This window comes from Streptomyces monticola (assembly GCF_042665355.1).
GTDB classification, from domain to species: domain Bacteria; phylum Actinomycetota; class Actinomycetes; order Streptomycetales; family Streptomycetaceae; genus Streptomyces; species Streptomyces monticola.
Map to the genome: position 1 here is coordinate 56,525 of NZ_JBHTCF010000020.1, position 108,749 is coordinate 165,273.

The 108,749-nt window shown below is 71.7% G+C and carries 100 protein-coding genes and 1 pseudogene (1 of these 101 cut by a window edge); 54 read left to right on the top strand and 47 right to left on the bottom strand.

Features of this window, described 5'->3' with window-relative positions; translation table 11 throughout:
- Positions 1 to 428, top strand: partial view of a TetR/AcrR family transcriptional regulator gene (locus ACFQVC_RS34215; RefSeq protein ID WP_381837999.1) — the 3' portion only. It extends 208 nt beyond the left edge of the window; the window shows 428 of its 636 coding nt (coding positions 209-636); the start codon falls outside the window, past its left edge; its stop codon occupies positions 426 to 428.
- Between the two features lie 41 nt (positions 429 to 469).
- On the opposite strand, the gene ACFQVC_RS34220 is transcribed toward ACFQVC_RS34215, so the two are convergent.
- The gene (locus ACFQVC_RS34220; RefSeq protein ID WP_381838001.1) at positions 470 to 1,471 is read right to left on the bottom strand and encodes a helix-turn-helix transcriptional regulator; all 1,002 of its coding nucleotides are present in this window, start codon (positions 1,469 to 1,471) and stop codon (positions 470 to 472) included.
- Positions 1,472 to 1,912: 441 nt separating this feature from the next.
- Between ACFQVC_RS34220 and ACFQVC_RS34225 the strand changes: the two genes are divergently transcribed.
- A complete protein-coding gene (locus ACFQVC_RS34225; protein WP_381838003.1) occupies positions 1,913 to 2,830 on the top strand; it encodes a LysR family transcriptional regulator in 918 nt (305 codons plus the stop codon).
- A 22-nt stretch (positions 2,831 to 2,852) separates the two neighbouring features.
- Here ACFQVC_RS34225 and ACFQVC_RS34230 read toward each other — a convergent pair whose 3' ends face one another.
- A complete protein-coding gene (locus ACFQVC_RS34230) occupies positions 2,853 to 3,395 on the bottom strand; it encodes a pyridoxamine 5'-phosphate oxidase family protein (protein WP_381838005.1) in 543 nt (180 codons plus the stop codon).
- A gap of 349 nt (positions 3,396 to 3,744) precedes the next feature.
- Between ACFQVC_RS34230 and ACFQVC_RS34235 the strand changes: the two genes are divergently transcribed.
- The 4 genes from ACFQVC_RS34235 (at position 3,745) to ACFQVC_RS34250 (ending at position 6,980) form a co-directional block, all read left to right on the top strand.
- Positions 3,745 to 4,464 (top strand): 2OG-Fe dioxygenase family protein, encoded by a 720-nt coding sequence (locus ACFQVC_RS34235; protein ID WP_381838007.1) that lies wholly within the window; start codon positions 3,745 to 3,747, stop codon positions 4,462 to 4,464.
- Between the two features lie 106 nt (positions 4,465 to 4,570).
- A complete protein-coding gene (locus tag ACFQVC_RS34240) occupies positions 4,571 to 5,524 on the top strand; it encodes an iron-containing redox enzyme family protein (RefSeq protein WP_381838009.1) in 954 nt (317 codons plus the stop codon).
- Positions 5,525 to 5,535: 11 nt separating this feature from the next.
- On the top strand, positions 5,536 to 6,570 hold the full coding sequence (locus ACFQVC_RS34245; protein WP_381838011.1) for a fatty acid desaturase family protein: 1,035 nt from the start codon (positions 5,536 to 5,538) through the stop codon (positions 6,568 to 6,570).
- The gene (locus tag ACFQVC_RS34250; protein WP_381838013.1) at positions 6,570 to 6,980 is read left to right on the top strand and encodes a hypothetical protein; all 411 of its coding nucleotides are present in this window, start codon (positions 6,570 to 6,572) and stop codon (positions 6,978 to 6,980) included. The genes ACFQVC_RS34245 and ACFQVC_RS34250 overlap by 1 nt, the downstream gene beginning before the upstream one ends.
- Positions 6,981 to 7,062: 82 nt before the next feature.
- Here the strand turns inward: ACFQVC_RS34250 and ACFQVC_RS34255 are convergent, their stop codons facing one another.
- The gene (locus ACFQVC_RS34255; protein ID WP_381838015.1) at positions 7,063 to 7,776 is read right to left on the bottom strand and encodes a cyclase family protein; all 714 of its coding nucleotides are present in this window, start codon (positions 7,774 to 7,776) and stop codon (positions 7,063 to 7,065) included.
- Positions 7,777 to 7,829: 53 nt separating this feature from the next.
- Positions 7,830 to 9,140: an MFS transporter gene (locus ACFQVC_RS34260; protein WP_381838017.1), complete on the bottom strand. Its 1,311-nt coding sequence runs from the start codon at positions 9,138 to 9,140 to the stop codon at positions 7,830 to 7,832.
- Positions 9,141 to 9,277: 137 nt separating this feature from the next.
- On the opposite strand from ACFQVC_RS34260, the gene ACFQVC_RS34265 reads away from it, so the two are divergent.
- A complete protein-coding gene (locus ACFQVC_RS34265) occupies positions 9,278 to 10,192 on the top strand; it encodes a LysR family transcriptional regulator (protein WP_381838019.1) in 915 nt (304 codons plus the stop codon).
- Positions 10,193 to 10,285: 93 nt separating this feature from the next.
- On the opposite strand, the gene ACFQVC_RS34270 is transcribed toward ACFQVC_RS34265, so the two are convergent.
- The 9 genes from ACFQVC_RS34270 to ACFQVC_RS34310 form a co-directional block, all read right to left on the bottom strand.
- Positions 10,286 to 11,164 (bottom strand): alpha/beta fold hydrolase, encoded by an 879-nt coding sequence (locus ACFQVC_RS34270; RefSeq protein ID WP_381838021.1) that lies wholly within the window; start codon positions 11,162 to 11,164, stop codon positions 10,286 to 10,288.
- A 7-nt stretch (positions 11,165 to 11,171) separates the two neighbouring features.
- Entirely contained in the window at positions 11,172 to 13,106 is a 1,935-nt protein-coding gene (locus tag ACFQVC_RS34275) for an amino acid adenylation domain-containing protein (protein WP_381838023.1), read from the bottom strand.
- An 11-nt stretch (positions 13,107 to 13,117) separates the two neighbouring features.
- Positions 13,118 to 16,492: a non-ribosomal peptide synthetase gene (locus tag ACFQVC_RS34280; RefSeq protein WP_381838025.1), complete on the bottom strand. Its 3,375-nt coding sequence runs from the start codon at positions 16,490 to 16,492 to the stop codon at positions 13,118 to 13,120.
- A complete protein-coding gene (locus ACFQVC_RS34285; protein WP_381838027.1) occupies positions 16,489 to 16,743 on the bottom strand; it encodes a hypothetical protein in 255 nt (84 codons plus the stop codon). Before ACFQVC_RS34285 ends, ACFQVC_RS34280 begins: the two co-directional genes overlap by 4 nt.
- 18 nt (positions 16,744 to 16,761) lie before the next feature.
- Positions 16,762 to 18,114: a condensation domain-containing protein gene (locus ACFQVC_RS34290; protein ID WP_381838029.1), complete on the bottom strand. Its 1,353-nt coding sequence runs from the start codon at positions 18,112 to 18,114 to the stop codon at positions 16,762 to 16,764.
- A 117-nt stretch (positions 18,115 to 18,231) separates the two neighbouring features.
- Positions 18,232 to 19,524, bottom strand: a complete 1,293-nt coding sequence (locus ACFQVC_RS34295) for an MFS transporter (protein ID WP_381838031.1) — start codon at positions 19,522 to 19,524, stop codon at positions 18,232 to 18,234.
- Between the two features lie 97 nt (positions 19,525 to 19,621).
- On the bottom strand, positions 19,622 to 20,515 hold the full coding sequence (locus tag ACFQVC_RS34300; protein WP_381838033.1) for an aKG-HExxH-type peptide beta-hydroxylase: 894 nt from the start codon (positions 20,513 to 20,515) through the stop codon (positions 19,622 to 19,624).
- 38 nt (positions 20,516 to 20,553) lie between these two features.
- A complete protein-coding gene (locus ACFQVC_RS34305) occupies positions 20,554 to 21,453 on the bottom strand; it encodes an aKG-HExxH-type peptide beta-hydroxylase (protein ID WP_381838034.1) in 900 nt (299 codons plus the stop codon).
- A gap of 163 nt (positions 21,454 to 21,616) precedes the next feature.
- The gene (locus tag ACFQVC_RS34310) at positions 21,617 to 21,766 is read right to left on the bottom strand and encodes a hypothetical protein (RefSeq protein WP_381838036.1); all 150 of its coding nucleotides are present in this window, start codon (positions 21,764 to 21,766) and stop codon (positions 21,617 to 21,619) included.
- A gap of 366 nt (positions 21,767 to 22,132) precedes the next feature.
- On the opposite strand from ACFQVC_RS34310, the gene ACFQVC_RS34315 reads away from it, so the two are divergent.
- On the top strand, positions 22,133 to 23,089 hold the full coding sequence (locus tag ACFQVC_RS34315) for a LysR family transcriptional regulator (protein ID WP_381838038.1): 957 nt from the start codon (positions 22,133 to 22,135) through the stop codon (positions 23,087 to 23,089).
- A gap of 82 nt (positions 23,090 to 23,171) precedes the next feature.
- Here the strand turns inward: ACFQVC_RS34315 and ACFQVC_RS34320 are convergent, their stop codons facing one another.
- Both ACFQVC_RS34320 and ACFQVC_RS34325 read right to left on the bottom strand, forming a co-directional pair.
- Positions 23,172 to 24,122 carry a MerR family transcriptional regulator gene (locus tag ACFQVC_RS34320; protein WP_381838040.1) on the bottom strand — a complete coding sequence of 317 codons (951 nt, stop codon included), beginning with the start codon at positions 24,120 to 24,122 and terminating at the stop codon, positions 23,172 to 23,174.
- A gap of 199 nt (positions 24,123 to 24,321) precedes the next feature.
- The gene (locus ACFQVC_RS34325) at positions 24,322 to 24,969 is read right to left on the bottom strand and encodes a dihydrofolate reductase family protein (RefSeq protein ID WP_381838042.1); all 648 of its coding nucleotides are present in this window, start codon (positions 24,967 to 24,969) and stop codon (positions 24,322 to 24,324) included.
- A gap of 188 nt (positions 24,970 to 25,157) precedes the next feature.
- Between ACFQVC_RS34325 and ACFQVC_RS34330 the strand changes: the two genes are divergently transcribed.
- Positions 25,158 to 25,346 carry a hypothetical protein gene (locus ACFQVC_RS34330; RefSeq protein ID WP_381838044.1) on the top strand — a complete coding sequence of 63 codons (189 nt, stop codon included), beginning with the start codon at positions 25,158 to 25,160 and terminating at the stop codon, positions 25,344 to 25,346.
- Positions 25,347 to 25,528: 182 nt separating this feature from the next.
- Positions 25,529 to 25,828 carry a hypothetical protein gene (locus ACFQVC_RS34335; RefSeq protein WP_381838046.1) on the top strand — a complete coding sequence of 100 codons (300 nt, stop codon included), beginning with the start codon at positions 25,529 to 25,531 and terminating at the stop codon, positions 25,826 to 25,828.
- A gap of 243 nt (positions 25,829 to 26,071) precedes the next feature.
- On the opposite strand, the gene ACFQVC_RS34340 is transcribed toward ACFQVC_RS34335, so the two are convergent.
- Positions 26,072 to 27,757, bottom strand: a complete 1,686-nt coding sequence (locus ACFQVC_RS34340) for an amino acid adenylation domain-containing protein (protein WP_381838048.1) — start codon at positions 27,755 to 27,757, stop codon at positions 26,072 to 26,074.
- 195 nt (positions 27,758 to 27,952) lie between these two features.
- Here ACFQVC_RS34340 and ACFQVC_RS34345 point away from each other — a divergent pair, with 195 nt between their 5' ends.
- Positions 27,953 to 30,529: a condensation domain-containing protein gene (locus ACFQVC_RS34345; protein WP_381838050.1), complete on the top strand. Its 2,577-nt coding sequence runs from the start codon at positions 27,953 to 27,955 to the stop codon at positions 30,527 to 30,529.
- A gap of 125 nt (positions 30,530 to 30,654) precedes the next feature.
- Here ACFQVC_RS34345 and ACFQVC_RS34350 read toward each other — a convergent pair whose 3' ends face one another.
- Positions 30,655 to 31,230, bottom strand: a complete 576-nt coding sequence (locus ACFQVC_RS34350; RefSeq protein WP_381838052.1) for a CGNR zinc finger domain-containing protein — start codon at positions 31,228 to 31,230, stop codon at positions 30,655 to 30,657.
- Between the two features lie 251 nt (positions 31,231 to 31,481).
- Here ACFQVC_RS34350 and ACFQVC_RS34355 point away from each other — a divergent pair, with 251 nt between their 5' ends.
- The 30 genes and pseudogenes from ACFQVC_RS34355 to ACFQVC_RS34500 all read left to right on the top strand — a co-directional run bounded on the left by ACFQVC_RS34355 (position 31,482) and on the right by ACFQVC_RS34500 (position 64,784).
- Complete coding sequence (locus tag ACFQVC_RS34355; RefSeq protein WP_381838190.1) at positions 31,482 to 32,786, top strand: MFS transporter; 1,305 nt, start codon at positions 31,482 to 31,484, stop codon at positions 32,784 to 32,786.
- A gap of 256 nt (positions 32,787 to 33,042) precedes the next feature.
- On the top strand, positions 33,043 to 33,351 hold the full coding sequence (locus tag ACFQVC_RS34360) for a hypothetical protein (RefSeq protein ID WP_381838054.1): 309 nt from the start codon (positions 33,043 to 33,045) through the stop codon (positions 33,349 to 33,351).
- Complete coding sequence (locus ACFQVC_RS34365) at positions 33,348 to 36,626, top strand: non-ribosomal peptide synthetase (RefSeq protein ID WP_381838056.1); 3,279 nt, start codon at positions 33,348 to 33,350, stop codon at positions 36,624 to 36,626. The genes ACFQVC_RS34360 and ACFQVC_RS34365 overlap by 4 nt, the downstream gene beginning before the upstream one ends.
- Positions 36,623 to 37,357 (top strand): alpha/beta fold hydrolase, encoded by a 735-nt coding sequence (locus tag ACFQVC_RS34370; RefSeq protein WP_381838058.1) that lies wholly within the window; start codon positions 36,623 to 36,625, stop codon positions 37,355 to 37,357. Before ACFQVC_RS34365 ends, ACFQVC_RS34370 begins: the two co-directional genes overlap by 4 nt.
- On the top strand, positions 37,354 to 38,103 hold the full coding sequence (locus tag ACFQVC_RS34375) for an SDR family NAD(P)-dependent oxidoreductase (protein WP_381838060.1): 750 nt from the start codon (positions 37,354 to 37,356) through the stop codon (positions 38,101 to 38,103). Before ACFQVC_RS34370 ends, ACFQVC_RS34375 begins: the two co-directional genes overlap by 4 nt.
- Before the next feature lie 7 nt (positions 38,104 to 38,110).
- On the top strand, positions 38,111 to 39,451 hold the full coding sequence (locus ACFQVC_RS34380; protein ID WP_381838062.1) for a glutamate-5-semialdehyde dehydrogenase: 1,341 nt from the start codon (positions 38,111 to 38,113) through the stop codon (positions 39,449 to 39,451).
- A 24-nt stretch (positions 39,452 to 39,475) separates the two neighbouring features.
- Positions 39,476 to 39,754: an acyl carrier protein gene (locus tag ACFQVC_RS34385; protein ID WP_381838064.1), complete on the top strand. Its 279-nt coding sequence runs from the start codon at positions 39,476 to 39,478 to the stop codon at positions 39,752 to 39,754.
- On the top strand, positions 39,751 to 41,118 hold the full coding sequence (locus ACFQVC_RS34390) for a TrpB-like pyridoxal phosphate-dependent enzyme (RefSeq protein ID WP_381838066.1): 1,368 nt from the start codon (positions 39,751 to 39,753) through the stop codon (positions 41,116 to 41,118). The genes ACFQVC_RS34385 and ACFQVC_RS34390 overlap by 4 nt, the downstream gene beginning before the upstream one ends.
- Positions 41,108 to 42,427: a hypothetical protein gene (locus ACFQVC_RS34395; RefSeq protein ID WP_381838068.1), complete on the top strand. Its 1,320-nt coding sequence runs from the start codon at positions 41,108 to 41,110 to the stop codon at positions 42,425 to 42,427. The genes ACFQVC_RS34390 and ACFQVC_RS34395 overlap by 11 nt, the downstream gene beginning before the upstream one ends.
- Positions 42,427 to 43,941 carry a class I adenylate-forming enzyme family protein gene (locus ACFQVC_RS34400; protein WP_381838070.1) on the top strand — a complete coding sequence of 505 codons (1,515 nt, stop codon included), beginning with the start codon at positions 42,427 to 42,429 and terminating at the stop codon, positions 43,939 to 43,941. Before ACFQVC_RS34395 ends, ACFQVC_RS34400 begins: the two co-directional genes overlap by 1 nt.
- Entirely contained in the window at positions 43,925 to 45,478 is a 1,554-nt protein-coding gene (locus tag ACFQVC_RS34405) for a type III PLP-dependent enzyme domain-containing protein (protein WP_381838072.1), read from the top strand. Before ACFQVC_RS34400 ends, ACFQVC_RS34405 begins: the two co-directional genes overlap by 17 nt.
- Entirely contained in the window at positions 45,478 to 45,762 is a 285-nt protein-coding gene (locus tag ACFQVC_RS34410) for an acyl carrier protein (protein WP_381838074.1), read from the top strand. Before ACFQVC_RS34405 ends, ACFQVC_RS34410 begins: the two co-directional genes overlap by 1 nt.
- On the top strand, positions 45,759 to 47,009 hold the full coding sequence (locus ACFQVC_RS34415) for an acyl-CoA dehydrogenase family protein (protein WP_381838076.1): 1,251 nt from the start codon (positions 45,759 to 45,761) through the stop codon (positions 47,007 to 47,009). The genes ACFQVC_RS34410 and ACFQVC_RS34415 overlap by 4 nt, the downstream gene beginning before the upstream one ends.
- Positions 47,002 to 48,171 carry an acyl-CoA dehydrogenase family protein gene (locus ACFQVC_RS34420; RefSeq protein WP_381838078.1) on the top strand — a complete coding sequence of 390 codons (1,170 nt, stop codon included), beginning with the start codon at positions 47,002 to 47,004 and terminating at the stop codon, positions 48,169 to 48,171. Before ACFQVC_RS34415 ends, ACFQVC_RS34420 begins: the two co-directional genes overlap by 8 nt.
- Positions 48,168 to 48,938 carry a 4'-phosphopantetheinyl transferase family protein gene (locus ACFQVC_RS34425; RefSeq protein ID WP_381838080.1) on the top strand — a complete coding sequence of 257 codons (771 nt, stop codon included), beginning with the start codon at positions 48,168 to 48,170 and terminating at the stop codon, positions 48,936 to 48,938. The genes ACFQVC_RS34420 and ACFQVC_RS34425 overlap by 4 nt, the downstream gene beginning before the upstream one ends.
- Positions 48,929 to 49,876, top strand: coding sequence for a hypothetical protein (locus ACFQVC_RS34430; protein ID WP_381838082.1), 948 nt, complete (start codon positions 48,929 to 48,931; stop codon positions 49,874 to 49,876). The genes ACFQVC_RS34425 and ACFQVC_RS34430 overlap by 10 nt, the downstream gene beginning before the upstream one ends.
- Positions 49,877 to 49,878: 2 nt before the next feature.
- Positions 49,879 to 51,417, top strand: coding sequence for an amino acid adenylation domain-containing protein (locus ACFQVC_RS34435; protein ID WP_381838084.1), 1,539 nt, complete (start codon positions 49,879 to 49,881; stop codon positions 51,415 to 51,417).
- Positions 51,418 to 51,498: 81 nt separating this feature from the next.
- Positions 51,499 to 52,026: a flavin reductase family protein gene (locus ACFQVC_RS34440; RefSeq protein ID WP_381838086.1), complete on the top strand. Its 528-nt coding sequence runs from the start codon at positions 51,499 to 51,501 to the stop codon at positions 52,024 to 52,026.
- A pseudogene (locus ACFQVC_RS34445) lies at positions 52,023 to 52,979 on the top strand (hydroxyacid dehydrogenase); the annotation flags it as partial. The gene ACFQVC_RS34440 and the pseudogene ACFQVC_RS34445, both read left to right, overlap by 4 nt.
- 269 nt (positions 52,980 to 53,248) lie before the next feature.
- A complete protein-coding gene (locus ACFQVC_RS34450; RefSeq protein ID WP_381838087.1) occupies positions 53,249 to 54,148 on the top strand; it encodes a LysR family transcriptional regulator in 900 nt (299 codons plus the stop codon).
- A gap of 200 nt (positions 54,149 to 54,348) precedes the next feature.
- Entirely contained in the window at positions 54,349 to 54,816 is a 468-nt protein-coding gene (locus ACFQVC_RS34455; protein ID WP_381838089.1) for a cobalamin B12-binding domain-containing protein, read from the top strand.
- Positions 54,813 to 56,159, top strand: coding sequence for a methylaspartate mutase (locus ACFQVC_RS34460; protein WP_381838091.1), 1,347 nt, complete (start codon positions 54,813 to 54,815; stop codon positions 56,157 to 56,159). Before ACFQVC_RS34455 ends, ACFQVC_RS34460 begins: the two co-directional genes overlap by 4 nt.
- Positions 56,160 to 56,310: 151 nt before the next feature.
- Complete coding sequence (locus ACFQVC_RS34465; protein ID WP_381838093.1) at positions 56,311 to 57,249, top strand: transporter substrate-binding domain-containing protein; 939 nt, start codon at positions 56,311 to 56,313, stop codon at positions 57,247 to 57,249.
- Between the two features lie 76 nt (positions 57,250 to 57,325).
- Positions 57,326 to 58,354, top strand: coding sequence for a DMT family transporter (locus ACFQVC_RS34470; protein WP_381838095.1), 1,029 nt, complete (start codon positions 57,326 to 57,328; stop codon positions 58,352 to 58,354).
- A complete protein-coding gene (locus ACFQVC_RS34475) occupies positions 58,351 to 59,394 on the top strand; it encodes an aspartate-semialdehyde dehydrogenase (RefSeq protein ID WP_381838097.1) in 1,044 nt (347 codons plus the stop codon). Before ACFQVC_RS34470 ends, ACFQVC_RS34475 begins: the two co-directional genes overlap by 4 nt.
- Complete coding sequence (locus ACFQVC_RS34480) at positions 59,394 to 60,530, top strand: amino acid kinase family protein (protein WP_381838099.1); 1,137 nt, start codon at positions 59,394 to 59,396, stop codon at positions 60,528 to 60,530. The genes ACFQVC_RS34475 and ACFQVC_RS34480 overlap by 1 nt, the downstream gene beginning before the upstream one ends.
- 5 nt (positions 60,531 to 60,535) lie before the next feature.
- A complete protein-coding gene (locus ACFQVC_RS34485; RefSeq protein WP_381838101.1) occupies positions 60,536 to 61,573 on the top strand; it encodes a TauD/TfdA family dioxygenase in 1,038 nt (345 codons plus the stop codon).
- A 252-nt stretch (positions 61,574 to 61,825) separates the two neighbouring features.
- Positions 61,826 to 63,226: a 3-isopropylmalate dehydratase large subunit gene (leuC, locus tag ACFQVC_RS34490; protein WP_381838103.1), complete on the top strand. Its 1,401-nt coding sequence runs from the start codon at positions 61,826 to 61,828 to the stop codon at positions 63,224 to 63,226.
- Between the two features lie 14 nt (positions 63,227 to 63,240).
- Positions 63,241 to 63,891 carry a 3-isopropylmalate dehydratase small subunit gene (gene leuD / locus ACFQVC_RS34495; RefSeq protein WP_381838105.1) on the top strand — a complete coding sequence of 217 codons (651 nt, stop codon included), beginning with the start codon at positions 63,241 to 63,243 and terminating at the stop codon, positions 63,889 to 63,891.
- On the top strand, positions 63,888 to 64,784 hold the full coding sequence (locus ACFQVC_RS34500) for a LysR family transcriptional regulator (protein ID WP_381838107.1): 897 nt from the start codon (positions 63,888 to 63,890) through the stop codon (positions 64,782 to 64,784). The genes leuD and ACFQVC_RS34500 overlap by 4 nt, the downstream gene beginning before the upstream one ends.
- Positions 64,785 to 64,824: 40 nt before the next feature.
- Here ACFQVC_RS34500 and ACFQVC_RS34505 read toward each other — a convergent pair whose 3' ends face one another.
- Together ACFQVC_RS34505 and ACFQVC_RS34510 are read right to left on the bottom strand one after the other, a co-directional pair.
- Positions 64,825 to 65,235, bottom strand: coding sequence for a cupin domain-containing protein (locus tag ACFQVC_RS34505; protein WP_381838109.1), 411 nt, complete (start codon positions 65,233 to 65,235; stop codon positions 64,825 to 64,827).
- A gap of 78 nt (positions 65,236 to 65,313) precedes the next feature.
- Complete coding sequence (locus ACFQVC_RS34510) at positions 65,314 to 67,179, bottom strand: FAD/NAD(P)-binding protein (RefSeq protein ID WP_381838111.1); 1,866 nt, start codon at positions 67,177 to 67,179, stop codon at positions 65,314 to 65,316.
- Between the two features lie 161 nt (positions 67,180 to 67,340).
- Here ACFQVC_RS34510 and ACFQVC_RS34515 point away from each other — a divergent pair, with 161 nt between their 5' ends.
- Both ACFQVC_RS34515 and ACFQVC_RS34520 read left to right on the top strand, forming a co-directional pair.
- Positions 67,341 to 68,012, top strand: coding sequence for a cysteine hydrolase family protein (locus ACFQVC_RS34515; protein WP_381838113.1), 672 nt, complete (start codon positions 67,341 to 67,343; stop codon positions 68,010 to 68,012).
- Between the two features lie 34 nt (positions 68,013 to 68,046).
- Entirely contained in the window at positions 68,047 to 69,228 is a 1,182-nt protein-coding gene (locus tag ACFQVC_RS34520; RefSeq protein WP_381838115.1) for a pyridoxal phosphate-dependent aminotransferase, read from the top strand.
- Positions 69,229 to 69,385: 157 nt separating this feature from the next.
- On the opposite strand, the gene ACFQVC_RS34525 is transcribed toward ACFQVC_RS34520, so the two are convergent.
- Together ACFQVC_RS34525 and ACFQVC_RS34530 are read right to left on the bottom strand one after the other, a co-directional pair.
- The gene (locus ACFQVC_RS34525; RefSeq protein ID WP_381838117.1) at positions 69,386 to 69,952 is read right to left on the bottom strand and encodes a TetR/AcrR family transcriptional regulator; all 567 of its coding nucleotides are present in this window, start codon (positions 69,950 to 69,952) and stop codon (positions 69,386 to 69,388) included.
- Between the two features lie 80 nt (positions 69,953 to 70,032).
- The gene (locus ACFQVC_RS34530) at positions 70,033 to 71,556 is read right to left on the bottom strand and encodes an MFS transporter (RefSeq protein WP_381838119.1); all 1,524 of its coding nucleotides are present in this window, start codon (positions 71,554 to 71,556) and stop codon (positions 70,033 to 70,035) included.
- Positions 71,557 to 71,620: 64 nt separating this feature from the next.
- On the opposite strand from ACFQVC_RS34530, the gene ACFQVC_RS34535 reads away from it, so the two are divergent.
- Positions 71,621 to 72,493: an ArsR/SmtB family transcription factor gene (locus ACFQVC_RS34535; RefSeq protein WP_381838121.1), complete on the top strand. Its 873-nt coding sequence runs from the start codon at positions 71,621 to 71,623 to the stop codon at positions 72,491 to 72,493.
- Between the two features lie 149 nt (positions 72,494 to 72,642).
- On the top strand, positions 72,643 to 73,650 hold the full coding sequence (locus ACFQVC_RS34540; RefSeq protein WP_381838123.1) for a TauD/TfdA family dioxygenase: 1,008 nt from the start codon (positions 72,643 to 72,645) through the stop codon (positions 73,648 to 73,650).
- Positions 73,651 to 73,822: 172 nt separating this feature from the next.
- Here ACFQVC_RS34540 and ACFQVC_RS34545 read toward each other — a convergent pair whose 3' ends face one another.
- A complete protein-coding gene (locus ACFQVC_RS34545) occupies positions 73,823 to 74,548 on the bottom strand; it encodes a response regulator transcription factor (protein ID WP_381838192.1) in 726 nt (241 codons plus the stop codon).
- A gap of 86 nt (positions 74,549 to 74,634) precedes the next feature.
- Entirely contained in the window at positions 74,635 to 75,819 is a 1,185-nt protein-coding gene (locus ACFQVC_RS34550; protein ID WP_381838125.1) for a LeuA family protein, read from the bottom strand.
- 307 nt (positions 75,820 to 76,126) lie between these two features.
- Between ACFQVC_RS34550 and ACFQVC_RS34555 the strand changes: the two genes are divergently transcribed.
- Positions 76,127 to 76,309: a hypothetical protein gene (locus ACFQVC_RS34555; protein WP_381838127.1), complete on the top strand. Its 183-nt coding sequence runs from the start codon at positions 76,127 to 76,129 to the stop codon at positions 76,307 to 76,309.
- A 56-nt stretch (positions 76,310 to 76,365) separates the two neighbouring features.
- On the opposite strand, the gene ACFQVC_RS34560 is transcribed toward ACFQVC_RS34555, so the two are convergent.
- The 6 genes from ACFQVC_RS34560 to ACFQVC_RS34585 form a co-directional block, all read right to left on the bottom strand.
- Entirely contained in the window at positions 76,366 to 77,409 is a 1,044-nt protein-coding gene (locus ACFQVC_RS34560) for an enolase C-terminal domain-like protein (RefSeq protein ID WP_381838129.1), read from the bottom strand.
- Between the two features lie 174 nt (positions 77,410 to 77,583).
- A complete protein-coding gene (locus ACFQVC_RS34565) occupies positions 77,584 to 78,585 on the bottom strand; it encodes a helix-turn-helix transcriptional regulator (protein WP_381838131.1) in 1,002 nt (333 codons plus the stop codon).
- Positions 78,586 to 78,643: 58 nt separating this feature from the next.
- Entirely contained in the window at positions 78,644 to 79,246 is a 603-nt protein-coding gene (locus tag ACFQVC_RS34570; RefSeq protein ID WP_381838133.1) for a TetR family transcriptional regulator, read from the bottom strand.
- Positions 79,247 to 79,380: 134 nt separating this feature from the next.
- Positions 79,381 to 80,118, bottom strand: coding sequence for an HAD family hydrolase (locus ACFQVC_RS34575; RefSeq protein WP_381838135.1), 738 nt, complete (start codon positions 80,116 to 80,118; stop codon positions 79,381 to 79,383).
- On the bottom strand, positions 80,115 to 81,296 hold the full coding sequence (locus tag ACFQVC_RS34580) for an acyl-CoA dehydrogenase family protein (protein ID WP_381838136.1): 1,182 nt from the start codon (positions 81,294 to 81,296) through the stop codon (positions 80,115 to 80,117). Before ACFQVC_RS34580 ends, ACFQVC_RS34575 begins: the two co-directional genes overlap by 4 nt.
- Positions 81,290 to 82,324: a ScbA/BarX family gamma-butyrolactone biosynthesis protein gene (locus tag ACFQVC_RS34585; RefSeq protein WP_381838138.1), complete on the bottom strand. Its 1,035-nt coding sequence runs from the start codon at positions 82,322 to 82,324 to the stop codon at positions 81,290 to 81,292. Before ACFQVC_RS34585 ends, ACFQVC_RS34580 begins: the two co-directional genes overlap by 7 nt.
- A 213-nt stretch (positions 82,325 to 82,537) precedes the next feature.
- Between ACFQVC_RS34585 and ACFQVC_RS34590 the strand changes: the two genes are divergently transcribed.
- On the top strand, positions 82,538 to 83,203 hold the full coding sequence (locus tag ACFQVC_RS34590; RefSeq protein ID WP_381838140.1) for a ScbR family autoregulator-binding transcription factor: 666 nt from the start codon (positions 82,538 to 82,540) through the stop codon (positions 83,201 to 83,203).
- Between the two features lie 323 nt (positions 83,204 to 83,526).
- Positions 83,527 to 84,789 (top strand): hypothetical protein, encoded by a 1,263-nt coding sequence (locus tag ACFQVC_RS34595; protein ID WP_381838141.1) that lies wholly within the window; start codon positions 83,527 to 83,529, stop codon positions 84,787 to 84,789.
- 112 nt (positions 84,790 to 84,901) lie between these two features.
- Here ACFQVC_RS34595 and ACFQVC_RS34600 read toward each other — a convergent pair whose 3' ends face one another.
- Together ACFQVC_RS34600 and ACFQVC_RS34605 are read right to left on the bottom strand one after the other, a co-directional pair.
- Positions 84,902 to 85,675, bottom strand: coding sequence for an alpha/beta fold hydrolase (locus ACFQVC_RS34600; protein ID WP_381838142.1), 774 nt, complete (start codon positions 85,673 to 85,675; stop codon positions 84,902 to 84,904).
- Positions 85,676 to 85,729: 54 nt separating this feature from the next.
- Complete coding sequence (locus ACFQVC_RS34605; RefSeq protein ID WP_381838144.1) at positions 85,730 to 86,323, bottom strand: dihydrofolate reductase family protein; 594 nt, start codon at positions 86,321 to 86,323, stop codon at positions 85,730 to 85,732.
- 227 nt (positions 86,324 to 86,550) lie between these two features.
- Here ACFQVC_RS34605 and ACFQVC_RS34610 point away from each other — a divergent pair, with 227 nt between their 5' ends.
- On the top strand, positions 86,551 to 87,024 hold the full coding sequence (locus ACFQVC_RS34610) for a Pycsar system effector family protein (RefSeq protein WP_381838146.1): 474 nt from the start codon (positions 86,551 to 86,553) through the stop codon (positions 87,022 to 87,024).
- A gap of 18 nt (positions 87,025 to 87,042) precedes the next feature.
- Here ACFQVC_RS34610 and ACFQVC_RS34615 read toward each other — a convergent pair whose 3' ends face one another.
- Positions 87,043 to 87,780, bottom strand: coding sequence for a GbsR/MarR family transcriptional regulator (locus ACFQVC_RS34615; RefSeq protein ID WP_381838148.1), 738 nt, complete (start codon positions 87,778 to 87,780; stop codon positions 87,043 to 87,045).
- A gap of 256 nt (positions 87,781 to 88,036) precedes the next feature.
- Between ACFQVC_RS34615 and ACFQVC_RS34620 the strand changes: the two genes are divergently transcribed.
- The 4 genes from ACFQVC_RS34620 to soxR all read left to right on the top strand — a co-directional run bounded on the left by ACFQVC_RS34620 (position 88,037) and on the right by soxR (position 91,175).
- Positions 88,037 to 88,708 carry a DUF4097 family beta strand repeat-containing protein gene (locus ACFQVC_RS34620; RefSeq protein ID WP_381838150.1) on the top strand — a complete coding sequence of 224 codons (672 nt, stop codon included), beginning with the start codon at positions 88,037 to 88,039 and terminating at the stop codon, positions 88,706 to 88,708.
- A 75-nt stretch (positions 88,709 to 88,783) separates the two neighbouring features.
- Positions 88,784 to 89,776: an ATP-binding cassette domain-containing protein gene (locus ACFQVC_RS34625; RefSeq protein WP_381838152.1), complete on the top strand. Its 993-nt coding sequence runs from the start codon at positions 88,784 to 88,786 to the stop codon at positions 89,774 to 89,776.
- Positions 89,773 to 90,564 (top strand): ABC transporter permease, encoded by a 792-nt coding sequence (locus tag ACFQVC_RS34630; RefSeq protein ID WP_381838154.1) that lies wholly within the window; start codon positions 89,773 to 89,775, stop codon positions 90,562 to 90,564. The genes ACFQVC_RS34625 and ACFQVC_RS34630 overlap by 4 nt, the downstream gene beginning before the upstream one ends.
- 212 nt (positions 90,565 to 90,776) lie before the next feature.
- A complete protein-coding gene (gene soxR, locus ACFQVC_RS34635; protein WP_381838156.1) occupies positions 90,777 to 91,175 on the top strand; it encodes a redox-sensitive transcriptional activator SoxR in 399 nt (132 codons plus the stop codon).
- On the opposite strand, the gene ACFQVC_RS34640 is transcribed toward soxR, so the two are convergent.
- The 3 genes from ACFQVC_RS34640 to ACFQVC_RS34650 form a co-directional block, all read right to left on the bottom strand.
- Entirely contained in the window at positions 91,123 to 91,983 is an 861-nt protein-coding gene (locus ACFQVC_RS34640; RefSeq protein WP_381838158.1) for an HAD family hydrolase, read from the bottom strand. The two genes, soxR and ACFQVC_RS34640, sit on opposite strands and share 53 nt — an antisense overlap.
- A gap of 97 nt (positions 91,984 to 92,080) precedes the next feature.
- Complete coding sequence (locus tag ACFQVC_RS34645; protein WP_381838160.1) at positions 92,081 to 93,409, bottom strand: MFS transporter; 1,329 nt, start codon at positions 93,407 to 93,409, stop codon at positions 92,081 to 92,083.
- Positions 93,410 to 93,536: 127 nt separating this feature from the next.
- The gene (locus ACFQVC_RS34650; RefSeq protein ID WP_381838162.1) at positions 93,537 to 95,018 is read right to left on the bottom strand and encodes an NAD-dependent epimerase/dehydratase family protein; all 1,482 of its coding nucleotides are present in this window, start codon (positions 95,016 to 95,018) and stop codon (positions 93,537 to 93,539) included.
- 158 nt (positions 95,019 to 95,176) lie between these two features.
- Between ACFQVC_RS34650 and ACFQVC_RS34655 the strand changes: the two genes are divergently transcribed.
- A complete protein-coding gene (locus tag ACFQVC_RS34655; protein ID WP_381838164.1) occupies positions 95,177 to 96,691 on the top strand; it encodes an alpha,alpha-trehalose-phosphate synthase (UDP-forming) in 1,515 nt (504 codons plus the stop codon).
- A gap of 37 nt (positions 96,692 to 96,728) precedes the next feature.
- Here ACFQVC_RS34655 and ACFQVC_RS34660 read toward each other — a convergent pair whose 3' ends face one another.
- The 12 genes from ACFQVC_RS34660 to ACFQVC_RS34715 all read right to left on the bottom strand — a co-directional run.
- Positions 96,729 to 98,177 (bottom strand): multicopper oxidase family protein, encoded by a 1,449-nt coding sequence (locus tag ACFQVC_RS34660; RefSeq protein WP_381838166.1) that lies wholly within the window; start codon positions 98,175 to 98,177, stop codon positions 96,729 to 96,731.
- 110 nt (positions 98,178 to 98,287) lie between these two features.
- Positions 98,288 to 98,968, bottom strand: a complete 681-nt coding sequence (locus ACFQVC_RS34665) for a monooxygenase (protein WP_381838167.1) — start codon at positions 98,966 to 98,968, stop codon at positions 98,288 to 98,290.
- 79 nt (positions 98,969 to 99,047) lie between these two features.
- Entirely contained in the window at positions 99,048 to 100,103 is a 1,056-nt protein-coding gene (locus ACFQVC_RS34670) for an alpha/beta hydrolase (RefSeq protein WP_381838169.1), read from the bottom strand.
- 106 nt (positions 100,104 to 100,209) lie between these two features.
- A complete protein-coding gene (locus tag ACFQVC_RS34675) occupies positions 100,210 to 100,353 on the bottom strand; it encodes a surface protein (RefSeq protein ID WP_381838171.1) in 144 nt (47 codons plus the stop codon).
- Between the two features lie 65 nt (positions 100,354 to 100,418).
- Positions 100,419 to 100,703 carry an acyl-CoA carboxylase epsilon subunit gene (locus tag ACFQVC_RS34680; RefSeq protein ID WP_381838173.1) on the bottom strand — a complete coding sequence of 95 codons (285 nt, stop codon included), beginning with the start codon at positions 100,701 to 100,703 and terminating at the stop codon, positions 100,419 to 100,421.
- Complete coding sequence (locus ACFQVC_RS34685) at positions 100,700 to 102,289, bottom strand: acyl-CoA carboxylase subunit beta (RefSeq protein WP_381838194.1); 1,590 nt, start codon at positions 102,287 to 102,289, stop codon at positions 100,700 to 100,702. The genes ACFQVC_RS34680 and ACFQVC_RS34685 overlap by 4 nt, the downstream gene beginning before the upstream one ends.
- A gap of 25 nt (positions 102,290 to 102,314) precedes the next feature.
- The gene (locus ACFQVC_RS34690) at positions 102,315 to 103,121 is read right to left on the bottom strand and encodes a 4'-phosphopantetheinyl transferase family protein (RefSeq protein WP_381838175.1); all 807 of its coding nucleotides are present in this window, start codon (positions 103,119 to 103,121) and stop codon (positions 102,315 to 102,317) included.
- The gene (locus ACFQVC_RS34695) at positions 103,118 to 103,615 is read right to left on the bottom strand and encodes an acyl carrier protein (protein ID WP_381838177.1); all 498 of its coding nucleotides are present in this window, start codon (positions 103,613 to 103,615) and stop codon (positions 103,118 to 103,120) included. The genes ACFQVC_RS34690 and ACFQVC_RS34695 overlap by 4 nt, the downstream gene beginning before the upstream one ends.
- 93 nt (positions 103,616 to 103,708) lie before the next feature.
- On the bottom strand, positions 103,709 to 105,169 hold the full coding sequence (locus tag ACFQVC_RS34700; RefSeq protein WP_381838196.1) for an MFS transporter: 1,461 nt from the start codon (positions 105,167 to 105,169) through the stop codon (positions 103,709 to 103,711).
- Positions 105,170 to 105,294: 125 nt separating this feature from the next.
- Positions 105,295 to 107,628, bottom strand: coding sequence for an SDR family oxidoreductase (locus tag ACFQVC_RS34705; RefSeq protein ID WP_381838178.1), 2,334 nt, complete (start codon positions 107,626 to 107,628; stop codon positions 105,295 to 105,297).
- A 4-nt stretch (positions 107,629 to 107,632) separates the two neighbouring features.
- Entirely contained in the window at positions 107,633 to 108,577 is a 945-nt protein-coding gene (locus ACFQVC_RS34710; RefSeq protein WP_381838180.1) for an aromatase/cyclase, read from the bottom strand.
- 49 nt (positions 108,578 to 108,626) lie between these two features.
- A partial coding sequence (locus tag ACFQVC_RS34715) for an SDR family oxidoreductase (RefSeq protein WP_381828218.1) occupies positions 108,627 to 108,749 on the bottom strand: 123 nt, incomplete at its 5' end.

Below are 108,749 nucleotides of genomic sequence, written 5' to 3' on the forward strand. Positions count from 1 at the left end.
TCGACGATCCGCTGGCGAAGGTTCTCGGCCCCTTCGACTTCCTGGACGGCTGGTTCCGCCAACCGGGCTTCCGTGGCTGTGTGTTCGCCGGGGCGTTCGGAGAGGCGGGGGCCGCGGCGCCGATCGTCGTCACCGCCGTACACACCCACAAGCAGGCCCTGCGCGCGCTCCTGACGGACCTTGTGGCCGAGGCGGGCGTACGGGACGCGGTCGCGGTGGGGGCGCAGCTGGCGGTCCTTTTCGACGGGGCGATGGCCCTGGCCACGCTGGCCGGTGACGTCGACGCGGCACTGCACGCCCGCCTGGCGGCACGGGCCGTACTCGAGACCGCGACCGGCACCGACACGGCAGTGGACACCGGCACAGCAGCCGGCACCGGCACCGACGTCTCTCCCGGAGCTCCCGCCGTGGAGAACGCGGCGCCGTAGTCCGGTCCTGGGCCGTGCGGTGGTGCGCGGTCGGGTGGAGTTCAGTCCAGCCAGCCGTGGCGGGTGGCGAGGGCGCCGGCTTCGAAGCGGCTGTGGGCGTCGAGGCGGCCCATGAGGTCGGACATCATCCTGCGGACGGTGCGCAGGCCGACGCCGAGTCTGCGGGCGGCGTGCTCGTCGGTGTGACCACGGGAGAGCAGGCGTAAGAGGTCCGCTTCCTGGGGGGTGAGGCCTGCCGCGTTGCGTTCGGGGTGCCGGTAGGGGGCGTATTCGGTGGCCGCCTGCCAGGTGAGTTCGAAGAGGGCCGCGGCCAGCGTGACGACTCCGGCGCCGTGGATCAGGGCGGTGCCTTTGTGGGGGTGGTCGGGGTCGATGGGCAGCAGCACGTTCTCCCGGTCGAACAGGGTCATGCGGACGGGCAGCGTGGGGACGGTGCGGACTTCGCCGCCGCGGCCGGCGAGCCACTGGGCGTAGGCATGGGTGGCCTGGTCGTTGCGGACGCTGTCCTGGTAGAGGGTCAGGACATGGACACCGCGGGCGAGGAGGTCCTCGTCAAGCGGCTTGCCGGCCTCCAGGGCGGCCGCGGGCTGTGCGCCGCCGGGCATCACGGACAGGCACTCGTGGGTGCACCGGTGGGCGAGTTCCTCGGTGCGGCGCTGGATGGTGTCCGGGCCGAGGAGATACTCCACGTCGTGGCTTCCGGAGGCCGGGACGGTGTGGGCGTATTCGCCGAGCAGGCGGGTGACGGCGGCCTCCGTGGCGGCCAACTCCTGTTTCTCCCGCAGGAGTTCGGCCTCGCGCTCCTGGAGCAGCAGGCGCAGGCCGACTTCGGGGCTGACGGCCCGCAGATGGTTGGGGTCCTGCAGGGAGCGGCGCAGCAGACGCAGGTGGGTGAGGCGTTCGAGGGCCTCTTTGGTCTCCTGTTCCGAGTACGTCAGCTCTTCGGCGATCCCGGCGATGTCGCACAGGTCGCAGTCGCGTTGGCGCAGCATCACCCGGTAGGCGGCCTCGGTCTTCTCGTCGAGTCCCAGGGCATCAAGCATGGTGAGTCCCTCTGGTTGCGCGGGTACGTACGAGCGGCTCCTCAGATGAACAAGTGCGGACGGGGTTTTCGGTCCGGGATTCACCTCGTTCATGGGCATGCCGGGACTCATGGGCATGTCGGGCCGGGCCGTCCGTGATCTGGTCCGTGATCGAAGACCTGATCGAGGGCCTGATCGAGGGCCTGATCGAGGGCCTGATCGAGGGCCTGATCGAGGCACGCTCGTGCCAGGCACGGTTGCTGCCAGCCGGGGTGCCTTCCGTTGGGGCCGTGGCGGTGCGGAGACTGGTGGGTGCCGCGGCGTGCCGGTCCCCGGTCAAGCGCCTCGGCACGGGAGTCGGCGTTGCCCCGCCCTGCGCGGAGGGCCGCCTTGCACCCCGTGGTGCCGTCGCGCCGAGGCATTCGCGTTCTCTCACCCTGTCCTGTCGGCCGAGGGGAAGACATGACCAGCCTTCAGCAGTTCCGGACGCTGCATTTCGTGGAGCGGTTCGGCGGCATCCACGCAGCGGCGAAGGCGCTTCATCTGTCGCCTTCCGCGGTCTCCCAGCAGATCAAGTCGCTGAGTTCGAGCTGTGGTTTCGAGCTGGTGGAGCCCGATGGGCGGGGGATCAGGTTCACCGAGAACGGCCGGTCGGTCGCCGATGTGGCGCGGCAGATCACCGAGTTGTGGGAGCGGTCGGTGTCGCAGAGCCGGCGCGATGGCGGGCAGCCGCGTGAGACTCGGCGCAAGGTGCGGCTCGGGGCGTTTCCGTCGGCGATGGCCAGGGCGGTCCTGCCGGCCATGCGCGGTGAAGTGCTGCCGGTGGACTTCGAGTTGTACGAGGCCGATCCGGCGGAGGGGCGCGAGCTGGTGGAGTCGGGCGACCTGGACGCGGCGGTATCGGTGGGTGAGGCCGGTGACGCGCTGGACGCGCGGCTGCGCGCCGTACCCCTTCGTCATGATCCGTTCGCGCTTGTGGGTCCCGCGCCGCTGCTGTCGTCCGTCGCGGCGGCTGCGGCGGGCGCCTTGTCCGGGGTGCCGTGGGTGCTGCCGCGGGCGGGGTCCGACGACGACCGGCTGGTGTCGGTGCACTTCGCCCGCCACGGCATCGTGCCCCGGGTGGTGGGGCGCACGGACGACTGGAATCTGGCGCAGTCGATGTGCGCGGCGCTCGACGCGGTGGCGTATGTGCCGTCGTCGGCCCTGGTGCTCCGTCCGGATCTGGGGCGGGCGCTGGAGGCGGCTGGTATCGCGGCGCCTTCACGGACGATCGTGCTGGTCGGCAGGCCCGCTGTGGCGGCCCTGCCGTGGTTCGGTCTGCTGCAGCAGCGGCTGCGGCGGGTCTACGCGCGGACGGCGGGCCCCGCGCACACCTCGTGAACTACCTTGCCGTGCCGCGGTGTTACTGGGGGTTGCGCAGGTGGACAAGCCCTTCGTATTCGCTCTTCAGTTTCCATTCGGGGTCGGGCGGTATGTGTCCGGGGCGCGGGGCGTAGTCCGAGTGCCGGCCGCGGCGGGTGTCGTGGAGGTAGCGCGGGCAGTTCTCGAATACCCGGGTGATGTCGACCTGGACGACGGCGTCGGCCTCGTGGAACAGGCCGAGGAGGCGGGGGTCGGTCGACAGCTGCGCGATGCCGTTCACCCTGAGTTTGATGGGCTTGCCGTAGTCGATGAAGAGCAGCCCCACCTGTGGGTTCTCGGTGATGTTGCCCAGGCTCCGGAACATTCCGTTTCCGTCGTAGCTGGGGAAGAGCAGGACCTCGGGCCTTGGTACCTGTACGAATCCCGGCAGCCCTCCTTTGTAGGAGCAGTCGGGTTCTCCTGATGCGTTGGCCGTGGCCAGGTAGAAGCAGTCGGCCGCCTGGATGAGCTCTGTTTCGGCGGGGCCGAGGCGATCGCTCACGTATTTTTCCGCGATATGGGTGGCGAGGGCGCTTGTACCCATGGCCTGTTGTACGCGCCTCGCACCGCCGCTGTAGAAACATTTCCCGTCGGACACCGTCACTCACACGCCTCTCGGTTCGGGCTGTCTGTCCGCATGATGACCGCCGGCCGCGGTGCCGGAAACGAATGTGCATGAATCCCGCACGTTCCGGAGCGGTGGCGTCGGTCGGCCTTGCGATGACACGGGCGTGCCGGTGTCGCCAACCACCCTGGTAGCGCGAGCGGTTGTGCGTTCATTTCGACTTTCAAAACATATCGACTGTTCTGTTGTTCGGTACGATAGTGGCCGTTCCGTATCGGTTCCGGAAACATTTGCTGTGGCCAGTTCCTGCGAAAGGAGAGCCATGCTCATGAACCAGGACCTCTGGGCGAAAGAACTCGACGAGCATCTGTACGCACGGGGTCGGGTGACCGAACTCATCGGGCGTGAAGTCGCCGGCACACCGGAATGGGAGGACTTCCGGGAGAGCTGGTCCCGGCTTCCGGTCGACGCCTTCATGGCGCACGGTGAGACCTACCGGCTGCGCCGCCACTCCGTGTTCAACGTGCGCGCGGACGGCACCGTCGAAGGGCAGCCGTCGCGGCCGTATCTGCAGACCACGGACATCAACCACCTCAACGGCGGGGTCCGGCGCAGCTACGCGCCCATCGAGGAACCGATCGTCTCCGGGCGCCTTTTCACCGATCTGCTCAAGGGAATCACCGCGGTTCTCACGGCCGTTCACGGACCCGATGTCTGGCACCACCAGTGCTTCCAGAACAGGATCACCACGGACCGCCGGCAGACGGGAAATCCCACCCCTGAGGGAATCCACCGGGACGGTGTCGACTATGTGGTCACGCTCCTCATCGACCGGCACCACATCGACGGCGGACGGACCGGGATATACGACGCCGTATCGCGCCGGCAGCTCCATTCCGAGACCTTGCTGCGGCCCGGCGACATGGTGATCGCGGACGATGAGCGCACCCTGCACGACGCCACTCCGATCACCCCTGCCGACTCTTCTGCTTCCGGTCACCGGGATGTCTTCATCGACGTCATCACGCGGGGCACCGCACCGCGCTGAACTCCTTGGCGGCACACGGCAGTTCCGGCCCCAGTTCCGGCTGCGGTTCCGGCTGCCCGCAGAAGAACTCAATCGGAATTCCATCCCAGAAAGAAGGGTCACCCCCATGACCGCGACCGTCGCCCACACCGCGACTCTGCCTTCGTTCGACACCGAACTCGGCCGTGCGTTTCCCCGGCACGGGAAACCCGACGAGAAGGTGCGCGAGCGTCTGCTGTCCCGGCTGCACGCCCATTACCTCGCCTACATGGCGGGCCCCGAGGACTACGCCTCGATCCCCCGGCTCAACGCCGACTCCGAGCTCAGCGCGATCGAGGCCGCCTGGCTCGACTGGGAGGACGCCCAGGTCGATCTGGGCGGACTGCCCGCGAACGGCGCCGAGTTCCGCGACTGGTTTCTCAGCGTCGCCGCCGACCACACCCAGCCGGAGTTCTGCCACTACCTCGCCCATGAGGCGACCCTGGAGGAAATGGCGCTGTTCTTCATGGGCGAAGAACTCGTCGACAGCAAATTCGACGACCTCATGGCCATGGTGCAGATAGGCACGGAAGGCCACACCAAGCTCACCATCGCCGAGAACTACTGGGACGAGATGGGTGAGGGCGACATCAAGGGCGTCCACACCCGGATGTTCGAGCACTCCGCCGTGTACATGCGGGCGCGCCTGGACGAGGCGGGCATCGACCGTGCACAGCTCTACTGCTCGCAGGCCTTCGAGAACGCCTGCCTGCTGCTGATGTACGGAATCCACCGGCATCTCAACCCGCGGGCGCTCGGCGCCATGGGCGTTCTCGAGCAGAGCGCCTCACCACGTTTCCAGGCGATGGTCGACGGCTGTCTGCGCCTCGGCGTCCCGGACGACGTCATCGAGTACCAGCGCGTGCATGTGCACGTCGACGCCGATCACGGAGCCGAGTGGTTCGAGGGTGTTTTCGTACCGCTCGTCGACCGCTCCCCCGAGCTGCTCCGGGAGATCTCCCTGGGCGTCGCCACCCGTATGCGCGTGGCCGACGACTACTACCGGCACATCTGGGACGCCATGCGCCGCATTCGTGGCTGAGGGAGGGCTCCATGGCCGAAAAGACTGAGAAGACAGAACAGACGGTACGGACCGTACAGAAGGGCGCAACAAGCAGGGCGGCAAAGGCCTCACCTCAACAGCCATCGCCCTTCCTCCTGTTCACCAAGGCACGCGTGACCCGGGCCGATCAGCGGGTGTTCGTGGCGAAACTGCTCCTTGCCGCGGTCCTCGTGGCCATCGGCGGCCTTCTGGCGCTGAGTTCCGTGCCCGGCGCCGCCGTCGGCGGCACGGTGCTGCTCGCCGCCGCGTATACGCATCTGGTGGAACTGCAGCACCAGTGCCTGCACCACTCCGCGTTCCGCACCTCCAAGTGGCACCGGATATGCGGCATTCCGCTGGGTGTTCCGCTCCTGGTGGTGTACAGCCACTACCGGGTCAGGCACTTGCAGCACCACCGCTTCCTGGGGACGCCGCAGGACTCGGAGTTCTTCGGGTTCGACACCCGTCAGCCCCTCACCTGGCGGGCCCTGCTGCGCGGCCTGCTCGACTACGCGCGCGTCGTCACCGTACTCAAAGAGATCGCGCGCAGCTTTTCCGGGCGCTGGTCGTACGACATCGGGCAGATATCGGAGCGGCGCCGACGCGAGATCATCACGGAGTACCGCGCTCTCGGTGTGGTCCTGTCGGCGGCGGCCCTGGCCGCGGTGTTCGGCCACGGCATGCCCGTACTGCGGCTGTGGGTTCTTCCCCTGGTGCTCGCCATTCCGATGCATTTCCTGGTGGAGTTGCCCGAGCACCTGCTGTGCGAGACCTCGACCACCGATGTCCTGCGCAATACGCGCTCCATCCGTGGCAGCCGGTTCAGCACGTGGTTCACCAACGGGAACAATCTGCACGTCGAGCACCATGCCGCGATGGTGGTGCCCATCAACCGGCTGCGGGAACGGCATGCCGAGGTGCAGCGGTACGCGGTCCATGTCGAGCACAGTTACGCCGACTTCTACCGCGGACTTGTCCGCGAGGTCAGGCGCATCGGCAAGAGCTCCGCGCAGGCGGGGAAGTCCAGTCTCTCCGGGAGTACGTGATGTCTTCGCTTCCGCGGCGCGCAGGCCGCCGGCACGACGTGCGGGTGCAGGGTCCCGCCGTCCGTCACGCGCTGGTGCTGTGCAGTGAAGTCGTGCCCGATGCCCGCCGGTTGTCGTGCGAGGGCGAGGTCATTCGCATCGACCTTCCGGAGGGGGACTTCCGGATACGCCTGGAGACCGTGCCCGGCGGCACCCGGCTGCACTTCTATGTGACGTTCCGGGAGGACGGTCCGGCGGGCGGCACCTGGTGGTCCAGCTGGGAGACCGAGGTGGCGGCCGCGCCCGGCTCCGCCGAGGCCGGTGCCGTGCTGGACACGCAGATACGCGAGAGCAGGCGGACGTTCGCCCGCTCGCTCGCCGACGCCGCGGCGGGCGCCGCCGCCGTCGACGGACTTCCGGCGGCGGCGTGAGGAGGTCGCGTTGACCCCGTGTGGTGTCCGGCTGTCCGCCCCGAAGGGCGTGGCCGGGCACCACATGTGCGTGGACTCACGGTCACCGCGGCCCGGTGGCGAAGGCGCGTACCGGGAAGGTGCCGAGGCCCGCGACCTTGACGGGTACGGCGGTGAAGTGCGCGCCGCTGCCGGGAAGCCGGTCCAGGTTCGTCAGATGCTCGACGACGGGGATGCCCGCGCCGAGGATCTCCGTGTGGGCGGGCCGTTCCTTCGTATGCGTGCCGTCGATGTTGAGGGAGTCGATGCCGACGACGGACGGTGCCGCCCCGGCGAGGAAACGGGCGGCTTCGGCGGACAGATACGGGTGCTGCCCGTTGCCGTAGGTGTCGGTGCCCCAGTGCCGGGACCAGCCGGTGCGGATCAGTACGGCCTGTCCGGTGAGGTCGGCGCCGTCGAGGCAGTCGACGCTGATCTCCTGCTTGTCGGTGTCGATGACACGAACGGGTACGTGCGCGACGCGCCGCAGGTCGAGTGCGGTGAGGTCGAACCCGTCGGCGTACCGGTGGAAGGGCACATCGAGGTAGGTGCCGGTCTGGCCGACCAGGCAGAGGCGGCCGGTGTGGAACTCGGTGCCCGGCGCGTACAGGTCACGGGACTGCTCACGGGTGATGTGGTCGACGAGTTCGGGCTGCGGCAGACCGGGGTAGGCGGTCGCGCCGGACACTATCTCGTGGCTGAGGTCGATGAACTCGGTCTCGGGGCTTGTCCTGCCGGGCGTGGGCCGGCTGCGGGGGGACTGCGAGTCGTTCACCATCGGCGGGTCCTCCAGTGATCGGGGCGGGTGCTCCACTGATCGGGTCGGGTGCTCTACTTCGCTTCTTGTGCAACTGCTTCACGCCGGTGGTCGGTCCACAGATACGGGAGCGCGAGCGCGATCAGGACCGCGGTGGCGGCGAACGCACCGTTGACGGCGAGGAGTTGGGAGAGCGCGCCGACGGCCATCGCGCCGATTCCGGTGCCCGCGTCGTACGCCATGTTCCAGGCGGTGCCCGCGGCGCCGTTCCCGTGCTGCCCGGCCCTGCGGAACATCACGACGAGCGTGTCGTTCTGCAGCGCTCCGAAGCCGAGCCCGAACACGGCCGCCGCCGCGGTGGTCACAAGGGCGCCGTCCGCGGTCCCTCCGGCGGCGAGTGCGAGGCCACCGAGACCGACGGCACACGCGACGGTGCCGGGCAGGGTGAGCCTGCCGGACCCCGAGCGGTCGCTCCAGACGCCCGCGCCCCAGCGTCCGGCGATCACCGCGGCGGTGAGCGTGAAGAGCGCGGCGGGCGCGGCCTGGGAGGTGGTCGGCGCGAGCGGCAGGAACGAGGTGACGGCGCCGAGACCACAGGCGGTGACGATCAGGGTGACGAAAGGCGCGGCGAAGCTGCGGGGCCATGTGGTGCGGCGGCGGTCAGGCTCGGTGCGGCCGGGCTCGGTGCGGTCAGGCTCGGTGTGCTCGGTGCGGCCGGGCTCGGTGCGCCCCGCCTCCCCCGGTTCATGTCCCGGCTCCTCCCCCGCACCGGTCGCGCGGTGGCCCGACATGGCGAGTACCAGGGGCGCGGCGAGGACGCTCAGGGCTCCCGCGGCCACGAAGACCGCGGTGAATCCGACGTTCTGGGCCATCCAGAGGCCGAGCGGCAGGCAGACGACCTGGGGCAGGCCGACGGCGATGCCGTACCAGCCGACGGCACGGCCGCGCTGGCCCGCGGGAACGAGTTCGGCGACCAGGGCGCTGCCCGCCACCGCGACCATGCCGAAGCCCACGCCGCGTACGGCGGAGACGGCGAGGACCCATCCGAGGCCGGAGGAGAGCGCGTACGCGAAGGTGGGGACGCCCAGGAGCAGTGCGCCGGCCACGAGCACCTGGCGCAGGGAGAGCCTGCGCAGGAGACGGCCCATGCACAGCTGGACGGCGACGGTGGTGCCCATGGTCACGGCGGTCACGGCGCCCACTCCGCCATGTCCGGAGCCGCCGTCGGCCGACCACAGGGGGGCGACGGAGAGCAGCGGCGCGTAGTTGGAGAAGGTGCCGAGCGTGGCGGCGAGCAGCAGCAGGAAGTCGCGGCCGCGAAGCCCTGTGGCGGGCCGTACGGCCGCGGACCGCTGCGGCTCGTGCTGGAGGGGAGTGGAAGCCATATATCTGTTGTACGATGCTCAATCAATCGCGTCCAACGAATGATCCTGATTGATTGGATCGGCATTTACGATTGATTCTGGGGACTGGACCCTACCCGCCGGGCCAGCCGGGCCAGCCGAGTCAGGGAGACGGACCCATGGATCTGAAGCATCTGGCCACGTTCCTCGCCGTCGCACGGACCCTGAACTTCACGCGCGCCGCACGCGAGCTCGACTACGCGCAGTCCAGCGTCACGGCGCATGTCTCGGCCTTGGAGAAGGACCTGGGGGTGCCGCTCTTCGAGCGCCTCGGACGCCGGGTCGTCCTGACGGACGCGGGGCGTGAACTGCGCCACCACGCACAGCTGTTGATCGGCCAGGCGGCCAAGGCGCGGGAGGCCGTCGTGGGGGCTGGCAGCGATCCCGCCCTGGTGCGGGGGACGTTGCGGATCGCGGCGCCGGAGAGCCTGTGCGCGTATCGGCTGCCACCGGTGCTTCGCTCACTGCAGGACCGCTTCCCGCTGCTTCGGGTGGTCTTCGGGCCCGCGGGCAGGGCGCCTCTGCTCGCGTCGCTCGCGGAGGGTTCGCTCGACGCCGGGTTCCTGATGGAGAAGAGCGTCAACGCGCCCATGACGGTGGCCGAGCGCCTGGCCGACGAGCCGTTGAGCCTGGTGTGCCACCCGGAGCACCGGCTCGCCGGGAGCAAGCGGCTGCGGACCGCCGCGCTCGCCGAGGAGACGCTGCTGCTCATCGAGTCCGGCTGCGCCCAACGCGACGTCATGGACGACGAGTTGAAGCGTGCGGGCATTCATCCGCCGACGATGGAGTTCGTCAGTATCGAGGCGCTCAAGCGGTGTGCGGCCGCCGGGCTCGGCGTGGCCATGCTGCCGTCCACGTCGGTGGCGGACGAGGTCCGCAGGGGCGAGCTGACGGTGCTGCCCTGGACCTGTGAGCCGACGCTCGGCGTCCATCTCGTCCTGCACAAGGACCGGCGCCCCACCCTGGTACTCGACGAACTGGCCGCCCTGGCACGGGCACAGTGGGCGGGGCCGGATGAGGTGACCGCCGCGTAGCGGCCGAACTTCACGGGCCGGACTTCACGGGCCGGACTTCACGGGCCGGACTTCACGGGCCGGACTTCACGGGCCGGACTTCACGGCCTGACTTCACGGGTGGGCCGTCAGGAAGTCCCGCAGCAGGGACTGGTGGGCGGGGGTGGCGTCGAAGGCGTCGAGGTGGGCGCCTTCGGGGGCCTCGGCGAGTTCGGCCCCGGGCAGCAGACGGGCCGCGGCCCGGGACCCCGCGGGGTGGGTGGTCGCGTCGGTGGCCGCGGTGACGACAAGGGCGGGGACCGTGATGCGGGGCAGCAGGGGCGCCAGGTCGGTGGTGGTGAGGGCCGTGTTGAGCTTGCTGTAGCGGTGGAAGCGCTCCGCACTCGCGTACGGATGCAGCAGCAGCTCGGCCAGGTGCGGTGGCGCCTGGGACGAGATCAACTGGCGCAGCATGGTGAGGAGTTCCGCGGCCGTGTCACGGCTCGCGGCGGCCATGGCGAGGATGGCGTTGAGGTTGCGCTGGTGGGCGGTGGTGGCCGCGTCGAGCAGGGGGAAGTCGCCGTGCCACAGGCTCAGCGAGGAGAAGCGGCCCGGTTGCGCGGCGGCCGCCTGGAGGGCGAGCACCGCACCCCCGCAGAAGCCCGCCGCGTGGGCCCGCTCCACACCGAAGTGGTCGAGAACCGTGAGCAGGTCGTTCGCCTGGGTGGCGGCGTCGTGCCCGAGGGTGTCGAAGTCGTCAGGGACGAGGGCGTCGTCGGAGGTGTGGGGGTCTGAGGCCGCGAGGCAGCGGGTCTCCCAGGTGAGGACGTACGCATGTGCCGCGAGGGCGCTGATCCACGGGTCGGACAGGGCCACCGGCATCCCGCAGGCGGGCGCGATGACGACGGCCGGGCGGTGCCGGTCCCCCGCCGAGAAGGCATGCAGCAGGGCGCCGTCCCCCGCCCGGACGGTCGTGTGCTCGCGGCCGCGCGTCGCCACGCGTGTGGTCGTCATGTCGGGGTCAGCTCCTCACCAGGCCGGCGCAGCGGGTGAGTTGATGAAGCGTCACCTGCTCGCCGAGTTCGGTCAGGGCCAGGTCGACGCCCAGGTCCTGCCGTATCCGCAGCGCGATACGGACCAAGGACAGGGACGTCGCGCCATAGGCCCGCAGGTCGGTGTCCGCGTCGATGGCGGGGCATTCGAGGATCTCGCGGACGATGGCGTCCACGGCGGCCAGGAGGCCCGACTCCGCCGCCGGCGCCGCCCCCGCATGTACGGGAGATGCATGTACGGAAGTTTCGCTGACGAAGTCGTCGAGCCGTCTGCGGTCCGTCTTCCCGTGCGGGGTGAGCGGGAGTTCGGCGAGGGTGCGGTAGGCGGAGGGGCGCAGGTGCGCAGGCAGGGTGGCGCGGGCGAGCCCGTCCAGGCGCTGCGTCAGGCCGGGCTCGGGCCGGTCGGCCGCCGGCAGGATGTACGCGGTCAGGCGGACATCGCCCTCGCCGTGGTCGCGCGCCGTCACGACGGCCGTGGCGACCCCGGGATCGGCCGCCAGACAGGCCTCGACCTCGCCGGGTTCGATGCGGTAGCCGCGCACCTTCACCTGGTCGTCGGCCCGGCCCAGGTGGTGCAGATCGCCGTCGGGGGTGCGCACGGCGCGGTCGCCCGAGCGGTACCAGCGCTCGCCGTCGGTCGACGGGAAGCGCTCGGCGGTCAGTTCGGGGCGGTTGAGGTAGCCGCGGGCGAGGCCCGCTCCGGTGACATGGATCTCGCCCGGGGTGCCGTCGGGGACCGGGGCGCCGCTCTCGTCGAGGAGCCGGATCCGCAGATCGGCCAACGGGGCGCCGATGGGGCTCACTTCGGGGGTGGCCAGGTCCGTGGTGCGGATACGGCGGTGGGTGACGTGGACCGTGGTCTCCGTGATGCCGTACATGTTGATCAGTTCGGGTGCCGAGTCGCCGTGGCGCTCCATCCAGGGGCGCAGCATGGCCGTGTCCAGGCGCTCGCCGCCGAAGACGACGGTGCGCAGGGCGGTGCGCGGCCGGTCCGCGCGGGCCGCGTCGGCGGTGACGAGGCCGCGGAAGGCGGACGGGGTCTGGTTGAGGACCGTGACCTGTTCCGCGTGCAGGAGGTCGAGCATGCGCTCCGGCGAACGGGCCGTGTCGTGCGGGACGACGACCAGGCGGCCGCCGTACAGGAGGGCGCCCCACAGCTCCCAGACGGAGAAGTCGAAGCTGATGGAGTGGAAGAGGGTCCAGACGTCCTGCGGGCCGAAGCGGAACAGGTCCTGGGAGGTCTCGAAGAGCCGCAGCACCTGGCGGTGTTCGACCAGAACGCCCTTGGGGGTGCCGGTGGAGCCGGAGGTGTGGATGACATACGCGACGTCGTCCGGCCCCGCCTCGCGCCGCCCGGGCGGCGGGGTGCGAGCGGGCTCTCCCGTCGTGTCTGCGCGCACGGCCTTGTCTGCGCGCACGGCCTTGTCTGCGCGCACGGCCTTGTCGGCGGGCACGGCCTCGTCAGCGCGCACAGTCTTGTTGGCGCGCACTGTCTCGTCGGTGGGCACGGCCTCGTTGCCGGGGTCGTCGGCGAGCACCGTGTGCCGGGTCGCGCCCTCGACCACGGCGGCGGTCTGCCGGGTCGCCACCACGACCGTCACGCCGGTGTCCTCGAGGAGCAGCTCGATGCGTGAGGCCGGGTAGGCGGGGTCGAGGGGGACGTAGGCGGCGCCTGTCTTGAGGATGGCGAGCAGGGACGTCACCAGATGGCTGTCACGGCCGGTGCACAGGCCCACCAGGCTGCCGGGGCCGGCCCCGTGGGCGCGCAGCCTGGCCGCCAACTGCTCGGCGTGCGCGTCGAGTTCGGCGTAGGTGAGACTCGCGTCGGGTGCGGTGACGGCGGTCAGGGCGGGGTGACGGCGGACCGTGGCCTCGAAGGCGCGGTGCAGGGTGTCGGGGCGCATGGAGGGCCTTCTCATCTCTGGGCCTGGCCGGCGCGCACCGCGGCGGCGAGTGCGGCGATGGTGGGCGTCTGGAAGAACTTCCGCATCGGGATCTCCGCTCCGTGGCGCTGGCGGATACGGGACAGGGCGGTGAGCACCATCAGGGAGTGGGCGCCCTGCTCCAGGAGGGAGGTGTCGCGGTGGAGGGGTGCCGTGGTGCCGAGCAACTCGCCCCACATCGCGGCCAGTTCCTCCTCGAGCGCGTCTTCGTAGGAGGCGGGGGTGTGGTCGGCTTCGGCCTGCTGACGGGCGATGGCCGTTTCGGCGTCGCGCAGCAGGGCGGCACGGTCGACCTTGCCGTTCGCCGTGACGGGGATGGTGGCCACGGGCAGGATCCAGCGCGGCAGCATGTAGTCGGGCAGGCGCTGGGCCAGCAGGTCGCGCAGCTGTGGTTCATCCGGCGCGCCGGGGGTCTCCGGGCGGACGAACAGGACGAGTGCACGGTCGCTGACGGTGCCAGTGCCGGTGCCAATTCCCGTCCCGGTTCCGGTTCCGGTGTCGCGTACGGCGGCAACGGCCTGGGCGACGCCGGGCGCCGCGTGCGCGACCGTCTCCAGTTCGCCCAGCTCCACGCGGTATCCGCGGATCTTGACCTGGTCGTCGCCCCGGCCGAGGAACAGGAGCGTGCCGTGTTCGTCGCGCAGGACCTGGTCCCCGGTGCGGTACATCCGCCCGTCACCGTCCGCGTACGGGTCGGGGTGGAAGGCGCGTGCGGTGAGTTCGGGGGCGTTGCGGTAGCCGCGGGCCGGGCAGGCACCGCCGAGGTACAGCTCGCCCTGCACGCCGGGCGGCGCGAGATGGCCTGTGGTGTCGACGACGTACGCGCGTACGCCGCTGAGGGGGACGCCGATCGGCACGTGGTCGGGCCAGTCCGTGTCGCCGGTGAGGCGGTGGGTGGTGACCGCGTGCGTCTCGGTCGGCCCGTACAGGTTGATGAGCTGCAGGTGGGGGCGGACGCGGAAGAAGGCGCGGATGTCGTCGTCCAGCATCAGCTGCTCGCCCGAGACACAGACCTGCCGCAGGGCCGGGAACGGCACGTCGGCGTCCCCCGCGGCCTGGACGAAGGTGCGGAGCGCGGCCACCGGCAGATAGAGGTGGGTGGCGCGGGACTCCTCCAGGCGCCGCACGAGCGCGGGGAAGTCACGGCGGTCGGCGGGCTCTCGGGAGATGACCGTGCCGCCCGCGGCGAGGGTGGGAAGGAGCTCCTGGAAGGACACGTCGAAGCCGAGCGGCGCGTACTGCACGAACCGGGTGTCCCCGCCCATGCCCAGGGCGTCGATCTGCCAGGCCGTGAGGTTGAGGAGGGCGCCCTCGGTCATCTCGATGCCCTTGGGGCGGCCGGTGGAGCCGGAGGAGAACATGACGTAGACGGCACGGTCACCGGCCGGTTCCGCGGGCCGGGCCGCGGCGTTGGCAGTGGCGGTGTCGTCCGGTGTGTCGTGGCCGACGGGCGTGTGCGTGAGCTGGGCCGGGGTGAGGGTGCGTACGTCGTTCTGGCCGTCCTCGCCCCCGTCAATGGCGTCGTCGGGATCGCCGATGAGGCCTCCGGTGGGGTCGCCGATGGGGTCCCCGATGGCCAGGGTGCTGCCGGCCTGCCGCAGCATGTAGCGGATGCGTTCGGCGGGCAGGTCGGTGTCGTACGGCAGATAGGCCGCACCGGCCGCGAGAAGCCCGAGGATCGTCACGATGGTGTCGGTGAAGTCATCGGCCGCGACGCCCACGACATCGCCGGGCCCGACGCCGTGGCGGCGCAGTGCGGCGGCGGTCCTGCGGGTGCGGTAGGCGAGTTCGCGGTACGTGAGGTCGCCCGCCGTGCTGGACAGGGCCACCGCGTCCGGGCGTTCGGCGGCGGTGCGGCGGACCCAGTCGATGAGCGTGGCGGCGCCCGCGGGGGCCCGGTGGCCGTCGTCCTTGGCCGACTCGGCGAGGGAGGCGTCCACGAACAGGTCGGCGAGGGGGCGTCCGGGGTCGGCGGTGGCCCGTGCCAGGGCCGTGCGCAGGGAGTCGATGACGGCCTGGGCGACGGGCTCGGGCAGCAGCTCGGTGTCGTATTCGAGCTCCAGGCGCCAGCGGTCCTGGACGGGTGTGACGCCCAGCCACAGGTCGAACTTGGCGGTGCCGTTGCCGTGTTCGCGCACCGCGGTGACCGCGCCGCCGGGGGCGGGGGTCAGCTCGTCCTGCATGGCGAGCATGCAGGAGAACACGGGGTTGCGGTCGCTGGTGCGGTCCGGGCGGGCGTGCTCGACGATCTGGTTGAACGCCACCCTGATACGAGAGCGTGCGGTGCCCGCGGCGGGCCGCACCACGTCGCAGGCGTAGTCGGCGAAGGACTGCCGCCAGTCCACGTCGAAGGCCACGGGCAGGGTGTTGACGAAGAAGCCGCACAGGTCGAAGGAGCCGACGGTGCGCCGTGACATGAACGGACTGCCGATGACCACGGATTCCGTGGCGGCGTGCCGGGCGAGCACCGCCCCGTACACGGAGAGGAACAACTCGTAGGCGCTGATGCCCAGTTGGCGGCAGATCGCGGCCGCGGCGGCCGACTCCGCCGGCCCGAGCTGCCACTCGGCGCGGGCGCCGGTGAAGGAGGTCTCGACGGGGCGCTGGGGGCGGGGGTTGACGACGAGGGCGGGGCGGTCGGCCAGTTCCCGCGCCCAGTCGCGGGCCAGTTCCGCCGTCGCGGGCTCGGCCGCGAGCCGGGCCTGCGCGGCGCATTCGCGGACCAGTTCCCGCTCGCGGCGCACACGCAGCTCATCGAGCGCGGTGGGGGTGAACCCGCCGGCCAGGGCGGTCTGCAGATCGCGTACGAAGGGACCGGCCGACACGGCGTCGAAGACGAGGTGGTGCACGACGAACAGCAGCACGGACCGCTCGGCGGAGTGCAGATACACGAAGCGGTACAGCGGGCCCCGCTCGATGTCCCAGGACTGGCCGCCGAGCCGGCCGACCGTCGCGCTCAGGGTGGCCGCGCCGGTGTCTGCGATGTGCTCGTACGCCAGGTCGGCGGGGGCGGGCGGGGCGCCGAGGAACGTGTGCGGCTCGGGCACGAGACCGAAGCGCTGGCGCAGCGCGGGCTGTACGGCGACGACCTCGGCGAGGGCCCGGCGGAGCTGCTCCGGGCTGTGCCCCGGGGTGAGTTCCAGTTCGAAGACGCCGTTGTAGAGGTGCTCGACGGGGATGAGCCGGTCGATGACGAGGAGGCTTCGCTGGGACTCGGAGAGGGCCGGCTGTTCGGTGTCAGTGCCTGCGCCAGTGCCGGTGACCAGACCGGTGTCAGTGCGCGTGCCGGTGACCAGACCGGTGTCAGTGCGCGTGCCGGTGCCGGTGGCTGTCTCGGTGGGGATCACGGCCGGACCCCCGGCAGCGCGGCCAGCCACTGCTTCAGGTCGCCGACGGTCCGGACCGTGGCGAGGGATTCGGTGTCCAGCTCCAGGGACGGATCGGGCAGGACGTCGATGACGATACGCAGCACCGCGAGGGAGGCCACACCGGCCTCGGCCAGGAGCGTGCTGTCGTCGAACTCCCCTGTCGCGTAAGCCGAGATGACCGCGTCGAGGCCCGTCGGTGTCGGTTGGAGATCGGTGGTGGTGGGGTTCATGGCTGGCTCTCTCCGGGGTCAGGCCTGGGCCAGGGGCGCGGCGGCGAGCGGCGCGGCTGCGAGCGGGGCGGCGGGTTCGGCGACCAGATCGGCCAGGAGCACGCCCAGGTCGCGGGTCCAGTCGGCGACGGTGCCGGGGTGGAACAGCTCGCTGCGGTAGATGGCGATGCCGTCGAGACTGTCGCCCGTGTCGAGCATGTTGAGGACGAGGTCGGTGTAGGCGATGTGCAGTGACTCCAGGTGGGTCCGTGCGGTGACGCCCGCGATGGTCAGGGCGTCGTCGAGCCCGTAGTTCTGCATGGCGACGGCGACGGTGGGCGGATCCTGGCGGGTCCAGCCGCGCTCGGTGACCAGGGCGTCGAGCAGCTCGGTCACCGGGATGTCGTTGTGTTCGAGCGCCTCGAAGAAGCGGTCGCCGGTGCGCTCGACGAGGGTGGTGAAGGTGTCGTCGGGCCGTATCTCGCACAGCAGTAGCAGGGGGCCCGCCATGCAGGTGACGACGCGTTCGTAGTCGGCCGTGCGGTTGAAGAACGGCACGGAGAGCACGATGTCGTGCTGCCCGGTCAGACGTGACATGAGGACGCCGACCGCGGAGGCGAGGACCACGAACGGGGTCACGGCGCACTGCCCGGCGATGCGGCGTACCGCCGCGTGGAGTTCGGGGCCGAGGGAGAAGCCGTGGTCGGCGCCCTGGCCCATGAAGGTCGCCGGGCGCTCGAAGTCGACGGGCAGGTCGAGGAGTTGGGGGCGGTCGCCGAGCAGGTCGAGCCAGTACCGCAGGCCGTCGGCGCGACGCTCGGGGTCGACGGTGGCGCGCTGGGCGCGGGCGTGGTCGGCGGGCTGCGGCTGCGCGGCCGCGAGAGCCGGAGCGGGGATGCCCGACTCCGCGCCGTAGAGGGCGGACAGATCCTCCAGGAGGATCCGCAGCGACCAGCCGTCCACGACCAGGTGGTGGTAGGCGAGGAGCAGTTCCCACCGGTCGTGGCCTGTGCGGACGAGTGCGGTGCGCAGCAGATGGCCCTCGGCGATGTCGAAGGGACGGCCGATGAACGAGTCGACGAGGGCGCGGATGCCCTCGTGACGGCCGTCGGGGCCGCGGTCGGTGAAGTCGTACTGCTGGTGGTCGACCGGGCGTGGGACGTCGACGATCTGGGTCCATACGATGTCGGGGGTGCCGTCGACCGGGGCTTCGGCGGGGGCTTCGGCCGGGGTTCCGGCGGGGGCTTCGGCCGGGGCGAAGCGGGTGCGCAGCGCGTGGTGACGTACGGCCAGGGCGTCGAGGGACCTGTGCAGGGCCGCGGGGTCCACCTGTCCGGTCAGGGTGATCCGGACGGCGGTGATGTAGGCCGTGGGGTACGGGGACTGGGTCATGCGCCGCAGCATCAGGGCTTGTTCGTGGGAGACAGGCGCGTGGCGTGGGCTCATGGGTGGGGTCCCCTCGGGTGGATCGGTGGGTCGGTGGGTCGTGGAACGTGGGGGGTTCGGTGGTCAGCGGATGGCCTGCTGGTCCGCGGGCGGGCGCGTGCGCTCGTACTCGGGGAAGATCAGGGCCAGTTGGCCGGGTGTGAGGATGCGCAGGAACGGCACGACGAGAAGCGCCACGGGCACGGCGAGCAGTCCGAGGGCGGCGCGTGGGCCGAGGAGTTCGCCGAGCGCTCCGGCCAGGGCGGCGCCGACGGGGACCGCCCCGAAGGTGAAGACGCGGGCCGTGGCGGCGTAGCGTCCGCGCAGTTCGTCGGGGACCAGATGCTGGCTGATGGTGCGGGCGTTGACGGACCACAGCACACCGCCGAAGCCACCGGCGAACGCGGCCGCCGCGATGAGCCACGGCTGCGCGGTGAGCAGCGGCACGGCGACCATGGCGAAGGTGCCGACGAGGTCGGCGAACATCACCCAGCGGCGGCCGAACAGCCGGTTGAGAGGTGCGACGGCGGCCGCTCCGGCCAGACCTCCCACACCCAGGGCGCTCAGGAGCATGCCGTACTCCTGTGGCGCGAGGCCCAGTTGACGGGTGGCGATGAGCGGCATCAGGGCCATCCAGGCACCCCAGCAGGCGCACAGCACGGTGAGCGCCACGGAGGTGAAGCGCAGGACGGGCCGGCGCCACAGGAACGTGACGCCCTCGACGATCTGCCGGGTCATGCCCACCGGTGCGGTGCCGGTACCGGTGCGCGGCGGCCGCCCCGCGCCGCCGGCGAGGAGCAGCAGGGTGAGGGAGGCGAAGACGTACGCCGCGCCGTTGGCGCCCGCGGCCGCGCTCGCACCGGCCGCGACGAGCAGGCCGCCGACGACCGGGCCGCAGAACTCCTGGGCCACGGTCTCGACACCGGCGACCCAGGCGTTGGTCTTCTCCCAGCCGGACTTCGGGATGACGCTCGGGATGAGGGCGCTGACGGCGGTGGCCGCCACGACGTCCGCGACGCCGAGGACGAATCCGAGGCCGTACAGGACGGGCAGGGAGAGTGTCCCGGTGAGCGAGCAGGCCAGGAGCGCGCCGAGGGAGCCGACGCGGGCGACGTTGGAGAGCCAGAGCAGCGCCCGCCGGTCGTAGCGGTCGACGAGGACGCCGATGTGCAGGGACAGCAGCAGCGTGGGCAGCAGCAGTACGGACGACAGACTCGCCACGGCGAGGGGCGAGGTGCTGAGTCCGGCTCCGAGCAGCGGGAGTGTGACCTTGAGGGCGCCGTCGGCGAGGTTGGTGACGGCGGTGAAGACCAGGATGGCCAGGCCGTTGCGGCCGCCTTCGCCGTGGCCGGGCCGTGACCGGGCGGACGTCCTCATGTCGCTTCCTTTTCGGGCGTGGATCGAAGCTGCGCGCGTCGCCCGGACCTGAGAGTTCACGACTCGTAACCCACAGGTCCGGGCCCGGGCTCGGGAGTCAGAAGGTCTCCAGGCGGCTTCCGGCCGCGGCCACGAGTTGGAACATCCGCTCCTTGACGATGCCGCCCTCGTCGGCGTGCCAGTTCGGCAGGGAGACCAGGGTGCGGTGGGAGTCGCGGGCCTTCTCCAGCATTTCCCGCGAACTGCCGTGCAGCCGGAAGGGGATGGTGTCCCACAGGCCGTGGGCCGTGCGCCACGACAGCACCTCGGTGGCGACCAGGAGGCTGTGCACGACGGCGGGCAGGGTGCGCTCGTCCTTGCGGATGGCGGAGTGCAGGAGCACTTCGTCGGCGCCGACGCGGAAGTGGCCCTTGGCGCGCTCGTCGAGGAAGAGCGCGGTGTGCGTGAACTCGTGGATGAACGCCTCGGCGATGTCGTTCTCGTGCCAGTGCTCGCCCGGGATGATCAGGGTCGCGCCGATGGCCCGCCGGTCCGACATGGACCCGCGCCACGAGGTCTGCACGGTGAACACGGTGTGTGTGAGGAGCGTGATGAGCCCGGCGAGCTGCGGGTCGCGCCGCGCGAGGAACTCGCCGCCGTCACGGCACTTCTCCAGCTGCCACGCGGAGGCGGGCGAGAACTGGTCGGGGCCGCTCTTGTCCGGGTTGCCGAATATCGCGCCGAGGATGCCGATCTCGAGGCTGCTGTCGGTGAACAGCATTTCCGTGGCGTCACCGGCGCCGGCTCCGTCCGCGCCATTCTCCGCGTCGCGCTGCTTGAGGCGCCCGTCGAGATAGTCCGCGTAATCTCCGGAGCCCGCCAGTTCCCGCAGGAATTTCAGATACGCGGTCCGCAGTGATTCCGATGACACCGATCCCGGGTCGTCGAGATACGGGTGGCTGAGTACGGCGGCGTTCCTGAGGATCTCTGAACTGCCTTCGAGGTGAAACATGGGCTGCCTTCCTTACGCGGCGAAGATGCGGGGCGGGATCAGGAGTCGCTGATCGCCGCGAGACGCTCACGGCAGAGTTCGAGGATCTCGATGGGGCGCGGCCGCAGGAGTTCACCGAGTGGCAGCGCGAACACGTCGTCCAGGCTGGTCAGTACGCCGGCGAGCAGTTCGTCGCTCGCCGGGTGCAGGCTGAGTTCGACGCCCTCGGGGTGCACGATGCGCTTTTCGTGGCGGGCGAGCAGCACTTCGGTGCCCACGACGATGCTGTGCAGGACCTTGTCCAGGGGGCGGCGGTCCTGGCGGATGGCCGAGCGGGTGAGGTAGCGGTCCTCGACCAGGAGGCCCATGTTCTTGTAGAAGCCGTGCCGGCGCTCCTCCAGGAACAGGGTGTGGTGGACGAACTCGTGGAGCAGGAACTCCTGGATGTCGACGTTGTTCCAGTGGCCCTTGGGGTCGAGCCACAGGACGCCGAGCACGGTGCTCGCGGTGCCGCCGGCCAGGCCGCCGTCCGGGGCGTAGAGCAGGACGGGCACGAGGAGTTCGTACAGGCTGCGGAACTCGGGCCAGTGGGCCTCGATCTCCGCCAGGGCGGCCTCGACCGGTGCGTGCTTGGCCCGCAGGGCCGCGGGGGTGTGCTGCTCGGCATCGGCGAAGATGTCGTAGTCGACGGAGTCCTCACCGGCGACGGAGCCGATGAACGCCTTCACCAGGCCGCTGTGCGCGGCGCCCGAACCGACGGGCACGGGGAAGGAGTCGGCGGCCGGGAGGACATCGCGCAGCGCCGGCTGCATATCGCTGATCATCAGGTGGTACGTGGCGCGCAGCGCGGCCAGGGCGTCGCCGTCGGCCCGTACGTCCTGCTTGGTCTTCGTGGCGTGCGCGCTGGAAACCACGTAGAGGGTTTCGACAACGCTCTGAGGGCCTTTCAGGGAAATCATCGAATCCACCCTGGTGATCTCGTGATGACGTGACGCCGTGGTTTTGGCTGTTGCTATTGCTATTGCTATGGGGCCCGGTGACCGATGAGGCCCGGCCGGTCCGGCTACTGCGGCCCGGCCAGGCCTCATCAAGTCGGCCTTGCTTGCTTGCCTGCTTACTTGCTTACTTGTCGAGCGCGAACATGTTGACCGGACCGAAGGTCATCGAGTCCTCGTCGAGGTTCGAGGAGACCTGCGCGGCGGCAGCCACGTCCTCGGCGGAAACCTGACCAACGACGCCGGCAACGATCTCGTCCAGACGGATGGAACCCATGGCGGTTCTCCTTTTTCGTTTTCCGAGCGAACGGTTCGCTCGACACGGAGGACAGTAGCCACACCCAAGGGAATTCTATGTGACCCAGGTCACATCAAATTCTCGGGAATAGAGTTTCCAAATAGCCGCCGATCAGGGGCTGTTCGGGGTCGCCCGGCAAGGCACCGACACCCTGAATGCAAGGGGAATGCGGGGGGGAATACGGACGAATCCGTCCGGGTTCGACGGGGAACCCCGTGAGGCCCTCGGGGGTCCCCTTGGGGTCACGGCACCAAGCGGACAGCCTCACCTGGGCTGTTCGGGCCGCGCCCGCCCCACAATCAGCTCCGACGGATGTGATTTCACCGAGGAGTCGAGGTTCGCCGGATGAACATCAAGCATCTCAGCGCGTTTCTGGCAGTCGCCGAATCCCGTAGCTTCACGCAGGCCGCCCAGCTCCTCGGGCTCGCCCAGCCGACGGTCACCACGCGCATCAAGTCGCTGGAACAGTCCCTGGAGACCTCACTCCTCGACCGCACCGCGGGAGGCGCCTGCCTCACTCCTGCGGGGCGCCGTCTGCAGCGCTACGCGCGGCGCATCGTCCATCTCAGCCAGCTCGCCAAGGAGTCCGTCTCCGACTCCGTCGAGAGCCCGCCGTCCCTGGTGGTCGGCGCCGGCGAATGCGTTACCACCTACCGGCTGCTGCCGCTCATCGAGCATCTGCATCTGCGCCACCCGGCACTTGAGCTGACCCTGCGGGCCCTCGACGACGATCCGGTGTCGCTCGTACGTGACGAACAGGTCGACTGCGCCTTCTTCATAGGCCCCCGTACGGAACCCCGCGCCGCCGCACCCACCGTCAACCACCGGGTGCTGCGCCCCGAGCGCCTGGCCCTGGTGGCACACCCGGCGCATCCGCTCACCGGGGTACCGATCGGCTCGGCCCGCGACCTCTCGGGACACACTCTGGCCTGCGCACACCGCTGCAACGGCTACCAGCGCGCCTTCGAGGAGGAGTTGACCGCCGCGGGCGCGCAGCCGGGCGGAGTGCTGGGCCTCGGCTCCGTCGACGCGGTCAAGCGCAGCGTCGGCGAGGGCATCGGCATGGCACTGCTGCCCGAGGTCACCGTCGCGGAGGAGCTGCGCCTCGGCCGCCTGCGCCGGATCGCCTGGCGCCCCGCCTTCAAGGTGTACGCGCAGTGCGTCTGGCGCCGCGGCCTCGACGACGACACCCTCTTCCGCACGGTGCTCACGACGGCGCGGCAGGTGATGACGGAACAGGACGGCTACGAGGACTCCCACCCGGACGACCGTATGCAGCCGGCGCTGCGGGCGGCGGGGTAGCCGGGCTCCGGGTCCGGTCCGGAGGTGAGCGGCCTGTGCTCTGCTGCGGACGTAGGGACGTCTGGCGCCGTGCGTGATCGGCTCACCGCTGCGGTAGCCGGGAACGCAGTGCCTCGGCGGACCAGATGAGCGCGGGCGCCAGGCTCTCGGGTGACGGCCAGCCGTTGATGACGGCCAGCAAGGACAGATACCGGTCCCGGCGCGGGTCGTTCATCCGCTCCAGCCGGGCGGCAAGGCGCCGATACAGGGCAGGGGTGTTGTGCGAAGCCTGACTTCCGAGGATGTGCGCATAGTGCGCTGCGAGTGCGGTGACGATCGGCTCGGCCGCGGGCGAGTTGGGTTCGACTCCGTTCTCGAGGGCCGGTGTCACCTGGGCTCGGACGGCTTCGACGAGGACCCGCGGCAGGCCCGTGGCGTCGTCCGGGGCCCGGTCGGCCGCCAGGTCTTGGGCCATGCCGTGCAATGTGGCGCGGAAACCGGAGTCCTGGAACAGCTCGGCCAGCTCCACCCAGGCCGCGATCTGCTCGGGGTCGGGGTCCTCGGGCAGCTCGGGGGTCAGCGAACGGATGACCGCGGCGAACGCGGGGTGGTCATGCAGGCCTTCGAAGACGGCACCGAGAAAGTCGTCGATCAGACACTGCCGTTCGGCTTCCGACAGGCGTGCAAGCTTGTGCATGAGTTCCATCTCCCGGGGAGTCGAGTCGCGCCGAGCCACTGCCATGAGCACGGCGCGGCGCTGCCGCAGGACGCGGATCTGCACGTCCAGTGCCTCGGCGTGTGTCGCTGCGACATCCGTCAGCGAGACGTCCTGGGCCATGACCTTGCGGATCGTGGCCAGATCGATTCCCAACTCGCGCAGGGTGCACACGAGTTCGATACGTCCGATGGCATCGGCACCGTACCGGCGGTATCCGGCTGGGGAGCGGTCGGTTGGCGGCACGATGCCGTTGTCCGCGTAGAACCGGATGGTCTTCACCGTCAGACCCGTCCGCCGGGCCAGATCACCGATCGAATAGAGCGTCTCGCCGTTCATGCCCCCACCCTCACGTCTCCCCCTACCGGAGACTCAAGCCTCACGGCCACCACGCTGACCTACGCAGGGAAGCTCACGGACGGCAAGACGATCTGCTGGGCAGCGTGGTCCGGCTGACCGCCCGAGACGCGACCCGACGGCCCGCCTCAAGGCGGCCCCGGTCGACTTTTCTGTCTCCTGGGGCCGCCTTGAGGTCCGGTCACTTTCGCCAGAGCAGATGGTGTGTCACGCCGCTCGGGCTGGGCACGACCTCCAGGTGGAACCGGTCGAGCAGCTCATCGGGTGAATCCCAGAGCCGTACTCCGGACCCGAGCTCCACCGGCGAGACCGCGACATGCATCGTGTCGACGAGGTCGGCGTCGAGGAACTTCCGGATGGTGGTGGCCCCGCCGCCGAGCCGGACGTCCTTGCCCTGCGCCGCCTCCCGCGCCTGCTCCAGGACCGCGGCCGGGTCACCCTCGACGAAGTGGAACGTGGTGTCGGAGAGCGTGAACGAAGGACGCTTGTGGTGGGTCATGACGAACACCGGGGTGTGGAACGGGGGCTCGTCCCCCCACCAGCCGCGCCACTTGTCGTCCTGCCAGGGCCCGCGCTGGGGCCCGAACTTGTTGCGGCCCATGATCTCGGCGCCGATGTTGTGGGAGAAGTCCCGCGTGAAGTAGTCGTCGAGGCCCCGGCTGCCCCCGGGATCGGTGCGCCCGGGCCAGCTCGCCGTGGCGCCGGCCCAGGCGAACAACCGCTCGGGACGGACGGCGCTCCCGAACGGGTTCTCCAGGCTCTGGTCCTCACCGGCGGCGATTCCATCCCTGGAGACGACGAAGTTCTGGACTCTCAGCAGCTGTGCCACGCGTTCCTCCTGTGCTGTCGACAACGGTGGTGAGACTCTCCGAGCCGGGCAAACTCATCGCTGCCGTCCGTAGTAATCGTCAAGCGCAGTGGATCGGTTGATTGATTCGGACTGCGCGGCGTTCGGGGTCTTCGGGGTGTTCGGGGTGTTCGACTGCGGTGGTCCGTGAGTCGGGGCATAGGGGGACCATGGCGAAGCGGCGGTACGTCGCCCGAGGCGTGCCCGGCGGATACCGGATCTGGGACAACCGGGGGCGGCGCTGGTGGGGCGATCTCTACGAGCTGTGCCCGGATGATCTCGTCGCAGAGCTGGACAGCGGCGCTGACCCCGCGAAGCTCACCGCGCTGCTGAAGCGGTACCGGGCCTTGAAGCGGTAGCGGTCTTTGAAGCGGTAGCGGTCCTGAAGCGGTAGCGGCACCAGCGTGCCCCGCGCGCCCGATCGGAGGACACTTCCTCGGGCAGCGACGGAGAACAGCGGAGACTTCTCCAGGACGTACTCAGGGATCAGTGGCACTTCAACTCCATCAGTGACTCTTGGTTGCACATCTTCCCTGAGTACGTGCCCTTCGCAGCCGACGGCGCCGGAGGCGTGCTCTACCTGAACGCGGGAGAGTCCACGGACAGTCGTGTCCACGCCCACGACAAGGAGGGCTCGCCCACGGGCATCACAACGGATCCGATGTGGGCGTCACTCACTGCCCTGATGCACTACACAGCCGAAGCGCTGAGAACCGGAGAAGCCGTCGATGGGTACCTGCCTCCCAACGATGCGACCGACCTCCGCGAGTGGCGGGATGCCGAAGCGCCCGAGCCGACGGTGCAGAGGTACGGAAAGTTCGGCGTCCCGATCGACGACTAGCGCGAACAGGAGGTCGGCCACATAGATTGTGCCCCGCTCGCCTTCGGGTGGGAGGGGGCCTTCCTCATGCCTGCGACGGGCAACTTGGCGCCTGGGCGCGGGCCGTCAACTGTCCTGAGGTGACAGGTGAGTTGAAGGGCCGCCTCCGCGGCCTGGAGACTGCGTAGACGTAGCGGTCCTGGTGTCGCCGACTGACACGGCCCACCGGGCCCTCCGGTCGGTGACAACACCCGCGTCCACCGCTCAGGCCGCACGCCCCCGCGAGTCGCCCTCCGGTGCGGACAACCGTGTGGTGAGGGCCCGGCGGTCGATCTTGCCGTTCGGGTTGAGGGGCAGGGCGGTCAGTGTCGTGATGCCGTTCGGCACCATGTAGGCGGGGAGGCGTTCGCGCAAGGCGGTCAACAGGGCTTCCGTGTCCGGGACTTGGCCGGTGCAGAACGCTTCGAGGGTGGTCTCGCCGCCCGCGTCCGGCACCGCCACCACCACGGCCTCGCTCACGCCGTCCTGGGCGAGGAGGGCCGATTCGACTTCGCCGAGTTCGACGCGGTAGCCGCGGATCTTCAGCTGGTGGTCGAGACGGCCCAGGTGGACGAGTTGTCCTTCGGCCGTCGTCACGCGGTCCCCGGTGCGGTACCAGTGGTCGGCTGTCAGCGGCCGCGCGCCGTCGTACGGTGTCGTGCGCGTGCCGTCGAAGGTGACGAATCTGTCGGTGTTGTCGGCCGGGTCCAAGTATCCGGGGAAGCGCTGCGTGCCGCGCACGCACAGCTCGCCCTCGTCGGCGGGGCGGCCGTCCTCGTCGATGACGAGGTGTTCTTGGCCCGGGTAGGGCGTACCGATGGGCACCGTGCCGTTGGCCGTCTCCGGCCAGTCGTCGCGGCGCCGCGGAAGCCTGAACTCCGTCCAGGTGACCGTCATTTCGGTGGGGCCGTAGATGTTCTCCAGGGTTGCGGCGGGCGCGGCGGCGCTCCACGCCTCGGCGTGCGGCACCGTCAGCGCCTCGCCGCAGAACAGGCTCCAGCGCAGGGTCGGCATGCTGCCGGGCTTCAGGGCCCGCAGGCGCAGGGCGATGGACGCGATCGACGGCACCGAGTTCCAGTGCGTGATGCGCTGCCGGCCGACGAACCGCACCGGTGAGAGCAGATCACGCTGCCCGGGTACGACGAGCGTCGCCCCGGAGCCCCAGGCCGCGAACATGTCGTACACGGACGGGTCGAAGGTCAGGTCGAAGGTCTGCGAGACCCGGGCGTCCGGACCCAGTTCGTAGCGGGGGATGACATGGCCCAGGTAGGCCGAGACGTTGCGGTGGGCGATGGGCACGCCCTTGGGCTGTCCGGTCGAGCCTGAGGTGAACAGGATGTACGCGAGGTCGTCGGGCCCCGCCGTGGACTCCGGCAGCTCCGGCACCGGTCCTGTACGCAGGGACGTCATCCGCTCGTCCGTCAACAGCAGGACAGGGACGGGGAGTTCGGTGCGTCCGGGCGCGCGCTCCTCGGCGATCACCAGATCCAGGCCTGCCCGGCGGGCGATGGCCGCGTTGCGCTGCGGCGGGAAGCCCGGGTTGAGCGGGACGACGGTGGCGCCGAGCCGCTGTACGGCCAGATATCCGGCGTAGGCGGCCGTACTGCGGGCCGCGAGCAGACCGACCCGCGTGGGCACCTCGCCGTGTACGCCGATGAGTTCGGCCGCGATGCGCTGTGCGGTCGCGTCGAGTTCGGCGTAGCCGAGGTGGTCCCCGGCGACTTCGAGGGCGGTGCGGGCGTCGCCGAACTCGGCCACGGAGGCGGCGAACCAGTCGTACATGGTCCGGGCCCCGGTCCCGGCCCCGGTCTCGCTCCCGGTCCCGGCCCCGGTCTCGCTCCCGGTCCGGGCCTCGGTCCCGGCCCCTGCCGTGGTCCCGGTTCCTGTCGTGGTCCTGTCGGCGGCGGTCATCGTGTCGGGTCCTCCGAAAGGAAAGGCATGCCATGCCATGCCAAGGGGGCTCGCAATTACTCAGGATGCTATTTGTACGGGGGCGAATTCCGTCAAGGCGGCCGGCGCCCTCAACTGCCCCGCCGGGCGCGTCCCATAGAGAAATTGAATTCGCGATTTGCGGGACAGGAGACTCGGCGGTGACCCTTCCACGTCATGACCCCGGCACCCGTGGAACTCCCCAGTTCGCCCGCTCAGGAAGCGCTGTGGTGGATTCAGCACCGCGCGGAACACAAGGACGTCTACAACCTCACCTGGCGGCTGCGGGTGACCAAGCTCGACCCCGTGGTCCTGGCCGCGGCGTGGCAGCTCGTCGTGGACCGGCACGAGGCGCTGCGGACCGGGTTCGCCCGCAGGGGCGAGCAGATCGTGCAGATCATCCGCCCGGCGGCCGAGGCCGATGTGCAGGAGGTCGTCTGGTCGGCCGCGCCCGCGGGCACCGCACCCGATGCCCTGCTCGACGAGGTGGCCGCACGTCTGCACGCGCTGCCTTTCGACCTGGAGTCCGCGCCGCTGGCCCGGCTCACGCAGATCGGCGTCGGGCCGGTCGACGAACTCCTGGTCACCGTGCACCACTCGGTGCTCGACGGCTGGGCGCTGCAGCTCGTGATGGACGATCTGCGGACCGCCTACGAGGCCGTACGTGAGCACGGCCCCGACGTGAGTGCCGACCGGGTCTTCACCGAACCTGCCGTGCCGTACGGGGAGTTCGGCGTGGCGGAGCGGAGCGGGCCGAAGGCCGACGCCGAGCGGGAGTTCTGGACCAGCAGGCTGCGCGGGGCGCGGGCGGCGGCGCTGCTGCCGGACGGTGGGCCGGGGCCGCGTTCGGGCACTGATGCGTCCGCCGGTACGCCCACGGGCGCCTCGACCGCTTCGCCCACCGGTTCGTCCGGTGCCGGGCTTCGGCACCGGCTGTCCCCTGCCGCGCAGACGGCCGTGGCCGGTATCGCGCAGCGGGTGGGGTGCACCCCGTTCGCGGTGCAACTGGCCGCGGTGCGCACCGTGCTCGCGCGCGGCGGGGCCGGGGGACGCACCGCGCTCGGTGTCGTCGTCGCCAACCGGATGAGCCTGGCCGACCAGCGGCGTATCGGCTACTGCGCCAACACCGTGCTGCTCGCGGACACCGTCACGGACGACGAGCCCTTCGACGCCGTCGTCGGCCGCGCGCGGGACGGCCTGTGGGAGAGCCTGCCGTACCAGCACGTGGGCTTTCCCGAGGTGTTCGCGGAGCTGCCGGCCGGCGACCGTGCCGCGCTCGGCTCGACACCGCCCGTCCTGATCACCCATCACGGCGGGATCGGCTCCGGGCTCTCGCTCGGCGGCCGCCCCGCGCAGCTGCTGCCCACGCCGTCGACCAGCGCCCGCTGCCAGCTCCTGATCGGAGTCTTCGAGGACGGTGAGGACGGCAGGGACGGCAGGGACGGCAAGGACACGGTCCTTGAAATCGAGTACGACACCGGGCAGTTGAGGCCGGACACGGTGCGCGCCTTCGTACGTGACATCGAGGAGGTACTCCTCGGCTCGGCCGGACCGGGCGGGTCCGTGGGCGGCCTGCGGGTCGCGTCGCGGGCGGTGGCCGGGGTGGCGTCGGCGACGGCTGCTGCCGCACCTGGGCCGCTGGCGCCCGAGGCGGTGGCGTCCCTTGCGGATGCGCCCCATGCGATGTCGGTGGCCGGGTCCGCGGCCGGTTCCGCGGCCGGTCTGCTCGCCGACTGGGAGCAGGTGCTCGGCAAGGCCGTTGACACCGGCGACGACTTCTTCGAACTCGGCGGGCACTCCCTGCAGGTCCTGGAACTCGTGGCCCTGGTCGAGGAGCGGACGGGCCGTGAGCTGGACGTACCGGAGTGGCTTGACGAGCCGACGCCGCGGCGGATGGCGCAGCTGCTCGCCCCGGCCGGTCCCGGGGCGCCGGGAGCGGCGGAAGCGGCGGAAGCGGCGGAAGTTGCCCGTGCTGCCGGGCCCGCCGGGCCCGCCGTGTTGCGCGAGGGTGATGCGGACGGTCCGCATCTGCACCTGGTGCACGGCGCGGGCGTGGGCCGGATCCCCTACCGCGAGCTGGCCGACGCGCTGCCGTCCGGCTGGCGGGTGACCGTCAGCGAGGACGACGGCACGGGCGAGACGTCCGTCGAGGAGCTGGCGGAGCGGTATCTTGCTCCGCTGCTCGCCGCGGGGCGGCTGCCCGACGTCCTCGGCGGCTGGTCCATGGGCGGGCTGCTCGCCCATGCGATGGCGGCCCGGATCGAGACGCGCGGCCTTCCGTGCCCGCCACTCGTCCTGCTCGACTCCCCCGTCCCCGGGGACTTCACCGCCGCCGACGTGGGAGACCTGGGTGCCTTCGCGCGCGATGTGCTGCGCGCCGCGGCCCCGGCGGCCGGAGCGCCCGACGTACTGCGCCCGGGACGCCGGACCGGCCGCGGGATCGATCTGCTGACCGCGCTCCTTCGTGCCACCGCGGGCGAGACGCGCGCGGAGGCCCTGCACGCCCGGTACGCGCTGCACGCCCGCCATGTGGCCGCGATGGCCGCCTACAAGCGGGCGGCCGTGGTCGACACCCCGACGCTCCTCGTGGCCGCCGGCCTGAGCGAGGCCGAAGTGGCCCGCTGGCGGCGGCAGTTCACCGGCGACCTCGACGTCGTACGGCTGCCCGCGGACCATTACGCGCTGCTGCGGGGCGAGACGGTACGGCGTGCGGCGGAACTGGTGGCGCACCTGCTGCCGGTCACGGCGCGCTGAGACCGCAGGGAACTCCGGTGCCCCCCGCACGCACTGCGACAGGGCGAGGCCGTACGGCGGGCTGCCCAGCTGATGGCGCGCCTGCTGCCCGTCACGGCACCGTGAGCGGTGAGGCGTCCGCGCCGCTACGGCCGGGGTACCCCGGCCCCCGTGGTCGCCGTCTGCTTCGCGGCGTACCTTCTGGCCTTGTTCCTGTTGCCGCAGACACGCATCGAGCACCAGCGGCGGCTGCGGTTCTTGGACACGTCCCAGAAGACCCAGGCGCAGGCGTGCTCGGCGCAGCGCTTGAGGCGGGCGGCGTCGCCGGTGACGACCAGGTCGCTCCAGGCGATGGCGACCCCGGCCAGGGCGTGTCTGACCGGCGGGAGTTCCGGGTCGGGTGTCAGGGCGCTGTGCCGGTCGCCGCCGCGGACCGTGACGAACACGGGCAGCTCGCGCAGCGCCTCGTCGGCGCCGACGAGCTGTCCCGGCTCTGCGGTGTCCCCGACATTGGCCCCCAGCTCCTCACGGATGCCCGCACGCAGGCGCAGGGCAAGGGCGTGGTCATCGGCGCTCACGCGGCGGCCCCGGTCGAGGAGTCCTCGGCCCGTCAGCCAGTCGGAGAGCTTCTTCGCCGTGTCCAGGTCGTCGGTGCCGAGCTCCACGTCGACCGTGTTGGCGAAGGCCTCCACCAGCTGGGCCGAAACCGGGGCGTCGATCATGAGCCACCTCCTCGTATGCCTCCCACTGCCTCCCACCCTACACCCGAAGTAACCGGCTAAGCGTTTTGCCGGGTAGCCAGATGCACTCCGTCCGTGTCAGACTCAGGCTCTCGACCTCACCAGTAAAGCCGTTAGACGGTTAGGGGAACTTGATGAGCGACCACGCCGTGAAGACCGCGGAAGCGCCTGCGGGGGCGTCTGCGGGAGCGCCCGCGGAGGTGCTCGACCCTCTGCCCGCGCCCCCGCCGGCGATGACGAAACCGGCCACGACGGCGCAGGCCGCGCGCGGCACCCGTAACACCGTGGTCCTGCTGGTCTTCACCGCGGTCACCAACCTCGCGGACGGTGTCACCAAGGTCGTACTGCCGCTGCTCGCCGCTCAAGCCTCCGGCTCCCCCGCCCAGGTCGCCGCCGTATCGCTCAGCCTGTCGCTGCCCTGGCTCCTCGTCGCCCTGCACGTCGGTGTCCTGGTCGACCGCGTCGACCGCCGCCGGCTGCTGTGGGGGGCCAACGCGCTGCGGCTGCTCGCGGTCGGCGCGCTGATCCAGATCGCCCTCTCCGACGGCATCACCACCGCCGTCCTCTTCGCCGTCGGCGCCGTCCTCGGTGTCGCCGAGGTGATCGCCCTGACCGCGGCCTCCGCCCTGATCCCGGCCGTGGTCCCGCCGGCCGGGCGCGAACGCGCCAACGCCTGGATCACCGGCGCCGAGACGGTCTGCAACGAGTTCTGCGGCCCCTTCGTCGGCGGCCTCCTGCTCGCCGCGGGCGCGAGTGTCGCCCTCGGTGTGACCTGGGTGTCCTATCTCGCCGCCGCGCTCGTCCTGGTGCTGCTCACCGGACGTTTCCGGGCCGCGCGGCAGCAGACCGCCGCCGGGGAGCAGCGCGCGCCCGAGACCGTCAACAAGCAGATCACCGGCGGCCTGCGCTATCTCTGGCAGCAGCGGCTGCTGCGCACCATGGCCCTGATCCTGACCGGCCTGTGCGCCTGCTGGGGCGCGTGGCTCGCGCTGATGCCGCTGTTCGCCACCCAGACCATGGGCCTCACGTCGCGTGAGTACGGCACGGTCCTGAGCGCCCTGGGCATCGGCGGTCTGGCCGGCGCCGTCGCGGTCACCTGGCTGAACCGGACCTTCGGCCGCCGCTGGGTGATGTTCGCCGACCTCGTCGGCACCTTCGCGATGATGGCCGTGCCCGCCCTCACCACCAGCCTCTGGGCCGTCACGGCCGCGGCCTTCGCGGGCGGCATGGGCGGCACGGTGTGGACGGTCAACGCCCGCACGATCGGGCAGCGTCTGGTGCCCGATGACATGCTCGGGCGGTTCAACTCGGTGAGCCGGCTCTTCAGTTGGGGCGCCCTGCCCATCGGTGCGGGCCTGATGGGCCTGCTCGCCGAATGGCTCGGCATGCGCACCGCGTTCCTGCTGTTCGCCGCGGCGGCCGCCGTCACCATCGTGCCGTTCCTGCGGGTGGTCACCCCGGGCGCGCTCGCGGAGGTCTTCGAGGACGAGCGCACCGGCGCTGACACGAACACCAGCACCAGCACCAGCACCAACTGACGGGGGGGGCGGGCTGCGAGTTGCGGCCCGCGTCAGCCGCACAAGGGAGGCCGGAATCCGGCCTCCCTTTTCCCTTTCCCGGCGCCGCGAATTCCTTTTCTCGATGGGCCCCATCGGCGTCGCCGAATGTCCCTTACCGGCCATCATCAACTTCATTGATGGCCCGGTAATTCGGCCGTTGACCGCTCTTCCGCCATTACTGAATCATCCGTCGGGCGTCATCAAGAGTGACCGCTGCCCGAGGAGATTCTGCGTAATGAGCCGTTCGGACGAAACGACCGCCAGGGACATCGTTCCGGTCATCAGAAAGCACATACGCGTGCCGTTCGTGGAGACCTCTCTGCTGGCCGAGGTCGGCCTCGACTCCCTTTCCGTGCTGCGGATCGCCGGCGAGCTGATTCCCGATCCGGACCACGAGATCGACCCCACGGGTCTCGCCGCCGTCCGTACCGTCGCGGATCTGCAGCAGTGGCTGCGCGGTCTGCTCACCTCGGCGCAGTCGGCGGAGTCGGTGGAGTCGGTGGAGTCGGTGGAGTCAGCGGAGTCAGCGGAGAGCGTCCGATGACCGTCGCGCCGCAGCTCGACACCCTGCCGCTGACCGCCGCCCAGCAGGGCCTGCTCGTCGTGCACCGCACGGTGCCCGTGCCGCATCTCTACAACGTCGTGGCCGAACTCGAACTCGACCCGGCCCTGGAGCCCGGCACCGTCGCCGCGGCCCTCACCGCGGTTCTCGCCGTGCAGCCCGCGCTGCGTCTGGCCGTTCAGGAGGGCGCCGCCCCGCACGCCGTACTGCGGGACGTGCCCGCGGCCGCGGTCCCGCTGCGCGGTGTCGCCACGACCGCCGCGGACTTCGACGCGGAACGCGACCGGCTGCTCTCCGAACTCGGCGACACCGCCTTCGACTTGGCCGAGGCTCCGCTGCTGCGGGCGGTACTCCTGCGCACCGAAGACGCCGACGGCACCGACCGCGCCGACCCTGCGGGCCGTGCGGCGCTGCTGCTCTGTGTGCACCATCTCGTCTTCGACGGTTTCTCGCTGCGCCAGTTCGTCCGTGACCTCACCTCGGCCGTACGCGGTGAACTCGACGTAGACGCTCTGCGGGCCGCCCGCGAGCGTGCGCTGCACAAGGAGTTGGCGGCACAGCTGGCCGCCGCCGACGGCGAGAACGTCGAGCAGACGGCCGCCGGGATCGCCGAGCGGCTGCGCGCGACACCCGCGACCGTGCTGTACCCGCGCCCCGGCCGTCCCGCGACCACCCGGTTCCTGGGTGCGCGCCGGCAGATCCGGCTCTCCGCCGCCCGGTCCAAGGCCGTGGACGCCACCTGCGCCGCGCTCGGCGTCAGCCCGTTCGTGTTCTTCTCCGCCGTCTACGCGGCCGTCCTCGCCCGGCACTCGGCGAACGACGCGGTGGTCTTCGGCAGTCCGGTGGTGGCCCGCCGCACCCTGGGCTCCTTCGATCTGTGCGGCTTCTTCGTCAACACCCTGCCGCTGGTCGTCGACGTCCCCTGGGAGCAGCGCTTCGACACGTTCGCCAAGGAGGGCGTGCAGCGCGAGGCGGACCGGGTGAAGGCGGGCGCCGCCGTCTCCTTCGACCGTGTCGTGCGCCTTGTGGAGCCGGACCGCACCACCAACCGCAACCCCGTCTTCTCCTGCATGCTCGCCATGCAGGACACCACCGGCGGTGAGCCGGGAGAGCCCGTGCGCGCGGTGCGCGAACACGGCAACGGCACCGCCAAGTTCGACCTCTGGCTGGGTGTCACGCCCACACCGGACGGCTGGCTCCTCGACCTCGAGCACGACCGTGAGCTGCTGCCCGCGCCGGTGGTCGACGGTCTCGTGGACTCGCTGACCGGTGTGCTGCGCCGCGTCGTGGAGCATCCGGACACGCCCCTGCGCTCACTCTTCGACGATGCCTCGCTCCCCGAGTCCCGCGCCACCGACGGCCATTGGCAGCAGCCGCAGGGGTCCGGTCTGCGCGCCTGGCTGAACGCCACCGCGGCCCGGCGGCCGGAGGCCGTGGCCGTCGAGGAGGACGGCCGCTCGGTGTCGTACGGCGAACTCGACGCCCTGGTGCGCGACGCCGCGGCCGGACTCGCGCGGCGCGGCGTCGGTCCCGGCACGGTCGTCGGACTGACCACGGCGTCCCTGGTCGACACCGTGGTGGCGATCCTGGCGCTGCTCGCCCGGCGTGCCGTCTTCCTGCCCCTGGACCTGAGCCTGCCGGGCGAGCGCCTTGCCTATATGACCGCCAAGGCCGGCTGCCGACTGGTGATCGGCACGGGTGAGGTCGACGGCGCCGAGGTGCTGTCGCCCGGTCAACTCAGCGCCATTGACGGCGAGTTCGGTCACGACGCCGGTCCGCCGGGGGACGACGACGGTGTGTACGTGATGTTCACCTCCGGCTCCACCGGCCGCCCCAAGGGCGTCCTGATGACCGAGGGCCCGCTGGTGAATCTCACCGCCTGGCAGACCGACGCCCTGGAGATGGGCGAGGACACCCGCTTCCTGCAGTACGCGCCGCTCGGCTTCGACGTGTCGTTCCAGGAGATCCTGCCCACGCTCGCCGCGGGCGGCACCGTGGTCTCGCGCGAACCGGCCGACCGCAGGGACCAGCCGGCCGTCGTCGCCCGGATCGGCGCGCGGCGGGTCACCCATGTCTATCTGCCGGTCGCCGCGCTGCGTCCGTTCACGCGGGCCGCGCACGACGCGGGGGACCAACTGCCCGGCCTGCGCTATGTATGCGTATCCGGCGAGCAGCTGCTGCTCGACGACGGCATCCGGCGCTTCTTCGCCGAGCGCCCGCATCTGCGGCTGGTCAATCTCTACGGCCCCACCGAGACCCATGCCGTCACCACGCACCGGCTCACCGCCGACGCCGCGTCGTGGCCCGCGCATGTCCCCATCGGCCGCCCGGTCACCGGCGTGCACGCCCATGTCCTGGACGCCACGGGCCATCTCGCGCCGAGCGGGGTGCCCGGTGAGCTGTATCTCGGCGGGGTCTGCCCGGCGCGCGGCTATGTCGACGACCCCGAGCGCACCGCGGAACGCTTCCTGCCCGACCCGCGCGGCGAGGGGACCGGCGCCCGGATGTACCGCACCGGCGACCAGGTCCTGCGCGACGAGCGGGGCGATCTGGTCTTCCTCGGCCGTGACGACGACCAGGTCAAGATCCGCGGCTACCGGGTGGAGCTGGGCGAGCTGGAGACGGTGGCCGCCGGACACCCCGGCGTACGCCTCGCGGTGGCCGCCGTGCGCGGGGACGGGGCGGAGCGACAACTGGTGCTGTTCTACGTACCGGAGCACAGTGCGGGGCCCGAGCACGGTGCGGGGCCCGAGCACGGTGCGGGGCCGGAGCACAGTGCGGGGCCGGAGCACAGTGCGGAGACCGGGCCCGAGCCCGACGGTTCGGCCGCCGGGTCCGAAGGCATCCGCCGACACGTGGCCACCGCTCTCCCCGGCTACATGGTGCCCACCCGCGTCTTCGCCGTGGCCGCCGTGCCCACCACCCGTAACGGCAAGGTGGACCGTACCGCCCTCCTCAAGGAGGCGGAGCGGGCGATCCGCGAGGAGGCCGCCTCCGACACCGGTGCGGTGACCGCGAGCGGCGATCCGCTCGAAGCGTGGCTCCTCGACCTGTGGCGGGGCCTGCTCGGCCGGACCGACGTGCCCCTCGACGGCTCGCTGCTCGCGCTCGGCGCGCACTCCCTGAACGTGATGACCGCGCGCGCCACCATCGAGGAGCGCTACGGCGTGCAGATCCCGATCCTCGACTTCTTCCGCGACCCGACCGTCCGCGCCCAGGCCGTGATGATCGACGAGGCTCGTGGGGGTGCCCGATGACGGCCTCCTCGCTCGACACGTCGCTCCTGATCCCGCTCGCCCAGCGGCCGGGACCGCTGCCCGGGGTGCTGATCCACCCGGCGGGCGGAGGGCTCGGCCAGTATCTGGCCCTGGCCGGCCGGCTCGCCCGGCACGGCACCGTGCACGGCATCCGCGCCGCCGGACTGCTGCCCGGTGAGGAACCGCAGGACAGCGTCGCGGACATGACCCGCGACTATCTGCGGCTGATCACCGGACTGCCGCAGCGGCCGCGGCTGCTCGTCGGCTGGTCGCTCGGCGGCGTCCTGGCCTGGGAGCTGGCGGCGCGGCTCGCCGAGGACGGACCGGCACCCGCCCTCGTCCTCATCGACAGCTTCGCCGCCCGCGAGTCCGTCGGCGACGGAGTCCGGGCCGATCTCCTGACCGCCGTCGAACGGTCCGTCAGCTCCCTGGGCGGCGGCAGTGACAGCGACAGGGCCCGGGACACGGCCCATGCCCACATCACCGCGAGTGCCGCGCACCGCACCCGGGTCCGCTCCGCCGCCCCGACGCTCCTGGTCGCCTGCGCGGGCGAACGCCGTGACCAACAGGTGGCGCACTGGGGCGAGTTGGCGGACCGGCTGACCGTACGCGACCTGGACTGCGGGCACTTCGAGGTGTTCGACCCCGCACACCAGCCGACGCTGCTCGGGCATGTGGACGCGTTCCTGGCCCGGCTCCCCGACGACGTACCCCAGGAGAACGCGCCATGACCGCCGCACCCATGGAAGGCCCTCTCGCCGTCGTCACCGGCGGCACCCGCGGTATCGGGCTCGCTCTGTCGCGACGGCTCGTCCGGCTCGGGCACCGCACCGTCGCCCTCTACCGCGCCGACAAGGACGCGGCGCGGGCGGCGGCCGACGAGCACGGGCTGATCCCGGTCCGTGCGGATGTCGGTGACCCCGGCTCGGTGCGGCGGGCGGCCCGGGAGATCCTCGACGCGCACGGCACCCCGCAGGTCCTGGTGAACAACGCCGGCATCAACATCGACCGGCCCTTCCTCGACCTCTCCGAGTCCGACTGGCAGCGCGTCCTGGACACCAATCTGTCCGGGCCCTTCCACCTCACCCAGGCGCTCGCCCCGGCCATGCTCGCCGCGGGCGCCGGCACGGTCGTCAACATCGGTGCCACCACCGGCATCCGCCCCCGCGCCAACGGCGTCAACTACGCCGCGGCCAAGGCGGGACTGCTCCAGCTCACCAAGTGCCTCGCCCTCGAGCTGGCGCCCACGATCCGGGTCAACTGCCTGATCCCCGGCATGACCGAGACCGAGGAACTCATCACCCGGTTCCGCCTCGACGAACCCCAGCACCGCGCCGCCGTGCTGTCCGAGATCCCGCAACGACGCATCGGTTCCACCGAAGACATCGCCGACGCCCTGGAGTACCTCGTCGGCCCGCTCAGCGGCTACGTCACCGGTCAGAAACTGATCGTCGACGGCGGCCAGTTCATGTGGTAGGAGACCCATGTCCGAAGACACGCTCGACATACTCACCGCTGCCCGCGCCGCCGTGGCGGCCGCTCCCCCGACCGGCGACCCGGCGTACGCACGCTACTGCCGTGAGCTCGCCGACCGCCTCGCCGACCACTGGCCGACGGTCCTGAAGGCCAACGCCGACGACGTCGCCCGGGCCGAGCAGCGCGGCCTGTCGCCGGTGCTGCTCGACCGGCTCCGGCTGACCGACGCCCACCTCGGCCAGCTGCGGCACCTCACCGCCACCGTGCTCGGTGAACTCGACGAAGTGACCAGGCCAGGGCCCGGCGTTCCGATCGCGGGCTGGGGTGTGCGACGCCGTGCGCCCAAGCCGCTCGGCGTGGTGTTCATGGTGTACGAGGCCAGGCCCACCGTGACGGTGGAGGGCGCCCTGCTGCCCGTCGCCGTCGGCAACGCGGTGCTGCTGCGCGGCGGCAAGGAGATCGCCCGTACCAACGCGGCCCTGGCCGCTGTGGCGCGCGAGGCCCTGGAGGCCGCCGGTCTCCCGGCGCACCTGGTCACCGTCCTCGACGACCCGGACCGCGCCCAGCTGCGCGCGCTGCTCAAGCGGCCCGACGCCATCGACGTCCTGGTGCCGCGCGGCAGCCCCTCCCTGATCGACTACTGCCGCAGCGCCAGCTCGATCCCGGTGATCGCCAGCGGTGGCGGCGTCAACCACGTCTATGTGCACCGCAGCGCCGATCTGACGCTCGCGGCCGAGGTCGCCCTCGACAGCAAGCTGCCGGAGCCGACGGCCTGCAACACCGCCGAGCTGATGCTCGTCGACGCGGACGTGGCGCCCGCCTTCGTCGCCGAGGTGATCGCCGCCGCCGAGCGCGACGACCGCCAGGTGACCGTGCGCCTCGACCCGCGGGTGCCCCGGCCCGAAGGCGGGCACAGCTCCCGGCCCGACAGCGGGAGCGAGGGCGGGAGCGATGGCGAGGGCGGTCCGTGGCGGATCGAGGACCTCAAGGAGCACGACTTCGGCCGTGAGTTCCTCGACGCCACCATCGGCGTGTACCCGGTCGAGGGCCTGGACGAGGCGGTCGCGCACATCCGTCGGCACGGCTCCGCGCACACCGAGGGCGTCCTGGCCGCCGACCCGGCCGTGGCCGAGGAGTTCACCCGCCGCGTGGACGCCGCCGCGATCGTCGTCAACGGCTCCCTGCGCCTGCACGACGGGCCCACGCTCGGGCTCGGCTCCGAGATCTCCATCAGCACCGGGCGCATGCATGTGCGGGGCCCGGTCACGCTCGGCGCCCTCGTCACCCACAGCTGGGTCGTCGAGGCGCACGGCACGCTGCGCAGTTCCGTCCCCGCCCACCAGTCCTGACCCCGACCTTCCATGGAGGAACACATGATCACCGGCCTTGACCGAGCCGCGGTCACCGAGTGCGTCAAGCGCGTGGTCATCGCCGAGTCCCGGCTGTCCCTGCAGCCGTCCGGCATCGACGACCACGAGCCCCTCAACGGGGAGATCCTGCGGGTCAACTCCCTTGGTTTCGTGGGCATGCTGGTGCGCCTGGAGGACGAGCTCGACATCGTCCTGCCCGACGACCTGTTCGTCGGCCGCAGCTTCCAGACCGTGCACGATCTGATCGAGACCGTCCTCGCCGGTGCGGAGGCGTCCCGATGAGCCACCCCGAGCCGCCCGCCCGCTGGCGCAGCGTCCTGCCGCATCTGTCCGAGCCGCTGCCGCCCGACCACTCCCCGCAGACCGCGGCCGGCGGCGGTGTGCAGGTCAATCTGCCCCTGCAGCTGGTGCGTCAGAGCGTGCAGCAGAAGGAGTACTGGGACATCCCGGCCGAAGTCGTGGACGCCTACCGGTCGTTCCGGCCGACCCCGCTGTGGCGGGCGAAGGGCTTCGAGCGCGCGGTCGGCGCGCGGGTGCCGATCTACGTGAAGTACGAGGGCGGCAACATCTCCGGCAGCCACAAGCTCAACACCGCGCTCGCGCAGGCCTATTACTACGCGCGGGCCGGCGTGAAGGAGCTGGTGAGCGGCACCGGCGCCGGACAGTGGGGCACCGCCCTGGCCGCGGCGTGCGCGCTGTTCGGCATGAAGTGCACGATCTTCATGGTGGGCGGCAGCCTGCGCCGCAAGCCCTACCGGGGCACCCTGATGCGCACCCTCGGCGCCACCGTGCACGCCAGCCCCACCAACCTGACCGAGGTCGCCCGGCAGTCGGAGGCCGGGGTCAACAGCCTGTCCCTGGCGATCGGCGAGGCCGTGGAGTACGCCGCCCGCACCGAGGGCGCGGCGTTCTGCATCGGCAGCGGCGAGACGTACAGCATCCTGCACCAGTCCGTGATCGGCCTGGAGGCCGCCGACCAACTCGCCGCCCTGGACGCGGAGTTCGACGCGGTCGTGGGCTGTGTGGGCGCGGGTTCCAACTTCGGCGGGATCGCCCTGCCGTTCTTCGCGGCCGCGGCCGAGCGGGGCGCCGAGCCGCCGCTCCTGGTCGCCGCCGAGTCCAGTACAACTCCCAAGCTCACCCGGGGCACGTACGCGTACGACCGTACGGACGCCACCGGCACCGGGCCGATGGAGGCGATGTACACCATCGGCAGCTCCTATCCGATCCCTGACTCGCACTCGGCCGGGCTGCGCTTCCACGGCGCCGCCAAGGTGCTGTCCGCGATGCGGCACCGCGACGAGATCGCGGCCACGGCCGTCGGTCAGGTCGAGGCGCTCGACGCGGGCCGGATCTTCACGCGCGGCGAAATGGTGCTGCCCGCACCGGAGTCGGGGCACGCGCTCGCCGCGGCGGCGAGCCTGGCGGGGCGGGGCGCCGAGGCCAACAGCGGTGTGCTGCGCGCGGAGAAGGGCGTCGTCGTGTGCGTCAGCGGCCACGGCTATCTCGACCTGGGCGCCTACCAGCAGCTGATGGACGGCGAGCTGGCCAACGAGGCGCCGGACCCGGGGGCGCTGCGCCTGGCCATGGGCGGCCTTGACCGGGTGGAACAGCTCGCGGGCGCCGGAGCGGGACATGGCCGCTGACGTCACGGCGGACACCGGCTCGACCGGCTCGGTGGACTGCCGCATCCTCGACCCGGACACCGGCTCGACCGGCTCGGTGGACTGCCGCATCTTCGACTGCGTCCAGGTCAACCTGGCGCTCCTCGCGGACCGCCTGCACGGGCCCGGCGCCCACCTGCACCTGGGTGCCGCCCTGCGCTTCCGTCCCGTGCCCGGCCCCGGCGGCCTGCCCACGGTGGAGGAGCCCGCGGCCGTCCAGCTGGAGCGCGCCGCCCGCGCACTCGGCCTCACGGCCGGCGAGCACCGTACGGCCGCGGCGGGCGAGCCGATCGCCCCGGCCGAGGGCCGCTATGTGGTGGCCGACGCCTACCACCTGCCGTGGGTGCCGTACTTCGGACAGCGGCACATGGACCACAGCTTCCTGCTCGAACCGATCGACGACGGCGACGGCGACGACGGCGACGGCGACGGCGACGGCAGCGGCATCGTGGTCGACGGCTATCACAACGAAACCCCCTGGGGCAGCGCACGGCCGGTACGCCGGGTCCTGAGCGGGGCCGAGCTCGCGGCCGCCGTACCCGCGGGCGCACTGGTCGTCACGCTCACACCCGGCACGCGCCCTGCTGCCACCGGCACGAGTCAACTCGACTTCGCGGACGAGGAGGTGCGGGACCGGTACGTCGCGGCGTACGCCGGGCACGAGGACCGGGTCGCCGCCCTCGACCGGCTCACCCTGGAGACCTGGCTCCTGGCCCGCTCCCGCAGGCTGCACGCCCGCTTCCTCGCGGAGCACGGCGCGCTGCCCGACGGCGCGGAGGCACATGTGCAGGCGTGGGAGTCCCTGGCCGAGGCCGTCTACCTGGGCTACCGGCGGGTCGAGCGGGGCCGCCCGGAGGCGCGGGACCTGACCGCGCGCCTGGCCGCACAACTGCGCGGTGACGTCGAGGTGTTCGGCGCGGCGACGGGGGCCGGCCCCGCACCGGCGGCCCGCGCACCGGAGGCGGGCGCCACCGTCCCGCAGGCCCCGGCGGCCGACGCCCTCAGGGGACATGTCGCGGCGGCCGCGGGCGCGGTCCTCAAGGCCGACCCCGCAGCCCTGCTCGACGGCCGTGAGCTCGCGGACGTACCCGGCTTCACCTCGTTCCGCGTGGTGGAGATCGTCGAGCGCCTCGAACGCGAGCTGTCCCTGGAGTTCGCCGCGGACGACCTCGTCCCGGAGAACCTGCACCACGTCGACGGCATCTGCCGCATCGTCCTGCGCGCCCAGGCAGCCACCGCAACGGCCGCCGCCGACGACGCCCGCACCGTCGCCCGCACCGGAGGGAACTGATGTCCACCCAACCCACGCTGCTGCACGAGCTCCTTGACCGGGCCGCCGGGAGCCACCCGGAGCGGCCCGCGGTGACCAGCGGCCAGCACACCCTCGACTACCGCGAACTGGACGCCGCATCGTGCAGGCTGGCCGCCTGGCTGACCGCCGGCGGACTGCGCCGCGGTGACCGTCTGGTGATCTGCGCGCCCGGCCATGTCGCGCTGCCCGCGCTCGTGTACGCGGCCTCGCGCGCCGGAGTGGCCTTCTCGCTGCTGCACGAGCAGGTGCGCGGCATCCAACTGGACCACGTACTCGACGACTGCGAGCCCGCGCTGCTCGTCACCGACGACCCCGACTCGCAGGCCGCGGCGCAGCGCCGGGGCATCAGGACCGCGAACGTCGCGGCGGTGGCGGCCCTCGCCTTCGCCGACGGGCCCGCGCCCGCGGCGCCGCAGAACGGCCCCCTTGCCGTGGACCCCGTGTGCCTGATCTACACCTCGGGCACCACGTCGCTGCCGAAGGCCGTCGTCACCACCCACCAGCAGCTCACCTTCGCCGTAGGGGCGATTCAGTCGGTGCTCGGCTACCGCCGGGACGACGTCGTCTACAGCCCGCTGCCGCTCTCCTTCGACTACGGCCTCTACCAGCTGTTCCTGGCGACTTCGGCGGGCGGGCGGCTGTGGCTGGGCCGGCCGGCCGAGGTGGGCCCCGCGCTGCTCGGCAACCTCGTCCGCGCAGGGGCCACCGTGCTCGCCGCGGTCCCGGCGGTGGCGGACGCCCTTGCCCGGCTGCTGCGCAGGGCCCGCGCGGACAAGCCTCCGCTGCGGCTGCTCACCAACACCGGTGCGGCGATGCCGGCCGAGACCCTGCAGGCGCTGCGCACGGCGCTGCCCGGCCTTTCGGTGCAGCTGATGTTCGGCCTGACCGAGTGCAAGCGCGCCACGATCATGCCGCCCGACGGTGATCTGACCCGGCCGGGTTCCAGCGGTGTCGCGCTGCCCGGCACCGAGGTGTTCGTCGTCGACGACGAGGGCCGCCGCAGGCCGCCCGGCGAGATCGGCGAGATCGTGGTGCGCGGCCCGCATGTGATGTCCGGCTACTGGCGCCGCCCCGAACTCACCGCGCAGCGCTTCCACCGCGCCGAAGGCCTGTTCCCGCAGCTGCACACCGGCGACTACGGCTGGGTCGACGAGGAGGGCTTCCTGTACTTCGACGGACGCCGCGACGACATCTACAAGGAGAACGGCTTCCGCGTCAGCGCCACCGAGGTCGAGGCCGCGGCCCGGCGTGTGCCGGGGGTCGGCCAGGCCGCGGTCCTGGCACCGCAGGACGGCACGCCCGCCCTGCTGTTCACGGTCGGCGACGTGCCGTCCGCCGATGTCCTGGTGGGCATGCGGGAGCAGATCGAGGAGTTCAAGATCCCCCGGCGCTGTCTGGTCGTCGACGCGCTGCCGCTGACCGGCAACGGCAAGGTCGACCGCAAGGCGCTCGCCGCGATGGCCCAGGAGGCGGACCGTGTCCGAGCCCAGTAACGCGCTGCCGCGCACCGGAGCCGTGCCGCCCACGCACACCGTGCCGCCCGCGCACACCGTGCCGCCCACCCCCGCCGTGCCGCCCGCCCTGCCGGTGGCGCCCGAGGTCCTGTCGTCGGTGCCGACTCCGGCGTACGTCTACGACGTGGCCGAAGTGCGCCGCAATCACGCGGCGTTGAGCGACGCGCTGCCCGCAGGCGCCGGTCTCTACTACTCCTTGAAGGCCAATGCGCACCCGGCGGTCCTGAAGGTCCTGCGCGAGCGCGGGGCGCTGCCCGAGGTGTGCTCGACGGGCGAGCTGGACGCGGCGCTCGGCGCGGGCTGGCCGGCCGCGGACGTGCTGTACTCCGGGCCCGGCAAGCGGGACGAGGAGATCGACGACGCGCTGCGCCGTGGTGTGCGGCTCTTCTCCGTGGACTCCGCCTACGCGATCGAGCAGCTGGACCGGCGCGCGGGCGGCCTCGGTGCGACCGCCCGGTGTCTGCTGCGGATCAACGACGACCAGCCGGTGCCGGGGCAGGGCCTGGCGATGACCGGTGTGGCCTCGCAGTTCGGGGCCGACACCCGCTGGGTCCTCGACGAGCCGGAACGGTTCGCGAGCCGTGCGCACGCCGAAGTCATGGGCCTGCACCTGTACATGGGCACCAACCTCGGCGATGTGGACGCGCTGGTCGGCCAGTTCGCCCGCTCGCTTCGGACAGCCCGTACCCTCGCGGCGGCGCTCGCGGGTCACGGCGTGCGCATCCGTGTCCTGGATCTGGGCGGCGGCTTCGGCGCGCCCTTCGCCACGGCGGGCGAACGGATCGACCTGTCAGGGCTGCGGCCCAAGCTGACCGCGCTTCTGGACGAGGAACTGGTCGCCCTGGCAAGGGAGTTGACCCCTGCGGCCGCGAGCCCGTCCGGGCGCCCCGGGGACGACGTGCCGCAGGTGGTCTTCGAGTCGGGCCGCTATCTGGTGGGCACCGCGGGTGTTCTCCTTTCGGCCGTCCTGGACGTGAAGCGGTCGCACGGCAAGGACGTGGTCGTCCTGGAGTCCGGCATCAACCACCTCGGCGGCATGTCGGGCCTGCGCCGCCTTCCGGCACTCAATCCGCACTTGGTGGCGGGTTCCGGCCCTGACGGTTCCGGTCCCGACGGTTCCGGCCCTGACGCTTCCGACCGGCAGGTGGAGCTCAACGCCCTGGTCGCCGGACCGCTTTGTACGCCCCTCGACACCTGGGCGCGCTCCGCGCGACTGCCCGCGCTCCGCCCCGGCGATCTGGTCGCCGTGCCCAACGTCGGCGCCTACGGACTCAGCGCCAGCCTCGTCGCCTTCCTCGGCCACCCGCTGCCCGCGGAGGCCGTGATCGACGGCGACCGGCCCGGCGCCGCGCCCGATGTCACGCGTCTGGCCTTCGAGCGCCGCCCCGCCGGGCACCTGCCCGCACCGGCCCCGGAGCCCCGGCCCCGGAGCCGTCCGCACCACGACCGCACCACCGGACCCGCCCCCGTGCCCGCCACCGCCCCAGCCCCCGCCGCGACCCTTGGAGTGAAGTGATGGATGCCCGTATCGACCCCCGTCTCACCGAACTGCTCACCCCGTTCCTGAAGTTCCTCGGCGACCAGGAAGTCACCGCCGACTCGTCGCTGCGGGATCTCGGCCTCGACTCGATGCAGGCCATCGAGCTGCTCTTCGCCGTCGAGGACACCTTCGGCGTGACCCTGCCGGACGACGACATGAACGACGAGACCTTCGCCACCGCCGGCAGCCTCTGGGCCGTGGTGAGCGCGGCGATCGACGCCCAGCAGCCGGGCGGCGGCACCCAGGAGCTGGCCGCATGACCGCGCCCACGCTCGCCCCGGCACAACCGGAGCCCTCGCACCCGGCCGCACCATCGGAGCCGACGCACCCGGCCGCGCCGCCGGGTCAGCTCACCGCCGCCGTACTCGCGCAGCGCACCGACCAGGTCGCCGCCGTCGCGGCCGAGCACGTGGCCCGTACCGACCGTGACGCGTCGTTCCCCGTCGAGGCGCTGGCCGAGATGCGCCGGACCGGGCTGCTGGGACTGCTCGTTCCCACCGGCCATGGCGGGCTCGGCGGTGACACCGACGACGTGGTGACCGCGAGCATCGCGCTCGGCCGGGTCGATATGTCCGTAGCGATGATCTTCGCGATGCACTGCCAGCAGGTGGCGGCCCTTGTGCGCTACGGCGACGAGCGGCTCCGTGACGAGCTGCTGCCCGAGATCGCCGCGGGCCGCCGTTACCTGGCGTCGGTGACCACCGAGGCGGGCAAGGGCGGCCATCTGCTCAGCTCCGCCTCCGCGCTCGGCAGCGAGGACGGCCGCCTCGTCCTCGACCGGTTCGCGCCGATCGTCACCGGCGGTGAGTACGCCGACGGGTTTCTGGTCACCATGCAGAGCCCGGAGTCGACGTCGCCGAACCAGGTGTCGCTGGTGTACGCCCACCGCGAGCAGCTCACCGTCGAGCGGTCGGGCGACTGGCAGCCGCTCGGTATGCGCGCCAGCCACAGCGTGGCCCTGCGCCTGAAAGGCACCGTGCCCGGCCATCAAGTGGTCGGGAAACACGGTGACTTCCGGAACATGGTGACCGCCGTGTTCGGGCCGATGGCGCACCTGGGCTGGTCGGCCTGCTGGCTCGGCACCGCGGCGGGCGCCCTGTCGCGGGTCGTGAAGCTGCTGCGCGGCCCGCAGAGCCGGGGCCGTGTCGACCTCGACTCGGAACTGCTGCTCACCCGGCTTTCCCGGGCCCGGCAGCGGCTCGACACCGTGCACGCCCTGCTGGCCCGCGCCCAGCAGGTCGTCGCCGCCGAGGGCGACCTCAGCCCGCCGCGTATCCAGCTGCTGCTCAACGCGCTGAAGATCACCGCGGCCGAGGAGTGCCACCTGGCCGTCGACGGCCTGGTCGAGGCCGTCGGCATGCGGCACGGCTACCTGAAGGACTCGCCCACCCGCCTTGAGCACAGCCTGCGCGATCTGCGCTCGGCCGCCCTGAACTACAGCAACGACCGCCTCCACCTGGTCGACGGCAAGCTCGCCCTGCTCGACCAGGAGGTGCGCCTTGCCTGAGACGCGCGCGGCACCGCCTCCCACGGCCCCGTCCGCCACCGCACCGCCTCCCACCGTGGCGGACCACCGCGAACGGACGGCGGTCGCCCTGGCCGGACTGCCCGCCAACGCCCCGGTGTCCGGGGTGTGGGCGGCGCTCGGCGAGGCGGGCGTGCTGCGCGACCTCTACACCCCGGCGCTGTCCGCCACCCCGGATCCGGGCCGTCTCGCCGGGCTCCTCGGCGCGGTGGACGCCCGCGGCGAGAACGGCGTCACGCTCAGCGTTCTGGTCCAGGTGTCCAGTGCGCTGCCGGTGCTCGCCGGGGCCGCACCGGCAGCGGGCCCCGTGCTCGACGCCCTGCACCAAGTGCTCGCCGGGAACGCGACGTTGGCGCTGGCCGCGACCGACGCGGCCGCCGCGGGTTCCGATCTGGCCGGGCTCGGCACCGAGGTGTCGATCGGCCCTGACGAGGTGGTGGTGGACGGCGGCAAGCGCTGGATCACCACGGCGTGCGCGGCCGACCACTTCCTCGTCCTCGCCCGGCACAAGGCGGGCCGGCACTTCAGCAGCTTCACGTGGGTGCTGGTTCCGGCCGGTGCGCCGGGGGTGGAGGTCGAGGCCGCCGACAGCCATCTGCTGACCGGCGGCGGCGTGGGGCACGTCCGGTTCACCGGGGTGCGGCTGCCCCCGGGGCACATCGTGGGCAGGCCGGGCCGCGGCATGCTGAGCTTCGCGCAGCACATGGGCACGGAACGGCTCGCGGGCGCGCTGTGGGCGGTGGCGCTCACCGCCCGGGTCCTCAGCGACACCAAGGTGCGCCTCGCTCTGCGTGAGGTCGACGGACGGCCGCTGTGGCAGGACGCGTCGGTGCGCCGGCGGTTCGCCGACTGCCTCGTGCAGGTACGCCAGTTGCGGGCGCTCTGCGACAGCCTCGGCGAACGCGTCGTACGCCATCACGACCTCGCCGCGGCCGCGCTGCTCAAGTCGGCGGCGGCGCTCACCGCCGAGCCCGTCCTCGCGGCCTGCGCCCAGCTGCAGGGCGCCGACGGGTTCCGCCGCGGCGGCGTGCAGCAGACCCGCAGCGAGGCCGCCGTGTTCGGCATCGGCGGCGGGGTCACCGAACTGGTCCTGGGTGCGGTCGCCGACCACGCGGACAAGGTGCTGAAGGAGTTGCGCTCATGACCTACCTGATGACGCAGGTGGCCCCGAAGGTGTGGGTAGCCGGCGACCGTCGGCGCCGCTGGGCCGCCGCACCGCCGCACCCGCTGGACCGGGTGCCGGCCGCCGGGCCGCCGCAGTGGCGGGTCGAGGAGTTCCTCGCCAGCCGGGCCCTGCTGCGCCATCTGCTGCGCGCCACCCTGCCCGAACTCGCCGACGCGGTGGTGACCGCCGACGCGCACGGCAGGCCCGTACTCGACGGGCACCCGGACACGGGCATCAGCATCTCCCACGACGGTGACGCCATCGCCGTCGCGGTCGCCCCCGACCGCAAGGTCGGCGTCGACGTACAACTGCCGCCCGACACCGCGCCCGAGGCCCTCCTGCGCCGCTGCATGGGCGAGCACCTCCCTCATGTGCTGCCGCTCCCCGAGGGGCGCCGCGCGGCCGAACTCGCCTGGGTGTGGACCGCGCAGGAGGCCTGCGTCAAAGCAGCGGGCACCGGCCTGTCCGGGCGGCCCTGGGCGATCGACATCCCTCCGGGGGTACGCCACGGGCGGTGGGACGACTTCACCTGGGTCAGCCTGCGCGGGCGCTCCCGCACCCCGCTGAGCTGTGCCTTCACCGCGCCGGGTGTCACGAACGGCCACGCGGCGTCCACCGCGCCCGGATCCGTCGCGGGCACCAACACCGTCGGCACCCACACCGTCGGCGCCCCCACCGCGGGCGCCCCCACCGACCCAATCGGCGGCGCCTCCCCGCGCGGCGTTCTGGAGACCTCGTGTTCCTGACCGGTGCCCCGGCCACCCTGCCGGACCTCAGCTGCTACACCACCAATCTGCTCGCCCATCTCGCCCCCGACGTGCCCGACGTGCGGCGCCGGCTCGCCGAGTCCGTGCGCCTCGCCGTACGCCTCGACCTTCCCGACGGTGAGCTGGCCTTCTCGCATCACCCCCGCGTCGACCGCACACCGGAAGGCCGTGAACTGGCCTACCGGAGCGCGCCCGACTGGCCCGCGGCCCGTACCGCGCTCCTTGACCGACTCGGCCGCGACGGAAGGGTCCTTGCCGTCGGCAGCGTCCGCCAACTGCCCTGGGCGCCCGGTTACGGCCAGGCCGACGCGCCGCACTGGCTGCTCCTGCGCGAACACCGTGACGGCCGCTGGCTCGTGGCCGACCACTTCACCGCCCTCACTCCGCACGGCGAGCAGGAGCCGTATCTCGGCTGGCTCACCGACGACGAGCTGGCCGCGGCGCTCACCCTCGCGCAGGACCCGCCGCCCGAGGTGGCCCGCCGCGACCGGCTTGCGCTCGGCCGGCAGATCCCGGTGCCCGCGGGCCCCCACCGCTGGCTCGTCCGGCAGCCCGCGACGGCTGCGGCGGCCGATCCGGGCCCCGGCACATGGAGCCATGAACTGACCGCCTCCCTGAGGCACGTCGCGGCCGTCTTCCGCAGCCACCCCGAGGCGCTGGCCAGGTACGCCGACGACCTGTGGGCCGCCGCCCGCCATCACACCTACCGACTTGCCTTCGCGGTCACCGACGGCGCCCTGCACCCCGAGCGGGCCGCGGCCGCGACGGCGGCCTGGGGCGAGCTGCCCAAGACCCTGCGGTTCGCCGCCCAGTCGGCGGCCCGCGGCCGGCCACGGCCCGCCGTGGTCGACCGCTCCATCGACCAACTCATCGCCGCCCAGGGCGCCTTGGGCCCGGACGCACCGCAGGAAGGATGACCATGGACCGGACCCTGTACGAGTGGTTCGCCGCCTCCGTCGCCGCGCACGGCGACGACCTCGCCCTGGAGGTGGGCGAGGAGCAGCTGACGTACCGCCGCCTCGGCGAGCTCGTCGACCGTCTGGCCGGTGAACTCCTCGCGGCGCACGGGACGGTGCCGGGGCGGGTCGGCCTGCTGGCCGAGCGCAGCGTCCTCGGCTACGCCGGCTATCTCGCGGTGCAGCGCCTGGGCGCCACGGTGGTACCCCTGAACCCGTCCTTCCCGGCCGCCCGCAACACGGCGATCGCCCGCGCGGGCGAGCTCGACCTGGTCCTGGCGGAGGGCGGCGACGGTCAGGAGCTGCCGGTGCCGGTGCTCGCGCTGACCCGGCCGTCGGACGCGGCGGACTCGGCTCCAGTACCCCAACTGCCGCCGTACGAGGGCGATGTGGACTCCGTCGCGTACATCCTGTTCACCTCGGGCTCCACCGGCGCGCCCAAGGGTGTGCCCATCCGGCACCGCAACGTCAGCGCCTATCTGCGGCATGTGGTGCCGCGTTACGAGATGGGTCCCGGCAGCCGGGTGTCGCAGACCTTCGACCTGACCTTCGACCTGTCGGTCTTCGATATGTTCGCCGCCTGGGGCAGCGGGGCCGCCCTCGTCGTGCCGGGCCGCGCGGACCTGATGGCGCCGACCCGGTTCGTGGCGGCCAAGGAGCTGACCCACTGGTTCTCGGTGCCGTCGGTGGTGTCGGTGGCGCGCCGCCTTCGGAGCCTGGCGGCGGGCCGTATGCCGTCGCTGCGCTGGAGCCTGTTCTGCGGGGAGCCGCTGACCCTGCAGCAGGCCAAGGCCTGGCGGCGGGCGGCGCCCGGGAGCCGGATCGAGAATCTCTACGGGCCCACCGAACTGACCATCAGCTGCACCGAGTTCAGGCTTCCGGCCGACAGCGCCGACTGGCCGCGGCCGGCCAACGGCACGGTGCCGATCGGCACCCTGTACCCGGGCCTGGAGCAGGTGATCATCGATGCCGACGGACGGCCCTGCGACGACGGCGAGCTGTGCGTCCGCGGCCCGCAGCGCTTCCCCGGCTATCTGGACCCGGCCAACAACGCGGGCCGTTTCGTCGCGTACGAGGACGGCGGCCGGGCCCGGGACTTCGACGGCGCGGGCCCGGTGCCCGGGGCGCTCTGGTACCGCACCGGCGACCGGGTCGCCCGGCAGGGCGGCCACCTGGTGCATCTGGGCCGCCTCGACCAGCAGGTCAAGGTGCGCGGCTACCGCGTGGAGCTCGGCGAGATCGAGGCCGCTCTGCGCGAACTGCCCGGTGTACGCGATGCGTTGGTGGTGGCGGTGCCGGGCGCGGACGGCGAGAGCGACCTGGAGGCGGTGTGCACCGGGGCGGCCGCCGAGCCGCAGGAGCTGCTCGCCGCGCTGCGGCTGCGGCTGCCCGCGTACATGGTGCCGCGCGGCATCAGCCGCTACGAGGAGCTGCCGCTCAACGCCAACGGAAAAGTCGACCGCAAGTCCGTGACCGCCGAGGTCGCCGCCCAATACGCCTGAAGGTGAGCCGAGATGAGCCCCGAAAGTCTGCTGTCAGCACCTCCCATGGCGTCCGCGCCTCCCATGGCTTCCCCGCCTCCCATGGCTTCCCCGCCCGCCCTGGCCGCGCCCGCCATGGCCTCCGCGCCACCCACGGTGTCCGGTGACCGTTTCCGGCACGCGATGGCGCGGCTGCCCACGGGGGTCTCCGTGGTCACCGCGACCGGCCTCGACGGTCCCGTCGGCTGCACCGTGAACGCGGTCATGTCGCTGTCCCTGCAGCCGCCTTCCCTGCTGGTGTCGCTGACCACCGGCAGCCGTACGCTGCGGCAGATCCTGGACAGCGGGACCTTCGGCGTGAACGTGCTGCCCTGGTCCGCCCGGCACCTTGCGGGGCAGTTCGCCGTGGGCACCGCCGCCCAGCGCTTCGCCGGCGTGGACTGGGAGCAGCGGCACGGTGCGCCCGTGCTCACGGCGGCCGCGGTGGGCGTGGTGTGCGAGGTCGGCGACACGGTACGGCTGCACGACCACACGCTCATCGCCGGGACCGTGCTGTGGACCTACGCCGACGAGCGGCCCCCGACCGTGCTGTACGGCGACGGGCAGTACCGCGTGGGAGGTACGTCATGAGCAAACCGCACGTCACGGCCGAGCCCGTCGTCCTCATCGCCGAACCCCTCTCCCCCGCCACCCTCGACGCGCTCGGCCCCGCCTTCGACATCAGGCACTGCGACGGCGCCGACCGGGCTGCGCTGCTCGCCGCGCTCGCGGACGCCGACGCCGTCCTGGTGCGCTCGGCGACCCGGGTGGACGCCGAGGCCATCGCCGCGGCGCCGCGTCTGAAGGTCGTCGCCCGCGCCGGTGTGGGCCTCGACAACGTCGATGTGCCCGCCGCGACCCGTGCGGGTGTGCTCGTGGCGAACGCGCCCACCTCGAATGTCGTCACCGCGGCCGAGCTAGCCTGCGGTCTGCTCCTGTCCACCGCGCGCCATATCCCGCAGGCCAACTCCGCGCTGAAGAACGGCGCGTGGCAGCGTTCGAAGTACACCGGCGTCGAGCTCAGCGAGAAGACCCTCGGCGTCATCGGCCTGGGCCGGATCGGCGCGCTCGTGGCGCACCGGATGGCCGCGTTCGGGATGCGCGTCGTCGCGTACGACCCCTACGTGCCGCAGGCGCACGCGGCCAGGGCGGGCGTGGAACTGCTGCCGCTCGACGAGCTGCTCGGCGTAGCGGACTTCCTCACCGTGCATCTGCCCAGGACGCCCGAGACCGTGGGGCTCATCGGCGCCGATGCGCTGCGCCGGGTGAAGCCGGGCGTGCGGATCGTCAACGCGGCCCGTGGCGGCATCGTCGACGAGGAGGCGCTGTACGCGGCGCTCACGGAGGGCCGGGTCGGGGGCGCGGGCCTTGACGTCTATGACCGGGAGCCCTGCACGGACTCCCCACTGTTCGCTCTCGACCAGGTGGTGTGCACCCCGCACCTGGGGGCCTCCACCGACGAAGCGCAGGAGAAGGCCGGGGTCGCCGCCGCCGAATCGGTGCGCCTCGCGCTTGCCGGCGAGCCGGTGCCGGACGCGGTGAACCGGGTGGCTGTTCAGATGGCGGAGGTGGCCTCGGCCGCGTAGCCGTCACCTGCCCCCCGCCCCCGCGCTCGCCTCCTGCCGCCCCGCCCTCGCCGCCCGTGCGGCGGGGGCGGGGCCTCGTCATGTCCGGTCCCGGCGACCGCGGCACATTCCGGTCGGGGGCACTGTGTGCCACCGCCTTCCGCTTCCGCCCGACGGGGCCTGCTCGGCAGGCTCGGTATCTCGACCCCTCTGTGGATCAACGTCTCGAATCCCACCGGGAGAAACCAATGGATATTCGGCAACTTCGGACTTTTCACCGTGTAGCCGCGCTGGGGAGCTTCACCCGGGCGGCGGCCGAGCTGAACTACGCGCAGTCGAGCGTGACCGCGCAGATCAAGAGCCTGGAAGTGTCCCTCGGCAGTGAGCTGTTCGAGCGGGTCGCGGGGAAGGTCAAGCTCACCCCCGCCGGCACCCGGCTGCTCCCGTACGCCGGGCAGATGCTGTCGCTCGCGGACGAGGCGCGCGGTGCGGCCTCGCCCGACGCGCAGCCCGAGGGCGTCCTCACGATCGGCACGATGGAGAGCATCACCTCCTACCGGATGCCGACCGTCCTGGAGTACTTCCACCACCGCTACCCGCGGCTGCAGATCGCGCTGCGGCCGAGCCTGTGCGCGGAGACGCTGCACTCGCTGCGCCAGGGCGTGTTCGACGCGGGCTTCCTGATGGAGGCCGAGACGCAGCACTCCGGCGTGCACAGCGAAGTCCTGGGCGTGGAGCCGCTGGTGATCGTGGCGGCGCCCGGGCACCGGCTCGCCGACGAGGTGAAGGTGGAGACCGACGAGCTGCGCGCCGAGTCGGTGCTCGCGCCCGAGGCCGGCTGCGCCTACCGGGAGCTTCTGGAGGCGGAGCTGAACAACGGCACGGGCGAGCCGGTGCCGTTCCTGGAGTTCGGCAACATCGAGGCGATCAAGCGCGGCGTCAGCGCGGGCCTCGGCGTCAGCATGCTGCCGCGGATGACGGTCGCCGACGAGCTGACCGCCGGCTCGCTGGTGCCGCTGGCCTGGGAGCCGCCGTTCGAGCTCTACACGCAGCTCGCCTGGCGCAAGGGCTCCCAGCTGTCCCGTGAGCGCCAGGTGTTCGTGGAGCAGGTCATCAATTTCCTCAGCCAGGAGTACCAGGAGGGCTGATACCTGACCTCGCGGCCCCGACTCCCGGTCTCCGGAAAAGCCCTCGCATGAGCGTTCCGCATGCTGCGCATGAATGGATTCGCTTTATCGATCGGTAGAGCCGATTACGGCCATCTGTCACGCCGAACTCATCTCCTGGACTTCCCTCTCGGCACCGCAGAGACTTTTAGAGTCCCAGTTACACAACAAGGAGAAACCCCATGTCCCAGGTCATGCTCCCGGCGAAGCGGTTTGTCGTGTCGAGCGTGTCTTCCGATGCCCATATGTGGAATCTCGTCTTTCTGCAGCTGCTGCTCGAGGAGCAGGGCGCGCACGTCACCAACCTGGGAGCCTGTGTGCCCGACGATCTCATCATCGAAGAATGCCGTCGCTCGCGACCCGATGCCCTTGTCATCAGCACGGTCAATGGACATGGACATCTCGACGGTCTGCGACTGATCCGCCGAATACGCAGCGAACCAGATCTGGCGGATCTGCGGGTGGTGATCGGCGGGAAGCTGGGAGTGCGCGGCGCCGAGAACATCGTATTCGCCGAGGAATTGGCGCTCAGCGGTTATGACGCGGTGTTCGAGGCGGACGGCGGTATCGAGAACTTCCAGGAATTCCTGGGCACGCTCGACGCTCCCGCCGAGCGGCCCGCGCTCGCTTCCGCGGCGGTGGCCGCATGAATACTCCGGTACGCACTTCCGACGGCGCCGTGGCCGCTGCCCGTACGCAGGGCCGGTTCTCGCGCTATGTGCACCAGGCGCATGCCGACGGCCGGCTCGTGGTCCAGCCGCGGATGGGCTTCGCGGACCTCGCCACGATGCGGGAAGGGCTGCTCGGGGTGCGCGGCGCCGATGCCACGGCGACCGGCACGATCACCCTGGACAGCTACACCCGCGTCAACGACCACGACTCCGCGCGGGAGGCGCTGCGCACCGGCGCGGAGCTGAACGGCTTCCCGCTGGTGGCCCACGGGCCCGATACGACACGGCAGTTGCTCGACGCCGTGTCCGGTCCCGGGTTCCCGGTGCAGGTCCGCCATGGTTCCGCGCTGCCCTATCCGCTGTTCAAGGCGATGGTCGCCGCGGGTGTCGACGCCACCGAGGGCGGCCCCGTGTCGTACTGCCTGCCCTACAGCCGTGCCCCCATCAGCGAGGCGGTCAAGGCGTGGGCGCTGTGCTGCGAACTGATCGCCGCACAGCCCGATCCCATGCACCTGGAGAGCTTCGGCGGCTGCATGCTGGGCCAGCTGTGCCCGCCGAGTCTGCTGGTCGCCCTGAGCGTGCTCGAAGGGCTGTTCTTCCGTGAGCACGGCCTGAGCGACATCTCGCTGAGCTATGCCCAGCAGACCCACCCGGGCCAGGACCTGGAGGCCATCGCCGCGCTGCGGCGCCTGGCCGGTGAGCGGCTCGCCGAGGCCGACTGGCACGTGGTGCTCTACACGTTCATGGGGGTGTTCCCGCGTACGTCCGTGGGGTCGTTCCGGATCCTCGAGGAGAGCGTCCGGCTCGCGGTGCGCAGCGGCAGCGAGCGGCTCATCGTGAAGACCCCGGCGGAGGCGCACCGTATTCCGACGATCCCCGAGAACGTGGACGCCCTGGAGTTCGCCGCGTCCATCGCGCGTGACGAAGCGGCCCGCGGCACGGAGGTCGCACCGACCGAGTCGGGGATCTACGAGGAGGCCCGCCTCCTGGTGGACAGCACCCTGGAGCTGGCCCCGACGGTCGGCGAGGCGCTGATCAAGGCGTTCGAGCGCGGTCATCTGGACGTGCCGTACTGCCTGCACCAGGACAACGCCAACAAGTCGCGGGCGTATGTGGACCCGGCCGGGATGCTGCAGTGGGCCGAGGCGGGCCGGATGCCGCTGCGCGTGGAGCGGGACGCCTCGCGGCGGCCGGTCAGCGCCAAGGGCCTGCTCTCGATGCTCGGCTTCAACGAACAGCGCTTCGACCGCGAGCAGTTGACCCACGGCCACCTCCGGGGCCTGCAGTACCCCGGGCGCACTGCGCGGCGGAGCCTGTCGTGAGTGCACCGGGCCAAAGCGGGCTTCGCCGGCACGGCGCGCTGCGTCCTCCCGCCGGTCTCTCCTCGCTGAGCCTGCGCCGTATCCGCGTCCTGCGGATGCGCGCCGTCAACAGCCTTTGCCAGAGCTTCCGTTCCTATCCGAGGAGCACTTCGTGAGCAGCACTCCCACCCTCGATGCCGTACGCGGACGCGGCGCCCTGCGCGCCGTGGTCAGCCGCGGGATCCGTGGCCTGTCGCAGCGCGGCGACGACGGCCGCTGGGTCGGGCTCGACACCGATATCGCCCGGGCCGTTGCGGCCGCCGCGGCCGGCGACGGCGAGGCCGTCGAGTGGGTCTCGTCGGATCCGGCGGACCGGCTTACGCACCTGGCCGCGGGGGACGCCGAACTGACGGTCTCCAACGTGAGCTGGACGCTCGGCCGTGAGGCGTCCGTGCCCGTGCTGTTCGCGGGGGTCACCTGCTACGACGGCGAGGGCTTCCTGGTCCGCGCGGACAGCGGTATCACCACTCCCGAACAGCTCGCCGGGCAGCGGGTCGCGGTGCAGGCGGGCACCACCAGCGCCGCCAACCTCGCTTCCTGGTACGGCAAGCGGGGCCTCGCGGTCGAGCCGGTCGCCCACGCCACGCCCGCCGAGACCCTGGCCGCCTACGCCGACGGCGCGTGTGTGGCGTACGTACTGGACCGGGTGGCGCTCGCCGGTGAGCGGGCCGCGCTCGCGGACCCGGACGCGCACCGGATCCTCGACACCGCCATCTCGCGGGAGCCGATGGCCGCCGCCGTGCGCGACGACGACGCCAGCTGGTTCCGCCTGTGCCGCTGGGTGCTGCAGCTCCTGGTCTCCGCCGAGCACCACGTCGAGGAGGTCGGCGAGCGGGAGAAGGCCCTCGCCCAGGCCGCCGAGGCGGCGGGCGCGCACGGTCCCGCGATCGGCCTCGACCAGGACTGGGCCGCCCGTGTCCTGGCCGCGGTCGGCACCTACGCGGACGTCTACGAGCGCAACCTCGGCCCGGCCACGGGCCTGAACGTGCCGCGGGGCCTCAACGAGCTGTTCACCCGCGGCGGCCTGCAGTACGCGGTGCCCCTGCACTGACCGCCCGCCAACTTCCTGCGTCACCACCGAGTTCCTCACCACCGAGTTCCTCACCCCCGAGAAAGGCTCCTTCCCCATGAGTTCCGACACCCGCGCGGCCGGCGAGACGAAGGGCGCGGTAGAGCTGACCGCCGCCATGGTGCTCTCCGGCACTCTCGGCGTCTTCGTCATCGAGTCCGGCGCCTCGCCCTTCAACGTGGTGTTCTTCCGCTGCCTGTTCGGCACCATCGCCCTGGGTCTGTACTGCCTGGTGCGCGGCTTCTTCAAGAACCACGGGTTCACGCCGAAGAAGCTGGGCCTGGCCGCGCTCGGCGGCGCGTTCATCGTCTTCAACTGGGCGTTCCTCTTCGAGTCGTACGAGGGCACGTCCATCTCGGTGGCGACGGTCGTCTATCACACGCAGCCCTTCTACGTGGTGCTGCTGGGCGCCCTGCTGTTCCGCGACAAGCTCACCGCCACCAAGTTCGGCTGGCTCGGTGTCGCCTTCGTGGGTCTGATCCTGGTCGCCGGGGTGTCCGCGTCGGACCTGACCGGCGGCGGTGACAGCGCCTATCTGAAGGGCCTGGGCTTCGCCCTGCTCGCCGCCGTGTTCTACGGCGCCTCGACGGTGATCACCAAGCGCGTCACGGGTGTGAAGCCGCACCTGGTGGCGCTGGTGCAGCTGGTTCTCGGCATCTTCCTGCTGCTGCCGTTCACCGCGCTGAGCGAGACCAAGGACCTCGGCGCCGACTGGGGCTGGCTGATCGGCCTCGGTCTGATCCACACCTGCGTGATGTACGTCCTCATGTACTCCGCGTACCAGAAGCTGCCCACCCCGAAGATCGCCGTCCTGGCGTTCGTCTACCCGGCCGTCGCGATGCTCATGGACTGGGCCGTCTACGGCCACAGCGTGAGCCTGCTGCAGGCCCTCGGCATTCCGCTGATCGTGGCCGCGAGCCTGGGCATCAACCTGGGCTGGTCCTTCAAGGGCAAGGCCGCCACGACCGCCGCCGCCCCGGCGGCCGCGAAGCCGGCCGTCGAGGAGCCCGCCGCCCAGGAGCCGGCCGTCGACACCGACGCCGACAACGAGACCAAGATCGAAATCAAGTCCGGAGGCACCCGATGACACTCGTCACCGACCCCAAGGCCCCGCGCGTCGCCATCGTCGGCGCGACCGGCGCCGTCGGCAACACCCTGATCGGCCTGATCGAGCAGCGCGGCCTTCGCTACCGCGACATGAAGCTGGTCGCCTCGGCCCGCTCGGCCGGCACGGAGCTGACCGTGGACGGCGTCGCCTACCCGGTGCAGGCCGTGGACGAGTTCGACTTCTCCACCGTCGACCTGGCGTTCTTCTCGGCGGGCACCGAGGCGAGCGAGCAGTGGGTGCCCAAGGCCACCGCGGCCGGTGCTGTCGTCATCGACAACACCATCGCCTACCGCATGGACCCGGACACCCCGCTCGTCGTGCCGCAGGTCAACGCGCACGAGCTGGACCGGCGCCCGAAGTCCGGTGTGATCGCCAACCCCAACTGCTCGACGATTCCGCTGGTGCGCCTGCTCAAGGGCGTCGAGGAGAGGTGGGGCATACGCCAGGCCGTCGTCAGCACCTACCAGGCCGCGTCCGGCCTCGGCCACCCCGGCGTGGACGAGCTGCGCGACGCCAGCCGCGCGACCCTGGAGCACCCCGAGGAGGCGTACCCCAACAAGGAGTTCACGCCCTCCCTCGCCTTCAACGTCATCCCGAAGATCGACCGCTTCCTGGACACCGGCTTCACCCTGGAAGAGCAGAAGATGCTCCAGGAGTCCCGGAAGATCCTCGGCATCCCGCACCTGGACGTCACCACCACGTGTGTCCGCGTGCCGGTCGTCAACGGTCACTCGGAGGCCGTGTGGATCGAGACGCAGGGCGTCGTGGACCGCACGGAGCTCGTCGAGGTACTCGCCGCGCTGCCCGAGGTGACGGTCCACGACCGTGAGTCGCCGCGCGAGTTCCCCACCCCGGCCACCATCGACGACCCCAACCAGGTGCACGTCGGCCGGGTCCGCGTGAACCCCAACAACCCGCGCGCCTTCTGGCTGTGGCTGGTCGCCGACAACCTCACCATCGGCGCCGCGCTCAACGCGATCCAGATCGCCGAGGAGCTCATCGCCCGGGAGACGCTGTGATGGGCTCGCCGCCGACGGCGCCAGCGGAGCAGGTCAAGGTCCTCAAGTTCGGCGGGTCCAGCTTCCGGACCCTGGCCGCGTACGGGCAGCTGGCCGAGGCACTGTCGCAGCGGGTCGAGGAGGAGAACACCCGTCTGGTGGTCGTGGTGAGCGGCCAGCCGGGCGAGACGGAACAGTTCCGTGAGCGCCTCAGCCAGGTCAACCGGCACCCCGAGGACGAGACCGTCGCGGGCCTGCTCACCCTGGCCGACACGGTCGGCGCGCAGCTCCTGGCCACCGCCCTGCACCGGGCGGGCCGCAGCGCGACGGTGCTGGCCGGCCATCAGCTCGGCCTGGTCACCGACTCGGCGTTCATGTGGGCGCGCTTGGAGCACACCGACCCGGAGCCGCTGCGCACCGCGCTCAGCGAGAACGAGATCGTGGTGGTGCCGGGCGGCCAGGCCGCGGACAAGCAGGGCCGGCCGACCTGGCTCGGCAAGAACAGCTCGGACCTGTCGGCGGTGGCGGTCGCCGCGGCCGTGGGCGCCCGCGCCTGCGAGATCCACTCGGACGTCGACGGCATCTACAGCTCGGACCCGCATCTGATCACGGGCTCGCAGCTGCTCGGCCAAGTGTCGTACAACACGGCCGCGTTGATGTCGCTCTACGGCGCGAAGGTGCTGCACCGAAGGGCGGTGCGGCTCGCCCAGCGCAACAAGATCGAGATCGTCTGCCGCTACAACAGGGCGCCGTTCCCCACCGGTTCGGTGATCGGGACCGCCGGTTCGTCGGTGGCCGCCGTGGTGCTCAACCAGCGTTCCGCGGCCCTGCGGTACGCCACGGACGAGCTCGCCGACCAGGCGTTCGCCGTCTTCCACGGCGCCAACATCGATGTCGTACGCCTGACTTCGGGGCCGCTGGTGGCCATCACGGGCGGCTTCGTCGACCTGCCGGAGTTCCAGCGCCGCAACGGCATCACCCCGGGCGAGTACGCGGGTGTGCCGGTGACCGCGGTGCGCGGCAGCCAGGTGGCGACCCAGCTGGCGGCCGACGAGGAAGACGCGCTGCACGTCTCGCAGCGCCTGCACGACTACGTGAACCGTCCCGGCGCGGACGTGGACCCGAACGCGCCACTGCTAGAGATGCAAGGAGCCTGACACTGATGACCGCGACCACCGACCACGGCGTCCCGGCCGCCCCCGTCCTCACCCCGACCTTCCGCGAGATAGCCCTGCCCGACACGGTGCGGGACGCTCTCGGCGGGCAGCTGGCGCAGCTGCCCGACCCCAATACCGACATCGACCGTTCGATGACCCGGCTGCTGCAGATCTTCGCGGACCTGCCGACCGAACTGCTCCAGCAGATCCTGGACTTCGGCCGTCATATCGACACCCCGGGCGTCTCCCTGGTCAGCAATCTGCCGGTGGACGCCGATCTGCCCGACACCCCTTCGGACGGCGGTCCGAGCACCGACAAGAAGACCTTCGTGGCCGAGGGCGTGCTGCTCGGGCTCAGCGGTCTGCTCGGCGAGCCGATGGGCGTACTGACCGAGAAGGCCGGGCAGTTGGTGCACGATGTCATCCCGGTCGCGGGTGGCTCGATGACCCAGACGAACCAGGGTTCAGAGGTCTTCCTCAACTTCCACAGCGACATCATGCACGACGTGATCGGCCGCTATGACGTGGCGAACCCCGACTTCCTGGTGCTCAGCTGCCTGCGTTCCGACCACGAGGGCATCGCGGGCACCTTCTACGCCGACGCCCGTGACATCTCGGCCGCGCTGCCTCCGGAGACCCTGGAGACGCTGCGCAGCCCGCTGTTCCGCCTGAACGCGCCGGGCAGTTACGTCCGTGACGTCGCGGGCGGCCAGGACGTCCTGTCCGAGCCGGTGCCGATGATCAACGGCCATGCCGACTACCCCGAGATCGCGATCTCCGCCAATGGCGTGCACCCGCTCACCAGCGGTGCCCGCGAGGCCCTGGACACCCTCCAGGAGGTCTGCCGCAAGGTCGCCCACCAGGTACAGCTGAGGCCGGGCCAGGCCCTGTTGATCAACAACCGCAAGGGCGTGCACGCCCGGTCCACGTTCACCGCGCGCTACGACGGCCGTGACCGCTGGCTGCAGCGGACCTACGTGCGCCGCAGCCTGTGGAACGTGCGCTACCGCGTGACCGAGGAGAACCGCCGGATCCACTACTGACCGGCACTCCCCCGCGTCAGTGACCAGCACCCCCGCGTCACTGACCGGCACCGCCGCGTCCCACAGAGGCCCCCGTGCCCGCGCCGAGCGATCCTCGGCGCGGGCACGGGGGCGCTCGCGTCCCGGGCCGCCGTGGCATCGACCGGTCATTCCCCTCGCGGCCATGAGCGGACCGCTGCGCAGGCCCCCTCGCGCGGACCATGATCGACGTATTCGCAGGCAGAACGGCAGCGAAGCGAGTCGAGGGAGATCATGGGTACGACACTGGCGCAGAAGACATGGGACGCCCATGTCGTGCGGCGTGCGAGCGGCGGCGACGATCTGCTCTACGTCGATCTGCAGCTGCTCCACGAGGTGAACACCCCGCAGGCCTTCGACCGGCTGCGGGCCGCGGGCCGCGGTGTGCGCCGCCCCGATCTCACCGTCGGCACCGAGGACCACAACACGCCCACCCTCGCCCTCGACCGGGTCATCAAGGACCGCGAGGGCCGCCGGCAGGCCGAGCTCATGCGTTCCAACTGCGCCGAGTTCGGCATCCCGCTGCACAGGTTCGGCGACCCGGGCCAGGGCATCGTGCATGTCATCGCGCCCGAACTCGGCCTGGTGCGGCCCGGGATGACGATCGTGTGCTGCGACTCGCACACCACGACGCTCGGCGCGTTCGGGGCGCTGGCGTTCGGGATCGGCGCGAGCCAGGTCGAGCATGTGCTCGCCACCCAGACGCTGCCCATGCGGCCGCTGAAGACCATGGCCGTGAACGTCGAGGGCACCCTGCCCGAGGGGGTCAGCGCCAAGGATCTGGTGCTCGCCCTGATCGCCCGGATCGGCACCGCGGGCGGCCAGGGGCACATCATCGAATACCGCGGCGAGGGTGTGCGGGCGCTGTCGATGGAAGCCCGGATGACGCTGTGCAACATGTCCGTCGAGGCCGGCTCACGGGCCGGGATGGTCGCCCCGGACGAGACCACGTTCGCCTATCTCGCGCAGTGCCCCGGCATGCCGCAGGGCGCGCAGTGGGACAGCGAGGTCGCGTACTGGCGCAGCCTCGTCAGCGACGCGGACGCGCACTTCGACAAGGAAGTCACCCTCGACGCGAGCGTGTTGAGCCCGTACGTGTCGTGGGGGACCAATCCGGCGCAGAGCGTCCCGCTCGACGACCGGGTGCCCGCGGCCGACGGCTTCGCCACCGCGGCGGAGCGCGCGGCGGCCGAACGGGCCCTCGCCTACATGGACTTGAAGCCCGGCACGGCCCTGCGGGACATCACGGTCGACACCGTCTTCCTCGGTTCGTGCACCAACAGCCGGATCGAGGACCTGCGGGCCGCGGCCGATGTGCTGCGCGGACGCAAGGTCGCCGACGGGCTGCACATGATGATCGTGCCCGGCTCCGCGCGGGTGCGCCTGCAGGCCGTGGAGGAGGGCCTCGACCGGGTCTTCGCCGAGGCCGGCGCCGACTTCCGGGTGGGCGCGGGCTGTTCGATGTGCGCGGCCCTCAACGAGGACCGGCTGCTTCCGGGCCAGCGCGCCGCCTCCACCAACAACCGCAACTTCGAGGGCCGGCAGGGCCGCGGGTCGCGCACCCACATCGTGTCGCCCGCCGTCGCCGCCGCCACGGCCGTCACCGGACGGCTTTCCTCGCCCGCCGATCTGTGAGCCGGAGTCCCGCCATGGAGAAGTTCACCGTCCATACCGGCACCGCCGTACCGCTGCGCCGTACCGATGTCGACACCGACCAGATCATCCCGGTGCGGTTCTGTGCGAGCACGAGCCGCACCGGCCACGCCGACGCCCTGTTCGCCGACTGGCGCGCCGAGGAGGGCTTCGTCCTGGAGCGGCCCGAGCGCAAGGGCGCCACCGTCCTTGTCGCGGGGCACGACTTCGGCACCGGCTCGTCGCGCGAGTACGCGGTGTGGGCGTTGCAGGACTACGGCTTCCGGGCCGTGATCGCGCCCCGCTTCGGCGATATCTTCCGCGGCAACTCGCTGATGAACGGCCTGCTCACGGTCGTGGTTCCGGCCTCGGTGGTGGAGCGCCTGTGGGAGCTGACGGAGGCCGACCCGCACGTGGGCGTCACCGTCGACCTGGAGCGCCTGGAAGTGCGATGTGCGGGGCTCGTCCAGGGCTTCACCCTCGACGAGGACATCAGGCGCCGGCTTCTCGGCGGCCTGGACGCCATCGCCGACACCCTGCGCTTCGAGCCGGACATCGCACGGTACGAGTCGACGCGCAGGCCCGCGCTCCCGATGACGCGCGAGCCGCTGCCTGTGACCGGCGAGCCGCTTCCGGGGCCGCCCGAGCCGCTTCCGGCAGCGCGATGAAGCTGTCGCAGTGCGCGGCGTTCGTCGCCATCGCGGACACCGGCAGCTTCACCAACGCCGCCCGCGCCCTGGGCATCAGCCAGTCCGCCGTCAGCCACGCCATCGCGGGCCTGGAGGCGGAACTCGGGGTGTCCCTGATGGTGCGTGACCGGTCGGGTGTGGAGCTCACCGACGCCGGGCGGCGGGCCCTGGAGCCCGCGCGCGCCACGGTGGCGCAGTCCGAGCGGGTCCGGCAGGCCGTGCACGGCGAGGGCACGGAACCGGAGGGCATCGTGCGGATCGGCACCAGCCAGAGCTTCGCGGCCCGCCTTCTGCCCGCCCTGATGTCCGAACTGCACACCCGCCACCCGCTGTTGGAGATCGAGCTGCGTGAGGGCAGTGACGCCCAGATCGCCCAGTGGCTGCGCGGCCACGGTATCGATATCGGCATAGTGAGCCTGCCCAAGCAGGGCCTTGCCACCGTGCCGCTGCTGCAGGACGAGATGTTCACGGTGCTGCCGCTCGACCACTCGCTGGCCGCGCACACCGAGCTCGGCATCCATGAGCTCGACGGGGAACCGTTCCTGATGCCGGTCGGCGGCATCGAGGCCCTGGTGCGCGCCGCGTTCCGCACCGCGGGCCTGGAGCCCGCGATCAGCCACCACGTACGCGATATCAACGCGCTGCTCGCGATGGTCGCCGCCGGGCTCGGCACGACGGTGCTGCCCCGGCTCGCGCTGCCGGCGGCGCTGCCCGATGTCCGTCTGGTGCCGCTGTCCCCGCCGATCGTGCGGCACTTGGGTATCGGCACCCGGCTCGGCTCGCAGGACCTTCCCGTGGCGGCGGCCTTCATCGACGTGGCGCGGTCACTGGCGCTGCGCAACGACTGGAGGAGGCTGCCCGTTGCGGTCTAGGCGAGCGCTCCGGCGCCCTGCGGCCCGCTTGCGCGGACGGTCACACCACGGGCCGGGTCGGCGCGTGCCGGACACCCAGCACGGTGCAGCCGGTCTCGGTGCTGACCTGGTGCACGCTGCCCGGCTCCTCGATGACGAGGTCACCCGCCCGGTACCGGTCACCGTTGTCGTTGCACAGCTCCCCTTCGAGTACGAGGATCAGCTCGTAGCCGAGGTGTTCGTGCAGGTCGCCATGGGCTCCCGGGGCCATCCGGGTAATCATCGCGGCGCCGGAGGCATCGTCGTCGGTGACATAGAGGCGGTGCAGGTCGACGCCGGCCCGGCCGGGCTCCTGCCAGCGCTCCCAGCGCAGCGCGTCGAGGCCCACGGGGTCGAAGATGTCGCGCAGGACGGTGACGTCGCGCTGCTGCGGCTCGGCGGTGGGGGCGGCGGGCTTGGTGACGACGGACATGGGTGTACTCGCTTTCACGTGCCGGAGGAGTGGGACGAGGCTTGCGGGTGGGGCGGATCGGCGGGTGAACTCCCGCTCCTAGGCGGCGAGTCGGGCCGCGCGTGTCAGGACGGGGGCGGTCACGTCGGCCGCGATGGCGTCCGCGTTCTGCACGAAGTCCGTCCAGAAGCCGGGCCTGCTGCTGCCGCCCTGCATGAACCAGCGGGTGTGCTCGGTGGGAATGCCGAGGACGTAAAGGCCCTCGTCGGCCTTGCCCGTGCCGTCCACCGGATGGAAGGGCGCCGCGGTCACGGCGACACCGCCGGTGTCGAACCGGTCGCCGTCCGCGCCGTGGTTGACGTACGAGGTCCAGATGCCCTGCTCGCGCAGGCTGCGGGTCAGCGGGTGCGGGTCGAGACGCACATCGGGCGTGGGGATACGGGCGTCGACGATGGTGTCGACGAGGACCTTGGAGCCCGCGACGTACGGCGAGTGCACGGCGAAGCGTCCCGATGCGGCGTCCGGCAGGAAGCGGGTGTCGGGTCCGGCGACGCGGAGCAGTCCGCAGTCGAGGAGCGCCGCGACCTGCTGCAGGCGGGTGCGCGGCGGTCCTGCGGCGAGGAAGGAGCTGCGCGGCACGTACCAGCCGAGGAAGTCCTCGCGGTGCGAGGTCGGGGTGAGGCCGGCGTAGTCCACGAGGGCGCGGATCACGGCGCGGGAGTCGCGGATGACGTCGAGTGCGGCCTTGAGCGGGTCGTCGACATTGCCCGCCTCGGCGTGCGCCAGGTCGTCGGCGAGGGCGGCCACGAGGGCCCGCCCGAACTCCTCGGGGCTGTCGAAGTGCCGGCCCGCGAACGGCCGTGCCTGCTCGTCCAGATCGATACGGGGCACGTCTTCGAGTCCGTATCCGGCGGCGATGGCGACGACGTCGGGTACGCCGGTCTCGGCGGCGGCGACCACTTCGGCTTCGAACGCGGCGGATTTGCCGGGGCCGTAGCGGGCGGTCAACGTCGTCGCGTAGTAGACGAGTTCGACCTCGGCGAGCAGCCAGGGCAGGGCGTCGTCGGCGAAGGAGATCGCGCCGTGGCGGCTGTGGGCGAGGATGCGCTCCGTCGTGAACAACGCGTGGTCGTAGCGGTGGTCGTGGTGCTTCTGGTTGCGGCCGCGGGCGGGCAGCGGCATCGCGCTGCGCGACCCCGCGACGATGACGGGTTCGCGGCCGCTCGGCCGGTAGACGAGTCCGTCGTCGCCGTTGTCCTCGAAGGTGCCGCCGCGGCCCTCGGTGAGCGCGGCCATCACGTCGTAGAAGGAAAGGCCGAGTCCGAGGACGCCGACGGTGGAGCCCGCCGGGATGGCGTCGAGCGGCATATCAGCCGCCGAGTCGCCCGCGATATACCGCAGCTGTGGGTGCTCCTTGGCGAAGGCGGCCAGATGGCGCTGGGTGCCGGTGAGTTCGGGAGTGGTGTGCCCGGTGGTGAGGATGACCCGGTCGGCGGTGAGGTGGGCGCCTTCCCTGAGGGTGAGGCGATAACCGTCGGCGGTCCGCTTCAATTCATCGACCGTCGCCTTGACGGGTATCAGCCTGACTTTCTCGGGGAGGTTTTCCTCGATGGTTTTCAGAATGAACTGCATATAGCGGCCGTGCAGGGCGCGCGGCGCATAGCTGTTGGGCCCCGGGTACTCCGGGTCGACGGCGCTCCACCACTGCGCGAGGGAGGGCCCGGCGCCGGGTCTTGCGGGGCCGCCGTCCGGCTGCCCGGAGAACGCGGAGACCTCGTCGGCCACCGTGTTCATCAGAAACCAATCCGGCTGGTCGGTGCGCCAGATACGGCCGCTGCCGATCTGGTGCGAGTCGATGAGGTAGATCTCCATGGCCTCGTCGATGCGGCTTTCGGCGAGGCGGGCCGCCATGCGCTCCAGGATGGAAAGTCCCCTGGGCCCGCTGCCGACTATTGCCACCTTCATTTATCTACACCTTTCGGTCTGCGGTTCCCGTCTCGCTGCACCCAAAAGATATGAGCCGCTGTATCTACAGTTCAAGACGGGTTTATTGATGCATCGCATGAGCGTTGTTCATGCGATTTCGTTGATACGGCCGGTTCGCCGGCCGGGAAGGGAAGCAGGAAATGGACAAGGATCAGCGCCCCGGGCAGGAGCGGGGCCGGCGCCCGGCGCTCCTCGTGCTCGACCTCATCAACGAGATCGTGCACCCCGAGGGCAAGTACGCGGCGGACGGCTACTACGCGCAGGCCCGCGACCGTGGCGTCATCGAGCACACCGCGGAGGCCATCGCACGGGCCCGCGCGGCGGACATCCCGGTGATCTACGTCGTGGTCGGCTTCGGCGAGGGCTATCCGGAATGGCCATCGGGCTCGCCCGTCTTCGAGAAGGCCAAGGCCGACCAGCGGCTGCTCCTGGGCACGTGGGCGACGCGGGTGCACGACGCGCTCGCACCCGCGCCCGGGGAGCCGGTCGTCGCCAAGCACCGCATCAGCCCGTTCCACGGCACGAACCTCGAACTCCTCCTCCGTACACAGGAGATCGACACGCTGCTGCTCACCGGGGTCTCCACCGAACTGGTCGTCCTGACCACCGCGCAGGCGGCCCACGACCGCGACTACCGCGTGCAGGTCCTCGAGGACGCGACGCTCGCCGGCGACCAGGAGATCCACGAGGCGGCGCTCAAGGTGCTGTCGCGTATCGCCACGGTCACGACGGTCGAGGACGCGCTGCCCGCGCGTGGGTCTGCGGCTGCGGCTGCGCCTGCCGCCGCCGACACAGCCGATGCAGCCGCGTAAGTCACCCGTCAGGGAAGGGAGTTGAGGGAGAGAGATGACCAACCGGGCAGCATCCCGCTTCGGCACGGTCGGGGCGTCGGCGACGTACGCCGTCTTCGACATGGTCGCCGAGCTGCGCGCACAGGGCGTGGAGATATTCGACCTGGGCGGCGGCGAACCCGACTTCGACACTCCTGAGCACGTCGTGGACGAGGCGGTGGGCGCGCTGCGCGACGGCTTCACGCACTACACCCCGAGCCGCGGCGTGCCCGCGCTCCTGGAGGCCGTCGCCGACAAGCTCGCCAAGGACAACGGCGTGATGGCCGACCCGGCGAGCGACATCATCGTCACGCCGTCCGCCAAACACGCCCTGTTCGCCGCGCTGTTGACGGTGCTCGACCCCGGCGACGAGCTGCTCGTGCCGACGCCGAGCTGGGTCAGTTACACGGCGATGGCCCGGCTGATCGGCGCGCGGCCGGTGCAGATCGCCCTCGACGGCGCGAACGGCTTCCGGATCACCAGGGAGCTGCTCGAACAGCATGTGACACCGCGCACCAAGGCCCTGCTCGTGAACTCGCCGAACAACCCCACCGGCCGGTCCCTGACCACCGAAGAGGCCCGCGCGATCAGCCGGTTCGCGGCCGAGCACGAGATACTTCTGATCTCCGACGAGATCTACGAGAAGATCCTCTACGACGGCAACGAGCACCTCAGCCTGGCCTCGCTGCCCAGCTGCGCCGACCGCACGATCACCGTGAACGGCTTCTCCAAGGGCTACGCGATGACGGGCTGGCGCCTCGGCTACGCGGCGGGGCCCACCGATCTGATGGCACAGATGCTCAAGGTGCAGCAGCACACGGTGGGTTGCACGGGTTCGTTCGTACAACGCGGCGGCGTCGCGGCCCTCACGGGCCCGCAGGAACCGGTCCAGGAGATGGCCGCCCAGTACGCGGCCCGCCGCGACCTGGTGGTGAACGGCCTCAACTCCCTGCCGGGTATCTCCTGTTCACCCCCGGACGGCGCGTTCTACGCCTTCGCCGACATCCGCGGCACCGGCTTCACCGACTCGTCGTCCTTCGCCCAGTGGCTGCTGAAGGAAGCAGGCGTCGCCCTGATGCCGGGCTCCGCCTTCGGCCCGGGCGGCGAGGGCTACGTACGCCTGTCGTTCGCGACGTCCCCGGAGGTCCTGGCGGCGGCGATCGACCGGATGGGCCAGGCCCTGTCCCTGCGGGGCTGAGGCCGCAAGGGAGTCCGGGACTCCCCCGCGGCGGCCCGCCGCCCGATGGAGAGCGCCCCCGTTGCCCGGCCGCGTGCCGGGAACGGGGGCGCTTTTGTCGTTGCGGGTGCCGGTCTCCCCGGCCGGGGGCCGCGCACCGTGCTGTGCTCGGCGCGGATTACGCGCCGTCCTCGTACCCGAGCAGCTGCAGTGCTCCGCGGATCGACGCTTCGAAGGGTTCCGCGGATTCCGCGGAGCGGGCCACCACGTAGCCGCCCTGCACCACGGCGGCGATCATCGCGCCGACCGCCTGCGGGTCGAGCCGGGTGTCGATGTCGCCGTCCGTCTGGCCCTCGGCGACCAGGTCCGCGAGGCGGGCGCGCAGCCAGGCGAAGAGTTCGTCGAGGGGGGCGCGGAGGCGGGCCTCCTCGATGACGTCGAAGTCCATCGTGAGGCGGCCGATGGGGCAGCCGCGCAGTACGTCGCGCTCGCGCAGCAGATAGGACGCGATGCGCTGAACCGCGGTGCCGGGCCCGGCGAAGTGCGCCTCGGCCGCGTCCCGCAGCTCCTGCGCGCTGCGCTGCATCGCCGCGAGGGCGAGGCCCGCCTTGCCGTCGAAGTGGTGGTACATGCTGCCGACGCCGACGCCGGAGCGCTCCTGTATCGCCTTGGGGCTCGTGCCGACGTAGCCCCGCTCCCAGAGCAGTTCGCGGGTGGCTTCGATCAGCCGTTCTGGGGTCGCCATGGCGGCACTGTATCCAGTCGTCCGGGGCCTTGACCAAGGGTTCGACGGGGCATCTGATCAAGGCTTTCGATCGGGTCCCATCAGGCATTCCGCTGGGCGGCGCGGCGCCGTACCGACAGGGCGAGGACCGCTCCGGCCGCGAAGGCCGCCGCGGCGATACCGGCCGACAGACGCAGGCCCGAGGTGAAGTCGGCGGCGGCCGCGGCGAAGGTGCCGAACAGGGCCACGCCGACGGCGCTGCCGACCTGCCGCGAGACGTTGAAGACGGCGGAGGCGATACCGGCGCCCGACGCGGGGGCGGACTCGATGATGGCGGCGGTGGCGGCGAGGGCGGTCATGGTCTGGCCGAGCCCGGTGGCGATCAGGGCGAACAGCAGCACCGGGTAGGGGGTGTCGGGCCGGGCGAGCAGCCAGCCGAGGAAGCCCACGGTGCCGAGGACGAGGCCCGCGGCCATCGGGACGTACGGCCCCGTGCGGGCGGCGACCCTGCTGAACAGGGGGGCGGCGACCAGGCCCATGCAGACCGAGGGCAGCAGGGCGAGTCCGGTGGCCAGGACGCTGAAGCCGCGCTCCTGCTGGAAGTAGAGGGTGGTCAGGAAGAGCATGCCGTAGTAGCCGAGGCTGATCAGCAGGCCGATCGCGGCGGTCGAGGTGAAGGCGCCGGAGCGGAACAGGGACGGCGGCAGCAGCGGTGCGCGCAGGGTGCGGCCCTGTGCCTCGCGGCTCTCCAGCGTGCGCTCCACCAGCGCGAAGGCGGTCAGCGCGGCGACACCGACGGCGAAGGCCGACAGGACCAGCGGTGAGGTCCAGCCCTGCGAGCCGGCCTCGTTGAGGCCGCCGGCCAGGGCGACCAGACCGACGATGCCGAGTACCTGTCCGACCGGGTCCATCTTGCGGGTGGCCGACTTGCGGGCGGTGGCCGGGATATGACGCATCGTCAGGTAGACGGCGAGGGCGGCGACCGGCAGGTTCAGCCAGAACACCGCGCGCCAGTCGAAGCCGGAGATGAGCAGGCCCCCGACGGCGGGCCCGGCGCCGAAGGCGACCGAGGCGACGGCGCCCCAGATCGCGATGGCCCTGGCCCGCACCGCGCGGTCCGGGTAGGTGGCCTGCAGCAGCGCGAGCGACGCGGGCACGAGCAGCGCGGCACCGGCGCCCTGGGCGAGCCGTCCGGCGATCAGCGTGCCGGGGGTCGCGGCGAGACCGCAGGCCAGCGAGGCGACGCTGAAGACACCGAGCCCGGTGAGGAACATCCGGCGGTGCCCGAGCCGGTCGGCGAGACCGCCGCCGAGGAGCAGCAGTCCGGCGAAGACGGTGCTGTAGCCGTCGACGATCCACTGGAGTGCGGCGGCGCCGGTGTCCAGGGAGGTGCGGATATCGGGGATGGCGACGTTGACGACGGTGACGTCCAGCATCACCAGGAAGTAGCCGAGGCTGAGTGCGATCAGCGGGGGCAGGGCGAGCGCGGGCTTGCGGCTCTTGGAAGTCCGCTTGCTCTTGCTGTTCCTGGGAGCCGGGTTGCTGTTCTCGGGGGCCCCGGAGGTGGGCGCGGACGGCTGCGGGGCGGTCCGCTGCGCGCCGGGGGCGATCTCTGCGGTGGTCATGGAAAGAGCATCGGCGCCAGATACTTCGCTGGGCGTCGAAGTGTCGATGTCGTACGCTGTGATCATGCCGAATGCCAGCCGCGCCGCCGGAGAAGCCGGGCCCGCCAAGGGAAACCCGGGCCGTCCCGCCCCCCGGAAGTCCCTTCGCCCCGGCACCGCCGCCGAGGACTCCGACCGTCAGGGCGAGCCCCTCAAGCACCAGACCGATATCGCCCGCGCCGCCGCCCTGATCGCCGATCCCTCACGTGCCCGCATCCTCAAGTGCCTGGCCGACGGGCGTGCGCTGCCCGCCAGCGCGCTCGCCGGGGAGGCGGGCGTCAGCGCCGCCACCGCCAGCTCGCATCTCGCCAAGCTCGTCGAGGGCGAGCTCGTCACCGTCAAGGAGCAGGGCCGCCACCGCTACTACCGCCTGGCGGGCCCGGACGTGAGCGCCGCCCTGGAGTCCCTCGCCCTGATCGCCCCGCCGCTGGCGATCACCTCGCTCAAGCAGAGCAACCGCACCAACGCCCTGCACCGCTCCCGCACCTGCTACGACCACCTGGCGGGGCAGCTCGGCGTCGCCCTGATGCGGACCCTGATCGAACGCGGTGTACTCACCGGGCACGACGGCATCCACCGCCCGAAGGAGGCGGTGCGCGACCGGCCGTCCGCGTACGGCCGTGACCTGCGCTACGAACTCACCGACGAGGGCCGTGTGCTCCTTGCCGAGCTGGGCGTCGACGCCGACCGGCTGCCGCCGCGCCGCCCCGCGATCCGCTACTGCGTCGACTGGAGCGAGCAGCAGCACCATCTCGCCGGCGGCCTCGGCGCGGTGCTCACGGCCCGTCTCTTCGACCTCGGCTGGGTGCGCTGGGGTGCGAGCCCCCGCGTGGTCCATCTGACGGACGAGGGCGCGGTCGGCCTGGAGCGCTCACTCGGACTCGTGCTCGCGGGCTGAGCCCGGCCGGGCACGCGGCCTGAGCGCGCGGCCCGGCACACGTGCCTCCACCTTTGGCGGAGGCACGGCTCGCCGTTGGCGTAGACGACCGTCCCCGGCTCCTCCAACAGCCGATGTACGGCGCCGGGCCGGCCGGGATGCTCGGAGCCATGGAACCGATCTACGTACTCTCCGATGCCGAGCGCGATCAGCTCACCGCCGTACTGCACTCCGTGGCCAAGAGCCCGTACGAGGACTACGAGGACTTCTCACGCGCCGTCGGCGACGTGGTGGCCCGCGGAGAGGTGCCCGCGTTCTTCACCGATGTCTGCGCGCGGATCAAGTCCGACCGCGCCAGCGGCGCGTCCGACGCCCATGTGCTCCGCAACTGCCCCCTCGACGAGGAGATCCCGCTCCTCGACCTGGACGACCCGGTGGCGGACAAGCACGCGAAGAAGAAGACCTTCATCGGCGAGGCGTTCCTCGAGCTCTTCGCGCAGCTGGTGGAGACCCCGCTGCTGTCCTACGCGACGCGCTTCAACGGTGACTTCTTCACGGACGTCGTCGCGATCAACCGCTACAGCGGGATGCAGACCGGGTTCAGCGACAGCGAGCTCGTCTACCACAACGACCGTACGGCGCACCCCGTGCGCGCCGACTTCATCTCGCTGCTCGGCATGCACTGCCCCGAGGGCGACTTTGTCTACACCGGCTTCGTGGACGGCCGCGACCTGCTCGCGCACCTCAGCGACGAGGACCAGATCCAGCTCAGGGAAGCCCAGTTCATCACGCCGTTCGATGTCTTCTCCCGGGACAACAACCAGGACCTGACGGTCTCCGACGTGCACCCGATCCTGGAGAACCACCACAGCTTCCGTTACCTGGACACCTGCACCACGACCGCGCCCGGCGCCCCCGAGGCCGCGAAGGACGCGCTGCTCGCCCTGAAGAACGCGATGGTGCGCGCGGACAAGACCCGGCACCGCATCCTCACCGGCGACCTGTTCACCTTCGCCAACCAGGACGGTCTGCACAGCCGCGACAAGATGGAGATCAACGACCCGGCGCGGGCCCGCCAGCGCTGGCTCCTGAAGACCTACGCCTTCCGGAACGAGGCCGCGGCCGAGCAGCACGCGGACCGCTGGCTCGACGGGGTGCGCGGCCGCGTCGGCGACTGAACCCCGGGCCCGCGCGGGCGGCCAACAGGACGGTGCGCGGGGCGACTTGAACCGCCCCGCGCCCCGTCTGCCGCCCCGCCTGCCACCCGCTTCCAGCCGACGGCGGCACCCCCGACCCCCGGGCCGCCGTCGGCTGGACCATGTGCCCGGTCTGGCGTCTCAGGACCATGTCTCAGGACCACGGCGGGCGGTCGCCGTCGAGGGCCTGGCGCATCAGCAGGACCGCCTCCAGGCGGTTGCGGACCGACAACTTGGTCAGGGCGTGCGAGACATGGCTCTTGACCGTCGCCGGTGTGACCTTGAGGCGGCGGGCCGTCTCGTTCGTCGACAGGCCGTCGGCGAGCAGCGTGAGCACTTCCCGCTCCCGTTCCGTGAGAGAGCGGAGCAGCAGCCCGACCGAGCGGTCGCCCCGCTCCCGGCGCGGCGCCGCGGCGGCAGGCCTGGCCTGCGGCGTCCACAGGCCCACCAGCTCCGGTGACACCACCACGTATCCGGCCGCCGCCGCCCGCACGGCAGCCGCGAGCCGGCCGATCTCCGGGTCCTTGACCAGGGCACCCACACAGCCGGCGGCGAGCGCGGCTCCGAGCGAACGGCCGGTCCAGCCGGTGCCGAGCAGCAGGACGCGAATGCCCTTGTGCACCAACTCGGCCGCCACCGGGTCGGGTTGGGCCCGGGACGCGTCGGCGAGTACGACGACGTCCACTCCGCTCAGCGGCCAGCGGTGCAGCGGCTCGCCGCTGTCGGCCGTGCCGAGCACCTTGATCCCGTCCGCGCCGCCGAGCGCCCCCGCGAGCACATGCCGGGACACCGGGTCGGCGTCGGCGAGCAGGACGTACACGTCGGGGCGTTCCGGCTCGTACAGCAGCACCCGCCCGTCCGCGGCGTTCTCCACGGTCATCTCCACTCGGATCTCCGTTCCCTTTCCGGCCCGCCGGTCATGAAAGGGCCGGGGCCGGCGTGTGCCGGCCCCGGCCCGTGGTCCGCTCAGGCAGCGGTCGGCAGCTGCTGTCCCAGCAGTTGGCCGGCGAGGCGGTCCTTGAGGACGGAGATGTCCTCGCAGTCGCCGCCCACGCGCTCGGCGATGTGCTCGCGGTACAGCTCGGCCAGCTCCGCGTCGCTCACCGCGATCTCGAGCTCGTCGAGGATGTGCCGCAGCACGGCCCGCCCCGAGTGCCGCCCGATCAGCAGGGAGCGCTCGCGGCCGAACCGGGCGGGCTCCACGTACTCGTACGTGGCCGGGTTGCGCAGCATGCCCTGCTGGTGGATACCGGCCGCCGTGCCGAAGGCGTACGTCCCGAAGATCGCCTTGTTGCGCGGCTCCTCGAGACCGATCACATGGCGCAGGGCGGTGTACGCCTCGTACATCGCGGACACGTCGATGTCCGTGTGCAGGCCGAGGACGTCGCCCTTGTACGAGAGCAGCGCGGCCAGCTCTTCGAGCGGGGTGTTGCCCGCGCGCTCGCCGATCCCGCCGAGCGTCGCCTGCACCTCGTCGGCGCCGGCCTCGAGGCCCGCGACGGCGTTGGCGAGGGAGAGCCCGAAGTCGTCGTGGCAGTGCGTCGCGATCCGGATCGCGTCGGGCAGCCAGCCGCGGAACTTGCCGATCAGGGCGGCGTATTCCTGCGGCAGATTGCAGCCGGAGGTGTCGGCGACAGCGAAGCAGGTGGCGCCCGCGTCGACGGCGCCGAGCGCGATGTCACGCAGCAGCTCGTCCTCGCCCCGGCTGGCGTCCTCGATGCCGACGGATACCGCCTCGACGCCGAGGGAGCGGGCGTAGGCCACCGTGTCGGCGACCTCGTCGACGGCCTGCTGCCGGCTGATGCCGCGCTTGTGCAGCAGATGCATATCGCTGCCGGTGGCCATGATCTGCACCTGGTGGCGCTCGGTGCCGCCCGCGGTGACGGCGGTGTCCACATCGGTGCGCACCGCCCGGCAGAACGTGGTGAACCATGCCGAGGTCAGATTCCGGGAAATAAGGCGGGTGGCCTCGAACTCACTGGGAGAGGAGGCCGGAAAACCGGCTTCGATGAAGTCGGCACCGAGCGCTTCTATTCGCAGGGCTATATCAAGTTTCTGTTGTGGATTCATCGCGTTTCCGGGCGCCTGCTCGCCGTCCCGGAGCGTGGTGTCAAAAATGGATACCCGGCGTGAATCGGCCGTCGGTGTCATCGGGTCCCCTTCCTGGGTCGACGCTGCTCGCGCAGCTCAACAACCTGCAGACTAGGCCGAGTCGAGACGCCGTAACGTGCTGCCGCGGTGGCCGGAAAAGGCCATGACCCGGATGGGTCGATCATGGTCGCGAGGCCCTCGGAAAGTGCGCCTCTTGAATTACTGATACGTCGGCCGGTGGCCGGTCAGGGCCACGGCACAGTTGGGTCACCTCCACCGGTTGCCGAAAGGTGGAGGTGGAATGCGAAAGTTCCCTTGAAAGCGCAGCCGCCGCTGCGCCGGATCTTGTCACGGAAGAAGGAAAGCCATGCGTAAGTCCCTGAACTCCGCCACCGGTGTCGCCGCCAAGCTCGTCCGCCTGTGCGCCCTCGGCGTCGCGGCCGCCGCCCTGGTGGGCACGGCGGCCCTCGCGAACGGCAGCGCCACCGACACCGCCGAGGTGCGTACGACGGCGGGCGCGGCCGCGCCGGCCGACCTGATCTGGGGTTGAGGGGCTGGGGGCGGACACGCCCCCGCAGGGGCGGGCGCGCGCCGGACGGCGGGCGCCTACCCCCACAGGGACGGAGCGGGCGGGGCCAACACCCCGTCCGCGTCCTTGTGTTGGGCCGCCATGACCTGTTCGGCCGCCGGGTCGCCGGGAATCCGCAGCCACTGCGAGAAGTTCACCTGGTCCGCGCCCGCCGCGACATGCAGCGCGGCCGCCCAGGACCGTGGGGTCGCCGGAGGTGCGCCGAGCAGCACCGACAGACCGCGCTGGTCCGCCTGCCGCATGATGTCCAGGGCCGCGGTGAGACCGCCCACGGCGTCCGGCTTGAGGTTGATGCCGTCGTAGCGCGACACCAGTCGTCCGATGTCGCCGCTCTCCCCGTACGCCAGATCGGCGATGATCGGGAACGGCCGGCGCAGCGCCACGAGCGCCCCCGACTCCCCTTCGGGCAGCGGCTGTTCGAGCAGCCGCACCCCGTGCGCCTGCAGCACCGGCAGCATCGTGTGCAGCCGGTCCGCGTCCCAGGACCCGTCCGCGTCGGCCATCAGCCAGGCGTCGGGCCGGTGCCTGCGCACCGTGTCGAGCCGGGCCAGATCGTCCTCGATGTCGCCCGCGCCGAGCTTCAACTTGAGCGCCCCGAAGGTGTCGCTCTCCTTCAACTCCACCTCAAGACCCGGGTGTTCGGTCAGCGGCAGGGTGAGGACGGCGGGCACGGGGCGTGGTGGCGGTACGCCGAGGAGCTCCCAGGCGCGCTGTCCGCTGCGCTTGGCGAGCAGGTCCCACAGGGCGGCGTCGAGTGCGCTGCGCAGCGGTCCGGGCGGCAGCAGTCCCGCCAGGTCGACGGGGCTGATCATCCGCTCCAGGCGGGCGCGGGCGCCGCCGAGTTGGGCGCGTACGACAGCGGGGGCGTGCTCGTCGAGGGTGGGCAGGAGCGTCGCCTCGCCCCGCCCGGCGCTGCCGGCGTTGCGCAGAGTCACGCGCAGCACGGCCCAGGGACGCCCGCCGTCGGCGGCCTTGCCGTGCGGCGGAGCGACCGGCAGGACGGCACACCGGACCCGCATCGGTGTCCCCGTAAGGGACTTGAGGAATGCGGGGTCGAACACGAGGGCTCCAGACTCACTGCCGTTTGCCGGGGCACCATCGTGACGCGCGGCACACGGAGTCACCAGGCCGGCGGTGCGGCCCCCTGCGGCGTGGCCGCAACCGGACACCCGGCCGGGCGGAGCCGTCAGGCACGAAACCTGGGCAGGCACGAACCCCGGACAGGCCCGAAGCTCTCAGTCCAGCAGCCCCATCTTCGCCGCCGTGATCCCCGCCTGGAACCTGCTCTCCACCCCGAGCCGTGCCATCAGATCCGCCATGACCCGGCGCAATGTCCTTACGGACACGCCGAGTTCACGCGCGATGGCCTCGTCCTTACGGCCGGTGGACATCAGCCGCAGCACCCACAGCTGCTGGGAGCTGAGCCCGGACTCCTGGCCGGTCTCGGCCGCCTCGAGGGGGGCCGCCGAGGCCCAGCACATCTCGAAGACCTTGACGAGCAGCGCGGTGACCGCCTCGCCGCGCAGCACCATCATGGCGTTGGAGGAGTTGGTGTGCAGGGCGGGCACCAGGGCCTGTACCCGGTCGACGAGGATGAAGCGGAACGGCACGATATTGGCGATCCGCACCTGTGCGCCGCCGGCCCGCAGCTCCTGCAGATGCGTCATCGAGTGGATGATCCGGGTCATCGGCCGCAGGTGGATGCTACGCATCGTCACTCCGCGCTCCAGGACCTGCAGATCGCGCCGCAGCCCCTGGGCGAGCGCCTCGGGCGCCATCACGGGGCCGGGGTGCATGCTGAGGATCTCCGAGGTCGCGATGTCGGCGGTGTCGCTCAGGACGCGCGCGATCTTCTCGGGGCAGGTGACCACTTCACCGCTCAGGCCGCTGGAGCGCGCGGTGTGCAGCGGCAGGAACACCTCGCGCATCGCGTCGATCTGCTCGCGGGTGCGACGGATCTGGTCGGTCAGGCGTGACGCGGCCTCTTCTTCGGCGGTGAGCAGACGCAGCAGGGCGGCCTCGGGCGCGGTCGCCTTGGCGGACTGCCCGCTGCCGGCCGTGTCACCGTCCGGCGACTCGATGAGCAGGCCGAGCCCGATCAGTTCACGGCGTGCCTGCTCGATCTCGTCGACGGTGGTGTCGAGTTGCTCGCAGGCGCTGCGCACCGTCCAGTTGCTGCGCGCCGAGGCGTACTCGAAGAGCCGCAGGGCCTGGGGCCCGATGGTCGGTGTACTCATGTCGTCCGCTGCCTTTCCCTGACGGATCGATGAGGCCTTTCGCTGCGCGGGGTCCGCGTCAGCCGCCCGAACCGAGGAGCTCCCAGAGCCCGTTGAGTCGGGTGCGGCTGCCGATGCCGGGACCCGCGCCCGCCTTCGCACCCGCCTTCGTGCCCGAGGGCGCGCCCGACTGTGCCCCGGCGAAGATCGCGGTCGTGACCAGGTCGGCGAAGGCGGCCGCCGGGAACGCCACCGCGAGCCCGGCCTCCCGCTGTGCCCGCCGCACCAGTTCGGTGAAGTGCGCGGAGATCAGGGTGACCAGGTCCCGTTTCCCGGAGCCGCACAAGCCGTCCGACGCGAGCCGGACGGCGGCCCGGAAGACCAGGTCGTCGTCCATGAGGAGCGCCAACCGCTCGGCCAGGAGCCGCAGTTCCGCGACCGAGTCGAGGGGCTGTGCCGCCTGCTCCGCGCGCAGGGCCTCCCAGCAGGACGCGGCTTCGTCGGCCAGGGCCTCGGCCAGGTCCTCCTTCGAGGCGAAGTGGCCGTACAGCGCGCCCTTGGTCATGCCGATCCGGTCCACCACGGTCTTCAGACGCGCACCGGAGTAGCCGCGCGCGGCGAACTCCTCGGCTGCGGCGTGCAGAAGCAGACGTCTGGTCCGTACGGACCGCTCCTGACTCATCGGAGATGTCTCGCATCCGCTCCGTCTCTCCTGTCCGGTGAGAACTCCATGACAACAAAATACCCTCCCGAAGGTATTTTTTTGAACGGGCCGTATGGCCCCCACCGGCCAGAAGCCGATGAGGGCCATGTCTCTCAACTCGCCTGCGCCACCAAAGCCCCGGCCGGATGCGGTTTGACCAGCCCACCGGCCGGATGCGGTCCGGCCGACGCACCGGCCGGGTGCGGTCCTGTCCGTGCCTCGATCAGCCGCCAGCCCTCCGTCGCCGCTCGGGCGGTGAGGACCGGATCGTCGCCCACGGCCACGGGGTTGCCCACCGCGGACAGCAGCGGCAGATCGCTGCTGTGGTCCCCGTAGGCGAAGCAGTCCCGCGCCCGTACGCCCCGGCGCCGGATCAGGGCGGCCGCGGCCGTCAGCTTGGCGGCGCCGATCATGGGCTGCCGGACCTCGCCGGTCAGCGCACCGGCGGCGTCCGTGAGCACCTCGGTGGCGAGCATGTGATGCGCGCCGAGGTCCTCGGCGAGCGGCCGCACCAGTGCCTCCGCCGAGCCGGTGACCAGGGCGATCTCATGGCCCGAAGCCCGGTGCCACAGCAGGGCGTTCACGGTCTCGGGCAGATACGCGTCCGGGCCGCCGCGATACTCCTCGTACCACTGGCGTGCGGCGCTTTCCAGCTGTACGAGGGGGACGCCGGCGAAGAGCGTGAAGTACGCGCGGTTCAGCGTCTCGCGGTCCGCGCCCGCGGAGCGCGGGGTGGCCGGCACGCTCCCGCACAGGGCGAGCCGCGCCGACCAGAAGTGCCAGAAGCTGAGCATGCCCTTCCCGGCGAGCAGCGTCTCGTCGACGTCGAAGAACGCGATCCGCCGGGTCACCGCTGCGCCCCCGTGCTCAGGGCCCGCGCGGCGAGCGTGGCGCCCGCGTAACTGGCCGCCGCCGTATTGAAGTTGAGGGTGCCGTGCGTGCGGGCCACGGTGATGTCGCGCCAGGCGCGCTGCAGCGGGTCGCCCTCGTCTAGTGCGCGTACCCCGGCGGCCTGGAACAGCTCGTCGGCCGCTGTGCCGCAGAGCTCGACGGCCACGGCCACGTCACGCTGGTTCTCCGCGACGAGGACGGGGGTGACCGGTGCGTGGTCGGCCCGGCGCGCGGCCCGCTCCATCAGCAGCCTCGCGGCCTGGATATGGGCCGAGGTCCTGGCCAGTACCTGTTGCTGCGCGGGCTGTTGGGCGGCGGTGCTGCCGTCCGGCCTGATCCGCTCGGACTGCTGGCTCCACCAGGTGCGCAGCGCGCCCTCGGCGGCCCCGAGCACCGGCGCCGCGAAGATCAGGGAGGCCACCAGCGGGAACGGCACGGTGTGGCAGCGGGCCGCGTGCGTCTGGACGCGGCCCAGGTCGCGCAGGGTGAAGGTGAGGTGCTCGGGGACGAGGACATCGGCCCCGACGGTGTTGCTCCCGGTGCCGCGCAGGCCCACGGGGTGCCAGGTGTCGAGCACCTTCACGTCCGAGCGCCGTACGGCGAAGATGCGGTGCTCGCGGGCCGGGCCGTCGGCACCGGAGCCTCCGGCACCCCCACCGGGACCGCTGTCGGCCCTCTCGGCGGCCTCGACCACCGGCGCCCAGGCCGCGAGCAGCACCCAATCGGCCTGGTCGACGCCGCTGGCCATGGTCCACTTGCCGGTCAACCGCCAGCCATCGGCGGTGTGTTCGGCGTTGCCCTGCGGCGGTACGACGGAGGCGGCGACGCAGACGTCGGGGCTACTGCCCCACAGTTCCTGCTGGCCCGCTTCGGGGAGATAGGAGGCGAGCCGCCCGTGCGCGGCGTAGAGCGCGGCGCACCAGGCGGTGGACGCGCAGGTCTCGGCGAGGACGGAGACCGCGTCCAGGAGCGCGGTGAACGTACCGGCGCAGCCGCCCCAGCGCTCGGGCACGAAGTGCCGGGTGAAGCCGTCGGCGACCAGGGAGTCGGCGAGCCGGTCGGTCAGCCGGCAGGACTCGTCGAGCAGCGTCCTGTCCTGCCGGGCGGTCTCCAGGGTCCGTTCGAGGTCACTCAGCATGCGGCAGCCTCCATCCCGGCCGTCAGGGCCGCGAGCGGCGAGGTCGTGCCGCCGGCCACCCGGGCCCTGGCCAGGACGCGCTCGCCCTGCTGGGCGCTGACCAGGAAGGCGTCGGGCCCGGTGGGCTCCGCGAAGATGGTGACGGGCTGGTCCAGTTCACCGAACATGAGGAACTCCGTGTTCATGACGCGCACACCCCAGGCCGCCCCGGAGGCGCCCTCGGTGACACGCGCGGCGGCGTCCTCGGCGGCACTCACGGCAGCACCCTGCGCGGCTCGTACGAGAACGGCCTGCCGGAAGGCCTCGACGATCACCATGCCGGGCACGTGGTCGCTGGCGTGGTCGAAGAGCGCCGGGTGCCCGGTGTCGAGCAGAAGGCGCCAGCCCCCGGAATCCTGTGGGCAGTCGGCGATGAGTACGGCGTCATCGCGGTCGCGCCCCACGGCGGCCGGTGCCAGCGGCTGCGGCGCGGCGGGCGGCTCCGTGAAGTCGGCGAGCGTGGCGACCCCCGCGCCGCGGTGGCGGATGACGGCGTACTGCCGGGGCGCGAGCGCGTCCCAGCGCATCGCGGCCCGGCCCACGGAGCGGCCGCCGACCAGGATGTCCGCGTCGGAGGTCAGCCGGAAGCGGTTCGGCTTGCCCGGCTCGCGCTGCACGGTGATGTCGAGGACGACGTCGGCGCCGTTGCCGAGGTCGCGGATCGGCTCGCTGAGGTGGAAGTCAAAGCTGTGCAGGACGAACGCGTGGTCCATGGGTACGTCGTGGAACCGGTGCGACAGATAGATGCCGGCCTGTCGCATCGTCTCCACGACGATCAGGGAGTCTCTCGCTCCGTCGGCGGAGCGGCCGTGCAGAAGGTGGTCGTGCGGCCAGCGCACCCAGACCGCGAACCGGTCGTCGGCCAGCGGGTGTGCCGCGGACAGCAGCACCTCGCGGTCGGCGGCCTTGTGAACCAGAGTGCGCGAAACATGGGCATCGGCACAGTGCCCGGCGAGTTCGTTATCGGGCGCTATGTCGGTGTCGTACATGGGTATCCCCTCCCTGGACAACGGAGCCGTTGCGCCCGGTCCTCGTCTCTCCCCTTGAGGCCCGGCTGCCCGGCGGCTCGAAAATATACCTACGGGAAGGTATATTGCAATGGTCGTTTAGCACGTGGGTGGCATGGGGCAGCCGCGCCTGAACGGCAAAGGGGGACGTCAAGGGGATGTCAGGGGGGCGAACACCATGAAGGCGAGTGCAACGTGACAGAGAAGAAGAGCCGGGCCTCGTTCCCGGCACCCGAGCACAAGGGGAGCGCCGGACCCGGGGTGGGACGCGGCCCCGAACTGCAGCAGGAGCGGGCGGTCCAGACCCGCCTGCAGATCCTGGACGCCGCGGCCGAGCTCTTCGACCGCAACGGCTACGCGGGTACGTCCGTGAAGAACGTCGCCGACCATGTCGGCATGACCAAGGGCGCGGTGTACTTCCACTACCCCACCAAGGAAGCGCTCACCATCGCGGTCGTCGAGGCCCACTACAACCGCTGGCCGGTGCTCCTGGAGGCCGTACAGGCCAAGGGGCTCGGCCCGATGGACACCCTGGTGGAGCTGCTCGACCAGACCGCGACGACCTTCAGGGACGACGTGGTCGTGCAGGGCGGTGCGCGTCTGCAGATGGAACAGCCGCTGCCGGAGGGCGTGTTGCCCGAGCCCTACGTCGGCTGGATCAGCCTGCTCGAACAGCTCCTGACGGAGGCGGAGGAAGCAGGCGAACTGCGCGCGGGAGTCTCCCCCTCGGCGGCCGCGCACACCCTGGTCTCCACGTTCTTCGGCACTCAGCACATCGCCGCGCGGCTCAACCACCGGTCGGATCTCACCAAGCGCTGGGTCGAGGCGCGCGATCTGCTCTTCTATGCACTGCGCGCCTGAACGCCGGCGGCGCCGACACCAGTTAGGCGCTCCGCGTCGGCGCCATAGGGCCACAGACGCTCCGCACAAGCCGAATGGCCGCCCTGCGGGAACAGGAGCGGCCATTCGATCGGTACCACGACTCCACCCAGGCACGGGAACCAGAGTCGCGAGCATGCGCGCGGAACGAGCCACGCTCGTCGCCAAGTCTAAGCGATGAGTGCGGCGTTGCGGCATCCGCCGACCGCCTTCGCTCGCGGCCCGCACAGCAAGGGACCGCACATGACACTCAGGCACGAGGCCGGACGGCCGCGCCCCCGCACAGGCACGGGGGAGGCAAGACCATGACCGGGGCCGGATCCGACGAGGACACCTTGGACGACCTGATCCCCGAGGACTGGCCCACGTACTACACCCAAGTCCCGGTGTGGGTCCTGCTGTCCGGCTGCACCGCCCAGGCCTACCGCCTGTACGCGTTCCTGGCCGAACACATCAACAGCCGCACGCCCGGCAAGCGCATCGCCTGGCCCAAGGGCACGGCCATCGCCCGTGTCCTCGGCCTGAAGGACTACCGCAAGGCGGCCCGCTACTGGGCCGAGCTGCAGGAACTCGGTGCGATCCGGATAGAGGAGGTCCGCTACGCCGGCGGAATGCGCCGCCGCAACCGCTACCACGTCCGCTTCAACCCGCCCGCGGGGTACGAAGGGCTGCTCTCCCTCGGCCAGTTCTACGCCGCGCATCCCGATGTGCGCTCGGCGAGGAGCAGCGCTCCGGGCCCGCGGGACGCGGATTCCGCAGGTCACCCTGGTGGTGCCTTTTCGGGCACCACCGGCGGTGCCCACGCGGGATCTCCCGGTGGTGCCCTGCAGGGCACGTCGGACAGTGCCCTGACGCGAACCGCCGACGGTGCCTCAAGAGGCACCGCACAACAAAACCAACATCAACTACACACACGGCAACCACACCCACAGCAACCCAGAGAGGCGCCGTCGGCGCGCAGCGCCGCTGACGCCCGCAGGGCACCCGCGCCACCAACGCCCGTGCGCAGGAGCGGCGTTGCCGCGTCCGAAGGCGCCACGGCGCCCACCGACCGTCCGACCCGGGCCCAGCGCGACGACCTCCGCAGCATCGAAGCGTCCCTGCCCCCGGAGCTACGGGCCCTGCTGCCCGCCCGGCGCCCGCGACCGCTGCGCGACGCCATGACCGGCGCCCTGGCCCAGCGCACCTGGCGGCAGCTGGCCGAGCGCGCCGAACGCCGCTGGTACGCCTGGGGGTTCGCGGCCGCCGCCGACGGCGAGGGCCTCACAAGCCCGGTCGGCGTCGCCATAGCCCTGCTCCAGGACGGCGAATGCCCCGACCCGCGCTGCGAGGACGGCACCGGCATCGACACCGGCCGCCCCTGCCCCCGCTGCGAGGAGCGACGCGAGGATCACCGGCACGGCGCCGGCGCCCGGCCACGCACTCCCCGGCCCGCCACGAACGAGGCACCCACCCTCCGCCCTGAGGCACCCACCCCCTGCCCCGGCTGGAACGACACCCCCTGCGGCCGCAACTCCCCCACCACGGGCGGCCTGTGCACCCGCTGCCGATCCCGCACCATGAACTGACCCCACCTCCTCCGCGCACCTCGGGCCAACCGGCCATCAGAGTCGCTTCGGTCGCTCGGGTCGCTGGCGCGACCGGTTCGGCCAGGAGGGCGCGGAGTTCGCGGACAGCCCTTCAGGACGCGGGAGCCCGGCGGATCGGGGCGACCGTCTGGACCGGGGCCTGGGTGAGGAAGTCGAGGATCAGGTGGTTGACCAGGTGTGGCTTTTCCTGGGTGAGGAAGTGGGACGTGCCGGGGACGACGGCGAGTTCGGCTTCGGGGATGGCCTGGTACATCTCCGTCATGTGGGCCAGGGTCACCAGGTCGTCGTCGGCGAACATGACGAGCGTGCGGGCGGTGATCGCGTTCAACTCGGCTGCATCCAGGGCGGGTTCGCGTGCCGCCATTTCGCCGATCTTCGTCGCGACGACCTTGAAGTGCTCCTCGCCGTCGGGGGACACCTCTCCGTAGGCAGGGCCCAGGAACTGGGCGATCTCGTCCACGTTCCACTCGGCGTCCGCCGGTTCCGCCGAGCCGGACTTGTTGAAGCCGCCGCTGATCAGGACGAGGCGCTTGACCAGTTCGGGGCGCTGCATGGCGACGAGCATGGCGGTGAACGCGCCGTCGCTGTGGCCGACCAGGTCCGCGGGTTCGCGGACCACCGTCTCCAGGAAGGCGATCGTGTCGTCGGCCATCAGCTGGTACGTGATGGGGCCCTCGACGTCGGGAGTGTGGCCGTGGCCGCGGCGCTCCGGTGTGTAGACGTGGAAGTGTTCCGCGAGCGGCCCGAGGTTCGGTTCGAAGAACCGGGCGTCCACCAGGCCGCCGTGCATCAGCACCAGCGGTTCGCCCTCGCCGTGCTCCTCGTACCAGGTCTTCACGGCGCCGAGTTGTGCGTACTGCCCCATCGGGTGCTTCCCTTCCCTGGCTGCGGCCCCCGCTATGGCTGCTTGCTTCCTGGTCTACTTCTGCGCGGCACGGCGGTAGACGCAGACGTTCACGCCTGCGCTGTTGGTGGTCGCGGAGGCGAGTTCAAAGGTGCGCAGGCCACCGTCGTACGGGAAGAGCGACTTGCCGCCGCCGAGGATCACCGGCGAGACCAGGAGCCGGAGTTCGTCGACCAGGTCCTCGCTCAGCAGGGTGCGCACGAGGGTGGAGCTGCCCATGACGAGGAGGTCGCCGCCCTCGGCCGCGCGCAGTTCCCGGATCCGGGCCACGGCCTCGCCGCCGGGGATGAGCGTGGTGTCCCAGGTCAGCTTGTCGTCGCCCAGGGTGTCGGAAACGACGTACTTGGGCATGGAATTGATCTTGTCGGAGAACGGGTCGCCGCTGCGCTCCGGCCATGCCGCCGCCATCACCTGCCAGGTCCTGCGCCCGAACAGCAGCGCGTCGGCTCCGGCGATCGCGGCGTCGAAAGCGCCGCCCACCACCTCCTCGTCGAAGAAGGGGTGGGTCCAGCCGCCGTGCGCGAAGCCGCCGTCGGTGTCCTCATCCGGTCCGCCCGGTGCCTGCACGACGCCGTCCAGGCTCATGAATTCACTGACCACGATGCGCATGGGGTTCGCTCCTTGTTCTCGAAGGTTGTCAGAGCTTCTCAGCAGTTCTCAGCAGCTCTCAGCCGCGGGTTACGGCCATGCAGACCGCCGTGCCGGATCAATCTCATCGGTCGCACCCCGGCCACAAGCGTGATACAGGTCACAGTCGCACGACCTGCGCCCAATTGCCCCTGCCTGACCGGCCGTTCGCCTTCCGGTCGTGGTGGATCAGCACCGACACTGGGGCGATGACCGCCACCACGCCAGATCCCCAAAGCGAGCGCGACCAGGCGCGTATCGCCGCCACCGTGGCGTCCCTGCAAGGGGACTTGGCCCGTACGGAGACGAAGGCGAGTCTGCTGCTCGCCCTGACCGGGGCCGCGCTCGTCGTACTCGTCACGACGGCGACGGCGGCCGATGTCGCGCTGCCGGTGGCCGCCGCCGTCGCCGGCTGGCTCGGCGCCTTCGCGCTGCTCGCAGCGACGGTCGTCCTGCTGCTCGCGATCCGTCCGCACCTCGGCGGCTCCGGCTGGACGAGCTGGCCCCGGCTCGCGGACGACGAGCTGCGGCAACGGCTGAGCACCGGTTACCAGGTGGAGCATCTGCGGTTCATGGCCGCTCTGGCCGCCCGGAAGTTCCAGCTCATCCGGGTCGCCGTCGACTGTGTCATCGCCGGGATCGCGCTGCTGACTCTGGCGTCGGTACTGGGGGCCGTCGCCTGACGGGACTCTGATGGACCGTCAAGCCGGGTCCTCCGAGGGCGTTTCGGGTTTCGTGTGGAGGACTTCCCGGGCCTGGTCCGCGGCGCGGGCGATGCTCTCGGAGACGAAGTCGACGAAGCGGGCGACGTTTTCGAGGCGGGTGGCGGCCGCGGTGCCGGCGCCGAGCACGCCGACACCCTGCCGCGCGGTCTCGCCGAGCTGGGCGGTGCTGCGGGCGCTGGCCATCATCGACTGGTACCAGACGTCGTTGTCGACGGAGTAGCGCTCGCGGCGGCCCGCGTCGCGTTCCCGGCTGATGAGGCCCTGGCCGTCGAGGAACGCGACCGCTTTGGAGATGGACGCCGGGCTGACCTGGAGGCGCTGGACGAGTTCGGACGCCGTGAGGCTGCCGGCGTCGGTGGTGTAGAGGCAGACCAGGACCCGGGCCGTCATCTTGTTGGGCATGCCCGACTGCATGAGGACGGTGGTGAACATCTCCTCGTACTCCCGCACCGCCTCGGCGTCGCGGCCGTGCGCCTGCGGGGGCGCCTCCGCACCGCGCGGCGCGGTCCGCCTGCGGCGGTGGGCGCGGTGCTCGGTGGCGCGGTGGGCGAGGTCGGCGCGGTAGGAGGTGGGGCCGCCGTTACGCGTGACCTCGCGCGTGATGGTCGAGGTCGGACGCTCGAGGCGTCTGGCGATCTCTGCGTAGGCGAGGCCGTCGGCCAGTCCCAGCGCGATCTGCTGGCGTTCCTGCTGGGTGAGCCTGCCTCCGGGCATCGCGGTCTCCTTCGTGGTCCGTGGTGCGGCCAGTATAGCGTTCACCCTCATTTCATTGCAACGCACTGAGTGAGGGTTGTTGCGTTAGGCCTCAAAATCATTGCAACAATTTGCCTGCTCTGGCCTGCAGTTACGCCTTTCATGTGCAACGAGGCTGTTGCCCGACCCTTGAATGCAACGTAGCGTTTCTCTCATCAGAAACACGGGGGCAAGCACCGAGAACGCCTCCGCCACTCACGCGTCCAAGGAGCACACCATGCAGAAGTTCGACACCCCCGCCGCCGTCTCCGCCGTCGTCAACATCCCCGCCGGGCGGGTGCAGTTCATCGCCGCCGACCGGACCGACACCGCGGTCGAGGTCCGGCCCGCGAACCCCTCGAAGGGCCGCGACGTGAAGGCCGCGGAGGAGACCACGGTCAGCTACGGCGACGGCGTCCTGCGGGTCGAGGCCGCACCGGCGAAGAACCGGCTCCTCGGCAACACCGGTTCCGTCGAGGTGACCGTCCAGCTGCCCGTCGACTCCCGCGTCGAAGGGAAGGCGGCCGCTGCCGAGTTCCGGGCCGTCGGACGGCTCGGTGATGTCGCCTTCGAGGGCGCGTACGACTCGATCAAGATCGATGAGGCCGCGAGTGTCCACCTCACCGCCGTCGCCGGTGACGTCGAGGTCGGCCGCCTCGGCGGCCCCGCGGAGATCAGGACCTCCAAGGGCGACATCCGGATCAACGAGGCCGTGCACGGCACGGTCGTGCTGCGCACGCAGATGGGCGACGTGTCGGTCGGCGCCGCCGCCGGAGTCTCCGCATCCCTTGACGCCGGCACCAGCTACGGCCGGGTCAGCAACTCCCTCAAGAACGCCGAAGGCGCAGGCGCCGGCCTCGACATCCACGCGACCACCGACTACGGCGACATCACCGCCCGCAGCCTCTGAGTCCGCCCCCACCCACCCCGACCCCACAGCCTCGCGGCCTCGCAGCCTCGCGGCCTCTATGTAGGAGCTCCCCTCATGACCAGCTTGGCCATCGCGGCGAACGGGCTGCGCAAGTCCTACGGCGACAAAGTCGTACTCGACGGCGTCGACCTGACCGTCCCGGAAGGAACGGTCTTCTCCCTGCTCGGTCCGAACGGCGCGGGCAAGACCACCGCCGTCAAGATCCTCTCCACGCTCATCACCGCCGACGCGGGCGAGTTGCGTGTCGGCGGGCACGATCTCGCCGCCGACCCGCAGTCGGTGCGCGCCGCGATCGGTGTCACCGGACAGTTCTCCGCCGTCGACGGGCTGATCACCGGCGAGGAGAACATGCTCCTCATGGCCGATCTGCAGCATCTGTCCAAGCGTGCGGGACGGCGGGTCACCGCCGAACTCCTCGAGCGGTTCGACCTGGTCGAGGCCGCGAAGAAGCCCGCCTCCACCTACTCCGGCGGCATGAAGCGCCGCCTGGACATCGCCATGACGCTGGTCGGCGACCCGCGGATCATCTTCCTCGACGAACCGACCACCGGACTCGACCCGCGCTCCCGCCACAACATGTGGGGCATCATCCGGGAGCTGGTCTCCGACGGGGTCACGGTCTTCCTCACCACGCAGTACCTGGAGGAGGCCGATGAACTGGCCGACCGTATCGCCGTCCTGAACGACGGGAAGATCGCCGCCGAGGGAAGCGCGGAGGAGCTGAAGCGGCTCATCCCCGGAGGGCACATCCGGCTCCGCTTCACCGATCCCGCCGCGTACCGCAGCGCAGCCGCCGCGCTGCGCGAGGTGAGCGCGGACGACGAGTCCCTCGCCCTGCAGATCCCGAGCGACGGCAGCCAGCGCGAACTGCGCTCGGTCCTCGACTGGCTGGACTCCGCCGGTATCGAGGCGGACGAGCTGACCGTGCACACCCCCGACCTGGACGACGTGTTCTTCGCCCTGACCGGCAGCGGCACCGCCGCCGGCATCCCCAACCAGCCCAACCAGCCCAACCAGCCCAACCAGCCCAAGGAGAACGTCCGATGAGCTCCCTCTCCCTCGCCGTGCGCGACTCCTCCACGATGCTGCGCCGCAACCTCCTGCACGCCCGCCGCTATCCGTCGCTCACCCTGAACCTGCTGCTCACCCCGGTGATGATGCTGCTGCTCTTCGTCTACCTCTTCGGTGACGTGATGAGCGCGGGCATCGGCGGCGGCGGTGCGGACCGGTCCCAGTACATCGCGTACATCGTCCCCGGCATCCTGATGATGACCATCGGCGGCACCGTGATCGGGACCGCGGTGTCCGTCGCCACCGACATGAACGAGGGCATCATCGCCCGCTTCCGCACGATGGCGATCCACCGCGGGTCCGTGCTCGTCGGGCATGTCGTCGGCAGCGTGCTGCAGTCGGTCATGAGCGTGGTCCTCGTGGGCGCCATCGGCGTCGCCATCGGCTTCAGGTCCACGGACGCCACGGTCCTGGAGTGGCTGGCCGCCTTCGGTCTGGTCGTGCTCTTCTCCATGGCGCTCACCTGGGTCGCGGTCGGTATGGGCCTGGTCAGTCCGAACGCCGAGGCCGCCAGCAACAACGCGATGCCGATGATCCTGCTGCCGCTGCTTTCCAGTGCGTTCATCCCGGTGGACACCATGCCGGGCTGGTTCCAGCCGTTCGCCGAGTACCAGCCGTTCACACCCGCCATCGAGACCCTGCGCGGTCTGCTCCTGGGCAGCGAGATCGGCCACAACGGCTGGCTCACCCTCGCCTGGTGCGTGGGGCTCGCGGGGATCGGCTACTTCTGGTCGACCGCGAAGTTCAACCGCGACCCGAAGTAACCGCCGGGCGTGGCAGCGGGCCGCCTCCCGCAACTCGTTCCGCCCGAGGGCGGCGTACACCGACACCGCGTCGGTCGTACGCCGCCCCGTCGGCGTTCCGGGCGGGTGGCCGGGGACGCGGTGTGTTCGGAGTTCTCGATGCGTGCTCGCAGTGCCGCGACGTCCGGCGATACTCTGCGTATATGCCCCAAGTAGCCTTTCACTCAAGGGAGTTGACGGTAGGTCAGGTTGCCGAGTGGTGCGGCGTCAGCCCGTCCGCGCTGCGGTTCTACGAGCAGCAGGGACTGATCGAGAGTCATCGCACGGGAGGCAATCAGCGGCGGTATTCGCGGGAGGCGCTGCGCCGGGTCGCTCTCGTCACCGCCGCGACACGGGTGGGCATACCGCTCCCGGTGGTACGGGACGTACTCTCGCGGCTGCCCACGGGACGTACTCCCGACGAGGAGGCATGGGCGGAGGTCACCCGGCAGTGGCACGCCCTGCTGACCCGGCGTATCGATGAACTGACAGCGTTGCGCGACGGCGTGGCCGACTGCATCGGGTGCGCGTGCGCGGACCTCACGGACTGCCGTCTCGCCGGTTCGCGGGCGCGGGCGGGGAGTTGGGCCTGAGGGTTCCGAGGGATCTGAGGGTTCCGAGGGATCTGAGGGATCTGAGGGATCTGAGGGATCCGAGGGATCCGAGGGATCCGAGGGATCCGAGGGATCCGAGGGATCCGAGGGAAGGGAAGAGGCCGAGGACGGCTGTCAGGCCTCGGGGGCGCGCCGGGCCGCGGTCCGTGGGCAGGACGTAGACGGGGATGCCCACGGCCGCGGCCGCGCCGTCCTTCGCCGGGTCGTCACCGACCATGAGGGCGCGGGCGGGATCGGTGCCCAGGAGGGCGCAGGCCGTGCGGAAGATCTCCGGGTCCGGCTTCTGCACGCCCAGGTCGCAGGAGAGGACGAAGGCGGCCACCAGGCGGGTGAGCCCGGCGGCGGCGAAGGAACCGCGGATGTCCCAGCCGGTGTTGCTGACCACGGCGACGGGGATGCCGGCCGCGTGCAGGGCGGCGAGCACCGGGCCGGTGTCGGGATAGGGGTGCCAGCCGTCGGCCCCGGTGACACAGGCGTAGAAGGCGTCCGCGATCAGGGCGTCGCTGCCGGGAGCCGCGCGGGCCAGCTGCGTCCAGGCCGCGCGGTGCCGGTCAGGGGAGAGATCGGCGTCCGCGCGGCGGGCCCGGCCCTCGGGAGAGTCGACCGCGTGCAGCAGCGCCGCGCACAGCCGCGCGGCCCGCGCCATGGAGATGCGTCGCCCGCGCAGCGCGCACTGGGCGGCGAGGCGGTGCGGGCGGATGACGGAGGTGTCGTCGAAGAGGGTGCCCGCGTAGTCGAACAGGACCGCAGCGGGGGGTTGTTGGCTCGCGCCGGGGTCCGGGGTCATCGGCGTAGGCCCTTCAGGAGGCATGACGCCGTCGAGGCGGTGATGGCACCGAGGGCAAGACACAACAGGCGTACGCGAGTCCCGCCCGCACCCGCGCTCATCGGCGCAGATCCCTCAGCAGGAACACCGCCGCCAGCGCGGTGATCGCGCCCAGAGCGAGGCACAACAGGGGTACGCCGCCGACGGCGATGAGTGGGCCGGCCAGGGCGACCGTGCCGAGGACCGCGCCCAGGGCCATCGACGTTTCGCCGAGTCCTTCGGTGCGGTGGCGGTGGGCGGCGGGGGTGCGCTGGATGACGAGCGCGCTGCCGCTGATGAGGAGGATGTTCCAGCCCAGGCCGAGCAGGAGGAGACCGGCGATCGTCGCCCAGTGGGCGCCCGTCGACGTCAGGGCCACCAGAGGGAGTGCGAGGAGCAGCACGGTGGCGCCGGTCAGGGCGGTGAGGCCGGCCCCGATGCGGTCGGTGAGCCTGCCGGACAGCACGGACGGGCCGAACATCAGGGCGACATGGGCCCCCACCAGCAGGCCGATGGCGTCCAGCGACCAGTGATGGGCGTGCAGATGGACCGGGGCCGCCGCCATCGCGGTCACCATGGTCAGATTGGCGCAGCCGAGTATGGCCAGGGCGAGCAGCGGCACTCGGGGGCGGGTTCGGGCTTGGGTGCGGGAGCGGGTAGCGGTGGCCGCCGTGTCGGGCCGCCCTCGTACGGGCGGACTGCTGCTCCGAAGCTTCAGCTGCTGGCGCAGCGTGACGACGGCCGCCGTGGGGAACGTGACCGCGGCCAGGAGGAAGAGGCCGGTGGCACCGGGCAGGCCGAGGGCGTGGGCGACGGCTTCGGTGGGGCCCATGAGCATGGGCCCGATGACCGCGCCGAACGTGACCGCCGTCATCACGGTGCTGACGGCGCGTCCGGCACGTCCCGGCGGTGCGGCGTCGGCGGCGACGTACCGGCCGAGCATCACCGCGGTGTTGCCCGTGCCGGACAGGAGGCTGCCGGCGAAGAGCAGGGCCGCGCCTCCCGTGGCCGCGGCGGCGATGACCAGGAAGGTGCCGGCGGTGGCCACGGCGTAGGCCAGGGCCAGACCGACGGCGCGGCCGTGGCGGCGCATCACTGCGGAGATCAGCGGGGCCGATCCCGCGGTGCCCAGGACGAGCAGGCCGAAGGGCAGGGTCGTGAGCGCCGCCGAGCCCAGGATGTCCGCGGCGAGGAAGGGGCTCGCGGTGCCGCCCGCGGACAGGCCGAGCGCCCCGACGACCTGCGTGCAGAGCAGCGGCCGCAGGGCCGGGCCGTCGACTGGAGATGACGGCGGCGATGCCGATGACGGTGGAGGTGGCGACGTCGAGGGGGGCCGTGGCGCGGGCCGGGTGGCCTGGGCGTCCACGGCGGTGGGCGCGGCTGCGGCTGCGGCGCCATGCGTGTCCACAACGGCGGGCGCCGCTGCGTCAGGCGCATCCACGGCGGCGCGGACGGCCGAGCCTGCGCGGACTTCCGCGGCGGCACGGGACTCCGCTCCGGCACCACCCTCCACGGTGGCCGGTAAACCGGTGGGGTCAGGCGGCGGCTGCATGCGGTCCGCCCTTCGCTGTGGCCTCGTCGGAGGCCGGGGGTAAGTCGGAGACTGCCTGTAGGCCCGGGACTGCAGGTGGGCCAGAGACTCTCGGTGGGCCCGAGGCCGACGGCGCGCCGGAGGACACCGGCACATCGGAGGCCGACAGCCCGTCGGAGCCCAACGGCGCGTCGGAGGTCGGTGGCAGTCCCGCGTGCTTGCGGAACAGGCCGTCGATCCTGAGGTGTTCCTCGCTCATGTGCGGCCGGTGGGGTGCGGTGAGACGGGCGACCCGGCGTACGGACTCGGGCTCCGCGGTCGCCACGGTGTGGTTGAGCAGGCCCCAGGCCAGGGAGTCGAAGACGCCGCGGATCTCGTCCTGCCGTGCGGTGCGGCCGCAGACCCACGCCAAGTGGTCGAGCCGGGCGCGCAGTTCGGGGGTGAGCGGGGCGCGGCCGATGGCGCAGTCGACGTCGCCGCCGGGCCCCGGCACCGCGGTCGGGGCTTCCAGGGCGTTGATGAGCGGGCTGAGGTCGGCGCAGTGGCGCGGGTCGTACAGGCCGGGATACGGCTGCTTCTCGTAACCCGGCTCGTGGCCCACGACGTCGATACGGGCCGGGCGGCCGGATTCCGCGACCGCACCGAGCGCGAGGTCGTACAGGCCCACGGGCCAGCCCAGGTCGTGGATCGCGTAGAGCCGGAACTGCTCGTCCCGCCCGGCGAGGGCGGCGGTGAGCAGCAACTGGGCGGATTCGCGGGCGGACTGGACGTAGAAGGTGGTGTGCCGGCCGTGTACGCGCAGGGGTTCACCGGTCCGGCACCAGGTGCGGAAGCGGTCGAGGACGATGGCGTTGTCGACGACGTGGGTGAAGCGGACCGCCGCCGACGGCAGGGTGCCGCGGGTGGCCGCGTCGGCGACGAGCCACTCACCGGTGCGCTTCGTCTGGGCGTAGACGTCGCTGGTGTAGGGGCGCAGGGCCTTGCCGGTGGAGGCGTACACGAGCTGGCGTACGCCGGTGGCCGTGCACGCGTCGATGACGTTGCGGGTGCCGAGCACATTGGTGGTGACGGTGCGGGCGACCTCACGCTCGGCCAGGCCCGGGTCGCGCTGGGCGGCGAGGTGGAAGACCAGGTCGGGGCGTGTTCTGCGGAACAGCCTGATGAGGGCGTCCCGGTCGCGGATGTCGAGGCGGTGGTGGGCTGTGCCGTCCGGCAGCTCGGGCCGCTCCTCCAGGCCGACGCCGACGACACGCCCTGGCGCGTGTGCGGCCAGTTCGCGCAGCAGGGCGCGGCCGATGCAGCCCGCCGCCCCGGTGACCAGGACGGTGCTGCCGTGCAGCCGTTGCCGCGCGCGGTCGTGCGGGACGCGGATGGTGCGGTCCCGCACGGCGAGATAGTCGCGAAACGCCCGCGTGCTGTCCTCGGGCACGTCCTTGGGGTGCACCTGCGTGGTACTCGCAGCCTCGACTTCGCCGGCGACGCTCATTCAGCACCTCGTGGTTGGAGCGGAGGGGACGGGAGGGAGGATCGACGGATTCTTGGGCCGTACCGGCGGGCTCCTGGGTAACGTCCCTCCCTGGCACGGCGGTTGAGTTGTTTCGGGCACGGCGATCATGACGGCGTCTCGACGGAGGAGCCCGGACGATGGACGAACGCCCGCACGGGCCCGCGCAGTTGGTGATCGCCTCCAACCGGGGGCCGTTCGAGCGGCGCCGCGACAAGGGCGGCCGGGTGGTGCGGCACCGGGGCGCGGGCGGTCTGATCGCCGTCCTGGGGCCCGCCCTTGCCGCGCACGGCGGGGTGTGGGTGGCCAGCGCGCTCACCGACGAGGACCGTGCGGCGGCGCGTGCGCTCGTGTCCTGCGGGCGGCTCGATGTGGTCGAGCTGCCCGAGGGGCCGGTCGGCGTCCGGCTGCTCGCACACGATCCGCAGGACTACGCGAGCTACTACGGGGCCGTGTCGAGCGAGATCCTGTGGTTCGCCCAGCACCATCTGCTGCCGCCGTCCGCCGCCACGGACACCGCGGACACCCTGCGGGCGCACTGGCCGGGATACCGCCGTGTCAACGAGTCCTTCGCGGCGGCGTGCGCCGCGGCCGCCGCACCGGGCGCGGCCGTACTGCTGCAGGACTATCACCTGTCCCTTGCGCCGCGACGGCTGCGGGCCCTGCGGCCCGACGTCCGCAGCGCGCACTTCACCATGACGCCCTGGGCCGAGCCCGGCCGCTTCGAGCTCCTTCCGGCCGCTGTACGGCGGGAGTTGGTGGCCGGGCTGCTCGGCGCGGACATGGTGTGCTTCCTCGTGCCGCGCTGGGCACGGGCCTTCCTGGAGTGCTGCGAGCAGCTCGGTCTGCCCGTCGAACGCGAAGGCGCCCGCGAGGGCGGGGACGGGGGCGACCGCGGTCGTGCGGCGGTGCGTGGTCCGGACGGGCGGTGGTCGGGCGTGCGCTGCTTCCCCGTCGGCGTGGACGAGGGCGCGCTGCGCGCACGGGCCGCGGCGACCGATGTACGCGCGCACGAGCGGCAGTTACGGGATCTGGCGGGCGGCGACGGTGTGCGGCTCGTCGTACGCGTCGACCGTATGGAACCGTCGAAGAACATCCCGCGCGGCCTGCGCGGGTTCGCCCGGTTCCTCGACCTCTATCCCGAACAGCACGGCCGCGTCGTCCACTTCGCGCTCGCCTACGCATCGCGCGGCGAGCTGGCCGCCTACCGGGAACTGACCCGGGAGGTCACGGCGGCCGCCGAGGAGATCAACGGCCGTTTCGGCAGGCAGGGTTGGCGCCCGGTGGTCCTGGAGACGCACAACGACTTCGGACGCGGTCTGGCCGCGATGGCGCAGGCCGATGTGCTCGTGGTGAATCCGGTACGGGACGGTATGAACCTCGTCGCCAAGGAGGGGCCCGTGGTCAGCCGCCGGGATCTGGCGCTCGTCCTGTCGCGGCACGCCGGGGCGGCGGACGACCTCGCCACCGGATGCACCCTGGTGGACCCTTTCGACGTAGGCGAGTTGGCGGCCGCCATCGGTGACGCCCTTGTCCTCTCCCCCGCCGAGCGGGCCTCGCGTATCGAGCGGCTGCGCAAGGGGGCGGTGGCGCTGCCGCCCGAGCGGTGGCTGCGGGCGGCGCTCGGCGAACTCGACGCGCTCACGGGCCGCTGACCCGTGCCGGGGCAGCCCCCGCCCCGCCCCCGCCCCGTCAGGCGATCTTCATCGTCGCCATCATCCCCATCGCCGAGTGGTCGAGCATGTGGCAGTGGTAGACGTACGAGCCGCGGTAGGCGTCGAAGGTGGCCTGCAGCTTGACCGTCTCGCCCGGCATGAGGTTGACGGTGTCCTTGAGGCCGGTCTCGGAGGGGTTGGGGTCCTTGCCGTTGCGTTCCAGGACGCGGAACTGCACCAGGTGCATATGGAAGTTGTGGGGGAACTCCGGGCTGGCGTTGGTGACCGTCCATACTTCGCTGGCGCCGTAGCGCACATGCGCGTCGACGCGCGCGGGGTCGTACACCTTGTCGTCCATGAACGCCTGGGGCGGCTTCATGTTCATCGAGACCGAGCGTTCGGCGGTGGGTTCGGGCAGGGGCGGCAGGGTGCGCAGGACGGCGGGGATCTCGCTGGGGTCGTCCGCCGTGCGGTCCACGTCGAAGCGAAGGACCTGGCCGACCAGGTCGGCCGGTCCGGGCGGTGCGGTGTTCTCCAGGACCAGTTCGGTGCCGACCGGGTAGCGGGAGAAGTCGATGACGACATCGGCGCGTTCACCGGCCGACAGGAAGACGTCGGTGGCGGTCAGGGGGCGGGCGAGGAGGCCGCCGTCGGTGCCGATCTGCACGATCGGGCCGCCGTCGCCGAGCCGCAGCCTGAGCATGCGCATGTTGGACGCGTTGAGCAGCCGGAAGCGGTACTTGCGGGCGGCGACCCTGAAGTACGGGTACGCCTTGCCGTTGGCCAGCATGGTGGTGCGGTTGCGGTCTCCCATGGCGTAGGAGAACTGGCCGTCCTCGGTGAACGCCGCGTCGCGTATCGCTATCGGAACGTCGTACGCCCCCGCCGGCAGCGGCAGCCGGGCCTCGGTGCGGTCGCGGAGCAGATAGGCGCCGGACAGTCCGCGGTAGACGTGCTCGGACTCCATGTGGTGGGCGTGGTCGTGGTACCAGAGCGAGGCGTGCGGCTGCCGGTTCGGATAGCGGTAGGTGCGGCTCGTGCCGGCCGCGACGGTGTCCATCGGGTCGCCGTCGCTGCTCGGTGCCACCGATGCGCCGTGCAGATGCACGGAGGTGGGCATGGTCAGCGCGTTGTGCTGCCGGATGACGACGGGGCGGCCGGAGCGCGCCCTGACGGTGGGGCCGGGGAACTGGCCGTTGTACGTCAGCACTTCGGTCCGCAGCCCCGGGAGGATCTCCGCGGTGGCGGTGCGCATGGTCATCGCGTAACGGTCCACGCCGCCCGCGGTGGAGACGGGGGCGAGGACCGGGGGCACGGGCATGGCCAGGCGGAACCGTTCCACGGTCGCGGCGCCCGCGCCCGCCGCTCCCGGGGCAGCGGCGGGCGGGTCGCTCGCGGCGCTGCGCGCGGCGATCAGCGGGGTGAGGGCGGCGCCCGTGACGAGGACCGAGCCGGCGGCGCCGAGGGCTTCGCGTCGGGTGAACATGGGTGTGCTCCTGAGGTGGGCGGTGGCGCGCGGGCGGTTCCCGGGCTCAAGGGGCTCGGGACTCAAGTGGCTTGGGGCTTACGGGAGTTGGGACCGATGGGGACTTGGGCTTACGGGACCTGGGGCGCGAGGAGGGTCCGGTGGAGGCGGTAGCGGGGGCAGCCGATACCGCGTACGCCCGGCATGACCTGGGTGATGGCACCCGCCTCCTGCAGGACGGGGCCGGTGAGGGCGCGGATGTGCAGCTCTTCGGCGGTCCACTCCGCGTAGTTGATGACCCGGGTGCCGTCGGTGCTGAGGTGGAAGTGCGCCGCGATCAGTCCGGGCAGCTGCTTGCCGAGCGGGCCGTCGAGCAGGGTGTCGACGATGCGGCGCTGCCGTTCGGGCCCGTCGACGTCGAAGCTGGGCACCGCGATGCAGTCGGGGGGTGACGACGCGTCGTCCCCCGGCTCCGTGCTGCGGTAGCGACGGAACTTGACCGGCTCGCAGCGGTCGTGGTCGATGGCCGCGTCCAGGCCGCCGAAGACCGCGGGGCCCCGGGCCCGGGTGAACGCGTCGCAGGCTGCCTCGTCGTTCCACTGGGCGTAGGTGAGCACGCTCTCCCCCACGACGTCGGCGTAGAGACTGACCGAGAGCAGTCCGGTCGGCCAGCGGTGGGCCGACCATGCGGCGACGGAGGTGTCCAGGGCATGCCGCTGGCTTTCGGAGTCGCCCACGTAGCGGGTGCTGATGAGGGCGAGCGCGGCGTCGGGGCGGGTGATGTCGGGGTAACGGTCGGCGCTTTCGGGCATCGGTCCTCGCTCGCTCGTCGTCACGGATTCGGATGCGGATGCGGATGCGGATGCGGATGAGGGGTCGGTTCGGGTTCGGCTACGGAAGCGGATGCGGGGACAGGGCTTCGTGGGGCGCCCTGCGTCTGCGGGCGAGGCAGTCCTCCAGGAACCGCAGGGCGCGCAGGTGGTAGGCGCGGGCCGACCAGCCGAGGCTGATGTTGTGGCCCGCGGCCCGCTGACGGCAGACGACGGCGGGCGCCCCGGCGAGCAGCCGGGTCAGTTCCTCGGTCTCCGCCGGGCCGTGCCGCCACCAGTCCTCGTACTCGGCGAAGGTCAGCCGGACGGGCACCCGGATACGGGCGGCCAGCCCGGGAAAGCGCGCGGGCCAGTGCTCCCACTCGTGGAGTTCACGCGCCGGCAGCGGGGCGACGATGGGGCCGCTCTCGCGAAAGGTGCCGGGCGGGTAGAGGCGCAGCGGTCCCCAGTGCAGTCGGCGGCTGTCGCGGCAGGCGGCGCCGGGCAGGGGTACGTCCGGGGCGTAGTGGCGGGCGCAGCCGGAGATGTCCAGGCCGAGCAACTCGACGTCGGCGCCGGCACTTTCGTCTCCGGCGTCCCCGGCGTCCCCGGCGTCCCCGGCGTCCCCGGCGTCCCCGGCGTCCGCAGCGTCCCCGGCGTCCCCGGCGTCCCCGGCGTCCCTACCGTCCCTGCCGTCCCTGCCGTCCCCGGCGTCCGCGGCGTCCGCGGCGTCCGCGGCCAGGGTGAGTGCCACCTTGCCGCCGAAGGAGTGGGCGACCACGAAGAGGCCCTCGCCGGTGTCACGCTCTGCGGCGAAGCGGCCGAGGGCGCGGCGCAGGGTCGCCGACTGTTCGGTGAGGCTCTGGCCGTCCGGGAGGCGCTCGGCGGACGCGCCGTAACCGGGGCGGTCGAGGGCGAGGACGGTGTAGCCGAGGCGGGCGCCGAGGGCGAGCAGCGACAGGCTCGGGAGGGCCTGTCCATGGAAGTAGCCCGCGCGCATGCCGCCGCCGTGCAGGGCCACGACCACCGCACGGGGCGCGGCCCGCTCCGGCTCGGCGATGAGGCCCGACAGGGGGAGGTCCGCGTCATGCAGCGTGATGGGCCGTATCTCCGTGGACGCGACGGGTGGAGCGGTCATGGGCGCCCAACTCCCCTCGTCCGTATGGGTTCTGGTGGCGGCCGGCCGAAGGCCGGTGCGGGTATTGGCGGTGGCGGGCCGGGGCCGGTGCGGGTGCCGGCGGCCCTCAGTCGATGCCGCGCACGATGTGCCACTCCGCCGGCCACGGGGTCTCCTCGCAGTCGTCCTCGCCCGCGAGGAGCAGTACCGGTGGTGCCGTGAGGGTGTCGGTGGAGGCGTGGAACGGCGGGTCGGACGTTTCCGGGTCCATGAGGTGACTCCCTTCTGTTCCAGCCGTGTTGGTACGGGTCCGGCCGTGTTGGTGCGGTGGAACGATCAGCGCCGCCCGGGGGCGGCCCAGCGGCCGCGCGGGTCGCGGTGGTGCGGCATCCGCTCCGGGCGGCGCCAGCCCGCCTGGGCGCTGCCGGGCTCGGGCTCGGGGTCCTGCTCGGCGAGCGCCGCGGCGCGGGCGTACAGGAGGGCGGTGAGGGCGGCGAGTTCCGACGGTGCGGCCCGGCCCCTGACGACCTTGATGACGAGCCGGGGGTCCGCGGCCTCCTGCCCGGCCGGGCCGTCGGACCCGGCCTCCGCCTCCCGCCCGGCCGGGACGGCCGTGCTCACTGCGGCGGGTTGCCGTGTTTGCGGCACGGCAGGTCGGCGTGTTTGTCGCGCAGCATCGTGAGCGTTTTGATCACGATCCTCCGGGTGTCGCGTGGGTCGATGACATCGTCCACGAGGCCGCGTTCGGCGGCGTAGTACGGGTGCATCAGCTCGGACTGGTACTCCTTGATCTTCTGCTGCCGGATCTCCTCGGGGTCCTCGGCTGCGGCGATCTCACGGCGGAAGATGACGTTGGCGGCGCCTTCCGCGCCCATCACCGCGATCTCGTTGCTGGGCCAGGCGAGCGCCAGGTCGGTGCCGATGGAGCGGGAGTCCATGACGATGTACGCACCGCCGTACGCCTTGCGCAGGACCAGGGAGATCCGCGGGACGGTGGCGTTGCAGTAGGCGTACAGGAGCTTCGCGCCGCGCCGGATGATGCCCTGGTGCTCCTGCTGTACGCCGGGCAGGAAGCCGGGTACGTCCACGAGGGTCACCAGGGGGATGTTGAAGGCGTCGCAGAACTGCACGAAGCGGGCCGCCTTCTCGCTGGCCTCGATGTCGAGCACACCGGCGAAGGACGCGGGCTGGTTGGCGACGATGCCGACCACGTCGCCGCCCATGCGGGCGAGCGCGCACACGATGTTCGCGGCCCAGGCGGGGTGCACCTCGAAGTACTCGCCGTCGTCGACGATCTCCTCGATGACGCCCCGGATGTCGTAGACGGCGCTGGGGTCGGCGGGGACCAGGTCGAGCAGCGCGTCGCAGCGCCGGTCGACGGGGTCAAGGGCGGGTGAACGGGGCGGCAGTTCACGGGAGTTGGAGGGCAGCAGCGACAGCAGGAAACGTACGTCCTCCATGCAGGTGTGGACGTCGTCGTAGGCGATGTGCGCCACGCCGGACGCGGCGGAGTGCACATCGGCGCCGCCCAGGCCGTCGTGGCTGATCTCCTCGCCGGTGACGGCGCGCACCACGTCGGGCCCGGTGATGAACATCTGCGAGATGCCGCGGACCATGAAGACGAAGTCCGTCAGGGCGGGGCTGTAGGACGCGCCGCCCGCGCACGGCCCGAGCATCAGGGAGATCTGCGGGATGATCCCGGAGGCCCTGGTGTTGCGCTGGAAGATGCCGCCGTAGCCCGCCAGGGCCGAGACGCCCTCCTGGATCCGGGCGCCCGCGCCGTCGTTGAGCGAGACCAGGGGCGCGCCCGCGGCGAGCGCCATGTCCATCACCTTGTGGATCTTGGCGGCGTGGGCCTCGCCCAGTGCGCCGCCGAAGATCCGGAAGTCATGGGCGTAGACGAAGACCGTCCGGCCGAAGACGGTGCCCCAGCCGGTGATCACTCCGTCGGTGTAGGGGCGCTTTCCTTCGAGTCCGAAGCCGGTCGCCCGATGCCTGCGCAGCGGTTCGATCTCGGTGAACGAGTCCTCGTCCAGGAGGAGTTCGAGGCGTTCGCGCGCGGTGAGCTTGCCGCGGGCGTGCTGCCGTTCGGTGGCCGCCGCGTCCGGGCCGCGCTGTACCTCCTGCTTGATCAGACAGAGTTGTTCGAGCCGCTCGCAGGAAGTCGCCCAGTCGCTCTGCTCCCCGTCGGGGCAGTCGACCGTCATCCGCTCCGTAGCCGCCATGCGTGACTCACTCTCCTGACTGGGGTTCCTGGGCGATCCGTCCGATGACGACCCGGCGGTCCGCGTCCGCCGTGGCGCCGCGTTCCAGACGCAGCCGGCGCACCCTCGTGCGCTCGGGGGCGTCGCCGCGCACGGCCACGGCCGCGCGGTGACGGGTTCCGCAGGGGATGTCGAGGACGGTCCAGCCCTCGGGTCTGCGCCGTTCGTCGGCGCCGAGGTAGTCCGTCGCGGGGTGCCGTGACAGGCCTGTGCCCAGGGCCTTGAGATAGGCCTCTTTACGGGTCCACAGCTGGCCGAAGGCCTCACGGCGCTGCTCCGGCGGATGGCCGTCGAGCTCCGCGATCTCCTGCGGGTGCAGGGCGGGCACGCAGTGGTCGACCGTCTCGTCGCGCGGCAGCAGCTCCACGTCCACGCCGAGCACCGTCGAGGCCACCCCGATGACGGCCATGCCGTGACTGTGCCCGAGGGAGAAGTGCAGGCAGGGGTCGGGCGGGAACACACAGGGGCGGCCGTGCGGCTCTCCGCAGCCCGGACAGGGTTCACGCGTGAAGGACACCGCGCGCGGCTCGATGCCGAGGTAGCCGCCGAGCAGCCGGCGCAGGGCCAGGTGGGCGGCGGCGTAGGTGATGCCGTCGAGCGGCCGTACGAAGGAGGCCGCGCGTTCCCGTTCGGCGGGGCTGAGTTCGGGTGCCGCGAGGAGGCCGGGGGTGGCCTCGGGGGCGGGGCGCCGGATCAGCCAGATGTCGAGGTGGCCAGGAGGCGGCTGCCTGCTGCCGGGGCCCGCGTCCTCGCGTATCAGCAGGCTGCCGGTCATGGAGCACCGGTCTCTCCGGACGCGTGGCCGTGGCCGCGGGACGGGTTCTTGTGCGGGCTCTGCTCGGGGCCCAGCTGGCCGGCGAGGCAGTCGATCAGTTCGGCGGCGCTGTTGGCGCGCAGGAGCTGCTGCAGATTCACATCGACCCGCAGGACGTCCTCCATCCGGCGTTGCAGCTCCAGGCCGTTGATGGAGCCGATGCCGAGGCTGTTCATCGTGCAGCCCGCGGTGTCGATCTCGTCCGGCGGGACCCGCAGCACACGGGCGAGTTCGTGCCGCACATACGCGTCGATCATGTCGGTGCGCTCGGGCAGCCCGGCGGCGGCGAGTTCGCTGAGGCTCGGCGGGGCGGACTCGGCGGCCGCCGGGTCCCATTCGGGCGGGAGGTCGTCGAAGTCGCCGAAATCGCCGAAATCGTCGAAGTCGCCCAGGCCGTCGAGGTCGTCCAAGTCGTCCGACGCCTCGATGATCCAGTCTTCCGCTGCCTGGTCCATGGTCATAACCGTTCCTGAACGTCGTATCCGGTAGGGGGCGGCGCAGTGGTGCACGTTCTGGGTCCTGCGCCGCACCGGGAACGCGGGACGGGCTCAGGGGCGGCGCGTGCGCCGTCCGGTCAGGGCCACGAGCAGTCCGGCGGCCCCGACCGCGGCGACCAGGACGAGCGCCGGACGGCAGGCCCGGAGCGGGTCGGCTTGTGCGGCGGCGGCGGATGCGGGCAGCAGCGCGGCGACGGCGGCGAGCACCAGGGCGGCGCCCGTCTGGACCGCGGTCTGGTAGACGCCGCTGCCCGCCCCCCGTTCCGCGGGCGGGAGTTCGGCGGTGGCCCGGAGGTTCAGGGCCGCGAAGGAACACACGAAGGCCGCCCCGACCAGGAGGGTCGTCAGGAGCAGGTCCGATGCGTACTGCAGCGGCCAGGACTGGCGCAGCTGCAGCAGATATCCCACGAAGGCGAAGAGCGCACCGGCCGTGATCAGCCGGGTGGCGCCGTACCCCGCGACGAGCCGTCCCGAGTGCAGGGCGGTCACGGCGAGCGGGGCCGCGGCGGGCAGCAGGGCGAGGGCCGTGTGCAGCGGCGACCAGCCGCTCAGGACCTGGAGCTGGTAGGTGAGGGTGAACAGAAGGCCGAGGTAGGAGCCGTTGAGCGCGGCCGCGCCGAGGGCCGAGCGGACCATCGCCCCGCTGGTGAACACCCGGAAGTCGACGAGCGGTTCGGGTACCCGACGCTCGATCACCGTGAACGCCGCGAAGGCCGCCACGGCCAGGGCGAGCAGCCCCGTGGAGCGCGGGTCGGCCCAGCCGTGCGCCGGTAGGGAGACGATGCCCTGCACCAGGGCGGCCAGGCCCGCGGCGAAGGTCAGGGCGCCCGCGAAGTCGTAGCGCCGGGGCGCCGGCTGCTCCGCGGCCTGGCCTGCGCCCGGCGGTGCCGGCTCCGCGTCGGGGCCGGGGACCAGCCGTAGCCCGAGGGCGAACAGGACCAGGACCACCGGCGCGGGGAAGAAGAAGGTGAGCCGCCAGCTGATCTCGGTCAGCGCCCCCGACAGGAGCAGTCCCGCGGTGAATCCGCTGGCTCCGAACAGCGTGTAGACGGACAGGGCCCGCTGGCGCTGCGGCCCCGCGGGGAACGTGGTGGAGATGATGGCGAGCCCGGTGGGTGCGGTCAGTGCGGCGCAGAAGCCCTTCACGAACCGGGTGGCGACCAGCAGTACGGGGTCGGTGGCCAGGGCCGCGACCACGGAGGCGGCCGCGAAGACGAGCAGCGCCGTGAGATAGACACGGCGGCGGCCGAGCAGGGCCACGACTCTGGCGCCGAACAGCAGCAGCCCGCCGAAGCCGGCCGCGAATCCGGTCATCGCCCACTGGGCGGAGACCGGTGCGAGGCCGAGGTCCGCGGCGAGCGACGGCAGCGCCACGACCACCACGGACACTTCGAGGGCATCGATGAGCATATTGCCGGCGAGGACGGCGAGCAGTCCCCACAGGGGCAGACGCGACCGCCCGGCCCGCGCCGGGGCGACGGCGGGCGGCGGGGAGTACGGACTCTTCACGATCCTGCTCCAGTTGACGGGGCGCGTCCCGCGGAGGCGGGCTCCGCGGCGACGCGCCCTGGTGGCGGCAGCCGGCAGGCGCCCTGGTGGCGCCGGCCGGCGGCGCGCCCTGGTGGCGGCAGCCGCTCTCAGCCGAGGAGGGTGCCGCCGCTGGCGTCCACGAAGGAGCCGGTCACCCAGCGGGCGTCGTCGGAGGCGAGGAACGCCACGACGTCGGCGATGTCCTCCGGCTCGCCGACCCGGTTGAAGGTCGACAGGGCGGACATGTGCTTGACAGCCTCGGCGTTCTCGAAGACCGGGTTGCTGTTGCGGGTGATACCGGGCGCCACGCTGTTGATGGTGATGTTGCGGGGGCCGAGGAACTTGGCGTAGTGCAGCGCGAGCATCTCGACGGCGCCCTTGGTCATGGCGTACGCGATCTCGTCGGGGTTGGCGAACCGCGTCAGGCCGGAGGAGATGTTGATGATCCGGCCGCCGTCGGGGATGTTCTTGGACAGGGCCCGCTGGATGATGAAGAACGGGGCCTTGGCGTTGACGGCGAACAGCCGGTCGAACTGCACCGGCATGGTGTCCTGCGGCTGCACTCCCCCCATGATCCCGGCGTTGTTCACCAGGATGTCGAGCTGGGTGGAGCCGGTGCGTTCCTTGAGGCCCGTCTCCAGACCGAGGAAGAGGTCGTGGACGTCGCCGGTGGTCCCGAGATGGGCGCACACCTTGAAGGCGCGGCCGCCGTTCTTCTCGATGCCCTCGACGACGTCGCAGGCCTCGTCCTCGCTCTTCGAGTAGTGCACGCAGACCAGGGCTCCGTCGCTGGCGAGGCGCTCGGCTATCGCGCGGCCGATGCCCCTGCTCGCGCCGGTGACGAGCGCTGTCTTGCCGGTCAGTTGGCCCATGGTGAACCTCCCGGTCCTGTCGGTATGGGGTGCGATGGTGTGGGGTGCCCGCGGCCGGGGGTCGGGGCGGTGGTCGAGGCGGTGATCGAGGCGGGGGGCCCGGGGCGCGCACCAGCGGCCGATGGCCGCCGTCAGGCTCTGCTCGTCCTGTCCGGCCCAGGCCACATAGCCGTCGGGCCGCACCAGGAGGGCGGCCGCGTCCGTGGGCAGACCGCTCGCGGCGGCCTTCTCGGTGACGGCGACGGTCACGGTGTCGACCGTGTCCTGCCAGGGCGCGCAGGCCCGGCGCAGCCGCTCGGCCTGTCCGGGGTCGCCGGTGAGCAGCAGGAGTTGCGGGCGTGCCGAGCGCAGCAGGGCGAGGGTGCTGGTCGGGCCGGTGTCCGTGGCGACTTCGGCGTACGGCAGCCGGGCACCCTCCAGCGGGTGCCCGGTGCCGTAGCGGATGTCCAGGCCGCTGATCATGCCGGCGAGGTGACGGCGTACGTCCTCCTGGCCGATCAGTTCGGCGACGACGGTGCGCAGGCCTTCGACCTCGGGGCCGCCGAGCAGCAGCCGCGCCTGGGCCTGGATGTTGCTGAGGACGCGGCGGCCGACCGCGTGCCGTTCGTCGTGGTAGGTGTCGAGCAGCCCGTCGGGGGCGCGGTCCTGTACGGTCGCGGCCAGTTTCCAGCCGAGGTTGGCGGCATCCTGCAGGCCGAGGTTGAGGGCCTGTCCGCCGACCGGCAGCTGCTGGTGGGCGGCGTCGCCGGCGAGCAGTACCCGGCGGTCGCGGTAGCGGGTGACCTGCCGTGAGGCGTCGCCGAAGGAGTTGACCCACAGGGGCGTGCCGTGTGCGATGTCCTCGCCGGTGACACTCCGCCAGATCTCCACGACCTCGGCGAACTCCGGCGCGGTGGTGCGCTGTTGGGCGATGTGGTCGTAGGCGTGGACCATGACGCGGGTGACGCCGTCGGCGCGGCGGGCCGCGATCGCGAGACCGCCGGGCAGGCGCTGGAACCGCCGGTCGGGCACGTCGATGCCCGCGACGTCGGCCCGCAGCAGCTCGCGCTGTGCGGAGGTGCCGGGGAAGTCGAAGGACCCGAGGTCCCGCACGGTGCTCTTCTCGCCGTCACAGCCCACGACGTAGCGGGCGGTCATCCGCAGGGGGCCGTCGGGGCTCTCGGCCTCGACGGTCACATGGCCGGGGTGCTGTGTGAGCCCGCGGACCCGGTGACGGCGGAGCAGCCGGGCGCCGAGCCGCTGTGCCCAGGAGCCGAGCAGCTCCTCGGTGCGCACCTGCGGCACCTTCCACTGGCCCGGGTAGGGGCCTGGCAGGGTGAGGTCGAGCGGGATGCCGCCGAAGTGGCCGCGGGGCTCGTGCGGCGGTGTGCCGAGTTCGCCCAGGAGTCCGCGCTGGTCGAGCAGTTCCATGGTGCGTGCGTGCAGGGTGGACGCCCGGGACTCGTCGGTGGGCGTGGCCCGCTCTTCGAGTACGGTCACCTCGGCGCCGCCGAGCCGTAGTTCGGCGGCGAGCAGCAGCCCGACCGGTCCGGCGCCGACCACGATGACTTGCGTGTCGACGGCGGTCATGGCGTCAGGTCCGGGATTCGGCGTAGTCCTTGGCGTAGCCGAGGGTGGCGCAGCTGTTGGTGCTGAGCGCGTTCTTCACATACGCCTTGGCGTCCGCGACCGTGGCCTCGGGGCCGAGGATCTTGGCGATGTTCTCGGCGCGGATGACGACGGTGTGCTGCGACGAGGCCTCGACTCCCGCGCCGGTGTCCGTGAAGGTCCAGTAGCCGGTGTGCAGGTTCATCAGGGCCGGCAGCGTGGTCTGCTTGTACGCGATCTTCTGGTACGGCAGGCAGACGCGGTAGGACGCGGTGGTGTGCACGGAGCCGTCCTTGGCGCGGGTGTCCATCTCCAGGGTCTGCAGGCCGGGGACGTCCTCGGTCAGGCGCACGGTCGCCACGTGCGGCAGCCGCTCGGACCACAGGTCGGCCTCGTTGACGAAGTCGTAGACGTCCTTGACGGAGCCGTCGACGTGCACGGTGTCCTCGAAGGAGAACGTCAGCTCCTCGGAGGCGGTGGCGAGTTCGACGTTGGTCTTGAGGGCGTCGAGCTCGGCGTTCGAGTTGCGGTCCACGGCCTCGTCGATCCAGCGCAGGCTCACCGGGTCGTCCCCGACGGCCCGGTAGTCGTGCAGGAGGCGCACCCGGCACTCGGTGCCGGACAACGGCTCGACGATCCAGCTGCCGCCCATCGCCGCCACCGGCGGCGCGGAGACCTGCTGCCGGAATTCGATCCGCAGCTCTTCGGGGTGCAGGGTGCGGCGCGAAGTCCACTGCTTGGCCTCGCCGTTGGCGGTGGCCCAGATCTGGATGACCTCGTCGCCGCCGTCGCGCTCGACGTGGTCGACGTAGATGGTCGGGGGGAAGATCCGCGGCCAGTTCCGGACGTCGGCGATCAGCCGGTAGACGGCTTCGGCCGATGCGTCGACCGTGATGAAGTGCTCCACCTCGCGCACCTCGGTGTTGGGCATGAGGGTTCTCCTTGACATCGCTGGGGGCGGCTGAAGTGCCGCGTACGGCTCAGAAGTTGCCGAGGCCGCCGCAGACGTTGAGCGCCTGCGCGGTGATGGACGCGGCGGTGTCGGACGCCAGGTAGCCGACCAGGCCGGCCACTTCCTCGGGGGTCGAGTAGCGGCCGAGCGG

What these genes read in the sequence shown, in the direction of transcription:
- leuC (WP_381838103.1), top strand. Translation starts at nt 61,826, where the DNA reads ATGGGTACGACACTGGCGCAGAAGACATGGGACGCCCATGTCGTGCGG.
- ACFQVC_RS34275 (WP_381838023.1), bottom strand. Translation starts at nt 13,106, where the DNA reads ATGCGCCCCGACACCCTGCACCGCGCCTTCGAGGCCACGGTCCGCCGT.
- ACFQVC_RS34655 (WP_381838164.1), top strand. Translation starts at nt 95,177, where the DNA reads ATGGACGAACGCCCGCACGGGCCCGCGCAGTTGGTGATCGCCTCCAAC.
- ACFQVC_RS34460 (WP_381838091.1), top strand. Translation starts at nt 54,813, where the DNA reads ATGAATACTCCGGTACGCACTTCCGACGGCGCCGTGGCCGCTGCCCGT.
- ACFQVC_RS34345 (WP_381838050.1), top strand. Translation starts at nt 27,953, where the DNA reads ATGACCCCGGCACCCGTGGAACTCCCCAGTTCGCCCGCTCAGGAAGCG.
- ACFQVC_RS34500 (WP_381838107.1), top strand. Translation starts at nt 63,888, where the DNA reads ATGAAGCTGTCGCAGTGCGCGGCGTTCGTCGCCATCGCGGACACCGGC.
- ACFQVC_RS34235 (WP_381838007.1), top strand. Translation starts at nt 3,745, where the DNA reads ATGAACCAGGACCTCTGGGCGAAAGAACTCGACGAGCATCTGTACGCA.
- ACFQVC_RS34315 (WP_381838038.1), top strand. Translation starts at nt 22,133, where the DNA reads ATGAACATCAAGCATCTCAGCGCGTTTCTGGCAGTCGCCGAATCCCGT.
- ACFQVC_RS34310 (WP_381838036.1), bottom strand. Translation starts at nt 21,766, where the DNA reads ATGGGTTCCATCCGTCTGGACGAGATCGTTGCCGGCGTCGTTGGTCAG.
- ACFQVC_RS34415 (WP_381838076.1), top strand. Translation starts at nt 45,759, where the DNA reads ATGACCGCGCCCACGCTCGCCCCGGCACAACCGGAGCCCTCGCACCCG.
- ACFQVC_RS34395 (WP_381838068.1), top strand. Translation starts at nt 41,108, where the DNA reads ATGGCCGCTGACGTCACGGCGGACACCGGCTCGACCGGCTCGGTGGAC.
- ACFQVC_RS34245 (WP_381838011.1), top strand. Translation starts at nt 5,536, where the DNA reads ATGGCCGAAAAGACTGAGAAGACAGAACAGACGGTACGGACCGTACAG.
- ACFQVC_RS34240 (WP_381838009.1), top strand. Translation starts at nt 4,571, where the DNA reads ATGACCGCGACCGTCGCCCACACCGCGACTCTGCCTTCGTTCGACACC.
- ACFQVC_RS34545 (WP_381838192.1), bottom strand. Translation starts at nt 74,548, where the DNA reads ATGACCGTGGAGAACGCCGCGGACGGGCGGGTGCTGCTGTACGAGCCG.
- ACFQVC_RS34650 (WP_381838162.1), bottom strand. Translation starts at nt 95,018, where the DNA reads ATGAGCGTCGCCGGCGAAGTCGAGGCTGCGAGTACCACGCAGGTGCAC.
- ACFQVC_RS34540 (WP_381838123.1), top strand. Translation starts at nt 72,643, where the DNA reads ATGGAACCGATCTACGTACTCTCCGATGCCGAGCGCGATCAGCTCACC.
- ACFQVC_RS34550 (WP_381838125.1), bottom strand. Translation starts at nt 75,819, where the DNA reads ATGACACCGACGGCCGATTCACGCCGGGTATCCATTTTTGACACCACG.
- ACFQVC_RS34580 (WP_381838136.1), bottom strand. Translation starts at nt 81,296, where the DNA reads ATGCTGAGTGACCTCGAACGGACCCTGGAGACCGCCCGGCAGGACAGG.
- ACFQVC_RS34690 (WP_381838175.1), bottom strand. Translation starts at nt 103,121, where the DNA reads ATGACCGGCAGCCTGCTGATACGCGAGGACGCGGGCCCCGGCAGCAGG.
- ACFQVC_RS34295 (WP_381838031.1), bottom strand. Translation starts at nt 19,524, where the DNA reads ATGAGGACGTCCGCCCGGTCACGGCCCGGCCACGGCGAAGGCGGCCGC.
- ACFQVC_RS34380 (WP_381838062.1), top strand. Translation starts at nt 38,111, where the DNA reads ATGTCCGAAGACACGCTCGACATACTCACCGCTGCCCGCGCCGCCGTG.
- ACFQVC_RS34220 (WP_381838001.1), bottom strand. Translation starts at nt 1,471, where the DNA reads ATGCTTGATGCCCTGGGACTCGACGAGAAGACCGAGGCCGCCTACCGG.
- ACFQVC_RS34710 (WP_381838180.1), bottom strand. Translation starts at nt 108,577, where the DNA reads ATGCCCAACACCGAGGTGCGCGAGGTGGAGCACTTCATCACGGTCGAC.
- ACFQVC_RS34535 (WP_381838121.1), top strand. Translation starts at nt 71,621, where the DNA reads ATGCCGAATGCCAGCCGCGCCGCCGGAGAAGCCGGGCCCGCCAAGGGA.
- ACFQVC_RS34450 (WP_381838087.1), top strand. Translation starts at nt 53,249, where the DNA reads ATGGATATTCGGCAACTTCGGACTTTTCACCGTGTAGCCGCGCTGGGG.
- ACFQVC_RS34470 (WP_381838095.1), top strand. Translation starts at nt 57,326, where the DNA reads ATGAGTTCCGACACCCGCGCGGCCGGCGAGACGAAGGGCGCGGTAGAG.
- ACFQVC_RS34330 (WP_381838044.1), top strand. Translation starts at nt 25,158, where the DNA reads ATGGCGAAGCGGCGGTACGTCGCCCGAGGCGTGCCCGGCGGATACCGG.
- ACFQVC_RS34370 (WP_381838058.1), top strand. Translation starts at nt 36,623, where the DNA reads ATGACGGCCTCCTCGCTCGACACGTCGCTCCTGATCCCGCTCGCCCAG.
- ACFQVC_RS34620 (WP_381838150.1), top strand. Translation starts at nt 88,037, where the DNA reads ATGCAGAAGTTCGACACCCCCGCCGCCGTCTCCGCCGTCGTCAACATC.
- ACFQVC_RS34675 (WP_381838171.1), bottom strand. Translation starts at nt 100,353, where the DNA reads ATGGACCCGGAAACGTCCGACCCGCCGTTCCACGCCTCCACCGACACC.
- ACFQVC_RS34400 (WP_381838070.1), top strand. Translation starts at nt 42,427, where the DNA reads ATGTCCACCCAACCCACGCTGCTGCACGAGCTCCTTGACCGGGCCGCC.
- ACFQVC_RS34625 (WP_381838152.1), top strand. Translation starts at nt 88,784, where the DNA reads ATGACCAGCTTGGCCATCGCGGCGAACGGGCTGCGCAAGTCCTACGGC.
- ACFQVC_RS34265 (WP_381838019.1), top strand. Translation starts at nt 9,278, where the DNA reads ATGGATCTGAAGCATCTGGCCACGTTCCTCGCCGTCGCACGGACCCTG.
- ACFQVC_RS34665 (WP_381838167.1), bottom strand. Translation starts at nt 98,968, where the DNA reads ATGCCCGAAAGCGCCGACCGTTACCCCGACATCACCCGCCCCGACGCC.
- ACFQVC_RS34320 (WP_381838040.1), bottom strand. Translation starts at nt 24,122, where the DNA reads ATGAACGGCGAGACGCTCTATTCGATCGGTGATCTGGCCCGGCGGACG.
- ACFQVC_RS34505 (WP_381838109.1), bottom strand. Translation starts at nt 65,235, where the DNA reads ATGTCCGTCGTCACCAAGCCCGCCGCCCCCACCGCCGAGCCGCAGCAG.
- ACFQVC_RS34630 (WP_381838154.1), top strand. Translation starts at nt 89,773, where the DNA reads ATGAGCTCCCTCTCCCTCGCCGTGCGCGACTCCTCCACGATGCTGCGC.
- ACFQVC_RS34685 (WP_381838194.1), bottom strand. Translation starts at nt 102,289, where the DNA reads ATGACGGTCGACTGCCCCGACGGGGAGCAGAGCGACTGGGCGACTTCC.
- ACFQVC_RS34435 (WP_381838084.1), top strand. Translation starts at nt 49,879, where the DNA reads ATGGACCGGACCCTGTACGAGTGGTTCGCCGCCTCCGTCGCCGCGCAC.
- ACFQVC_RS34225 (WP_381838003.1), top strand. Translation starts at nt 1,913, where the DNA reads ATGACCAGCCTTCAGCAGTTCCGGACGCTGCATTTCGTGGAGCGGTTC.
- ACFQVC_RS34230 (WP_381838005.1), bottom strand. Translation starts at nt 3,395, where the DNA reads ATGGGTACAAGCGCCCTCGCCACCCATATCGCGGAAAAATACGTGAGC.
- ACFQVC_RS34615 (WP_381838148.1), bottom strand. Translation starts at nt 87,780, where the DNA reads ATGCCCGGAGGCAGGCTCACCCAGCAGGAACGCCAGCAGATCGCGCTG.
- ACFQVC_RS34285 (WP_381838027.1), bottom strand. Translation starts at nt 16,743, where the DNA reads ATGAACCCCACCACCACCGATCTCCAACCGACACCGACGGGCCTCGAC.
- ACFQVC_RS34480 (WP_381838099.1), top strand. Translation starts at nt 59,394, where the DNA reads ATGGGCTCGCCGCCGACGGCGCCAGCGGAGCAGGTCAAGGTCCTCAAG.
- ACFQVC_RS34260 (WP_381838017.1), bottom strand. Translation starts at nt 9,140, where the DNA reads ATGGCTTCCACTCCCCTCCAGCACGAGCCGCAGCGGTCCGCGGCCGTA.
- ACFQVC_RS34290 (WP_381838029.1), bottom strand. Translation starts at nt 18,114, where the DNA reads ATGACCCAGTCCCCGTACCCCACGGCCTACATCACCGCCGTCCGGATC.
- leuD (WP_381838105.1), top strand. Translation starts at nt 63,241, where the DNA reads ATGGAGAAGTTCACCGTCCATACCGGCACCGCCGTACCGCTGCGCCGT.
- ACFQVC_RS34485 (WP_381838101.1), top strand. Translation starts at nt 60,536, where the DNA reads ATGACCGCGACCACCGACCACGGCGTCCCGGCCGCCCCCGTCCTCACC.
- ACFQVC_RS34525 (WP_381838117.1), bottom strand. Translation starts at nt 69,952, where the DNA reads ATGGCGACCCCAGAACGGCTGATCGAAGCCACCCGCGAACTGCTCTGG.
- ACFQVC_RS34355 (WP_381838190.1), top strand. Translation starts at nt 31,482, where the DNA reads ATGACGAAACCGGCCACGACGGCGCAGGCCGCGCGCGGCACCCGTAAC.
- ACFQVC_RS34390 (WP_381838066.1), top strand. Translation starts at nt 39,751, where the DNA reads ATGAGCCACCCCGAGCCGCCCGCCCGCTGGCGCAGCGTCCTGCCGCAT.
- ACFQVC_RS34585 (WP_381838138.1), bottom strand. Translation starts at nt 82,324, where the DNA reads ATGTACGACACCGACATAGCGCCCGATAACGAACTCGCCGGGCACTGT.
- ACFQVC_RS34600 (WP_381838142.1), bottom strand. Translation starts at nt 85,675, where the DNA reads ATGGGGCAGTACGCACAACTCGGCGCCGTGAAGACCTGGTACGAGGAG.
- ACFQVC_RS34455 (WP_381838089.1), top strand. Translation starts at nt 54,349, where the DNA reads ATGTCCCAGGTCATGCTCCCGGCGAAGCGGTTTGTCGTGTCGAGCGTG.
- ACFQVC_RS34695 (WP_381838177.1), bottom strand. Translation starts at nt 103,615, where the DNA reads ATGGACCAGGCAGCGGAAGACTGGATCATCGAGGCGTCGGACGACTTG.
- ACFQVC_RS34360 (WP_381838054.1), top strand. Translation starts at nt 33,043, where the DNA reads ATGAGCCGTTCGGACGAAACGACCGCCAGGGACATCGTTCCGGTCATC.
- ACFQVC_RS34565 (WP_381838131.1), bottom strand. Translation starts at nt 78,585, where the DNA reads ATGAGTACACCGACCATCGGGCCCCAGGCCCTGCGGCTCTTCGAGTAC.
- ACFQVC_RS34350 (WP_381838052.1), bottom strand. Translation starts at nt 31,230, where the DNA reads ATGATCGACGCCCCGGTTTCGGCCCAGCTGGTGGAGGCCTTCGCCAAC.
- ACFQVC_RS34520 (WP_381838115.1), top strand. Translation starts at nt 68,047, where the DNA reads ATGACCAACCGGGCAGCATCCCGCTTCGGCACGGTCGGGGCGTCGGCG.
- ACFQVC_RS34410 (WP_381838074.1), top strand. Translation starts at nt 45,478, where the DNA reads ATGGATGCCCGTATCGACCCCCGTCTCACCGAACTGCTCACCCCGTTC.
- ACFQVC_RS34670 (WP_381838169.1), bottom strand. Translation starts at nt 100,103, where the DNA reads ATGACCGCTCCACCCGTCGCGTCCACGGAGATACGGCCCATCACGCTG.
- ACFQVC_RS34340 (WP_381838048.1), bottom strand. Translation starts at nt 27,757, where the DNA reads ATGACCGCCGCCGACAGGACCACGACAGGAACCGGGACCACGGCAGGG.
- ACFQVC_RS34300 (WP_381838033.1), bottom strand. Translation starts at nt 20,515, where the DNA reads ATGTTTCACCTCGAAGGCAGTTCAGAGATCCTCAGGAACGCCGCCGTA.
- ACFQVC_RS34440 (WP_381838086.1), top strand. Translation starts at nt 51,499, where the DNA reads ATGGCTTCCCCGCCCGCCCTGGCCGCGCCCGCCATGGCCTCCGCGCCA.
- ACFQVC_RS34705 (WP_381838178.1), bottom strand. Translation starts at nt 107,628, where the DNA reads ATGACCGCCGTCGACACGCAAGTCATCGTGGTCGGCGCCGGACCGGTC.
- ACFQVC_RS34375 (WP_381838060.1), top strand. Translation starts at nt 37,354, where the DNA reads ATGACCGCCGCACCCATGGAAGGCCCTCTCGCCGTCGTCACCGGCGGC.
- ACFQVC_RS34365 (WP_381838056.1), top strand. Translation starts at nt 33,348, where the DNA reads ATGACCGTCGCGCCGCAGCTCGACACCCTGCCGCTGACCGCCGCCCAG.
- ACFQVC_RS34530 (WP_381838119.1), bottom strand. Translation starts at nt 71,556, where the DNA reads ATGACCACCGCAGAGATCGCCCCCGGCGCGCAGCGGACCGCCCCGCAG.
- ACFQVC_RS34660 (WP_381838166.1), bottom strand. Translation starts at nt 98,177, where the DNA reads ATGTTCACCCGACGCGAAGCCCTCGGCGCCGCCGGCTCGGTCCTCGTC.
- ACFQVC_RS34570 (WP_381838133.1), bottom strand. Translation starts at nt 79,246, where the DNA reads ATGAGTCAGGAGCGGTCCGTACGGACCAGACGTCTGCTTCTGCACGCC.
- ACFQVC_RS34595 (WP_381838141.1), top strand. Translation starts at nt 83,527, where the DNA reads ATGACCGGGGCCGGATCCGACGAGGACACCTTGGACGACCTGATCCCC.
- ACFQVC_RS34305 (WP_381838034.1), bottom strand. Translation starts at nt 21,453, where the DNA reads ATGATTTCCCTGAAAGGCCCTCAGAGCGTTGTCGAAACCCTCTACGTG.
- ACFQVC_RS34610 (WP_381838146.1), top strand. Translation starts at nt 86,551, where the DNA reads ATGACCGCCACCACGCCAGATCCCCAAAGCGAGCGCGACCAGGCGCGT.
- ACFQVC_RS34425 (WP_381838080.1), top strand. Translation starts at nt 48,168, where the DNA reads ATGACCTACCTGATGACGCAGGTGGCCCCGAAGGTGTGGGTAGCCGGC.
- ACFQVC_RS34250 (WP_381838013.1), top strand. Translation starts at nt 6,570, where the DNA reads ATGTCTTCGCTTCCGCGGCGCGCAGGCCGCCGGCACGACGTGCGGGTG.
- ACFQVC_RS34555 (WP_381838127.1), top strand. Translation starts at nt 76,127, where the DNA reads ATGCGTAAGTCCCTGAACTCCGCCACCGGTGTCGCCGCCAAGCTCGTC.
- ACFQVC_RS34510 (WP_381838111.1), bottom strand. Translation starts at nt 67,179, where the DNA reads ATGAAGGTGGCAATAGTCGGCAGCGGGCCCAGGGGACTTTCCATCCTG.
- ACFQVC_RS34515 (WP_381838113.1), top strand. Translation starts at nt 67,341, where the DNA reads ATGGACAAGGATCAGCGCCCCGGGCAGGAGCGGGGCCGGCGCCCGGCG.
- ACFQVC_RS34270 (WP_381838021.1), bottom strand. Translation starts at nt 11,164, where the DNA reads ATGACGACCACACGCGTGGCGACGCGCGGCCGCGAGCACACGACCGTC.
- ACFQVC_RS34385 (WP_381838064.1), top strand. Translation starts at nt 39,476, where the DNA reads ATGATCACCGGCCTTGACCGAGCCGCGGTCACCGAGTGCGTCAAGCGC.
- ACFQVC_RS34640 (WP_381838158.1), bottom strand. Translation starts at nt 91,983, where the DNA reads ATGACCCCGGACCCCGGCGCGAGCCAACAACCCCCCGCTGCGGTCCTG.
- ACFQVC_RS34475 (WP_381838097.1), top strand. Translation starts at nt 58,351, where the DNA reads ATGACACTCGTCACCGACCCCAAGGCCCCGCGCGTCGCCATCGTCGGC.
- ACFQVC_RS34255 (WP_381838015.1), bottom strand. Translation starts at nt 7,776, where the DNA reads ATGGTGAACGACTCGCAGTCCCCCCGCAGCCGGCCCACGCCCGGCAGG.
- ACFQVC_RS34605 (WP_381838144.1), bottom strand. Translation starts at nt 86,323, where the DNA reads ATGCGCATCGTGGTCAGTGAATTCATGAGCCTGGACGGCGTCGTGCAG.